Annotated in this window: 93 protein-coding genes and 2 riboswitches (2 of these 95 cut by a window edge); of the genes, 54 read left to right on the top strand and 39 right to left on the bottom strand. The window is 61.5% G+C overall.

The window, feature by feature from the left end; translation table 11 throughout:
* Together REH34_RS28690 and REH34_RS28685 are read left to right on the top strand one after the other, a co-directional pair.
* Positions 1–1524 carry the 3' portion of an ABC-F family ATPase gene (locus REH34_RS28690; RefSeq protein ID WP_311970105.1) on the top strand. The gene continues 63 nt to the left of window position 1, outside the view, so only the last 1524 of its 1587 coding nucleotides appear in the window; its start codon lies beyond the left edge, outside the window; its stop codon occupies positions 1522–1524.
* 163 nt (positions 1525–1687) lie between these two features.
* Entirely contained in the window at positions 1688–2881 is a 1194-nt protein-coding gene (locus REH34_RS28685) for an MFS transporter (RefSeq protein WP_311970104.1), read from the top strand.
* Between the two features lie 6 nt (positions 2882–2887).
* On the opposite strand, the gene REH34_RS28680 is transcribed toward REH34_RS28685, so the two are convergent.
* Together REH34_RS28680 and REH34_RS28675 are read right to left on the bottom strand one after the other, a co-directional pair.
* The gene (locus REH34_RS28680) at positions 2888–3931 is read right to left on the bottom strand and encodes a dienelactone hydrolase (RefSeq protein WP_311970103.1); all 1044 of its coding nucleotides are present in this window, start codon (positions 3929–3931) and stop codon (positions 2888–2890) included.
* 303 nt (positions 3932–4234) lie between these two features.
* On the bottom strand, positions 4235–4843 hold the full coding sequence (locus REH34_RS28675) for an FMN-dependent NADH-azoreductase (protein ID WP_311970102.1): 609 nt from the start codon (positions 4841–4843) through the stop codon (positions 4235–4237).
* A 132-nt stretch (positions 4844–4975) separates the two neighbouring features.
* On the opposite strand from REH34_RS28675, the gene REH34_RS28670 reads away from it, so the two are divergent.
* Both REH34_RS28670 and REH34_RS28665 read left to right on the top strand, forming a co-directional pair.
* Positions 4976–5884 (top strand): LysR substrate-binding domain-containing protein, encoded by a 909-nt coding sequence (locus tag REH34_RS28670; protein WP_226502446.1) that lies wholly within the window; start codon positions 4976–4978, stop codon positions 5882–5884.
* A complete protein-coding gene (locus REH34_RS28665; RefSeq protein WP_311972181.1) occupies positions 5884–6228 on the top strand; it encodes an MmcQ/YjbR family DNA-binding protein in 345 nt (114 codons plus the stop codon). The genes REH34_RS28670 and REH34_RS28665 overlap by 1 nt, the downstream gene beginning before the upstream one ends.
* A gap of 7 nt (positions 6229–6235) precedes the next feature.
* Here REH34_RS28665 and REH34_RS28660 read toward each other — a convergent pair whose 3' ends face one another.
* A complete protein-coding gene (locus REH34_RS28660; protein ID WP_311970101.1) occupies positions 6236–7066 on the bottom strand; it encodes an undecaprenyl-diphosphate phosphatase in 831 nt (276 codons plus the stop codon).
* 448 nt (positions 7067–7514) lie between these two features.
* Positions 7515–8840, bottom strand: a complete 1326-nt coding sequence (locus tag REH34_RS28655; protein ID WP_311970100.1) for a sigma-54 dependent transcriptional regulator — start codon at positions 8838–8840, stop codon at positions 7515–7517.
* Positions 8841–9154: 314 nt separating this feature from the next.
* Here REH34_RS28655 and REH34_RS28650 point away from each other — a divergent pair, with 314 nt between their 5' ends.
* Entirely contained in the window at positions 9155–9421 is a 267-nt protein-coding gene (locus REH34_RS28650; RefSeq protein WP_226502443.1) for a hypothetical protein, read from the top strand.
* Between the two features lie 120 nt (positions 9422–9541).
* Positions 9542–10234: a DUF421 domain-containing protein gene (locus tag REH34_RS28645; RefSeq protein ID WP_311970099.1), complete on the top strand. Its 693-nt coding sequence runs from the start codon at positions 9542–9544 to the stop codon at positions 10232–10234.
* Between the two features lie 20 nt (positions 10235–10254).
* On the opposite strand, the gene REH34_RS28640 is transcribed toward REH34_RS28645, so the two are convergent.
* The 4 genes from REH34_RS28640 to cobW form a co-directional block, all read right to left on the bottom strand.
* The gene (locus REH34_RS28640; RefSeq protein WP_311970098.1) at positions 10255–10797 is read right to left on the bottom strand and encodes a VWA domain-containing protein; all 543 of its coding nucleotides are present in this window, start codon (positions 10795–10797) and stop codon (positions 10255–10257) included.
* A 119-nt stretch (positions 10798–10916) separates the two neighbouring features.
* Positions 10917–11972 (bottom strand): ATP-binding protein, encoded by a 1056-nt coding sequence (locus REH34_RS28635; protein WP_311970097.1) that lies wholly within the window; start codon positions 11970–11972, stop codon positions 10917–10919.
* 6 nt (positions 11973–11978) lie between these two features.
* A complete protein-coding gene (gene cobN, locus REH34_RS28630) occupies positions 11979–15740 on the bottom strand; it encodes a cobaltochelatase subunit CobN (RefSeq protein WP_311970096.1) in 3762 nt (1253 codons plus the stop codon).
* 3 nt (positions 15741–15743) lie between these two features.
* Entirely contained in the window at positions 15744–16808 is a 1065-nt protein-coding gene (cobW, locus tag REH34_RS28625) for a cobalamin biosynthesis protein CobW (protein WP_311970095.1), read from the bottom strand.
* Positions 16809–16903: 95 nt separating this feature from the next.
* Positions 16904–17122, bottom strand: a riboswitch (cobalamin riboswitch).
* Positions 17123–17223: 101 nt separating this feature from the next.
* Positions 17224–17468: riboswitch (cobalamin riboswitch) on the top strand.
* Between the two features lie 94 nt (positions 17469–17562).
* Between cobW and REH34_RS28620 the strand changes: the two genes are divergently transcribed.
* Genes REH34_RS28620 through cobM form a run of 4 tightly spaced genes read left to right on the top strand, consistent with a single transcriptional unit; the run spans position 17563 to position 19657 of the window.
* Complete coding sequence (locus REH34_RS28620; protein WP_226502438.1) at positions 17563–17757, top strand: CbtB-domain containing protein; 195 nt, start codon at positions 17563–17565, stop codon at positions 17755–17757.
* 8 nt (positions 17758–17765) lie between these two features.
* Complete coding sequence (locus REH34_RS28615) at positions 17766–18449, top strand: CbtA family protein (RefSeq protein ID WP_311970094.1); 684 nt, start codon at positions 17766–17768, stop codon at positions 18447–18449.
* Positions 18449–18850, top strand: a complete 402-nt coding sequence (locus REH34_RS28610) for a cobalamin biosynthesis protein (RefSeq protein ID WP_311970093.1) — start codon at positions 18449–18451, stop codon at positions 18848–18850. The genes REH34_RS28615 and REH34_RS28610 overlap by 1 nt, the downstream gene beginning before the upstream one ends.
* A 60-nt stretch (positions 18851–18910) precedes the next feature.
* On the top strand, positions 18911–19657 hold the full coding sequence (cobM, locus tag REH34_RS28605; protein WP_226502435.1) for a precorrin-4 C(11)-methyltransferase: 747 nt from the start codon (positions 18911–18913) through the stop codon (positions 19655–19657).
* Between the two features lie 118 nt (positions 19658–19775).
* Here cobM and nfuA read toward each other — a convergent pair whose 3' ends face one another.
* The 4 genes from nfuA to sohB all read right to left on the bottom strand — a co-directional run bounded on the left by nfuA (position 19776) and on the right by sohB (position 25104).
* Positions 19776–20360, bottom strand: coding sequence for a Fe-S biogenesis protein NfuA (gene nfuA, locus REH34_RS28600; protein ID WP_226502434.1), 585 nt, complete (start codon positions 20358–20360; stop codon positions 19776–19778).
* Between the two features lie 58 nt (positions 20361–20418).
* Positions 20419–21453, bottom strand: coding sequence for an acyltransferase (locus REH34_RS28595; protein WP_311970092.1), 1035 nt, complete (start codon positions 21451–21453; stop codon positions 20419–20421).
* Positions 21454–21584: 131 nt separating this feature from the next.
* Positions 21585–23879, bottom strand: a complete 2295-nt coding sequence (locus REH34_RS28590) for a fatty acid cis/trans isomerase (protein ID WP_311970091.1) — start codon at positions 23877–23879, stop codon at positions 21585–21587.
* Between the two features lie 202 nt (positions 23880–24081).
* The gene (gene sohB, locus REH34_RS28585) at positions 24082–25104 is read right to left on the bottom strand and encodes a protease SohB (RefSeq protein WP_226502431.1); all 1023 of its coding nucleotides are present in this window, start codon (positions 25102–25104) and stop codon (positions 24082–24084) included.
* A 368-nt stretch (positions 25105–25472) separates the two neighbouring features.
* Here sohB and metH point away from each other — a divergent pair, with 368 nt between their 5' ends.
* From metH to REH34_RS28565, 4 genes are all read left to right on the top strand, one after another.
* Positions 25473–29165, top strand: coding sequence for a methionine synthase (gene metH, locus REH34_RS28580; RefSeq protein WP_311970090.1), 3693 nt, complete (start codon positions 25473–25475; stop codon positions 29163–29165).
* A gap of 535 nt (positions 29166–29700) precedes the next feature.
* Positions 29701–31359, top strand: a complete 1659-nt coding sequence (locus tag REH34_RS28575; RefSeq protein ID WP_226502429.1) for a nitrite/sulfite reductase — start codon at positions 29701–29703, stop codon at positions 31357–31359.
* A complete protein-coding gene (locus REH34_RS28570; RefSeq protein WP_226502428.1) occupies positions 31343–31837 on the top strand; it encodes a DUF934 domain-containing protein in 495 nt (164 codons plus the stop codon). Before REH34_RS28575 ends, REH34_RS28570 begins: the two co-directional genes overlap by 17 nt.
* A gap of 329 nt (positions 31838–32166) precedes the next feature.
* Positions 32167–32481 (top strand): SCP2 sterol-binding domain-containing protein, encoded by a 315-nt coding sequence (locus tag REH34_RS28565; RefSeq protein ID WP_226502427.1) that lies wholly within the window; start codon positions 32167–32169, stop codon positions 32479–32481.
* A gap of 123 nt (positions 32482–32604) precedes the next feature.
* On the opposite strand, the gene REH34_RS28560 is transcribed toward REH34_RS28565, so the two are convergent.
* From REH34_RS28560 to REH34_RS28530, 7 genes are all read right to left on the bottom strand, one after another.
* Positions 32605–34089, bottom strand: coding sequence for an efflux transporter outer membrane subunit (locus REH34_RS28560; protein WP_311970089.1), 1485 nt, complete (start codon positions 34087–34089; stop codon positions 32605–32607).
* On the bottom strand, positions 34086–37193 hold the full coding sequence (locus REH34_RS28555) for an efflux RND transporter permease subunit (RefSeq protein ID WP_311970088.1): 3108 nt from the start codon (positions 37191–37193) through the stop codon (positions 34086–34088). The genes REH34_RS28560 and REH34_RS28555 overlap by 4 nt, the downstream gene beginning before the upstream one ends.
* A 6-nt stretch (positions 37194–37199) precedes the next feature.
* Positions 37200–40400: an MdtB/MuxB family multidrug efflux RND transporter permease subunit gene (locus REH34_RS28550; RefSeq protein WP_311970087.1), complete on the bottom strand. Its 3201-nt coding sequence runs from the start codon at positions 40398–40400 to the stop codon at positions 37200–37202.
* Complete coding sequence (locus REH34_RS28545; protein ID WP_311970086.1) at positions 40397–41698, bottom strand: MdtA/MuxA family multidrug efflux RND transporter periplasmic adaptor subunit; 1302 nt, start codon at positions 41696–41698, stop codon at positions 40397–40399. Before REH34_RS28545 ends, REH34_RS28550 begins: the two co-directional genes overlap by 4 nt.
* 222 nt (positions 41699–41920) lie before the next feature.
* Positions 41921–42421, bottom strand: coding sequence for a thiol peroxidase (gene tpx, locus REH34_RS28540; RefSeq protein ID WP_226502423.1), 501 nt, complete (start codon positions 42419–42421; stop codon positions 41921–41923).
* A 144-nt stretch (positions 42422–42565) separates the two neighbouring features.
* On the bottom strand, positions 42566–42826 hold the full coding sequence (locus tag REH34_RS28535; RefSeq protein ID WP_311970085.1) for a DUF1652 domain-containing protein: 261 nt from the start codon (positions 42824–42826) through the stop codon (positions 42566–42568).
* 296 nt (positions 42827–43122) lie between these two features.
* Positions 43123–44028, bottom strand: a complete 906-nt coding sequence (locus REH34_RS28530; protein WP_311970084.1) for a DUF72 domain-containing protein — start codon at positions 44026–44028, stop codon at positions 43123–43125.
* A 329-nt stretch (positions 44029–44357) separates the two neighbouring features.
* On the opposite strand from REH34_RS28530, the gene egtB reads away from it, so the two are divergent.
* The 3 genes from egtB to REH34_RS28515 all read left to right on the top strand — a co-directional run bounded on the left by egtB (position 44358) and on the right by REH34_RS28515 (position 48172).
* The gene (gene egtB / locus REH34_RS28525) at positions 44358–46523 is read left to right on the top strand and encodes an ergothioneine biosynthesis protein EgtB (RefSeq protein WP_311970083.1); all 2166 of its coding nucleotides are present in this window, start codon (positions 44358–44360) and stop codon (positions 46521–46523) included.
* Positions 46524–46610: 87 nt separating this feature from the next.
* Positions 46611–46835 carry a DUF6555 family protein gene (locus REH34_RS28520; protein WP_226502419.1) on the top strand — a complete coding sequence of 75 codons (225 nt, stop codon included), beginning with the start codon at positions 46611–46613 and terminating at the stop codon, positions 46833–46835.
* A 206-nt stretch (positions 46836–47041) separates the two neighbouring features.
* On the top strand, positions 47042–48172 hold the full coding sequence (locus REH34_RS28515) for a mechanosensitive ion channel family protein (protein ID WP_311970082.1): 1131 nt from the start codon (positions 47042–47044) through the stop codon (positions 48170–48172).
* Between the two features lie 71 nt (positions 48173–48243).
* Here REH34_RS28515 and REH34_RS28510 read toward each other — a convergent pair whose 3' ends face one another.
* Positions 48244–48513: a hypothetical protein gene (locus REH34_RS28510; RefSeq protein WP_311970081.1), complete on the bottom strand. Its 270-nt coding sequence runs from the start codon at positions 48511–48513 to the stop codon at positions 48244–48246.
* A 670-nt stretch (positions 48514–49183) separates the two neighbouring features.
* Here REH34_RS28510 and REH34_RS28505 point away from each other — a divergent pair.
* The 24 genes from REH34_RS28505 (at position 49184) to REH34_RS28390 (ending at position 79623) form a co-directional block, all read left to right on the top strand.
* Positions 49184–50287 carry a glycoside hydrolase family 5 protein gene (locus tag REH34_RS28505; RefSeq protein WP_311970080.1) on the top strand — a complete coding sequence of 368 codons (1104 nt, stop codon included), beginning with the start codon at positions 49184–49186 and terminating at the stop codon, positions 50285–50287.
* Between the two features lie 66 nt (positions 50288–50353).
* Complete coding sequence (locus tag REH34_RS28500) at positions 50354–51514, top strand: outer membrane beta-barrel protein (protein ID WP_311970079.1); 1161 nt, start codon at positions 50354–50356, stop codon at positions 51512–51514.
* 563 nt (positions 51515–52077) lie between these two features.
* Positions 52078–52617: a polysaccharide biosynthesis/export family protein gene (locus tag REH34_RS28495; protein ID WP_311970078.1), complete on the top strand. Its 540-nt coding sequence runs from the start codon at positions 52078–52080 to the stop codon at positions 52615–52617.
* A 158-nt stretch (positions 52618–52775) separates the two neighbouring features.
* Positions 52776–54956 carry a polysaccharide biosynthesis tyrosine autokinase gene (locus tag REH34_RS28490; RefSeq protein WP_311970077.1) on the top strand — a complete coding sequence of 727 codons (2181 nt, stop codon included), beginning with the start codon at positions 52776–52778 and terminating at the stop codon, positions 54954–54956.
* A 109-nt stretch (positions 54957–55065) separates the two neighbouring features.
* Positions 55066–56187, top strand: a complete 1122-nt coding sequence (gene gmd / locus REH34_RS28485; protein WP_311970076.1) for a GDP-mannose 4,6-dehydratase — start codon at positions 55066–55068, stop codon at positions 56185–56187.
* A 78-nt stretch (positions 56188–56265) separates the two neighbouring features.
* Positions 56266–57231, top strand: a complete 966-nt coding sequence (locus tag REH34_RS28480; RefSeq protein ID WP_311970075.1) for a GDP-L-fucose synthase — start codon at positions 56266–56268, stop codon at positions 57229–57231.
* Positions 57232–57241: 10 nt separating this feature from the next.
* The gene (locus REH34_RS28475) at positions 57242–58612 is read left to right on the top strand and encodes a lipopolysaccharide biosynthesis protein (protein ID WP_311970074.1); all 1371 of its coding nucleotides are present in this window, start codon (positions 57242–57244) and stop codon (positions 58610–58612) included.
* The gene (locus tag REH34_RS28470; protein WP_311970073.1) at positions 58602–60833 is read left to right on the top strand and encodes a polysaccharide biosynthesis tyrosine autokinase; all 2232 of its coding nucleotides are present in this window, start codon (positions 58602–58604) and stop codon (positions 60831–60833) included. The genes REH34_RS28475 and REH34_RS28470 overlap by 11 nt, the downstream gene beginning before the upstream one ends.
* Entirely contained in the window at positions 60830–62110 is a 1281-nt protein-coding gene (locus tag REH34_RS28465) for a hypothetical protein (protein ID WP_311970072.1), read from the top strand. Before REH34_RS28470 ends, REH34_RS28465 begins: the two co-directional genes overlap by 4 nt.
* Positions 62073–62837 (top strand): glycosyltransferase, encoded by a 765-nt coding sequence (locus REH34_RS28460; RefSeq protein ID WP_311970071.1) that lies wholly within the window; start codon positions 62073–62075, stop codon positions 62835–62837. Before REH34_RS28465 ends, REH34_RS28460 begins: the two co-directional genes overlap by 38 nt.
* A gap of 479 nt (positions 62838–63316) precedes the next feature.
* A complete protein-coding gene (locus tag REH34_RS28455; RefSeq protein WP_311970070.1) occupies positions 63317–63949 on the top strand; it encodes a polysaccharide biosynthesis/export family protein in 633 nt (210 codons plus the stop codon).
* 91 nt (positions 63950–64040) lie between these two features.
* A complete protein-coding gene (locus tag REH34_RS28450; protein ID WP_311970069.1) occupies positions 64041–66278 on the top strand; it encodes a polysaccharide biosynthesis tyrosine autokinase in 2238 nt (745 codons plus the stop codon).
* Positions 66279–66342: 64 nt separating this feature from the next.
* Positions 66343–67617: a hypothetical protein gene (locus REH34_RS28445; protein WP_311970068.1), complete on the top strand. Its 1275-nt coding sequence runs from the start codon at positions 66343–66345 to the stop codon at positions 67615–67617.
* A gap of 43 nt (positions 67618–67660) precedes the next feature.
* On the top strand, positions 67661–68782 hold the full coding sequence (locus tag REH34_RS28440; protein WP_311970067.1) for a glycosyltransferase: 1122 nt from the start codon (positions 67661–67663) through the stop codon (positions 68780–68782).
* Positions 68736–69479, top strand: coding sequence for a WecB/TagA/CpsF family glycosyltransferase (locus REH34_RS28435; protein ID WP_311970066.1), 744 nt, complete (start codon positions 68736–68738; stop codon positions 69477–69479). Before REH34_RS28440 ends, REH34_RS28435 begins: the two co-directional genes overlap by 47 nt.
* Positions 69476–70804: an oligosaccharide flippase family protein gene (locus REH34_RS28430; protein WP_311970065.1), complete on the top strand. Its 1329-nt coding sequence runs from the start codon at positions 69476–69478 to the stop codon at positions 70802–70804. Before REH34_RS28435 ends, REH34_RS28430 begins: the two co-directional genes overlap by 4 nt.
* Positions 70805–70841: 37 nt before the next feature.
* Positions 70842–71975 carry a hypothetical protein gene (locus tag REH34_RS28425; RefSeq protein WP_311970064.1) on the top strand — a complete coding sequence of 378 codons (1134 nt, stop codon included), beginning with the start codon at positions 70842–70844 and terminating at the stop codon, positions 71973–71975.
* 3 nt (positions 71976–71978) lie between these two features.
* Entirely contained in the window at positions 71979–72842 is an 864-nt protein-coding gene (locus REH34_RS28420) for a hypothetical protein (RefSeq protein ID WP_311970063.1), read from the top strand.
* A gap of 71 nt (positions 72843–72913) precedes the next feature.
* Complete coding sequence (locus REH34_RS28415; RefSeq protein ID WP_311970062.1) at positions 72914–73993, top strand: acyltransferase family protein; 1080 nt, start codon at positions 72914–72916, stop codon at positions 73991–73993.
* Between the two features lie 43 nt (positions 73994–74036).
* The gene (locus REH34_RS28410) at positions 74037–75170 is read left to right on the top strand and encodes an acyltransferase (protein WP_311970061.1); all 1134 of its coding nucleotides are present in this window, start codon (positions 74037–74039) and stop codon (positions 75168–75170) included.
* Positions 75171–75224: 54 nt separating this feature from the next.
* Positions 75225–76181, top strand: a complete 957-nt coding sequence (locus REH34_RS28405) for an acyltransferase family protein (protein ID WP_311970060.1) — start codon at positions 75225–75227, stop codon at positions 76179–76181.
* Between the two features lie 442 nt (positions 76182–76623).
* Positions 76624–78015: an undecaprenyl-phosphate glucose phosphotransferase gene (locus REH34_RS28400; protein ID WP_311970059.1), complete on the top strand. Its 1392-nt coding sequence runs from the start codon at positions 76624–76626 to the stop codon at positions 78013–78015.
* A gap of 114 nt (positions 78016–78129) precedes the next feature.
* Entirely contained in the window at positions 78130–79167 is a 1038-nt protein-coding gene (locus REH34_RS28395; protein ID WP_311970058.1) for an NADP(H)-dependent aldo-keto reductase, read from the top strand.
* A 195-nt stretch (positions 79168–79362) separates the two neighbouring features.
* Positions 79363–79623 (top strand): hypothetical protein, encoded by a 261-nt coding sequence (locus tag REH34_RS28390; protein WP_226502401.1) that lies wholly within the window; start codon positions 79363–79365, stop codon positions 79621–79623.
* 129 nt (positions 79624–79752) lie between these two features.
* On the opposite strand, the gene REH34_RS28385 is transcribed toward REH34_RS28390, so the two are convergent.
* The 6 genes from REH34_RS28385 to ligD form a co-directional block, all read right to left on the bottom strand.
* The gene (locus REH34_RS28385) at positions 79753–80415 is read right to left on the bottom strand and encodes a glycosyltransferase family 2 protein (RefSeq protein WP_226502400.1); all 663 of its coding nucleotides are present in this window, start codon (positions 80413–80415) and stop codon (positions 79753–79755) included.
* Entirely contained in the window at positions 80412–81041 is a 630-nt protein-coding gene (locus REH34_RS28380; RefSeq protein ID WP_226502399.1) for a class I SAM-dependent methyltransferase, read from the bottom strand. The genes REH34_RS28385 and REH34_RS28380 overlap by 4 nt, the downstream gene beginning before the upstream one ends.
* 11 nt (positions 81042–81052) lie before the next feature.
* A complete protein-coding gene (locus REH34_RS28375) occupies positions 81053–81832 on the bottom strand; it encodes a PIG-L family deacetylase (RefSeq protein ID WP_311970057.1) in 780 nt (259 codons plus the stop codon).
* Entirely contained in the window at positions 81829–82848 is a 1020-nt protein-coding gene (locus REH34_RS28370; protein WP_226502397.1) for an acyl-CoA dehydrogenase, read from the bottom strand. The genes REH34_RS28375 and REH34_RS28370 overlap by 4 nt, the downstream gene beginning before the upstream one ends.
* A gap of 104 nt (positions 82849–82952) precedes the next feature.
* Complete coding sequence (locus REH34_RS28365) at positions 82953–83486, bottom strand: hypothetical protein (protein ID WP_409373198.1); 534 nt, start codon at positions 83484–83486, stop codon at positions 82953–82955.
* A gap of 36 nt (positions 83487–83522) precedes the next feature.
* Positions 83523–86294, bottom strand: a complete 2772-nt coding sequence (ligD, locus tag REH34_RS28360) for a DNA ligase D (protein WP_311970056.1) — start codon at positions 86292–86294, stop codon at positions 83523–83525.
* 353 nt (positions 86295–86647) lie between these two features.
* On the opposite strand from ligD, the gene REH34_RS28355 reads away from it, so the two are divergent.
* From REH34_RS28355 to REH34_RS28345, 3 genes are all read left to right on the top strand, one after another.
* A complete protein-coding gene (locus REH34_RS28355; RefSeq protein ID WP_311972180.1) occupies positions 86648–87226 on the top strand; it encodes a 2Fe-2S iron-sulfur cluster-binding protein in 579 nt (192 codons plus the stop codon).
* Between the two features lie 10 nt (positions 87227–87236).
* Positions 87237–88241 (top strand): xanthine dehydrogenase family protein subunit M, encoded by a 1005-nt coding sequence (locus tag REH34_RS28350; RefSeq protein WP_311970055.1) that lies wholly within the window; start codon positions 87237–87239, stop codon positions 88239–88241.
* Between the two features lie 156 nt (positions 88242–88397).
* Entirely contained in the window at positions 88398–90626 is a 2229-nt protein-coding gene (locus tag REH34_RS28345) for a xanthine dehydrogenase family protein molybdopterin-binding subunit (protein WP_311970054.1), read from the top strand.
* A 135-nt stretch (positions 90627–90761) separates the two neighbouring features.
* Here the strand turns inward: REH34_RS28345 and aroA are convergent, their stop codons facing one another.
* From aroA to REH34_RS28330, 3 genes are all read right to left on the bottom strand, one after another.
* Positions 90762–92021 carry a 3-phosphoshikimate 1-carboxyvinyltransferase gene (aroA, locus tag REH34_RS28340; protein WP_311970053.1) on the bottom strand — a complete coding sequence of 420 codons (1260 nt, stop codon included), beginning with the start codon at positions 92019–92021 and terminating at the stop codon, positions 90762–90764.
* Positions 92022–92223: 202 nt separating this feature from the next.
* Positions 92224–93777, bottom strand: coding sequence for a galactarate dehydratase (gene garD / locus REH34_RS28335; RefSeq protein WP_311970052.1), 1554 nt, complete (start codon positions 93775–93777; stop codon positions 92224–92226).
* 82 nt (positions 93778–93859) lie between these two features.
* Complete coding sequence (locus tag REH34_RS28330; RefSeq protein WP_226502391.1) at positions 93860–95218, bottom strand: MFS transporter; 1359 nt, start codon at positions 95216–95218, stop codon at positions 93860–93862.
* A gap of 508 nt (positions 95219–95726) precedes the next feature.
* On the opposite strand from REH34_RS28330, the gene REH34_RS28325 reads away from it, so the two are divergent.
* Positions 95727–96809, top strand: a complete 1083-nt coding sequence (locus REH34_RS28325) for a hypothetical protein (protein ID WP_311970051.1) — start codon at positions 95727–95729, stop codon at positions 96807–96809.
* Between the two features lie 15 nt (positions 96810–96824).
* On the opposite strand, the gene REH34_RS28320 is transcribed toward REH34_RS28325, so the two are convergent.
* The gene (locus tag REH34_RS28320; protein WP_409373359.1) at positions 96825–98084 is read right to left on the bottom strand and encodes an Nramp family divalent metal transporter; all 1260 of its coding nucleotides are present in this window, start codon (positions 98082–98084) and stop codon (positions 96825–96827) included.
* Positions 98085–98259: 175 nt separating this feature from the next.
* Positions 98260–99156 (bottom strand): LysR family transcriptional regulator, encoded by an 897-nt coding sequence (locus REH34_RS28315; protein ID WP_311970050.1) that lies wholly within the window; start codon positions 99154–99156, stop codon positions 98260–98262.
* A 106-nt stretch (positions 99157–99262) separates the two neighbouring features.
* Between REH34_RS28315 and REH34_RS28310 the strand changes: the two genes are divergently transcribed.
* Positions 99263–100270: a zinc-binding alcohol dehydrogenase family protein gene (locus REH34_RS28310; RefSeq protein WP_226502388.1), complete on the top strand. Its 1008-nt coding sequence runs from the start codon at positions 99263–99265 to the stop codon at positions 100268–100270.
* A 31-nt stretch (positions 100271–100301) separates the two neighbouring features.
* On the opposite strand, the gene REH34_RS28305 is transcribed toward REH34_RS28310, so the two are convergent.
* The 3 genes from REH34_RS28305 to REH34_RS28295 form a co-directional block, all read right to left on the bottom strand.
* Entirely contained in the window at positions 100302–101012 is a 711-nt protein-coding gene (locus tag REH34_RS28305) for an anti-sigma factor domain-containing protein (protein WP_311970049.1), read from the bottom strand.
* Entirely contained in the window at positions 101009–101575 is a 567-nt protein-coding gene (locus REH34_RS28300) for a sigma-70 family RNA polymerase sigma factor (RefSeq protein WP_311970048.1), read from the bottom strand. Before REH34_RS28300 ends, REH34_RS28305 begins: the two co-directional genes overlap by 4 nt.
* A 142-nt stretch (positions 101576–101717) precedes the next feature.
* The gene (locus REH34_RS28295; protein WP_311970047.1) at positions 101718–102260 is read right to left on the bottom strand and encodes a DUF3455 domain-containing protein; all 543 of its coding nucleotides are present in this window, start codon (positions 102258–102260) and stop codon (positions 101718–101720) included.
* Between the two features lie 205 nt (positions 102261–102465).
* Here REH34_RS28295 and REH34_RS28290 point away from each other — a divergent pair, with 205 nt between their 5' ends.
* The 4 genes from REH34_RS28290 to REH34_RS28275 all read left to right on the top strand — a co-directional run bounded on the left by REH34_RS28290 (position 102466) and on the right by REH34_RS28275 (position 106151).
* The gene (locus REH34_RS28290; RefSeq protein ID WP_311970046.1) at positions 102466–103086 is read left to right on the top strand and encodes a trimeric intracellular cation channel family protein; all 621 of its coding nucleotides are present in this window, start codon (positions 102466–102468) and stop codon (positions 103084–103086) included.
* Positions 103087–103215: 129 nt separating this feature from the next.
* Entirely contained in the window at positions 103216–104052 is an 837-nt protein-coding gene (locus REH34_RS28285; protein WP_311970045.1) for a transporter substrate-binding domain-containing protein, read from the top strand.
* On the top strand, positions 104053–105402 hold the full coding sequence (locus tag REH34_RS28280) for a diguanylate cyclase domain-containing protein (protein ID WP_311970044.1): 1350 nt from the start codon (positions 104053–104055) through the stop codon (positions 105400–105402).
* Complete coding sequence (locus REH34_RS28275; protein ID WP_311970043.1) at positions 105402–106151, top strand: transporter substrate-binding domain-containing protein; 750 nt, start codon at positions 105402–105404, stop codon at positions 106149–106151. Before REH34_RS28280 ends, REH34_RS28275 begins: the two co-directional genes overlap by 1 nt.
* 32 nt (positions 106152–106183) lie before the next feature.
* Here the strand turns inward: REH34_RS28275 and REH34_RS28270 are convergent, their stop codons facing one another.
* From REH34_RS28270 to REH34_RS28260, 3 genes are all read right to left on the bottom strand, one after another.
* Positions 106184–107995, bottom strand: coding sequence for a monovalent cation:proton antiporter-2 (CPA2) family protein (locus tag REH34_RS28270; protein WP_311970042.1), 1812 nt, complete (start codon positions 107993–107995; stop codon positions 106184–106186).
* Positions 107996–108224: 229 nt separating this feature from the next.
* Positions 108225–108593 carry a response regulator gene (locus tag REH34_RS28265; RefSeq protein WP_311970041.1) on the bottom strand — a complete coding sequence of 123 codons (369 nt, stop codon included), beginning with the start codon at positions 108591–108593 and terminating at the stop codon, positions 108225–108227.
* A 21-nt stretch (positions 108594–108614) separates the two neighbouring features.
* Positions 108615–110063: an ATPase domain-containing protein gene (locus REH34_RS28260; RefSeq protein WP_311972178.1), complete on the bottom strand. Its 1449-nt coding sequence runs from the start codon at positions 110061–110063 to the stop codon at positions 108615–108617.
* Between the two features lie 243 nt (positions 110064–110306).
* Here REH34_RS28260 and REH34_RS28255 point away from each other — a divergent pair, with 243 nt between their 5' ends.
* Complete coding sequence (locus REH34_RS28255) at positions 110307–111638, top strand: sodium:proton antiporter (RefSeq protein WP_311970039.1); 1332 nt, start codon at positions 110307–110309, stop codon at positions 111636–111638.
* Between the two features lie 79 nt (positions 111639–111717).
* On the opposite strand, the gene REH34_RS28250 is transcribed toward REH34_RS28255, so the two are convergent.
* Positions 111718–112359, bottom strand: a complete 642-nt coding sequence (locus REH34_RS28250) for an HAD family phosphatase (RefSeq protein WP_226502377.1) — start codon at positions 112357–112359, stop codon at positions 111718–111720.
* A gap of 108 nt (positions 112360–112467) precedes the next feature.
* Positions 112468–113025, bottom strand: coding sequence for a DUF924 family protein (locus tag REH34_RS28245; RefSeq protein WP_226502376.1), 558 nt, complete (start codon positions 113023–113025; stop codon positions 112468–112470).
* 265 nt (positions 113026–113290) lie between these two features.
* Here REH34_RS28245 and REH34_RS28240 point away from each other — a divergent pair, with 265 nt between their 5' ends.
* The 3 genes in view from REH34_RS28240 to REH34_RS28230 are tightly spaced (at most 12 nt apart) and all read left to right on the top strand, a layout consistent with a single transcriptional unit that may run on beyond the window.
* On the top strand, positions 113291–114310 hold the full coding sequence (locus REH34_RS28240; protein ID WP_311970038.1) for an iron ABC transporter permease: 1020 nt from the start codon (positions 113291–113293) through the stop codon (positions 114308–114310).
* Positions 114307–115071 (top strand): ABC transporter ATP-binding protein, encoded by a 765-nt coding sequence (locus tag REH34_RS28235; RefSeq protein ID WP_311970037.1) that lies wholly within the window; start codon positions 114307–114309, stop codon positions 115069–115071. Before REH34_RS28240 ends, REH34_RS28235 begins: the two co-directional genes overlap by 4 nt.
* 12 nt (positions 115072–115083) lie before the next feature.
* On the top strand, positions 115084–115343 hold the beginning of the coding sequence (locus REH34_RS28230) for a TonB-dependent receptor (protein WP_311970036.1). It continues 1849 nt past the right edge of the window; 260 of the gene's 2109 nt are visible here — the first part of the coding sequence; its start codon is at positions 115084–115086; the stop codon falls past the right edge of the window.

Raw genomic sequence — 115343 nt, 5'->3', positions numbered from 1 at the left:
GTCAAGTTCAACAACGGCAACCGTTATGGCCTTATCGGCGCCAACGGTTGCGGCAAGTCGACCTTCATGAAAATCCTCGGCGGCGACCTCGACCCGTCCGCTGGCCAAGTGATGCTGGAGCCGAACGTGCGCCTGGGTAAACTGCGCCAGGACCAGTTCGCCTACGAAGAATTCAGCGTGATCGACACCGTGATCATGGGCCATGAAGAGCTATGGAAGGTCAAGGCCGAGCGTGATCGCATCTATTCGCTGCCGGAAATGAGCGAAGAAGACGGCATGGCTGTCGCCGAGCTCGAAACCGAATTCGCCGAAATGGACGGCTACACCGCCGAATCCCGTGCCGGTGAGCTGCTGCTGGGCCTGGGTATCCCCCTGGAACAGCATTTTGGCCCGATGACCGAAGTCTCGCCCGGCTGGAAGCTGCGCGTATTGCTGGCCCAGGCGCTGTTCTCCGATCCTGAAGTGTTGCTGCTCGACGAGCCGACCAACCACCTGGATATCAACACCATCCGCTGGCTGGAAAACATCCTGACCCAGCGCTCCAGCTTGATGATCATCATCTCTCACGACCGTCACTTCCTGAACAGCGTGTGCACTCACATGGCTGACCTGGACTACGGCGAGCTGCGCCTGTTCCCGGGCAACTACGACGAATACATGACCGTGGCTACCCAGTCCCGCGAGCAATTGCTGTCGGACAACGCCAAGAAGAAAGCGCAGATTTCGGAACTGCAATCCTTCGTCAGCCGCTTCTCGGCCAACGCTTCAAAAGCCAAACAGGCCACTTCTCGCGCCAAGGCAATCGACAAGATCCAGCTGGCCGAGGTCAAGCCTTCGAGCCGTGTGAGCCCGTTCATCCGTTTCGAACAAAACAAGAAGCTCCACCGTCAGGCGGTCATCGTCGAGCGCATGGCCAAAGGCTTCGACGGCAAGCCGCTGTTCAAGGACTTCAGCTTCCAGGTCGAAGCAGGCGAGCGCGTAGCCATCATCGGCCCGAACGGCATCGGCAAGACCACCCTGCTGCGTACCCTGGTCGACGAACTGACCCCGGACGCCGGTAGCATCAAGTGGACCGACGCCGCCGAACTGGGCTACTACGCCCAGGATCACGCGCACGACTTCGAAGACGACGTCACGCTGTTCGACTGGATGGGTCAGTGGACTCAGGGCGAACAGATGATTCGCGGCACCCTGGGCCGCATGCTGTTCTCCAACGACGAGATCCTCAAGTCGGTGAAGGTGATCTCCGGTGGTGAGCAAGGCCGCATGCTGTTCGGCAAGCTGATCCTGCAAAAGCCGAACGTGCTGATCATGGACGAACCGACCAACCACCTGGACATGGAATCCATCGAGGCGCTCAACCTGGCGCTGGAGAACTACCCCGGCACGCTGATTTTCGTCAGCCACGACCGTGAATTCGTGTCTTCGCTGGCCACTCGCATCATCGAGCTGAGCCCAAGCGGCGTGACCGACTTCAGCGGCACGTACGATGACTACCTGCGCAGCCAGGGTGTAGCGTTCTAACGTCTGATACCTGAAATTCCATGGGAGCGGGCTCTGCCCGCGAAGCTGTCAACGCTTCGCAGGCAGGGCCCGCTCCCACAGGGCATGCGTCAACGCGGTGCTTTTCTTTCTTGTCGGACAACGCCATGATGGGGCTCTCTTACCGCTGACCGCGATCGAGCCCATGCCTGCCGCCACAACCCCCGCCGCCGACACCCGTGCGATCACTCTGCAGATCGTTTCCATCGTCTTCTATACCTTCATCGCCTTCTTCTGCATCGGCCTGCCGATCGCGGTGCTGCCCGGCTATGTCCACGATCAGTTGGGCTTTAGCGCGGTCGTTGCCGGGCTCGTCATCGGCATCCAGTATCTGGCCACCCTGCTCAGCCGTCCGGTGGCCGGGCATCTGGCCGACAGCCTGGGCACCAAGCGCACCATCGTCTATGGCCTTGCCGGCATAGGCGTCGCCGGGCTGCTGACGCTGATTTCCACCCTGGTGCAATCCATCCCGGATGTAAGCCTGGGCATTCTGCTGGTGGCGCGGGTCATCCTCGGCACCTCGCAAGGGCTGATCGGTGTCGGCACCACCAGTTGGGGCATCAATCAGGTGGGAGCCGAGCACTCGGCGCGGGTGATTTCCTGGAGCGGCATCGCCTCCTATGGCGCCATCGCCCTAGGTGCACCGCTGGGCGTGGTACTGGTCGGCGCCTTGAGCTTCAACGCGTTGGGCGTGGTATTGATGGTGCTCGCGGGCGTGGCGCTGTGGCTGATCCGCAACAAGCCGTCGTTGTCCGTGGTACGCGGCGGCGAGCGCATGCCATTCTGGTCAGCGTTCGCTCGGGTCGCCCCCTATGGCGCGATGCTCGCACTGGCATCCATCGGCTACGGCACACTGACCACCTTCATCACCCTCTATTACGTGGAACAGCATTGGCTGGGCGCGGCGTATTGCCTGACAGCGTTCGGTATCAGCTTCGTGATCGCGCGCATGGTATTCATCAACGCAATCAATCACCTTGGCGGCTTTACCGTATCGATCATCTGCATGAGCGTCGAAGTAGTCGGCCTGGTCTTTCTCTGGCTGGCCCCCAACCCGGTGTTCGCGCTGATCGGCGCCAGCCTCACCGGCTTCGGCCTGTCGCTGGTCTATCCAGCCTTGGGCGTGGTAGCCATTCACCAGGTACCGCCCTCCAGCCGAGGTGCTGGATTGGGCGCATTCGCGGTGTTCTTCGACCTGTCGCTGGCCATCGCGGGCCCACTGATGGGCGGCTTGGCGGCGAGTTTCGGCTACGCCTCGATCTATTTTGCGGCAGCCCTGCTGGCGCTGGCGGGCCTGGGCCTGACGCAGCTCTACAAGCGCCGCGCCGGTGAAGAATAACGGCGTTTATTGATCGGCGGTCTGCAAGCCCGCGCGGGACGGTTTGCTCAGCGCTTCAGCGAAGAAGTGCCCGGCCTGATCGATAAGATCGTGATGGATGCCGACACGGTCCACCCCGTCCGCGTCATTGCACAGGCCCGGTGCCGAGGCCTTCTGCTCGTCGCTGCAGGGCGCCATGAAGACAAAGTGGCCAGCGCCGGGCAGCAGACGGTAGTCGGGGTTGTTGGTGAGCTTGCGCGCCAGCGCCCCGGCATTCTTGTCGAAGGCCACCAGCTTGTCGTTGTCGCCCGCGTAGATGAGCGTCGGCACCGTCACACTCGCCAACGTCTGGCGACCGAACATCAGGCTCAACGGCGCCATCAGCAACAAGGCATGAACACGAGGGTCGGCGTGGGGCGCCAGATCATCGCGATCGACCACCAGTTCGCCACGGGTCTTGCAAGCATCGGCGTCGTCGGGTTTCTCCACGCAGTATCTGCGCAGGCGATCCAGCTCCGGCCGAGCGCCAGTCAGGATCAACGCCGTCTCGCCCCCCGCAGAGTAGCCGATGACACCGACCTCCTGCGGGTTGATATAGGGCGACAGCATCGAGTCCTGAAGGGCCTCGGTGATGGCCTCGGAGATTTGCATCGGCCTGCCGTACAGATTGCTCAGCGCGCCCAGGCGGCTGTGATCGAGGTTGTTGTCGCCCGGATGCACCACCGCTACCACTACGAAGCCTTTGCGCACCATGGAGGTGATCAGATCATGCAGGGCCAGCGGTGTGCCCGTATTGCCGTGGGACAACACCAGCAAGGGGAAACGACCGATGGCGAAGGTGGTGTCCTCGCTGGCATCAACCTGAAAACCGTCGAGCTTGCTGGTGCGTGCCGGGGCGGTCGAGGGATAGAAGGCAAAGGCGTGCATTGGCTGCTGATCGACCGGGTCGGTAAAGGTCAGCCGGTGGTAGCCGACGCTCCAGGTCATTCGGGGTGCAGGCACAGCTTCGGCCTGCACCGAAACAAGGCTCAACAACGCCACCACGATCACATATGCACAAACACGCATCACATCCACCCTTCCCTTGCCAGACCCGAAGCCACCTGCGCCCTGATAGACAGGACGCTCAGCGATTTCGGTGTGCGGTTCAGACGCCTTGAGTGTATGACAAAGCACAAGGTGGGCCAGTTGCCTTGGATGAAGGATTATTTTCTTTTGAAATGACAAATGCCGACAGCCGGTTGTCCGTCACGCGGGGCTGGCGTTGCAAGGCGCGCTTGCGGCCGCACAATGTGGTCAGAATCCATGATTGCTGAACGAGAAAAGCCCGTCGGCATCACCGACGGGCTTTCTCATGACTTCACCTTGGCAGTCTTACGCCGCAGCGAATTCCTCGGCGATCTGCGCCTGAGCACCTGCGATCGCTTTGACCCGCGCGTCATCACCATAGGCCAGACCTTCGGCACGGATGAAGTGGATGTCGGTGACGCCGATAAAACCGAACAGCAGCTTCAGGTAGTCTTCGTGGGCAGCGCCGGTGGCTTGACCGGCGTGGATGCCGCCTGCGGTGGACACGACGATGACTTTTTTGCCGCCGCACAGGCCTTCAGGGCCGGCTTCGGTGTAACGGAAAGTCTGACCGGCGACGCAGATACGGTCGATCCAGGCCTTGAGCTGAGTCGGGATGGTGAAGTTGTACATCGGTGCACCGATGACCACGGTGTCGGCAGCCAGGAACTCGGTCAGCGCAGTGGCGTTGAGTTTGGCCTCGTGCTGCTGGGCGGCGTCACGTTTTTCCTCTGGAGTGCCAACAGCCAGCAGAGTGGCAGCGCTGAAGTGGCTCAGTGCATCGGTGGCCAGGTCGCGAGAAGTCACCTGGGCGCCTGGGGTAACGGCCTGGATAGCTTCGACCACAGCCCGGGTCAGCGGGCGAGACGCAGAGTTGTCGCCGAGGATGCTGGAATCGATGTGCAGAAGTTTCATGGTCATGCTCCTTGAAGAAGGATCGCGCCCAGTGGCGATCAGAATGTTGGCCATCCTACGGAAACTGGGAATATGTGAATAGTCAGCGAAAATACGTTAGATTGTCCCACTGACAGGACAGTGAGCCACCAGATGCAAGATCTCAACGACCTTTATTACTTCGCCAAAGTGGTGGAAGCCGGCGGCTTCGCGGCCGCTGGACGCTTGCTCGGCGTGCCCAAATCGCGCTTGTCCCGGCGCATCGCCGAACTCGAAGAACGGCTCGACGCGCGTCTATTGCAGCGCACCACCCGGCATTTGCAGCTCACCAGCGTGGGCGAGCGGTATCTGCACCACTGCCAGGCCATGCTGGTCGAGGCCGAGATGGCCGACGAGGTGGTCGCCAGCGTATCCAGCGAGCCACGTGGACGCTTGCGGGTATCGTGCCCGGTGGGGCTTGCACATCAATTCCTGCCGCCGGTGGTCAGCGAATTCCTCGCAGCGCACCCGCTAGTGCAATTGGACCTGGTGCTGGTCAACCGGCGTGTCGATGTGATCGCCGAAGGCTTCGACGTCGCCCTGCGCGTGCGCGAGTCCGGCGACGAGGACCCGCACCTGATCAGCCGCCGGCTACGTGAGGCGCAGACCATCCTGGTGGCAAGCCCGGGCTTGTTGCAGCAGCATCGCATCGACACCCCGGATGACCTGGCCAACGTACCCGTGCTCGGCGCGCTGGAGCCCGACCGCAAGGTGCATCTGCGCCTGGTCGATGCCAACGGCAACAAACGCGATTTAGTGCTGGAGGCCCGGTTGGGCGTCGAGGATTTTACCGTGCGCAAGGCCGCGACTTTGGCCGGGCTGGGCGTCACCGTGCTGCCTACACTGGATTGTGAGGCCGAACTCAACGATGGCACCCTCATCCGCCTGCTGCCCGAGTGGTCGATGCCCGGTGGCTGGCTGCAGGCGGCGTACCCGCATCGGCGCGGCATGATGCCAGCGGTCAAGGCCTGGCTCGAACACCTGGAAAACACTTTCAAGAGTTGCCCGAAGCGCTTTATATGATGACGACCGACGAGATAGCAGCCTTCTGCCTGGCCTTGCCGGGCGCCCGCGAAGACTACAAATGGGGCGGCGTGCGGGTGTTCTCGATTGCCGAGACGCGCATGTTCGCAGTGATCGGGCTGCGCGCTGACGACCTTGCGTTCAAGGTCGCCAGCGAGCTGTTCCTCGGATACGTGGATCGCCCAGGCGTGCACCCTGCCCCGTATCTGGCCCGCGCCCATTGGATCAGCCTGAGCGCGCCCTATGCCATGAGTGCCGAGGAGCTGCAGGATTTGCTCAGGCGCTCGCACCAACTGGTGGTGCAGCGCCTGCCCAAACGCCGGCAGATCGGCCTCAAGCTTTGATCGGCTGTCAAACAGTGACGCTGGACCAGTCGATCCAGCCAAACTTCCAGGTCATCAGGATCAGGATGCCGAAGGCGATGCGATACCAGGCGAACACCGCATAGCTGTGGTTGGCGATGAACTTAAGCAGCGCGCGTACCGCGATCATCGCGAAGATGAACGCCACGATAAAGCCGATGACGAACACTGGCAGATCTTCAGCACGGAACAGATGCCGAAACTTGAAGCCGGAATACACCGCCGCACCGACCATGGTCGGCATCGCCAGGAAGAACGAGAACTCCGTGGCCGCCTTGCGCGACAGGCCGAACAGCAAACCGCCAATGATGGTCGAGCCAGAACGCGAAGTGCCTGGAATCATGGCAAGACATTGTGCACAGCCGACCTTGAGCGCATCGGTCCAGTGCATGTCGTCGACATGATCGACGCGCACCTGATGCTGGCGCTTCTCGGCCCAGAGCATCACGAAGCCGCCCACCACCAGGGCCACCGCCACCGTGATGGGGTTGAACAGGTATTCATGGATCAGATCGGCGAAAATCACCCCGAGCACCACCGCCGGCAAAAAGGCGATGAACAGGTTGAGGGTGAAACGTTGTGCGTTGCGCTGGGTCGGCAGACCCGTGATGATTTCCAGTATCTTGCGGCGGAACTCCCACACCACCGCCAGGATCGCACCTAGCTGGATGATGATGTTGAATGCCATTGCCCGTTCACCGCCGAAATTGATCAGGTCGGCGACGATAATCTGGTGCCCGGTACTGGATATCGGCAGAAATTCGGTCAACCCCTCGACCACCCCCAGAATCACAGCCTGTGCGGCACTCCATAAATCCATCGTATTCCCCTGGAACAGGTCAGCCTAAGGCATGACCGATAGTAGTTGTCGTAGCGCCTAAGGCGTACCTGCGGGCAAAAGCAGTGTGCATCATCGGCAATCAAAAAAACGTGAAACAAATCAAGTATTTCTGAACCGTAATTTTCGGACCGTCAGAAATATGACCAAGCATTGCGCGTGCCAGTTCAGTGATGGCCAGCATGCCAGGCGACGAAATGATTGCTTAATGCCATTAACGGCGGAACGCAGCTCTAATTAGCACGCCTAGGGTTACAATCGCCAGCTTTTACGCTCAGGAAAGAACAGGTTTGCGCTGGACCCGCACTGGCACAGTGTGAATATCGACCTTATTGCCCAATGACGGTCGGCGACACCAAACAGATCGTGGTGTCGGGGGTTCCGAATCGTCAGATATAAATAAGCGCGTGGCGCAACAGTCGCGTGGGGATCAGCGCATCTGATGCTTGTGCAGGAGCCGATAGAACGTCGGCCGGGAAATGCCCAGCACCTTGGCGGCGACGCTGAGATTGTCGCTGTGATGATTGAGCACATCGCTGAGGGCCTGGCGCTCTGCCCGGTGCTTGTACTCTTCGAGGGTGCCCATAGGCGCACTCCCGGCCTCGGCGCTCTTGAGGCCCAGATCTGCCGAGGCGATATGCCGCCCCTCGGCCAGAATCACCGCGCGGCGCACGCGGTTGGACAGCTCACGAACGTTGCCCGGCCAGGCATGCCTGGCCATGGCAACCAAGGCGCCCTCACTGAATCCGCAGGCCTTGACGCCGATCTCCTTGCTGTAGCGACGGGCGAAATGCTGGGCGAGCATGGCCAGATCGCCGTGGCGCTCGCGCAGTGGCGTGGTCTGCACCTGCAAGACGTTGAGCCGATAGAACAGATCATCGCGAAAGCGCCCTTGGGCGACGGCCGACTCGAGATCGGCCGAACTGGCCGCCAATACCCGCACGTCCAGGTCAAGTGCGGTCTGACTGCCGACGCGCTGGAAACGCTTTTCCTGCAGGCACGCGAGTAACCGCGCCTGGGTCTCGAGTGGCAGCGCCTCGACGGTGTCGAGAAACAACGTGCCCCCTTGCGCCTGCTCCAAGCGTCCGAGCATACCGTCGGGGGCGCTGATGAAGGTGCCCCGGTCGAAGCCGAACAATTCACGGTGCAGGGTCTGCACCGACATGGGCGCACAATAGAACGTCACGAAGGGTTGCCCGGCGCGGCTGGACTGACGGTGCAGGTATCGCGCCGCACGCTCTTTGCCGGTGCCGTTTTCACCCCGGATCAGCACCGCCGATTCGGTGCTGGCGAACGTGCCTAGCAGCCGGCGCAAATCGCGCACGGCCCGGCTTTCGCCGACCAGATCGCAGTCATCATCCGCCGCTGAGGGGTGGTTGACTGCGGGCGCGATCGCCCCACCTGCAGCGCGTTCGAGGGCGCCGAGCAGCAGATGAGGCTCGGTAGGCAGGGTGAGAAATTCGAAGAACAATTCACAGACGAAATTGCCGATGTCCTGCGCGCGCAACCCGTCGGCATCGACGATCGCCAGCCACTGCGCTGTGCTGCCATTGATCAGGGCCTGGATTTCATGGGGCCATTCCAGATGAAACGGCCGCAGACGCAGAATCCCGACATCACAGGGAGTATCGCCGGCGGCGCCAAGGCTGCAGGTATCGACTGCCCAGCCATGCGCGCTTAAATCAGGCAACAGGCTGTGGCAGGCATCGCATGGGTCGACGATCAACACACGTCGAACGGGTGCCAGTTCCAGCATGTCTTCTCCCGCGCGCCAGTCGGGAATTATGCGTTAAAACAGTCATTTGGCGCGCTTGTTAGCAACAGTAACAATTTATTTGACGCTTTTGGGCTACCGTCTGTCTGCAAATTAATTTCCATACTGGGGCCTGCGGGAATTTTCCTTCTTATTCAACGTCCACAGTGCGCATGAGGATTCAGAGTCATAACGTTATAGCGGAAATTTTTTATTTAATTCCCAAGGTGTGACTCCCAAGTGCCTTCAGTGCATCAGTACTGATAATCGCCATAGCGCGAACACACACCCACTTGGGCAACGAGAGAGACGACCCCATGAACGCCCCGCTCCGTGTCAACGAAGCACTACTGATCGCCGGCCACGCTTTTCAACCTTTCCAGTGCGTCGCCTGGGCACCGCAAGACGGTAACGGCGAATTGAGCCTGACCGTGATTGACCGCACCTGCGCATCCATCGACCGCAAGCAGGTACCGCGCAGCACCTACTGCGATCCGGCCCAGCTGGCCACCCTGTTGCAGGCGTTGCGCGCCGAGCTCAGCGAAAAAGGCTACGAGCTGCAACCCTGGTCGATGCCACAGTAAGCATCCCACGCTGCCGCCCGCTGACTGAATGACTCGGGCGGTCAAGCTCCCTCCACTCGCGTGGAACTAACCTCCCCGCCCGCCTGCCCATAGCTCATCCCTCTGCATAGCGAGCAATCGATGAGCGCGTTCGACTGGCACCGCCTGCTGCTGAATGACAATACCCCCGGCTTCCTGGCCGAAGTCACCGTACGCACGCTGATGGCGTACATTGTGGTCTTCATTTTTCTCAAGATCGCCGGCCGCCGGGGTGTGCGGCAACTGTCCTTGTTCGAGCTGGTTGTCATTCTTACGCTAGGCTCTGCGGCCGGAGACGTGACGTTCTACGAGGATGTGCCGATCCTGCCGGTGGTCACGGTGTTCGCGGCAATGATCTGCCTGTATCGCCTGACCCTCTGGCTCACCGAACGCAGCAGTCGCTTCGGTGAATGGCTGGAGGGCAAGCCGCTGGTGATCATCAAGGAAGGGCGTTTCGAGATCGAAACCCTGGACCAGGGCAACATCAGCCACGACGAGTTTCTGATGGAATTGCGCCTGCACGGCGTTGAACACCTGGGGCAAGTGCGACTTGGCATACTGGAGGTCAATGGCGACGTCAGCGTGTACTTCTATGAGCGTGACGAGGTCAGGCCGGGGCTATCGGTGCTACCGCCTGTGTGCCGTCCTCTTGAGGACCACGCCGAAGGGCCTGGGCTCTACGCCTGTCTGCACTGCGGGCATTTGGAGCGCATGGCTCAGCAGCAGAAGCTCGACTGCCCACGGTGCAAAAACACGCTATGGAGCCCGGCGCTGAGCAATCCGCGGGCGGCATGATCGCGGCTGTCGGCTAGCGTCTATCCGGGAAGATCATCGACATGACGGTATTCGGCCTGCAACTGATCCGCCAATACGCGCGCGCGCCCCAGCCGAATGGCGCCCCGTTCGATATCGACCACGCAGGTCTGGCAAGGCATCGCCTCTAGCGCCGGCCAATGCTTCAATCGTCCATCGGTCATCACCAGGCAGCGCTGCAATTCGTCAGGATGGCTCAGTTGCCGACGCTGCAGCCACTGCCGCGCCTGCTGCATGGCCTGCAATAACGGCGTCCCACCGCCAGCCCCCAGTTGCGCCAACCAGGGCTGCAGGGCCGCCGAGGCTTTCAGCCCTTGGCGCTGCCACTGCGGGGTCGTGCCGCTGGCGGTGAGCAAGGCCAGACGCGCGCGCTGGCGATAGGCATCGTCGAAGACAGCGGCCAACAAACCCTTGGCTTGGCTTAAAGCGCCGTGACGGCGCGTGGATGCCGATGCATCGACGATGATCAGCCACAGTTCACCCGCCTTGCCCTGGCGTTGCTGCCAATGCAGATCGGCGTGGCGTTGCGGCCGACCGTGACGCAAGGTGGTGACCCAGCCGATCTGCTCGCCGCGGCCGCTTTGCGCCCTGCCCCGACTTCCCTGTGCCAGCTTGCCCTTGGGTCTTGCGCCATCCGCCCCGAGGGCTTTGGCCGGGCGAATGCTCAGGGCTTTTTTGGCCAGCTCGGCACATCGCGCCGCTGGCCTATGGCTTCAGGTCGCGCGGGCATGGCACCCCATTGGCCCTCGGGCGACGAGGCATCCGCTGCCGCGTCACCTGCCGATTCGCCGGGCGATTGTGCAGGGGACGATTGTGCAGGGGACGACTGCGGTGGCTGGGTGGACGCGGGCGGCTCGCCGGGATCGGCCTGGCGACGACGATGACGCAGGGCAAATTCGGCCACCGCATCGATATCGACCGCAGTGATTGCCATCGCTCCACGCCACGCCGCATGGGCGCGGGCAGCACGCAACCACACCAGGTCGGCGCGCAAGCCGTCCACCGCCGCGGCGAAGCAGCGCCGGTTGATTTCGGCCAGCGCCGCATCATCCAGCGGGATCGCCGGCACCGCCTGGCGCGCGCTCGCACAGCGTTCACGCAGCTGCTGTTGTGCCACCGCCCAGTGGGCGCAAAAGCCCTGAGGATCGGCGTCGAACGCCAGGCGGCGGCGCACGATCTCGCCGCGCAGCGCAGGCTCGGGCAGCCCGTTCAGCAACACGTTGAGGCCGAAGCGGTCGAGCAGCTGCGGGCGCAATTCGCCCTCTTCCGGGTTCATGGTGCCGATCAACACGAAGCGCGCCGCATGCTCATGGGAGATGCCGTCACGCTCGACCCGATTGCGACCGCTGGCGGCCACATCCAGCAGCAGATCCACCAATGGATCGGCCAGCAGATTGACCTCGTCCACGTACAGCACGCCGCCGTCGGCCTTGGCCAGCACACCGGGCGAGAACTTCACCTGGCCCTGGCCCAGCGCAGCATCGAGATCGAGGGTGCCGACCAGGCGATCCTCGGTCGCGCCCAACGGCAGGGTCACGAAGGTACCACTGCCCAGCAGATCGGCCAGACCACGGGCGACGGTGCTCTTGGCCATGCCCCTGGGCCCCTCGATCAACACACCGCCGATCTGCGGATCGATGGCGGTCAGGCACAGCGCCAGCTTCAGTGAATCGGCGGCCACTACGGCGGCCAGGGGGAAATGGGCAGTCTCGTGGGTCATGAGGGTTCAGGCGTCTTCTTCAATATCGAGCAAAAGGTTTTCCAGCGCCTGGCGGTACTCGCCGGGCGCCCCCCAGAGGCCACGCTGCTGGGCTTCGAGCAGGCGCTCGGTAATATCGCGCAGGGCCGCCGGATTGTGCTGCTGGAGGAACTGGCGCGTATCGGCATCCAGCACATAGGCATCGGCCAACAGCGCGTACTGGTGATCGTCGATCAACTGGGTGGTGGCGTCGAAGGCGAACAAGTTGTCGACGGTCGCCGCCAGCTCGAAGGCGCCCTTGTAGCCATGGCGTTTGACGCCCTCGATCCATTTCGGATTGGCGGCGCGGGCGCGCACCACGCGGTTGAGCTCCTCCTTGAGGGTGCGGATGCGCGGCACGTCGGGCTGGCTGTGATCGCCGTGGTAGCTGGCGGTGCTGCGGCCACTCAAGGTCTCGGCGGCCGCGAGCATGCCACCCTGAAACTGGTAGTAATCGTTGGAATCGAGCAGGTCGTGCTCGCGGTTATCCTGATTCTGGACGACCGCCTGCACCTCGCCCAGCCGCGTGGCGAACTGCTGACGCGCCGGCGTGCCGTCGTCGGCGGCGCCATAGGCATAGCCCCCCCAATTGAGATAGACCTCGGCCAGATCCTCACGGCTCTGCCACAAACGGCCTTCGACCGCCCCCTGCACGCCCGCGCCATAGGCGCCGGGCTTGGCCCCGAAAATGCGCCAGCCGGCCTGGCGCTCGGCCTGATCGCGGCTGATCCCTTGAGCCTGCAAGGCCTCGCGCTCGGCACGTACCCGCGCCGCCAGTGGATTCTGGTCCTCCGGCTCGTCCAGAGCGGCGACCGCCTGCACGGCCGCATCGAACAAGCGGATCAGATTGGCAAAGGCATCACGGAAGAAACCTGACACCCGCAGTGTGACATCCACCCGTGGGCGATCCAGCAGGCTCACCGGCAGAATCTCGAAGTCATCGACGCGCTGGCTGCCCGTCGCCCACACCGGCCGCACGCCCATCAGCGCCATGGCCTGGGCGATATCGTCGCCACCGGTGCGCATGGTCGCCGTGCCCCACACCGATAATCCGAGCTGACGCAAATGATCGCCGTGATCCTGCAAATGCCGTTCGAGAATGAGGTTGGCCGAGGCGAAGCCGATACGCCAGGCCGTGGTGGTCGGCAGGTTGCGCACGTCCACCGAAAAGAAATTGCGCCCTGTGGGCAGCACGTCAAGGCGCCCGCGACTTGGCGCGCCGCTTGGACCCGCCGGCACGAAACGGCCGCCAAGGGCATCGAGCAAACCGGTGATCTCTGCCGCGCCGCAGGCGTCGAGACGCGGTGCCACCTGAGTGAGCAGCTCGTCGACGATCAACCGGGTCGGCTCCCAGGCAGGATCGTCCGGCAGCGTGAGACCGCCCTGCTGCGCCTGCTCTATGAGCTGCAAGGAGAACAGCTCGAGCCGTTCGCGGGTATCGCCATGGGTGCGCCAGGGCTCGGCGCTGATCTGCGCCAAAGCCAAGGGCTTGTCGCCCTGCCAGGCTTCACCTAGGTCACAATCGAGCGGATCGAAGCCCAGGCCGAAGCCCTTCGCCAACGCCCGTAACACACTGCCACGACCGTCACGGCCATCGCCGCGAGGAATGCGCAGCAGCGCCGCCAGGGTATCGATGCGCAAGCGACCTTGAGGCGACTCGCCAAAGATATGCAGCCCGTCGCGAATCTGCGACTCCTTCAAATCACACAGGTACGTGTCCAGCCGCGGCAGCCAGACCGCCGCTTCAGCGTCGGCATCCAGCGCCAGCTCCTGATCCAGACGGGCTTCGCGCACCAGTGCGAGAATGTCACGCTGTAGCTCCAGCGCCCGCCGCGGATCGAGCAACTGCGCTTCGTAATATTCATCGGCCAGCAGTTCCAGATCGCGCAGCGGCCCGTAACTTTCGGCGCGGGTCAACGGCGGCATCAGGTGATCGATGATCACCGCCTGGGTGCGGCGTTTGGCTTGGGCGCCCTCGCCTGGGTCGTTGACGATAAAGGGATAGATATTCGGCATCGGCCCCAGCAGGGCGTCCGGCCAGCAGGCGGCGGACAAGCCCACGCCCTTGCCCGGCAGCCATTCGAGGTTGCCGTGCTTGCCAACGTGAATCAGAGCATCGGCGCCATAGGCATGGCGCAGCCAGAAGTAGAACGCCAGGTAACCGTGGGGCGGCACCAGGTCCGGGTCGTGATAGACCGCGCTGTGATCGACCTGAAAGCCGCGCGCCGGCTGGATACCGACGAAGGTCAGGCCAAAGCGCAGACCGGCGACCATCATCCGCCCGTTGCGGCACATCGGGTCGCTGTCAGGCTCGCCCCAGCGCGCGCGTACCGCGTCCTGATTGGCTTGCGGCAAGCGAGCGAAGGCCTGCAGGTAGGTATCCATGTCGAGGCTTTGATGGCACGGACGCTGGTCGAGCCCGTCCGGGTCGTTGGTCACGCCGCCCAGCAGCGCATGGATCAGTGCGGTACCGTCGGCGGGAATATCGCTCACTGGATACCCCTGCTCGGCCATGGCGCGCAGGATATTGCGCGCCGCCGCCGGCGTATCCAGGCCCACGCCGTTGCCGATACGGCCGTCGCGGGTCGGGTAATTGGCGAGGATCAACGCCACGCGTTTTTGCCCGTTGGGCAGGCGCGCCAGCTCGGCCCAGCGCCGGGCCAGCTCGGCGACGAAGTCCATGCGCTCGCGGTGCGGCCGGTAGCAGACTACATCGGACTGACTGCGCTCGCTGCGCCAGGCCAAGTCCTTGAAGCTGATCGGCCGACTGATGATGCGCCCGTCCAGTTCTGGCAGGGCGATATGCATGGCCAGGTCGCGGGAGCCAAGCCCTTGCGCGCTAGCGGTCCAGGCCGGTTCGTTGTCCTGGGCGCAGATGGCCTGGATGACCGGGATATTGCGCCGGAACGGTCTGATATGGGGCGCTTCAGGGGTCGACTGGGCGAAGCCGGTGGTGTTGAGAATCACCGCCGCCTGCACCTCGTCAAGCCAGCCTTCGACGGCGCTCAGGCACGCCGGCTCCTTTAGGCTGGCCACCGCGATAGGCAGAGGATTGAGCCCCGCTGCCTGCAACGCCTGGCAAAAGTTATCGATAAATGCCGTGTTCGCCGACTGCAGGTGTGAGCGATAGAAGAGGATAGGCACCACCGGTGCTTCACGCAGCCAGTGCTGACGCCAAAAATCCAGGTCAGCCTGGGGCTTTTGCGGATGATAGACAACGGTGCGCGGCAGCGCCTGTGGCTCCTGCCAGCTATAACCGCGCAGGCCCAGCCAGCGATCGGCCAGGCAATTGAACAGATTGCGGGCGTTATCCACGCCCCCTTGGCGCAGGAAATGCCAAAGCCGCTCGGCCTCCGCCGCCGGCACGCCGCTCAGGGCGCTCAGCTCTGGGTCTGGATTATCGCAACCCGGCACCATAATCAGCTGCGTGCCGCGGGCCTTGAGCGTCAGCAGTTGCTCGACGCCGTAGCGCCAATAGCCGATGCCGCCGTGCAACGACAACAGGATGACCTTGGCGTGGCGCAGCACCTGATCGACGTAAAGGTCGACAGAGGCGTGATTCTGCACCTGCATGGGGTTGGCCAGGCGCAGCGTGGGGTAGTCGTCCGGCAACTGCTGGGCGACCTCGGCGAGCATGGCCAGATGGGAGTCGCCACTGCACAGAATCACCAGCTCGGCGGGGGTCTGTCCCAGGTCGGCGATGCTGTCGTCGGGGACAAAGCCGCCGGGCTGGGTTCTGAGCAGGTGCATGGGTCAGGCGGACAACGCAGCGCGCAATTGTGCTTCCAGGGCCGCAGCGTCGAGCTCCTGGCCGATCAGCACCAGCTTGGTGATACGCGCTTCGTCGCTGCGCCAGGCGCGGTCGAAGTGCTTGTCGAAACGAGTGCCCACGCCCTGGATCAGCAAGCGCATCGGCTTGTTCGGCACAGCGGCGAAGCCCTTGATACGCAGGATGCCGTGCTGCACCACGAGTTGCGTCAGGGCGTCGAGCAGCAGGCTTTCGTCGGCTTGTGGCAGGTCGATGGAGATCGAGTCGAAAGCATCGTGGTCGTGATCATCGTGGTCATCACCGTCGTGATGGTCATGGTGGGTCTTGCGCCCATCGATGTGCACCTCGGACTCGGCACCCAGCCCCAGCAATACGTCCAACGGCACGCGACCGCTGCTGGCTTCGATGACCTTGACCGCGGCAGGCAGCTCTTCGGCGACTTCGGCGCGCACGGCAGCCAGTGCCTGCGGATCGATCAGGTCAGCCTTGTTGAGGATCACCAGGTCGGCGCTGGCCAGTTGATCGGCGAACAGCTCATGCAGCGGCGACTCGTGATCAAGGTTGGGATCGAGTTTGCGCTGGGCGTCGACCTGATCCGGATAAGCCGCGAAAGTCCCGGCGGCGACGGCTGGGCTGTCGACCACGGTAATCACCGCATCGACGGTGCAGGCATTGCGGATTTCCGGCCACTGGAAGGCTTGCACCAACGGCTTGGGCAAGGCCAGGCCGCTGGTTTCGATGAGGATATGGTCGAGGTCGCCGCGGCGTGCCACCAGCTCGCGCATGACCGGGAAGAACTCTTCCTGGACCGTGCAGCACAGGCAGCCATTGGCCAGCTCGTAGACTCGGCCGCTGGCCTCTTCGTCGGTGCAGCCGATGCTGCACTGTTTGAGAATGTCGCCGTCGATGCCCAGCTCGCCGAATTCGTTGACGATCACGGCAATACGCCGGCCCTGCGCGTTGTCGAGCATGTGCCGCAGCAAAGTGGTCTTGCCCGAGCCGAGAAAGCCGGTGACGATGGTGACGGGAAGTTTGGCCAGTGTTTTCATCGGATGCCCTTGGCAGGAGTGGCGGGCATACGGGACGAGAGCCGCGGTGCGCTGAGCCCACGGTGCGTTCGCCACCGGATCACCCCGCCCGGTTGTTAAGAGAAACGGTTCGAGGCAGGTCTCCTGGCTTGCGATGTGCCAGCGACTGGCAAAAGAGCACAGGCTGGAGTGACTCGACGCCTTCCCGCAGCAGGCGCAGTGGCAGTGTCGAACCGGGCATCGCTTACAGTTGCGGGGGCAGCCGCGGCGTTGGACCGCGTTCCCTTCTTAGCTGCACCCTCGCAAGGGGCAGAACCTCAGTGCAGCAAGGGTACGGAGTGTGGGGAACGAGGTCAATCGGCGGTGCAAGGTTTCCCTGGGGCCATGAGGGCTGCCAACATGAATGATGCGATTGACTCTTGGCAACGCCCATGCTCTCCTACGCGTTCGTTTGGGTGCCCCTCACAGGGTGAAACGGGAAACCGGTGCGTCGTGAATCTTGCCTTCGTCCATGACAGGCAAGCCGCGATCAGTCCGGTGCTGCCCCCGCAACGGTAAGCGAGAGAAGCGTCTGATCCACTGTGCCGGCATCAAGGTATGGGAAGGTGACGCTGACTGGCGTGGTGCCCTGGCATCTGCCCCTCGTGAGCCCGGAGACCGGCCCAATCCGTTTTTCGACACATACCTGCGGTGGGCGGGCGCTGTGGCTGCCTGCGCGCGCCCATGCCAGGCCGTCTGCGCCGTTCCCGCACCCTGACCTTCAGAGGGAGCTGCCATGTCAATCCGCAATATCACCTCCGGCGCCATCGCCGACAGCGCCGCCATCACCCAACGCCAACGCCTGATAGCCGCGCTCAGCGCCGCTGCACTAGGGGTGTGCCTGGTGTATTTCGCCGGCTTCTCGCACATCGAAGCCGTGCACAACGCCGCGCACGACACCCGTCACAGCGCCGCCTTCCCCTGCCACTGAGGTTTTCGATGATCAAGCGTATCGCGCAAACCGCGGGCTTCACCGGGCTGTTGGGCGCCCTGCTGCTGACCTTGCTGCAAAGCTTTTGGGTGGCGCCGCTGATTCAGCAGGCCGAAACCTACGAGAAAGCGCCCGCCGCCGTGCATGAACACAATGAGGCCATGGCCGCCCACGAACATGACGCTGAGGCCTGGGAGCCGGAAGACGGCTGGCAGCGCGTGCTGTCCACTACCGGCGGCAACCTGGTGGTGGCGGTCGGTTTTGCCTTGATGCTGGCCGGGCTCTATACCTTGCGAGCCCCGGGCCGCACCCGCGAGGGATTGCTGTGGGGGTTGGCGGGCTACGCTGTATTTTGCCTGGCGCCAACCCTGGGCCTGCCACCAGAGCTGCCTGGCACGGCGGCGGCCGATCTGAGCCAACGGCAGATCTGGTGGGCTGGCACTGCAGCCTCTACCGCTGTTGCCTTGGCGTTGATCGTGTTCGGCCGCAGTTGGCTGCTGAAACTGGCCGGCGCCGTCATCCTGGTGATTCCGCACTGGGTTGGTGCACCACAGCCCGAGGTGCATGCCAGCCTGGCGCCCGAGGCGCTGGAAAGCCAGTTCAAGTGGGCCTCGCAACTGACCAACGCCGCATTCTGGCTGGCCTTGGGCCTGATCAGCGCTTGGCTGTTTCGCCGCAAGGAGGCAGCCTGATGAGCCAGTTGGTGGCCGGCTTCGGTTGTCGCAGCGGCTGCCCGCTCGACATTCTGGCCACCCTGCTCGATCAGGCCCTGCGCACCAATGATCTGGATCGCGGCCAACTCGCCGGCATCGCCAGCCTCGACCGCAAGGCCGACGAGCCAGGGCTGGTGCAATTGGCGGCGCGATTGCGCGTGCCCTTCTACACCTTCAGCGCCACCGAACTGCTGGCTTATGACTCGCAGCTGAGCCACCGCTCGCCGACATCCTTTGCCCATACCGGCTGTTATGGCGTAGCGGAAAGCTGCGCGCTGGCGCTGGCCGAAGAGCTTGGGGAGTCGCGCCCGCAGCTGCTGGTCAACCGTCAACGGACAGCCGAGGCCACTCTGGCACTGGTGGGAGTCAGTACTGGATAGCGGGTATCATGGCGAGGCGACACCTTCCCCACGTGAATCCTTTTCAACTTCGGGCCTCTCATGACCGTTTTTTTCATTGGTGCCGGTCCCGGCGATCCAGATCTCATCACCGTCAAAGGCCAGCGCCTGATCCGCCGATGTCCGGTGATCATCTATGCCGGTTCTCTGGTACCTGCTGCGGTACTCGCGGGTCACAGCGCACATCGAGTACTCAACAGCGCCGAGATGCATCTGGAGCAGATCATCGAGGCGATGCGCGAAGCCGATAGCCAAGGCCAAGACGTCGCCCGCGTGCACTCGGGGGATCCGAGCCTGTATGGCGCGATCGGCGAACAGATTCGCCAACTGCGAGCACTGGGCATTGCCTGGGAGATTATCCCCGGTGTGACTGCTACCGCCGCCTGTGCAGCGCTGCTGGGCGCCGAGCTGACCCTGCCGGATATTTCGCAAACACTGATCCTCACCCGCTACGCCGACAAATCCCCCATGCCGCTGGGCGAAGATCTCGCGAGCCTGGCACAGCACCGTTCAACCATGGCCATCCATCTCGGCATCCAGCACCTGGCAAAGATCCTTGACGAACTGCGCCCCCACTATGGCGATGATTGCCCGATAGCGGTGGTTCATCGCGCCAGCTGGCCGGATCAGGATTGGGTGATGGGCACGCTGGCCGATATCGAGGCGAAGGTTGTGAGCAAGGGCTTCAGACGCACTGCATTGATTCTGGTCGGTCGTGTGCTGGGGAATGACGTGTTCAGCGAGTCCGCGTTGTACCGAGCGGGGCATGCTCACTTGTATCGCGATTGAACAGGACCGGCGTTGATCGCCCGAGAAGCGGCCATGTGCCGCAACCCACGACCCAGCTCTTCACCCATAAAAAAACGGCACACGGGTGCCGTTTTTTCAGGTTACGCAGCCAACGCTATCAGTAGTAGGCGTTTTCTTTCTGCGTATGGTCGGTCACGTCGCGCACACCCTTGAGCTGCGGGATACGCTCGAGCAAGGTGCGCTCGATGCCTTCTTTCAACGTGACGTCAGCCTGACCGCAGCCTTGGCAACCACCGCCGAACTGCAATACCGCGATACCGTCCTCGACCACTTCGATCAGGCTGACCTGACCACCGTGGCTCGCGAGCCCAGGGTTGATCTCGGTTTGCAGGTAATAGTTGATGCGCTCGTTGACGGGGCTGTCTTCGTTGACCATCGGCACCTTGGCGTTCGGCGCCTTGATGGTCAACTGGCCGCCCATGCGATCGGTCGCATAGTCGACAACGGCGTCATCGAGGAACGCCTCGCTGACCGCGTCGATCCAAGCGGTGAAGCTTTTGAGCCCCAACGCGGTGTCTTCAGGCTTTTCTTCACCGGGCTTGCAATACGCTATACAGGTTTCAGCGTACTGGGTGCCAGGCTGAGTGATGAATACGCGGATGCCGATTCCAGGCGTGTTCTGCTTTTGCAGCAGATCGGCCAGATAATCATGGGCAGCGTCGGTAATAGTTATAGCGCTCATGTAAGTTCCTCACAGACTTGCCCGCAGTTTACGCCAAACCTGGCCCGCTGACAAAGTCCTAGTATTTTTGTCGGGATATAACCGTCGGCGCGGAGGCCGTCTGGCGTACATCCGTCCAGGCTTTGATCCGCCAATACAGACGCTTCTCGATCAAGACATAGCTACCCCACCCGATCAGCGCGATTACCGGCACGCACACCGCGAACACCGCGTAAGGATTGAGCTGCCAGTGTTCGCTGGCCAGCCAGCCGCCGTATAGCACCAGTACATGCACCAGATACACCGAATACGAGCAGTCCCCCAGCGCCTTGAGCAGCCGGCTGCCTTTGAAGTACGGCTCCATGGCCACGCAGCCCAGCACGATCATGGCGCTGGGCACGCCCCAATGCAGCAACCGGTCACTGGCATCCAGCTCGTAGATCGCCAGCGCCGATGCCCCGATCAGCATCAACGGCGCCCAGAACCCCTGCGCCACCCAGCCTCGACGGTAGAGAATGCCGATGCCGATGCCCAGCAGGAATTCGTAGATGATATTGTTTTCATAGAAGCGACTGACCACGCCGTACCGCCCCAAAACCTCACTGACGACAAACAAAGCCGCCGCAACGATCAGGGGCCGATGACGTTTAGGCACCGTGAACACCAATGAAAACAGCAAATAGAAGAACATCTCGTAGTTCAGCGTCCAGCCCACGTTCAAGGTGGGATACAGGCCATATCCCCCTGGATTTTCCGCAGGAATGAACAACAACGACAAGACGAAATGCGGCAGATCCACCGCTGGGTGCGGCAACCACTGGCCGAGGCACACCAGCATCAGCCCCATCAGCACCGTATACAGCCAATAGGCCGGGATGATGCGGATAGCGCGATTGAGCAAAAAGCGCCCGGCGGGCATGTCCTTGTCCTGGGTCGACAGGTAAATCACCAGGCCGCTGATCACGAAGAAGATATCGACGCCCACCGCCCCCCTATCGGTGAAGAACTGCCCAATCGGACCGCTCGGGTGAAAGTCGAAAAAGATCTGCATGAAGTGATGGCAGACCACCATCCAGGCGGCAAGCGCCCTGAGTGCTTGAAGCGAAATCAGCATTGCAAAAGCCTGTCTTGAATCCCACAACTGGCGCACCCTTTCGGGGCACCCTGTGTTGCGTCGGACTTCACTTTGGCGCAAAAGGTCCCGAGAAAGTCAGATCGGCCATTCGCGGGTGATACTGACGACCGTCATAAATTCTCGTAGCGGTTCATGTCCAGCACCCCGGCATTCACCGGATTGGTCTCCTGCAAGTAGGTCGTCAGATCATGGAAATAGAACCAGAACTGCGGATGACTGCGACGTATCCCCCAATGGTCGACGATTTTCTCGAAGCCGGCTGCATCCTTGACCGCCATCATCTGGTCGACAAATGACGGCACCTCGGATGCCGGGACGTTGAACATGAAGTTCGGATAACTGGTCATGACTCCCGGAAATACCGTGAGGGTGTCCAGCGCTGGCTGATAGCGACTCGATTCACCCAGCAGAAACGCTACGTTGCTGTGCGCGCGGTTGCGCAATACGCTGTAAATCACCCGATGGCCCTGGCCATCATCCACCCGCAGCATGGTCGCCTCGGGCATTCGATCGATGACCTGAAGCCCACCTGCCGGGCGCGATGCCAAGCGACTCAGGGATTGTTCGGCTTCCTGGATCAAGGGCGCCGCACCCGGACGCGAGCAGTAGGCACCGGTACAACGGTTGATCGGGTCGGGGTTGGCGTTCAGCGTGGCATAGCGTGCCAATAGTTGCCTGGCGAAATCGGCCTTGGGGTCTTTCTTGATCAAGACCAGTCCGGTGGGCTTGCTGTCGTCGATCTTCTGATAATCGAGCCACATCTTCAGCTTGCCGCCGTTCTGATACCAGTCATCGAGATAGTCCTCACGGCTGTCAGCCGGCATCAAGCGCAAGAAGTTGACCTCGGCGCCGTTCCGGATCAGGTCGAAGTACAAGCGGGTCTGCGCCTGATGAGCGACGTTGCCGAATACATCGAAATTGACTGCCAATTGGTAATAGGTGCGCTCAAGCAGCGGGTAATCGAACAGCCACAGGGTCTGCGGTATTTCACCGACCAGGCCCTTGGTCACTGTGGCGCTGTCGAAGTGACGGAAAATACTCAACAGCGCATTGTTGTTACCTGCCCACAGGCTCGACCAGCTCGGCGGCGGTGCGTCGCCATAGGTATCGCGGCGCAGTGCCTCGTAGGCATTGCGCTTGTCGCGATAACGCAGCCACAGGGCCAGCACACTGCCAACGTCGTCGTTCTGCCCAGGCATGGCCAACAATGGCGTGGCTTTGGCCCGATACTGCGAGTCGGTGACGTACAGATCATGTTCCGGGGCCTGGAACATCACCCAGAAATTGTCGCGAATCACGTCGGTCGCAATCTGCCCGCGGCAGACCGGACCACGAATGAAGGTGTCGACGAAGTAATCGGCATTGTCGAGCATGAACTGATAGCGCGCGCCTGCCGGGATCTGCGCGAAGGTCTCGAACGGATTGGCGCGGTGCTGCGGACCATAACCCGGCAGGCGGGTGACCTGCCAGTCGCCGGTGTAGAACAATTGCTTGATGCGCGCCATTTTTGCCGCGTCGAACGGATAGGTGATGTGGGTCTTGTAGACGATCGCCCCTTCTACCGGCCACAGGCGGTAGTAGAAGGTCGTGCCTGGATCGTCATCAGGCCGCCGGCTGGCGATCAGATCGATCGGCTGGCCGCTGGGTGTGCGTGAGCGAACCCACTGGAAAAAATGCCCCGACTGGCCGCGGTCAAAGAAGATGTGCGCCAGATAGAGGTGCTCAAAGAGCCAGCGCCCCACCAGGGACTCCCGAGCGCCAGGGGCATTGAGAAACGCCTCCCATTCAGTGATCTGCCGCGCCTCGCTGGGGTTCGGCTGCACGGCCTGCTGATCGACAGGCGCGCCTTGGGCGAGCCAGGCTTGCAAGGTGTGATATTGGCCATCGGTCAGCCCGGTGACCGCCAATGGCATCCCTTCGCGGGGATGGGCACCGGCGTAGGCATTGAACTCGCCCGGCATCGGGCACATGTTCTGCCGTTCAAGCCCCAGCACGATGCCGTCGGGCAGCTTCGCATTCGGCGCCAATGGAGCCTGACGCCCGAGCTCGAGCATGCGCGCCATCAGCGCGGCCTGGCTGCCCTGAGCATCGAGCACCGAGTAAAACCCCTTGTGGCGCCATTGCTCAGGGCCGAACCCGTCGATGAACAGCCGAGTAGGCGCCTGCGCGCGACTGCGGTAGCCATCATATACCGGCACCTTGGAGGCGCCCCGGGCAGCCCCTTCGGAGCTGCCGAGGTTGAGCTGGCAGGCGGAGTCATAACAGGCATGGCAGGCGATACAGCGCTCGGTAAAAATGGGCTGCACGTCACGGGTGTAGGAGATAACCGGCGTCGCCGGGGTTTGCGCCTGAGGGCTCCCGCAAAACAACAGCAGGAGAGCGCAAAGGATCGAGCGGTAAGGCATTTGGCCGGTTTTCCTGAATCATCAGGAGCCGATTGTAACGCTTGATGGCCACTACAGCAGCTGAAACTATGGTCGAACATTCGCTGTGGGAGCGAACTCTGCTCGCGAAAGGGTCATCACGCCTGTGCACGACCCCGGCGGTCATGCTGGCATTGATGCTGCCTTCGCGAGCCGAGCTCGCTCCCACGGGGGTTGACGCGGGCTACCAGAACCGCTGCTGGCTGATCTTGCCCCACGCCTTGATCGCCATCTGCTCGATCCCGGTGCTCGCCGCCATCCCTACCCGCTCCTGCAAGCTCTTGCGCTCGGCATAATGCAGGTGGAACACCTCCGCGACCTTGGCGCGCTCGGCCAGGTACTCGTCACTGGTCTTCAACTCGTCGACCAGCTTTTTGTCCAGGGCGGCGACACCCAGCCAGACTTCGCCGGTAGCGACCTGATCGATCTGCAACTGTGGGCGGTAATGCGCCACGAAGTTCTTGAACAGCTTGTGGGTGATGTCCAGGTCTTCCTGAAACTTCTCGCGCCCCTTCTCGGTGTTTTCGCCAAACACTGTCAGCGTGCGCTTGTACTCACCTGCCGTGAGCACTTCGAAATCGATATCGTGCTTTTTCAGCAGGCGATTGACGTTCGGCAACTGCGCCACCACCCCGATGGAACCCAGTACCGCGAACGGCGCGCTGACGATCTTCTCGCCAATGCAGGCCATCATGTAGCCGCCGCTGGCCGCGACCTTGTCGATGCACACGGTCAAGGGCACACCCGCCTGGCGGATACGCGCCAGTTGCGAGGAAGCCAGGCCGTAACTATGAACCATGCCGCCGCCGCTCTCGAGGCGCAGCACCACTTCATCCCTGGATGTGGCCAGCGTCAGCAGTGCGGTGATTTCGTGGCGCAGGCTTTCAGTGGCGGATGCCTTGATGTCGCCATCGAAATCGAGCACGAATACCCGCGCCTTGGAATCGGGCTTTTTCTTCTCTGCCTTGGCCGCCTTGGCTTGAGTCTTGCGCAAGGCCTTGAGCTGATCCTTGTCCAGCATGCCGGACTCCAGGCGTTCGCGCAGGCCCTTGTAGAAATCATTGAGTTTGCTGATCTGCAGCTGCCCGCCAGTCTTGCGCCGGCCCTTGCTGCGCAGCGAGGCGATACTGGCCAGGACGATGACGATGGCAATGACCAGGGTAACGGTCTTGGCCAGGAAGCTGGCGTAATCGAACAGAAAATTCAAGAGGGCTCCTTTAACCGATGCACAGCGCCCGGCTGTCCCGGCGCGCTTGTCCGCCCAGCATACCGGCGGGCGCGCGCAGGTGCCAGTCGCGTGCGCGCGGGGTGGTAACAGGTTATTTGATGCGGGACCCATGAGATCGCTTTTTCGCAGGCAAGCCAGTTCCCACACTCGTACGACTCAGAACCATCGTTCCTGCGAGAAAGGTTGCGCGTTCGGCGGCGAAGGGCCCAGCCGCAACATCCCCGAGCTCAACATGAGCGCTATTCATGTTCATCCCAACTCCCTCAAATGCGTTGCAGCTTTGCTATCATCGATCCCCTGTAAACGGCCTTCAGCGCCCGAATTGTCTCTAAAGAGTATGTCTTCCCATGTCCGATCGCAGCACTCGTCTATCAGTCTTCAAGCAAGCACTCAAAGAGCGCATCCTGATCCTCGACGGTGGCATGGGTACCATGATCCAGAGCTACAAGCTCGAGGAAGAGGATTACCGCGGCGAGCGTTTCGCCGATTGGCCGAGCGACGTCAAGGGCAACAATGACCTGTTGCTGCTCAGCCGCCCGGACGTGATCGCGGCCATCGAAAAGGCCTACCTCGACGCCGGCGCCGACATCCTCGAGACCAACACCTTCAACGCCACGCAAGTGTCCCAGGCCGACTACGGCATGGAGTCGCTGGCCTACGAGCTCAACCTCGAAGGTGCCCGCATCGCCCGCCAGGTGGCCGACGCCAAGACCCTCGAAACCCCAGACAAACCACGCTTCGTCGCCGGGGTCGTCGGCCCTACCAGCCGTACCTGCTCGCTCTCACCAGACGTCAACAACCCCGGCTACCGCAACGTCACCTTCGACGAACTGGTGGAAAACTACACCGAGGCCACCAAGGGCCTGATCAAGGGCGGCGCCGACCTGATCCTGATCGAAACCATTTTCGACACCTTGAACGCCAAGGCGGCCATCTTTGCCGTGCAGGGCGTGTTCGAGGAGCTGGGTTTCGAACTGCCGATCATGATTTCCGGGACCATCACCGATGCCTCGGGCCGCACCCTGTCGGGCCAGACCACCGAAGCCTTCTGGAACTCGGTGCGCCACGCCAAGCCGATCTCGGTCGGCCTGAACTGCGCCCTGGGCGCCGCCGAGCTGCGTCCGTACCTCGAGGAACTGGCCAACAAGGCCGAGACCCACGTCTCCGCGCACCCCAACGCCGGCTTGCCGAACGCCTTTGGCGAATACGATGAGCTGCCCTCGCAAACCGCTGCCATCATCGAAGAATTTGCCCAGAGCGGCTTTCTCAACATCGTCGGCGGTTGCTGCGGCACCACACCCGGCCATATTGCCGCGATCGCCAAGGCCGTCGCCGGGTATGCGCCGCGGGTCATTCCCGACATCCCCAAGGCCTGCCGCCTGTCGGGTCTGGAGCCGTTCACCATCGATCGCAGCTCGTTGTTCGTCAACGTCGGCGAACGCACCAACATCACCGGCTCGGCGAAATTCGCTCGCCTGATCCGCGAAGACAACTACACCGAAGCCCTCGAAGTCGCCCTGCAGCAGGTCGAAGCCGGCGCCCAGGTGATCGACATCAACATGGACGAGGGCATGCTCGATTCGAAGAAGGCGATGGTTACCTTCCTCAATCTCATCGCTGGCGAGCCGGATATCTCCCGAGTGCCGATCATGATCGACTCCTCGAAGTGGGAAGTCATCGAAGCCGGCCTCAAGTGCATCCAGGGCAAAGGCATCGTCAACTCCATCAGCATGAAGGAAGGCGTCGAGCAGTTCATTCATCACGCCAAACTGTGCAAGCGCTACGGCGCTGCCGTGGTGGTGATGGCCTTTGACGAGGCCGGCCAGGCCGACACCGAAGCGCGCAAGAAGGAAATCTGCAAACGCTCCTACGATATCCTCGTCGACGAAGTCGGCTTCCCGCCGGAAGACATCATCTTCGACCCGAACATCTTCGCGGTCGCCACCGGTATCGAGGAGCACAACAACTACGCCGTCGATTTCATCAACGCCTGCGCTTACATCCGCGACGAACTGCCCTACGCGCTGACCAGCGGCGGCGTGTCCAACGTGTCGTTCTCGTTCCGCGGCAACAACCCGGTGCGCGAGGCGATCCACTCGGTGTTCCTGCTGTATGCGATCCGCAACGGCCTGACCATGGGTATCGTCAACGCCGGCCAGCTGGAGATCTACGACCAGATCCCGGCCGAGCTGCGTGACGCGGTGGAGGACGTGATCCTCAACCGCACTGCGGAAGGCACCGACGCCCTCCTCGCGATTGCCGACAAATACAAGGGCGATGGCAGCGTCAAGGAAGCCGAGACCGAAGAGTGGCGCGGTTGGCCAGTCAACAAACGCCTGGAGCATGCACTGGTCAAGGGCATCACCACTCACATCGTCGAAGACACCGAAGAGTCTCGCCAATCCTTCAGCCGTCCGATCGAGGTGATCGAAGGCCCACTGATGTCAGGCATGAATATCGTTGGCGACCTGTTCGGCTCGGGCAAGATGTTCCTGCCTCAGGTGGTCAAGTCGGCGCGGGTGATGAAACAGGCGGTAGCGCACCTGATCCCGTTCATCGAGCTGGAAAAAGGCGACAAGCCAGAAGCCAAGGGCAAGATCCTCATGGCCACGGTCAAGGGCGACGTGCACGACATCGGCAAGAACATCGTCGGCGTGGTGCTCGGCTGCAACGGCTATGACATCGTCGACCTGGGCGTCATGGTCCCGGCAGACAAGATCCTCCAGGTGGCTCGCGAGCAAAAGTGCGACATCATCGGCCTGTCCGGCCTGATTACTCCTTCGCTGGACGAGATGGTCCATGTAGCCCGCGAGATGCAGCGCCAGGACTTCCACCTGCCGTTGATGATCGGCGGCGCAACCACCTCCAAGGCCCACACGGCGGTAAAGATCGAGCCCAAGTACAGCAACGACGCGGTGATCTATGTGACCGACGCATCACGCGCTGTCGGCGTGGCGACCCAGCTGCTGTCCAAGGAATTGAAAGCCGGCTTCGTCGAGCGCACCCGTGCCGAATACGTCGAAGTCCGCGAGCGTACCGCCGCACGCAGTGCGCGCACCGAGCGCCTGAGCTACGCCAAGGCACTGGAGGCCAAGGCGGCGTTCGACTGGAGCACCTACACGCCGGTCAAGCCAAGCTTCACCGGCGCCAGGGTGCTGGACGATATCGACCTGAACGTGCTCGCCGAATACATCGACTGGACGCCGTTCTTTATTTCCTGGGATCTGGCCGGCAAATACCCGCGTATCCTCACCGACGAGGTAGTGGGCGAAGCGGCGACGGCGCTGTTCGCCGATGCGCAGACCATGCTGCGCAAGTTGATCGACGAGAAACTCATCAAGGCCCGCGCCGTGCTGGGCTTCTGGCCGGCCAATCAGGTGCAGGACGACGACATCGAAGTCTATGGCGATGATGGCCAGCCATTGGCCAAATTGCACCACCTGCGCCAGCAGATCATCAAGACCGATGGCAAGCCGAATTTCTCCCTGGCGGACTTCGTCGCGCCCAAGGGCAGTGGCGTCACCGATTATGTGGGCGGTTTTATCACTACCGCCGGTATCGGCGCCGAAGAAGTGGCCAAGGCTTATCAGGACGCCGGCGACGATTACAACTCGATCATGGTCAAGGCCCTGGCCGACCGCCTGGCCGAGGCCTGCGCCGAGTGGCTGCACCAGCAGGTGCGCAAGGAGCACTGGGGCTACGCACCGGATGAACAACTCGAGAACGACGAGCTGATCAAAGAGAAATACCGCGGCATCCGCCCTGCCCCTGGCTACCCGGCCTGCCCGGACCACACCGAGAAAGGCACGCTGTTCGAGCTGCTGGATACCGATAACCAAAGCGGCGTGACCCTCACCGAGCACTACGCGATGTTCCCGACGGCGGCAGTCAGCGGCTGGTATTTCGCTCATCCGCAGGCGCAGTACTTCGCGGTGGGCAAGGTCGACAAGGACCAGGTTGAAAGCTACACAGCACGCAAAGGCCAGGACATCAGCGTGACCGAGCGCTGGCTGTCGCCGAACCTGGGGTATGACAGCTGAATTATGTCTGGGGTATGACAGCTGAATGATGCTGACCGCAGGCCATCTTCGCGGGCAGGTCCTGCTCCCATGGATGTACGCCTGCGGGAGCGGGGCCTGGCCGCGAATAGGCCAGTTGCCATTACCCAGAGCCGGTCAGTGATGGCTGGCCCAGAACACCACTGCAGCCACCACCAGGATGACCACAAAGGCTATGGCCCAGGCATCGACATGACTGGCATTTTTACGCGGTTTGATCGAATGGTTCATCGGGCGTCGTCTCTTGTGATTGTTATCGGACGGGATGTCACTGGGGCAGGACATACAATACAGTCAAGTTCACCAATGCCCTTCTTACAAGTAGGGATATCGGCCAAACTCAGTACTGAATGATTAACAGCCATGCCAGTTATAACCTTGGGTTATTTACTTATATTCAAACGTCACTATTAAGCATATCCGCAAACGGGTATATTCCGTCGGCTCCGAAGCCGGAGTGCGCGGCCGTGCGCGCAGTTATGCAGAGATGCTGTAGCAGCCTGAGAACAGGACCACTATGTACGTTTATGACGAGTACGATCAACGGATCATCGAGGACCGCGTCAAGCAGTTCCGTGACCAGACCCGCCGCTACCTGGCCGGGGAGTTGAGCGAAGAAGAGTTTCGCCCGCTGCGCTTGCAGAACGGGCTGTACATCCAGCGTTTCGCGCCCATGCTGCGAGTCGCCGTGCCCTATGGCCAACTGACGTCGCGCCAGGCGCGAATGATGGCCAAGATCGCCCGCGACTACGACAAGGGCTACGCCCACATCAGTACTCGCCAGAACGTGCAGTTCAACTGGCCGGCGGTCGAAGACATCCCGGACATCCTCGCCGAGCTGGCCACCGTGCAGATGCACGCGATCCAGACCAGCGGCAACTGCCTGCGCAACGTCACCACCGACCAGTTCGCCGGTGTCGCTGCCGACGAAGTCATCGACCCGCGCCCTTGGTGCGAAATCATCCGCCAGTGGACCACCTTCCACCCGGAATTCGCCTACCTGCCGCGCAAGTTCAAGATCGCTCTCAATGGCGCCAGCACCGACCGTGCGGCCATCGAAGTGCACGATATTGGTCTGGAGCCGGTGTACAACGAAGCCGGCGAGCTGGGCTTCCGCGTCCTGGTGGGCGGCGGCCTGGGCCGTACGCCGGTGGTCGGCGCGTTCATCAATGAATTCCTGCCCTGGCAAGACCTGTTGAGCTACCTCGACGCCATCCTGCGTGTGTACAACCGCTATGGCCGTCGCGACAACAAGTACAAGGCGCGCATCAAGATCCTGGTCAAGGCCCTGACCCCTGAAGTGTTCGCCGAAAAGGTCAACGCTGAGATGGAGCACTTGCGCGGCGGCAGCACCACGCTGACCGAAGCCGAGCTGCAGCGCGTAGCCAAGCACTTCGTCGATCCCGAATACAAGGCCCTGAGCGATTTCAGCGCCCAACTCGGCGCGCTGGAAGCCGAGCACCCAGGTTTCGCCCGCTGGCGCGCCCGCAACACCCTGGCGCACAAGAAGCCCGGCTACGTGGCTGTGACCCTGTCGCTCAAGCCAACAGGCGTTGCTCCAGGCGACTTGACCGACAAACAGCTGGATGCCGTCGCCGACCTGGCCGAGCGCTACAGTTTCGGGCAGCTGCGTACCTCTCACGAGCAGAACATCATCTTCGCCGACGTCGAGCAGCAACAATTGCACGCCCTCTGGCTGGAACTGCGCGAAGGCGGGTTCGCCACGCCGAACATCGGCCTGCTGACCGACATCATCTGCTGCCCCGGTGGTGATTTCTGCTCGCTGGCCAACGCCAAGTCGATCCCGATCGCCGAATCCATCCAGCGCCGCTTCGACGACCTGGACTATCTGTTCGACATCGGCGACATCGACGTCAACATCTCGGGCTGCATGAACGCCTGTGGTCATCACCACGTCGGCCACATCGGCATCCTCGGTGTCGACAAGAAAGGCGAAGAGTTCTACCAGGTCTCCCTGGGTGGCAGCGCCAGCCGTGACGCCAGCCTGGGCAAGATCCTCGGCCCATCCTTCGCTCAGGAACTGATGCCTGAAGTGATCGGCAAGCTGATCGACGTTTATGTAGAGAAGCGCACGGAAGACGAGCGTTTTATCGACACCTACCAGCGTATTGGTATCGATCCGTTCAAGGAGCGCGTCTATGCAGCGAATCATTAAGAACAATGCCGTCATCGACGAGACCTGGCACCTGCTGCCCAAGGACACGAGCTTTGACAGCATCAGCAACTGCGACGACCTGATCGTGCCGCTGGCGCTGTGGCGCGAACACGGCAACGCCCTCAAGGCCCGCGATGGCGGCCTGGGCGTGTGGCTCGATGCCGACGAAGAAGCCGAAGAGATCGGTGACGATGTCGAGCACTTCCAGGTCATCGCCTTGAACTTCCCGGCCTTCACCGACGGGCGCAACTACTCCAACGCGCGTCTGCTGCGTGATCGGTACGGCTACAAGGGTGAACTGCGGGCAATCGGCGATGTGCTGCGCGACCAGTTGTTCTACCTGCACCGCTGCGGTTTCGACGCCTTCGCCCTGCGCGCCGACAAGGACCCGTACGAAGCGCTGGAAAGCCTCAAGGACTTCAGCGTGACCTACCAGGCCGCCACCGACGAGCCGCTGCCGCTGTTCCGGCGCCGCTAAGGTCCGTTACAAGCCTGCCATTGGCTGCCGTCATGGCAGCCAAACACGCCAAAAGGCCGATCATTCGGCCTTTTGCCGTTTTCGGGGGGGGCTTAGTGATGAAGGGGCCAAGCAGGAGCAGAACTGGCCCCTTTTGCTGTTAGCCCACGAGTGCCTGAATGTTAATTCAAACGAGCTTTTCAAACGCTTGTATGTTTTCGTTGACAGCTCGCTGGAGGCCCCCTAACCTCGTCGGGTCCTGCTTTGGGAGTGGTCAATTTCCAACCACCCCCATCAGCGCCCGCCTGGACCCCGGGCGGTTGCTCAAATCACCCAATAAGGAACGCGCCATGACCGATGTAGCCAAAGCCGTTGAAAAGATGAAGGCCAAGTTCAATCCCGCTGCCGCCGGCGGCCTGGACCTGGTGTTCGGTTTCCGCATCGACGAGACCGAGAACTTCTCGCTGATCGTCAAGGACAGCACCTGCGAACTGCAGGAAGGCGAAAACCCGGACGCCCAGGTCACTCTGGTGATGGACAGCGAAACGCTCAAGGGCATCGTCAGCGGCGAGACCGACGGCATGCAGGCGTTCATGGGCGGCAAGCTGCGCGCTGAAGGCGACATGATGCTGGCGATGAAGTTGAGCGAGCTGTTCCCGGTCTAAGCGCTCGTTACCTCTGCAGGAGCGAGGCTTGCCCGCGAAGACGTCAGGCGTAGCACCATTGGCCGCCGACACCTTCGCGAGCAAGCTTTGCTCCCACAGTGCAAGTCGCACCTGAGCCGTACATTACGGCCGATTCAATTCCCCATCCCAACCACCACCCAGCGCGGCGATCAACTGCACGCTGGCAATCAGCCGGCTTTGCTGTAACGCCAGCACGGTGCGCTCATTATTCAACGCCGTGGCCTGCACCGTCACCACATCCAGATAGCCGATCACCCCAGCGCGGTACTGATTGGTAGTCAAGCGCAGCGACTGCCGGGCCGCATCCAGCGCTTGCTGACGAACCCCCGCCTCGTCTTCGTACACCTTCAACTGGCTCAGGTAGTTTTCCACTTCCTGAAAACCGTTGAGCACCGTCTGCCGGTATTGCGCCACCGTCTGGTCGTAGACGGCCTCGGTACGTTGCACCTCGGCAGCACGCTGGCCGCCGTCGAACAGGGTCATGGCCAACTGCGGCCCCACCGACCAGAAACGGTTAGGCAGGGAGATCCAATTGGCAAAGGTACTGCTGCTATAGCCGCCGGCCATGCTCAAGGTCAGATCCGGGTAGTAAGCGGTCTTGGCCACGCCGATATTGGCATTGGCAGCGATGACAGCTCGCTCGGCTGAAGCAATATCGGGGCGCCTCTCCAGCCATTGCGACGGCACGCCCAGCGGGATCTGCGGTAGCTGCGGCACGCTCTGCACCGGCGCCACGCTGAAATTTGCCGGGGCCTGGCCAGTGAGCACGGCGATCGCGTTTTCCTGCTGAGCCCGCTGCCAGATCAGGTCGATCAGGTCGGCCTGGGTCGACTTCAGCTGGGTCTGCGCCTGGGCCACCGCATCCTGGCCCGAGATACCGGCCTTGTACTGGTTCTGGGTGAGGGTCAGGGAGCGCTGGTAGGTCTCCAGCGTCGATTCCAGCAGGCGCTTCTGTTCATCCAGCACCCGCAACTGCAGATAGGCTTGCACCAGCTGCGATTGCAGGCTCAGGCGCATCGCCGCCAGATCGGCATAGCTGGCCTGGGCGCTGGCAGTATCGGCCTCCAGGCCACGACGCAAGCGGCCCCATACATCGGCTTCCCAGCTGACCCCAAGCTGGGCGTTGTGAGTGTCGCGGATACCGCTGCTGGAACTGCTCAGGCTCGAACCGCTGCTGCCGGTGCCCTGGCTCGCGCGGCTCTTGCTGACATCCAGCGTCACACTGGGGAAGAACGCGCCACGGGCGCTGCGCACCAGTGCCGCCGCCTGGCGATACTGGGCCTCGTATTGCGCGACTGTCTGGTTGGACCGATTGAGCTGCTCCACCAGCCCGTCGAGTTGCGCGTCGCCATACAGCTCCCACCAGGCCCCGCGTGCCAAGGCATCACTGGGCTGTGCCTGACGCCAACCCGCGGCTTCCTTGAACTGCGCGGGCGCGGCGATTGCCGGGCGATGGTAGTCCGGCCCCACGGCGCACGCGCTCAGCATCAACCCGCACAAGGCAAGCCCTGCAACGCGTGACCCGCGGGCGGCGAACAGCCGCACGGTCAACGCGCAGGGCTGGGAATCAGGCAAACGAGCAGTCATAGCGGAGTTTCCAGGGCAACATCGGTACGCACCCCACGCCAGCGGTTGACCCGGTGACGAAGGCGATCCAGAGAAAGGTAAACAACAGGCGTGGTGTAAAGCGTCAAGATCTGGCTGAGCACCAGCCCGCCAATGATGGTCAGGCCCAGCGGGCGGCGCATCTCGGCCCCAGCGGCCGTGCCCAGCAACAGCGGCAGGGCGCCGAGGATGGCCGCCATGGTGGTCATCAGGATCGGCCGCAGGCGTTGCAGGCACGCGTGGCGAATCGACTCCAGCGGCGTCATGCCTTCATTGCGTTCGAGCTGCAAGGCCAGGTCGATCATCAGGATGGCGTTTTTCTTCACCACGCCGATCAACAGAAACAGCCCCAGCAGCGAGATCAGGCTGAACTCGCCCCCCGTCAGGTAAATGGCCAGCAACGCCCCTACTCCCGCCGACGGCAAGGTCGAGAGGATGGTCAGCGGGTGTACATAGCTTTCGTAGAGGATCCCGAGCACCAGATAGACCATCACCAGCGCGCCCAGAATCATCAGCGGCTGGCCCTTCTGCGCCGCCGCGAAGGCACCGCCGGTACCGCCATTCTTGACGATGATGCTCGACGGCAGGCCAACGCCGGCCAGTGCCCGCTCGATTGCCGCTCCCGCCTGATCCAGGGAAACACCCTCGGCCAGGTCGAAGGAGATGTCTTCGGAGGCGAACTGCCCTTCATGGCTGACCGAATCGTCCGCCAGGCTGTTTTCGTAATGGGCGATCGCCGACAGCGGCACCGTGGCCCCGGCCTCGGTAATGATCTGTACCTGATTGAGGGTGATCGGGTCCTGGGCGTACTTGGGGTTGATTTCCATCACCACCTTGTACTGGTTGAGGCTGTCGTAGATGGTCGAAATCTGCCGCTGGCTATAGGCGTTGTTGAGCACCGCCGTGACCCTGTTCATGTCGATGCCCAGGCGCTTGGCCTGATCGCGGTCCACCACCAACGTGACCTGCGCGGTGCCGTGGCCTTCGCGGGCATCGATGGCCGTCAGCTGCGGCAAACCGCGAAAGGCCGCGACCACCTTGGGAAACCACAGGCGCAGCGCCGCCAGGTCGTCGCTCTGCACCACATAGTTGTACTGCGAAGTCTGCTGGTCACGGGCGCCGCCAAACTGCAAGTCCTGGTCAGCCATCAGGAACAGCCGTGCGCCGGGCACCGGTGGCAAATCCTTGCGCAGCCGGTCGATGATCTGCTGGGCGTTGTCGTCACGCTGTTCGATGGGCTTGAGGCGCACCAGTACGGTAGCGTTGTTGGTGCCGTTGTTGCCGCCGATAAAGCCGGCGACGCTGGCCACCGATTTGTCCGCCAGCAAGGCGTGGCGATAGATTTCCATCTTCGGCTGCATCACCGCGAACGACATGCCGTCGTCACCCCGGATAAAGCCCATCAACTGCCCGGTGTCCTGCTGCGGCAGCAAGGTCTTGGGCACCACGATGTACAAGGCGACGTTGACGCCAATGGTCACCAGCAGCACCAGCAAGGTCAGGCGCGGGTGACGCAGGACCCAGCCCAGGGTGCGATCGTAGCCGGCCACCAGCCGTTCGTTGAGCCGCGCACTGGCGCGCTGCAGGCGGTTTTCGTCACCCGGGCTGTGGGGCTGCAGCCAGCGCGAACAGAGCATCGGCGTCAGCGTCACCGACACCAGCAACGACACCAGCACCGCCGCCGCCAAGGTGATGGAAAACTCGCGGAACAACATTTCCACCAGGCCGCCCATGAACAGGATCGACAGAAACACCGCCACCAGCGACACGTTCATCGCCAGCAGCGTGAATCCCACTTCGCGGGCGCCATTATAAGAAGCCTGTAGCGGCGCTTCACCCTCGTCGATGCGCCGCGAAATGTTCTCCAGCACCACGATGGCATCGTCCACCACCAACCCGGTGGCAAGAATCAACGCCATCAACGACAGGTTGTTGAGTGAAAACCCGTACAGATACATCACCGCGAACGTGCCGATCAAGGACACGGGCACCGCCAGCGACGGAATCACCGACGCGCGGAAATTGCCGAGAAACAGGAACACCACCAGGATCACCAGGCCCACGGCGATCAACAGGGTCAATTCGGCCTCGTGCAGGTTGGCGGTGATCACCGGCGAGCGATCCATTGCCAGGTCGAGCTTGACGCTGGCCGGCAGCAACGACGCCAACGCCGGCAGCTGGGCCTTGATCTGCTTGACCGTCTCGATGATGTTGGCGCCGGTCTGGCGGTTGATCACCAGCAACACCGCCGCCTGCTTGTTGAAGAAGCCCGCGTTGTAACGGTTCTCGACCGCATCGCTGACTCGAGCGACGTCCGACAGCCGCAACACCGCGCCGTCCTGGGTGCGGATGATCAGCGGCCGGTAATCCTTGGCTTTTTCCAGCTGGTCGTTGGTTTGCACCTGCCAGCTGTTGGCGGCATCTTCGACGAAGCCGGTGGGCTGGCGCACATTGGCATTGGCGATCGCACTGCGCACATCATCCAGCGACACCGCGTAATGGCTCAGCGCCTGAGGCTCGAGCTCGACCCGCACCGCTGGCAACGAACTGCCGCCCACCTGCACCTCGCCGACACCATTCACCTGAGACAGGCTCTGGGACAGGATGGTCGAGGCCAGGTCGTAGAGCTCGCCCTTCTGCAATACCGTGGAGGTCAGTGCCAGTACCATGATCGGCGCTTGCGAGGGGTTGACCTTCTTGTAGGTAGGCATGCTGCGCATACCGCTGGGCAACAGCGAGCGCGAGGCGTTGATGGCGGCTTGCACTTCGCGGGCGGCGCCGTTGATATCGCGCTTGAGGTCGAACTGCAGGATCACCCGGGTCGAGCCCTGAGTGGAGCGGCTGTTGAGGCTGGTGACACCGGCGATGCTGCCAAACGCCCGTTCGAGCGGCGTGGCCACAGTCGACGCCATGACCTCTGGGCTGGCGCCAGCCAGCTGCGCCGAAACCACGATCACCGGAAAATCCATCTGCGGCAACGGTGAGACCGGTAGTAGTCGGAACGCCACGCCGCCCAGCAGCATGACCGCCAGGCTCAGCAGCAGCGTGGCGACAGGACGACGGATAAACGGTCCGGAGATGTTCATCGCGCGTCACTCATGGCTCGGCCTGACGACATGGGCACTGTCATCGACACCTGGAGCGGCAGGTCGCGCCTTTGGCCGCCAGCGACGACCCAGGCGATCGAAATACAGGTAGATCACCGGCGTGGTGAACAAGGTCAGCAGCTGGCTCACCAACAGCCCACCGACCATCACCAGCCCCAGCGGCTGCCGCAACTCGGCACCGGAACCCGTCGCCAGCATCAGCGGGATGGCCCCGAACAGCGCCGCCAGCGTCGTCATCAGAATCGGCCTGAAGCGCAGCAGCGCTGCCTCGAATATCGCCGTCTGCGGATCGATGCCGCGGCTGCGCTCAGCGTCCAGGGCGAAGTCGATCATCATGATCGCGTTTTTCTTGACGATCCCGATCAGCAGAATGATACCGATGATCGCGATCATCCCCAGATCATTGCCGGTCAGGATCAGGGCCAGCAAGGCGCCGACCGCGGCGGACGGCAGCGTGGAGAGGATGGTGATCGGGTGGATGAAGCTCTCGTAGAGCACACCGAGGACGATGTACATGGTCACGATAGCCGCGAGAATCAACCACAAGGTGCTCGACAGCGACGCCTGGAACGCCTGCGCCGCGCCCTGGAATTCGGTGCGCACGCCCAGCGGCATGTCGATCTCGTGTTGTACCTGCTCAATCAACGCCACTGCTTCGCCCAGTGATACACCTTCGGCCAGATTGAACGACATCATCACCGCCGGGAACTGGCCGATGTGGGTGATCGCCAGTTGCGTCTGCCGTTGCTCGATGTGGGCCAGGCTCGACAGCCGCACCTGCCCACCGGTGGCCTCGGTGTTGGTGCCAGAGTTGGTGCCGGTGGCGGTATTGCTGGTCGAGGTTGCCGCGCCGTTGCTGGTCTTGACGTAAATCTGCTCCAGCGCCTGCGGGCCGATCATCCCGCCGTCGGCGGCCTGCAGCACCACACGGTACTGGCTGGCCTGGGTATAGATGGTCGATATCTGTCGCTGGCCGAAAGCGTCGTACAGGGCGTTGGTGATATCGGACACGTTGACGCCCAGGCGCTTGGCGGTGTCCCGGTCAATGTTCAGATAGACCTGCAGGCCTTTGTCCTGCAGGTCGCTGGCCACATCGGTGAGTTGCGGATGCTGCTTGAGCGCCTGCACCAGGCGGTCACTCCAGGTGGCGAGCATATCCGCGTCGGGTGACGACAGGCTGAACTGGTACTGCGTGCGGCTGACTCGATCCTCGATGGTCAGGTCTTGCACCGGCTGCATGAACAGACGCACCCCGACCTGGGTGTCTACCTTGGGCTGCAGGCGCGTGATGATCTGGCTGGCGGTCAGGCTGCGCTGGTCGTGGGGCTTGAGATTGATCAGGAAGCGCCCGCTGTTGAGCGTGGCATTGTCGCCGTCGACACCGATATAGGACGACAGGCTGTCGACGTCCGGGTCTTGCAGGATGACGTCCGCCAACGCCTGCTGGCGCTGGCTCATGGCCTTGAAGGAAATCGCCTGGGGCGCTTCGGAAATCCCCTGGATCACCCCGGTGTCCTGCACCGGAAAGAAGCCCTTGGGTACCACGATATAAAGCACCACGGTCAGGCCCAGGGTAGCGACCGCTACCAGCAAGGTCAGCGGTTGATGGCGCAGCACCCAGCGCAGGCCGTGGCTGTAACGCTCGATCAGCCAGTCGATCCACAGCCCGCTGGCCCGATAGAAACGCCCCTGCTCGTGGGGTTGCGGTTCACGCTTGAGCAACCGCGCGCACATCATCGGCGTCAGGGTCAACGACACCACCAGCGAGATCAGGATCGCGACCGCCAGCGTGATGGCGAACTCGCGAAACAGGCGCCCCACCACATCGGCCATGAACAGCAGCGGAATCAGCACGGCAATCAGCGACACCGTCAGCGACACCAGGGTGAAGCCGATCTGCCGAGCGCCCTTGAGCGCCGCCTGCAGGGGCGTTTCGCCCTCCTCGATGTGCCGGGAAATGTTCTCCAGCATGACGATGGCGTCGTCCACCACAAAACCGGTGGCGATGGTCATGGCCATGAGCGTCAGGTTGTTGATGGAGAAACCCGCCACGTACATCACCCCGAAGGTGCCGATCAGCGACAGCGGCACCGCCACCGAGGGGATCAGTGTGGCGCTGGCGCGGCGCAGGAAGACGAACGTGACCATCACCACCAGGGCGATGGCGATGAACAGCTCGAGCTGCACATCCTTGACCGAGGCGCGGATCGTCTGGGTGCGATCGGTCAGTACCGTGACGTCGAAGCCGGCTGGCAGGTTGTCGGTGATCGACGGCAGGACCGCCTTGATACGGTCGACCACCTCGATGACGTTGGCGCCGGGCTGGCGCTGGATATTGAGCAGCACTGCCTGGTTTTTGTTGGCCCAGGCCGCCAGCCGTTCGTTTTCGGCGCCATCGGCGATCTCGGCGACGTCCTTGAGCCGTAGCGGCGAGCCATTGCTGTAGGCAAGAATGAGGTTGGCGTACTCTTCGGGCGAGCGCAGCTGGTCGTTGGCATCGAGCATTGCCACCCGCGTAGGGCCGTCGAAATTGCCTTTAGGCTGATTGACGTTGGAAGCGCCGATCAGCGTGCGCACATCTTCGAGATTGAGGCCGTGGGACGCCAGCGCCTGGGTGTTGACCTTGATCCGTACCGCCTGACGCTGACCGCCGGCGATGGTCACCATGCCGACCCCTGATACCTGCGCCAGCTTCTGCGCCATGCGGGTGTCGACCAGATCGTTAAGCTTGGGCAGCGGCATGGTTTTCGAACTGACCGCCACCGTCAGCACCGGGGTGTCGGCGGGATTGACCTTGTTGTAAACCGGTGGCGCAGGCAGGTCGCTGGGCAGGAGGTTGGTGGCGGCGTTGATCGCGGCCTGCACCTCCTGCTCGGCAACGTCCATATTGATATCGAGGCTGAAACGCAGGGTCAGCACCGATGCCCCGCCGGAGCTGGTCGAGGCCATCTGCTGCAGCCCGGGCATCTGCCCGAACTGGCGTTCGAGCGGCGCCGTCACCGCACTGGTCATCACATGGGGGCTGGCGCCCGGGTAGAGGGTCATCACCCGAATGGTCGGGTAATCCACCTGCGGCAGCGCTGCGACCGGCAGCAGCCGATAGGCCAAGGCACCGGCGAGGATGATCGCCAGCATGCTCAGCGTGGTGGCGACCGGGCGCAGGATGAACAGGCGGGAGAGGTTCATGCGCCGTGCTTGCCTTCGCCGGCGTTCTGGTCCTTGCCCTGCAGGTGCTGACGCGGTTCGGTAGGCACCTGGCCAGGATCGTTGACCACCTCCACGGCATTGCCGTCGCGCAGGCGATCGGTGCCTTCGAGCACCACCCGCTCACCGGCCTTGAGGCCGTTCAGGATGACTGTCGAAGAGCCGTCGCTGGCACCAAGCTTGAGCTGGCGCAGGCTGACCTTCTTGTCGTCGCCGACCACATAGACGTAGCTGCCGTCGGTGCCGAACTGAATCGCCGCACTCGGGGCCAGCACTACGTTTTTGAGGGTGTTGGCCAGCAGCCGGATATTGACGAATTGATTGGGAAACAGCGCCTCGTCGCGGTTCTCGAAGCGGGCCTTGAACTTCAGGGTGCCGGTGGTGATATCGATCTGGTTGTCGAGGCTTGCCAGTACGCCACTGACCTGCAGTTTGGCGTCACCGCGATCCCAGGCCTCGGCCGGCAGCGTAGCGCCACTATGGTAACGCTCCAGCACCGGGTTGAGCTCGGCTTCCGGCAGGGTGAAGACCACGGTGATGGGCTGCATCTGGGTGATGACCGCCAGCGCGGTGGTGTCATTGGCCGCCACCAGGTTGCCGACGTCCAGCTGGCGCAAACCGACGCGGCCGCTGATCGGCGAACGAATCTGGGTGAAATCGAGGTTCAACTTGGCATCGTTGACCGCTGCCTCGTTGGTCTTGATGGTGCCTTGGTACTGCCCCACCAGAGACGCCTGAGTGTCGAGTGTCTGTTTGGCGATGCTGTCCTCCTTGAACAGCCCCTGGTAGCGCTGCAGGTCGATCTGCGCGTTCTTGAGCAATGCCTGATTCTGCGCCAGGGTACCTTGCGCCTGTTGCAGGGCGATCTGGTAGCTGCGTGGGTCGATCTGTGCCAACAGGTCGCCGGCCTTGACCACCTGGCCTTCCTGATAATTGACCTTGACCAGTTCCCCGGCGACGCGGCTGCGCACGCTCACGGTATTGGTCGATGTCACCGTGCCCAGTGCCTTGTAGTACACCGGAAAATCACCTTGAGTGACCGCCGCCACGCGCACCGGCGTGGGCTCCTCGGAACCACCGAAGCCAGGCCGGCCAGGGCCGCCAGCACGACGGCCGGCGTGTCCACCATGGCTGCCCGCCGTAGCGCCGGGGCCTGCGGCGGCCTGGCCTGTTTCAGCGCGATGGGCCCAATACCACCAAGCCGCGCCTGCCAACACGATCAACAACACGACGAACAACAGCCAGCGAAGGGAAAAACGGCGCGAATCAGACGATTGCATGGGGTGGACGACCCTTGTTCAAGAAGGCTTTTACATTCAGAGGGATGCAAGATAAGCATTGATACGTATTTAGCAAAGCGCCTTTACGGGCAATTTACGTATCCTGAAATGTCAGGGGGTTGATTTCCCCCGCCAGTACTATGCCATTACGGCCCCAGGCCGTGCGCACTAATAAAAACGGCCTGACGAAAACGCCAGGCCGTTGCTGTTCAGGTGCTCGGATTACTTGAGAACGGCCAGCGCCGCTTCGTAATCAGGCTCTTCTTTGATTTCCTTGACCAGCTCGCTGTGCAGGACCTTGTCGTTCTCGTCCAGCACCACCACGGCGCGGGCAGTCAGGCCCTTGAGCGGACCGTCGGCGATGGCGACGCCATAGTTGCTGGCGAATTCCGCCGCGCGGAAGGTCGAAAGATTCTTGACGTTTTCCAGGCCTTCGGCGCCGCAGAAACGCGCTTGCGCGAATGGCAGATCGGCAGACACGCAGAGCACCACAGTGTTGGCCAGCTCGTTGGCCTGCGCGTTGAACTTGCGCACCGAGGTCGCGCAGGTTGGCGTGTCCACGCTCGGGAAGATGTTGACGATTTTGCGTTTGCCAGCGAAGGTCGCCAGCGTCGCTTCGGACAGATCGCCCGCTACCAGCGTGAACGCCGGCGCAGCAGCACCAGCTTGCGGCAGTTGACCATTAACGGTGATCGGGTTGCCACCAAGCGTCACTTGAGCCATGAACTGATTCCTTCTGGTTTTTGGGAAGAGGCAAAGTTAACCACGATTCCTTTGACCAAGAAAGACGCTGCGGTTTGAGGCATGCAGCGCAGGCGCTTGGAAGCGGCGCCTGCGAGGGTGGATGTGCAGACGAGGGCGAGGCGATCAACTGGCCTTCGCGTGAGGCATCTGCTTGTGGCGCAACTCGTCACGCAGCTCCCCAACCAGCTGAAGAATCGCGCGACTGCTGCTGAATCGCTCATGGGCGATGCCGCTGACGCTCAAATCGACTTGCCCGGTATCGGGGTTGTGGATACGAATCATCAACGTATTGCCCTCTTCTTCCAGGCATTCGCACCGGAGGGGCAGAAACTCCGACTCGATGATCTGACGCATTTCCAGCGGGCATAAACCTAATGCTTGCATGATGGCGATCCTCAGACAGTGATTCGACGCGGCAGGCAGGGCCTGCAGTAGTCTTCTGGTATATACCTGTCAGCCATGGACCGCAAAAGCCTGCGGACAACCTGCACTCGTAATCCCACGCCTGATGATCCAGATCAACAAACCTGGCAACCAAATCCCGCCAAAAATCGATTCAGCCATCCGATAAACCAAATCGACCATTTATCTGGTTTTACTACCCACGCGACAGCCGGGAGGCGTAATCCCAGAAAGCAGTCCGGCCTGTCGCGATACGAATGTTCGGGGCAAGCGCCTCGCTACAAAGGTTCGCCAGGGCGCGCCTGCAGCGTTGCACCGAGATCCAGCAGGTCGATCAAAGCGCGCGCATCGTAGGGCGCCCGTACCTTGACATCGTCATCGAAATAGCAGAATACCTCGCGTGCCGTTCGCTTTTTCGCCTTGGTCGAATCGATAGTCACTGCATCGTCGACCCGCTGCCCCGCCGCCCAGCGTTCGATGCGCCGGCGCCAGTGCTCGAGCGCCTCGGCCGAATAGCCGCTCTTGTACAACTCAGCGTCGCCGTGCAGGCGTATATAGATGAACTCCGCGGTCAAGTCCTCGGCGTAGGGCCACTTGCCTGCCGTGTCAGCCACCACCAGCGCAACCTTGTACTTGCGCAGCAAGGCAATGAACTCGGGCACCGCAAAGCTGGCGTGGCGAATCTCCACTGCATGGCGCAACTTGCCGCGCTTGGGCATATCCAGGTAACCCGGCTTGCGCAACCGCTCGTCACAGCCCTCGGCACACCGGCGCGCTTGCGCCATGGTCTGCGGCAGCAATTGCAGGAAATGCTCGAAGCGCTCGGCATCGAATTTGAAGTTTGGCGCAAACTGCCACAGCAGCGGCCCGAGTTTTTCCTTGAGTTGAAACACCCCGGAGGCGAAAAAATTCGCCAAAGGCACTTCAATCTCGCGCAGCCGCCGCGTATGGGTAATGTAACGCGGGCCCTTGACGCTGAAGACGAAGCGCTCGGGCGCATCGCTGTACCACTGCGCATAACGCTCAGGGGTCTGCAGGGCATAGAACGAACCGTTGATTTCGATACTACTGACCGCTCGTGAGGCGAAATGCAGTTCGTTCTTCTGCGCTAGGCCTTCGGGATAGAAATCCTTGCGCCACGGCGCATAGCGCCACCCTGATATACCAATATGCACGCCGGTCATACGCCTCTCCACTCGGGGATACTGAAGGTCCGACCCAGCTGAAAGGCACCCGGTTCACTCCCATCCTGACGACCACTCGACCGAACTGAAGTGCTTACACGCAAAATAATGCGAACCCCCGGCGCTCCCCTCAGTCACATCTTTCAGATTAATAACCTGAGCGTGCAGGCGAGCGCAACGGTGCCCGGATTCGCCTGCGCGCGGTGTGATGCCAACGCTTGCGCTCCTGGCGGCCGGTCACGCTCCGCAGTCAGCCATGTGCGTACTGGGCAGCAGTCCCCTGCCGTCCCCCATCGTCGCCCGCGACGGAGCCGTTGGAGCCGCTATAGATGAACCAGACCGCCCACAGCGTAAAATCCCTGCCCGCCCACAACGATGCCGCTCAGCGTTATCAGAGCGTGCGCCGCTACACCGAACAGTTGATCGCGCCGCTGAGCGCTGAGGACCTGGTCGTGCAATCCATGCCCGACGCCAGCCCCGGCAAATGGCACCTGGCGCACACCACCTGGTTTTTCGAAACCTTCCTGCTGCAGCCCAACCTCGCCGACTATCGCCCGTTCGATGCGCACTTCGCCTACCTGTTCAACTCCTACTACGAGGCCGTTGGCCCCCGCCAGCCGCGCCCGCAGCGGGGCATGATGACGCGGCCGACGCTCGACCAGGTGCTGGCCTATCGAACCTACGTCGACCTGCACATGCAGGACTTGCTGCAAACCACGCTCAATAAGGAAGCCCACGAACTGTTCGACCTGGGCCTGGCACATGAACAGCAGCATCAAGAGTTGCTGCTGATGGACACCCTTCATCTGTTCAGCCTGTCGTCGCTCAAGCCTGCCTACGACTCCCTATGGCCGCGCGACAAACCTGGACGCAAGGGTAAATGGCGCGCGCTGGACGGCGGCTTGCAGGCTATAGGTCATCAAGGCGAAGGCTTCTCGTTCGACAACGAAAGCCCGCGACACAAGGTCTGGCTGGAACCGTTCGAGATCAGTGATCGGCTGGTCACCAACGGTCAATGGCTGGCGTTTATCGAAGCCGGCGGCTACCAGCAAGCCGGGTGGTGGCTCTCAGAGGGGTGGACGACGGTCCAGGCCGAGGATTGGCAGGCGCCCTTCTATTGGTATCGGCAAGACGACGCTTGGTACGAGTTCAGCTTGCGTGGCTTGCACCCGCTGGACCCGAATGCACCGGTGACCCATGTCAGCTATTTCGAGGCCGCCGCCTATGCCCACTGGGCCGAGGCACGCCTGCCCACTGAAGCCGAATGGGAAGTCGCCGCCCACGCCGGGCTATTGGAACAACTTGACGATGTCGGCTGGCAGTGGACCCAGAGCGCCTACAGCGCCTACCCCGGGTTTCGCCCTGCGGCCAGCGCTGTGGGTGAATACAACGGCAAGTTCATGATCAACCAGATGGTTCTGCGCGGTGGCGCCAGCGTCACCAGCCCCGACCACGCCCGCCCGGCCTATCGAAACTTCTTCGCCGCCAACCAGCGCTGGATGTTCAGCGCCGTGCGGCTGGCCAGGGATACCCGCCCTGCCCTGTGCAACGGGCCGGAAACCGAAGGTCAGGACGAGGAACGCAAAGCCTTCGCCGCTGATGTGATCGTCGGGCTGTCGGCACCGCAGAAAAGCCTGTCGCCCAAGTACTTCTACGACACCCTCGGCTCGCAACTCTTCGAGGACATCTGCGAGGCGCCGGAATACTACCCGACCCGTGCCGAGGCGGCGCTGTTGACCCGCGTCGCGCCGCAAATGGCCGCGTTGATCCCGGATGACGCCGCGCTGATCGAGTTTGGCAGCGGCGCCAGCGAGAAGACCCGCCTGCTGCTGGATGCCACCCCGCAGCTGGGCGTCTATGTGCCGATCGATATCTGCCCCAACGCGCTGCAGCGGGCTTGCGAGCAACTGCGCAGCGCCTATCCGAATCTGCAGATTGCCCCTCAGGTGGACGACTTCACCAAGGTCATGCACTTGCCAGAGGCGACTCGCGACCGGGCTCGAGTGGGCTTCTTCCCTGGCTCGACCCTGGGCAACTTCACCCATGCCCAGGCCGTGGACTTCCTGCGCGCGACCCATCATCTACTGGGTCGCGACGCGCGCTTCATCATTGGGGTCGACATGGTCAAGGACAGCGCCATCCTCGAAGCCGCCTATGACGACGCGGGCCAAGTGACAGCGCGCTTCAACAAGAACCTGCTGACCCGCATGAACCGCGAGCTGGACGCCGACTTCGATCTGGCCACCTTCGCTCACAAGGCGCTGTGGAATGCCGAGCTGGCGCGTATCGAGATGCACCTGGTCAGCCAGCGTGACCAGATCGTCCACGCGGCAGGGCAAGCCTTCGCCTTCAAGGCCGGCGAGTCGCTGCACACCGAGAACTCGCACAAGTTCACGGTGCAGTCCTTCACTGCCCTGGCCGCCCAGGCGGGCTGGAAAGTCAGCCATCAATGGCTGAGCGACGACCCGCAAGTGGCGCTGTTCTGCCTCGCCTAGGCCGGCAGGAGACCGCTGAGCAATCAAATGGAATTATTTGACGCGCGTCACACTCTGTACTGCATCACAAGGAGGATTCACAGCACCATGAACAGCGCAAAACTCTTCGTCATCGACTACACCCTCCACGGGGCGCCGAAATCATTCGTGATCCGCGCCGCAAACATGGACAACGCCGAAGCCTGGCATTGGGCGAGTTGTGACGCAGGCGTGGGCCGAATAGGCAAATTCGGCCGCGACCAGGTCAAGAAGACCAGCAAGCCGATCGCCGAGAAGTTCGGTATCGAAGAGGTGCACTGGCGCCAGGCCTGACTCTCGATCAAACGCCGTACTCTGTGGGAGCGGGCTCTGCCCGTGAAATAGCCTCGGCCTGATACCTGACCGGGCCAGCGCCCTTTCGCGGCCAGTGCCCGCTCCCATATTTGCCTGCATCGCCCGAGATAGACAGCTCCCTCGGGAACCCCAGCTCCAACACAGGGTCGGTTCTTACTGAACCCTTTCACCGGAGCTGTACCCGCATGGATCACTTGCTGCCCGAACGCTGGCTCGACAAACTGCCCATGCCCTGGCTGGCGACCCTCGCCGCCGCACTCGTTGCCGTTATCGTCATCCTCCTCATCCGCTGGGTCGGCCTGGTCGTGCTGCGCCGCCTTTCCAAACCCTTCCTGCTCGCCCAACAATTGCTGCACAACGCCGAGCAACCTTCTCTGTGGCTGATGCCGCTGCTGGCACTGCAATCGGTGTGGACGTCCGCCGACGACGATCTGCTGCTGATCAAGAGCGTGCGTCACGTCAACGGCTTGCTGGTCACTGCCGCAGTGATCTGGCTGGCGCTGCGCTTCGTACGCGCGGTCGCCCACACCATCGCCCTGCGCAACCCCCTGGAGGTCGAGGACAACCTCAACGCCCGGCGCATTCAGACCCAGGTGCGGGTGCTGGTGCGCTGCCTGAACGTGCTGGTCATCCTGTTCGGCAGTGGCCTGATCCTCATGAGCTTCCCGGCCGTGCAGCAGATCGGCACCAGCCTGCTCGCCTCCGCAGGCCTGGCCGGGCTGGCCGCCGGTTTCGCCGCCAAGCCGGTGTTGGGCAACCTGATCGCCGGGCTGCAGATCGCCATCAGCCAACCCATCCGCCTCGATGACGTAGTCATCGTCGAAGGCGAATGGGGGCGCATCGAAGAAATCACCGGCAGCTACGTGGTGGTCAAGATCTGGGACGAAAGGCGCCTGGTGGTGCCCCTCACCTACTTTATCGAAAAGCCGTTCCAGAACTGGACGCGCGCCAGCGCCAATATCATTGGCTCGGTATTTCTCTGGGTCGACTATTCCATGCCGCTCGAAGCCCTGCGTGAAGAAGCCAAGCGCGCCTGTGACGAGATACCTCATCTGTGGGACGGGCGCGTTTTCGTACTGCAGGTCACCGACACCAGCGAGAAAACCATGCAGATACGCATCCTCCTCAGCTCGCTGGACTCCTCCAGGAACTTCGATGCGCGCTGTCACGTGCGCGAGCGTCTGATCGCCTTCATCAATCATCAATATCCCGAATGCCTGCCGCAGCTTCGTGCCGAAATGTCGACAAAAACGGCGCGGCCGAACCCGCAAGAGCCTGATATCACTCATGAGATCGAACGTCAGCCACCGGTGTGATTATTTTTGTGGGAGTCCGCGCGAACGCGCTGGACGGGGTGTAGCGGGTGAATCGTCTTGCGGCTTGAACCTTACAACGCTTGATCGTTGGCGATCATTGCCTGTACGACCACGCCTTTCTGTGCGTCGGTCAATTCGTCCCAGCAGTGCACTTTCACGTAGTAACCCAGACCGATGGCAATGTAGAGCCCCAGGCCAGTGATCATGGCGATGGCGGTTTTCGACAAACGCCCGTCGCTGTCCTCATAGCGGTTATAGGACTCGTCGCGTGGCTGTGCGGTGAAGCCTTGCAGTACGCGTCTGGCGAATTGGAACAGGTAAAACAGAACGATGCGCCCCATGGCGAAATTAGTCCTCAATAAATTGAACGGTGGCAAACGGCCATTGTCACAGGTACCGATTGCAAGAAATGCCATGAAAAGGCCATCAGCCTTTGCGGCAGTTGTATGATAACTGATTTGATTTTCGGATTCGAACATGTTGCAAGGTATTTCGACGAGCGTGGTGCGACAAATTGGCTCAGAGTGCAGCTCTGTATCGCTGTACCAGCCCCTGGCTAGCGCCTGGCGAAGTGCACTCATTTGAGACATCGCGCACAGATATGACACTTTATTGACTTGTCTAGATTTCTCGCGCCAAACGGTCGTCACACTCTGTGTTTTAAGATTTCTTTATATTAATCAATTACCTATAAGACTTTACTAGAAATAGAAGGAGGTTCGACTAGCCGACCGGCCGTAGCACCCATGACGTGGCCTAATGCTTGCACCGCTGAATCCGACATTTTAATGGCACGCGCAGGACACATTACCGATGCCTTGTGTTAAAGTCGCCGCCACCAATTGAAGCAATTTTCGATCCGCCCTACGCCACCAGAACCGCTCTGCGCACTCACTCTCAACAACGGGAGTTTGTGGCGGTAGCATGGCTGCACGTGTTCGGATGTGTTCGAATTTTTTATTCGCCCCACTGATCCCCCATGCGTAGCGATATGCATCGACTAACCTTGCGTTGAACCTGTCATTGCCTCGCGCCACTTGCGAGAGCGAGTGGCGCGCGCGAGGAAGTGACTCCAACGACAAGCAGGCAAAGGACAGTGCGATGAATAAAGTGCGAACGACAGTACTGGCTGCAGCGTTGATGGCCGCGAGCGCCTATACACTGGCGGCAAATCAGGTCTCGATGGTTCAGGTCAATCTCGCAGGCGCAGAGTTTGCCGGTGGCACCCTGCCCGGCCGGCCGAACTACGACTACATGTTCCCAACCACTACGTCGCTTAATGCCTGGAAAGCCAACGGCATAACAGTCGTGCGCGTCCCAGTGCTCTGGGAGCGACTGCAACCGGTGTTGAATCAGCCGTTGGATTCGGTGTACGCCAAACTGATCGACAAGACACTGAGTATGGCCAATGACCGCGGCATGACCGTCATTCTGGATATCCATAACTACGGCACCTACCGCACCAAATTGATCGGCTCCACCGATGTCACCCTGAGCCAGTACGCGAACCTCATGTGGCGTGTCGCCGACCGCTGGAAAGGCAATCCCGGGCTCAACGGCTACGACATCATGAATGAGCCGCACGACGCATTCGATGCCGGCTGGCCCGCCGCCGCGCAAGCCGGTATCAACGGCATCCGCCGTTTCGACACTGTCAAGCCGATCTATATCGAGGGGCGCTCCTGGTCAAGCGCCGACCGCTGGGCGACGGTCAATGGCCCGCTACTGACGCTTCGCGACCCGTCCAACAATTTGATTTTTTCCGCGCATCTTTATTTTGACGCAGATGCCAGCGGCACTTACAAAACCGGCCCCGGCGACAACTTCGACCTCGATATCGGCGTCAAGCGCGCTACGGCGTTCGTTGAGTGGCTCAAACGCAACAATCGACGCGGGCATATCGGCGAGTCCGGCATACCTGGCAACGATCCACGCTGGACACAGGCAATGGATCGCCTGCTTACCTACTTGCAGAAACACTGCGTGCCGCTGACGTATTGGGCAGCGGGCCCGCTTTGGGGCGACTACCCCCTTTCCATCGAGCCGCGAGCCGGTGTGGTCAAAGCGCAATGGACCGTACTGAGCAAATACGTACAGACACAAAGTTGCCCATGATGCAGTTGGCCAGCTCCTTTCTTCGGGACCGGCCTTTCACGTTTTTTATAATTCCCGGTGCCTTAAATGAAAGCAAAGAACAACGCACGTTCGCTGATTCCACTGTCTGCGCTGCTGTGCGCCAATGCCTGGGCAACTGATCCGCAGAGCATCAAGATCGCCGAAGGACTCAGCTTCACACCGACACTCGAAGTCAGTGAACGCTACGACGACAACTTCCGCGAGGTCAACACTCACACCGAATCCTCTTGGATCACCCGTATCTCGCCGACCTTCGCCTTGGGGGCCGAGACCGAAAAGATGGCCTACCGTGTCGCGTATAAAGCCGACAGCGACATCTTCGAAGAGAGCACCAAGGACAACAACACCGACCACTATCTGGACGCCGATGCACGCTTCAATTTCGATTCTCGCAATCGCCTGAAGCTCAGCGCCGGCTACCAGAAAATCGAAGAAACCGCGACGATGGATCAGCGGATCGAGAACGATAAATATACCGTCAGCCACGCAGGCGGCACCTATACCTACGGTGCCAACAGCGCCCGCGGTCAGATTGAACTGGGCGGCGACTATGCCCAGTTGCGCTTCCAGAACGGCATGCACCTCAACGATGACAAAGAACGCGACACGACTGCTCTGGTCAGCACTTTCTATTATCGCTTGAGCCCCCGCACGCGTGCGCTGGTCGAGGGTCGCTACACCGACTACGACTATGTTTCCAATACCCGCCTCAACAGCGAAAAGCTCGCTCTGCTCGGTGGCGCGGAGTGGGAAGCCACGGCCAAGACCAGCGGCAGCATCAAGATCGGTGCCGAGCGCAAAACCTATGACACTTCGGGCATCAACAGCGCATCAGGCTCGTTGTGGGAAGTGGGCGCCAAATGGAAGCCGCGCACCTATTCGACATTCGATATCAAAACCCGCCAGGCGCTGATCGAAGGCGACGACGGCGCCAGCTCGATCAAGCAAACCAGCGGCTCGCTAGGCTGGGAACATTACTGGGCGACGCGCTTCAGTACCGAGATCAGCTATCAGCGCGTGGAAGAGGAATACCAGGACATCACCCGTAACGACAGAATCAACAGTTATGGTGTTGGGTTCAAATACAAAATGCGTCGCTGGATGGACGTGTCGATGAACTACCGTCATGCCAAGGATGACTCCACCGAGGCCGAACAGAGCTACACCCGCAACATCTACATGCTGAGCTTCGCGTTCAGTCTGTAACTACCAGGGCACAGCCGGAAATTTGGCTTATCCGGCAACTCGAATAAAAGTCATTTTTACACCGGCCGTAAATTGACCTCACATAAACGCCAAGCATTTGCCGTCATTTAAACGGCAAACACCCCTGCAAGGCGTTTATGACGACATAATAAAAATACATACAAGTATTTGATTTAATTGGTTTTTATCCAGCTTTCGGCACACCTGTATTTTTCCTCGTAATTTTTACAGTGGCCGCTTGCCAAGCCTTTGCTCCATCCCTAGTATTCAGAAAAAGGGGATAGCCTTTTGCCTTCCCCCAAGGCCGGCGTCAATAACCGGACGCGAATGAAATCAAGCCCTCGTCATAAAACGCTGCCCTAGAACAGCGGTCGCACAACAAACAACAACTGCCTGTCACAACGCCTGTTCGACCCGCCGGACATTTCCTCGGATCGAATGTAGCGCGGTGCCAGTTGCAATAAAGCTTTCAAGATCTGGCGATAAATCTTGGAGCGGTAGCGCTTCTCAACAAAGCCGTCGCCGCCCTATGCCTTGCCTCTCTATAACAGTGAGTGTTCACCATGATTATTCGCACCCTGCACAGTGTTTGCGTCGCCGCACTGCTCCTTCTTGCTCAAAACGCGAGCGCTGAAGGCAACGCCGAGTACAAGTTAGGCTCTGGCGATGTCATCAGCGTCAATGTCTTCGGCGAGCCCGACCTCAGTGTTAAACAACTGCGCCTGACCGATGCCGGGACATTTTCGTATCCCTTCATTGGCGAGGTTCAGGCGCGTGGACACACCGCAGCCGAAATCGAACAGTTGCTGGTCAGCAAGCTCAAGGGTGATTACCTGGTCAACCCGCGTGTCTCCGTCAGCGTGCTCGAATACCGCTCGTTCTATATCAGCGGCGAGGTCAAGACGCCGGGCGGGTACCCCTTCCAGCCAGGTCTGACGCTGCGCCGTGCCGTCGCACTGGCCGGTGGATTCACCGAACGAGCATCGGAAAACAAGATCACCATCGTGCGCGACGCCAGTCCGGAAAAAGGCAAGGAAAAAGCCAATCTGGATGCGGTGATCAAACCAGGCGACACCATCACTGTTGCTGAAGGCTTCTTTTAAGCAAGCCCGCCGCCCACTTCATTGCTGCCCGACGATAGCGTGCTCTTCAGCCCGCGCGCGCGTATTCACCTTTCTCAGAGTTAGCCATAATGGAAAATAACCTCCCGGTTGCAGTTACATATCCGCAGGTCCTGCCTCGGGAAAAGAGTGAAGACGACATGGAGCTGTTGAAGCTCTGGCGCAGTATCTGGCACCGCAAGGCGGCGATTCTAGGCTTTACGGGCGTCGTGACAGTCGCTGCACTGGTCGCATCGTTCGCGATGACGCCGGTGTATCGCGCGCAAGTGTCGATGATGATCGACGAAAAAGGCGCCAAGCCGATTTCATTCGACAACACCATTGCCGCAGACAGCACCACCAGCCAGTACATGGAAACCCAGTTCGAGCTGCTGAAATCCCGTTCGCTGGCCGAACGTGTGGTTCAGGAGCTGAACCTGACCCACAGCCCGCAATTCGACGCCCGGCAAAAATCCTCTTTCGCGATGACCCTGGGCCATTGGCTGACCGCAGCCGGCCTGGAGCGCTTCGTGCCGGCCTCCGTAATGCTGAAACTCAAGGGCGGCCCAGAACTCAACGATGAGCAACGCCTGGCCGCGACCACTCGCGCGTTCATGGACCAGATCAGCCTCGAGCCACAGGGCAAAAGCCAGCTTGCCAAGCTGCAGGTCGATCTCAACGACCCACAGATGGCCGCCGCGGCCGCCAACGCCCTGGCCAAGGGTTTTATCGAGACCCAACTGAAAACCAGTATTGGCTCCTCGGAAACCGCCACGAACTGGATGAACGGCCGACTTGGCGAGCTGGGTGACAAACTCAAGCAATCTGAAGCGCGGCTGCAGGCCTATCGCGAATCGGAAAACCTGGTTGACGTCAAAGGCGTAGGCACCATCAGCGCCACTGAACTGTCGATGACCAGCGAACGCATGATCGACGCGCGCCGTGCCCGCGCCGAAGCGCAAAGCCAATACCGTCAAGTGCAGGCGATGGGCAAAGGTGGCTGGGAACAGCTGGCCAGCGTACCTGCCGTACTGGCAGATCCGGTGGTCCAGCAATTCAAGGCCCAACAGGCCAAAGCCCAGGCCAAGGTCGATGAACTGTCCAGCCGCTACGGTGCTCGTCACCCAGCCATGGACGCCGCACGCTCCGAGCTGAACGCAGCGTCGGCCAGCCTCAAGGCCCAGGTCGAACAAGTCGCCGCCGGCATCGAACGCACGTATCAACTGGCCGCTGCCAACGAAGGCTCGCTGCAAGCGTCGGTAAATACCAACAAGTCGCAGATCCAGGACATTTCCCGCAAGGAATTCAAGCTTCAGGAACTGCAACGCGAAGTCGACAGCAACCGCTCTCTTTACGACACGTTCGTGACTCGCATCAAGGAAACGACCGCGACTGCCGACATCAACAGCAGCAATACGCGCATCGTCGATGCCGCCATGGCGCCGTCCGATCCCATCAAGCCGCGCAAGTCGCTGATCGTTGCGTTCGCCATTCTCATGGGCTTGGTCATTGGCGCGGCCGTCGCGTTGCTGATCGACGCGTTGAACAACACATTCCAAAGCGTCGAACAGGTCGAAGAGCACCTGAATATTCCTGTAGTCGGTATTCTGCCGCTGGTGGGTCGTCGTGATCGCAAGCAGCTGGCGAAGATGTTCAATCACGGTCGCTACACCCGCTTCAACGAATCGATCCGGACTATCCGTACCAATGTCATGTTGAGCGGCTACGAAAAGCCACAGCAAGTCATCGTGATCACTTCATCGGTACCGGGCGAAGGCAAGACCACCGTCTCCATCAACCTTGCACAAGCGTTGGGTCAGATGGAGAAAGTCCTGCTCATCGACGCCGACTTGCGCCGCCCTGCCCTGGCCAAGGCCTTGGGTCTGCCGACCAACGCGCCAGGGCTGTCCAACTTGATCAATGGCACCGAGACGTTCGAAAAATGCGTGACCACCATCGACAGTATCGATGTGATCTGCGCCGGCTCCGCGACTGATCGGCCGCTGGAGCTGCTGTCCTCGCCACGCTTCGCGCAAGCGCTCGAAGCGCTCAAGGGACGCTACACCCGAATCATCATCGATACCTCGCCAACCCAGGCGGTCAGCGACTCCAAAGTGCTGGCAACGCTGGCGCAGTCGGTGCTCTATGTCGTCAAGTCGGCGTCGACTTCCATCTCGCTCGCCGAGAAAGGCGTCGGCCAATTGCTGCAGCACCGTGCTCCGGTGCGCGGCATCGTGATCAACCAGGTGGATATCGGCAAAGCCAGCAAGTTTGGCAACCGCTTCGACGGGTATTACGACTATCACGGTTACAGCCAGACGCCCTCCCATTCTGCGACATGAATGACCGGCGCCTGCCCAGGCGCCCTATCCACTTGGCCTATTGATCAAGCCACTGGCGACTGCCCGTGGACTACTCCTTTTCATGCTCATCCGGAGCAGGTACAGACTCATGGACAAAAAACGCGCGTTGATCACCGGCATCACAGGTCAGGACGGTTCCTACCTGGCGGAGCTGCTGCTGGAAAAAGGTTATGAAGTTCACGGGATCAAACGCCGTGCCTCGTCGTTCAATACTCAACGCGTGGACCACATCTATCAGGATCGCCACCAGGAGAATGCCAATTTCGTTCTCCACTACGGTGACTTGTCGGACTCCTCCAACCTCACCCGCCTGATGCAACAGATCCAGCCGGACGAGGTGTACAACCTGGGTGCCCAGTCCCACGTTGCCGTGAGTTTCGAGGCGCCTGAATACACGGCGGACGTCGATGCCATGGGGACATTGCGTCTGCTCGAAGCCATTCGCCTGCTGGGCCTGGAGAAAAAAACGCGCTTCTACCAGGCGTCCACCTCTGAGCTCTACGGCTTGGTGCAGGAAACCCCGCAAAAAGAAACCACGCCCTTCTACCCCCGCTCGCCCTATGCAGTGGCCAAGCTCTATGCCTACTGGATGACCGTCAACTACCGCGAAGCCTACGGGATGTACGCGTGCAACGGCATTCTGTTCAACCATGAATCTCCGCGCCGTGGGGAAACCTTCGTGACGCGCAAGATCACTCGCGGCATGGCCAACATGGCCCAGGGGCTGGAGCCGTGCCTGTACATGGGCAACATGGATTCGCTGCGCGATTGGGGCCACGCCAAGGATTACGTGCGCATGCAGTGGATGATGCTGCAACAGGAGCAGCCGGACGACTTCGTGATTGCCACCGGCGTGCAGTACTCCGTCCGCGAATTCATCGGCTGGGCCGCTGCCGGGTTGGGCATTACCCTGCGTTTCGAAGGCACGGGCATCGATGAGCAAGCCATCGTCGAACGCATAGACGGCGACATGGCGCCGGCCCTGAAGGTCGGCGATACACTGGTGCGCGTCGATCCGCGTTATTTCCGCCCGGCCGAGGTCGAAAGCCTGCTGGGCGATCCGAGCAAGGCCAAGCGCCTGCTGGGTTGGGTGCCGGAAGTCACCGCGCAGGAGATGTGCGCGGAGATGGTCCGCGAGGATCTCAAGATCGCCCAACGCCACGCACTGCTCAAGCTGCATGGTCACGAGATGCTGGTGTCCGTCGAATAATCCATGTGACCGGTTGCCGGCCCCCATGATGGGTGCCCGGCGACAGCGCTCTGCCCTTTTTTTGCAGGAGAATACCTGATGCAGCAACGTCCACGCGTATTCGTCGCGGGTCACCGCGGGATGGTCGGTACGGCCATCGTGCGTCAGCTCGAACAGCAACCGATCGAACTGATCACTCGCACCCACGCTGAGCTCGACCTGATAAACCAGGCCGATGTCGAGGCGTTCTTCGCGGCCGAGCGTATCGATCAGGTTTATCTGGCCTCCGCCAAGGTCGGTGGCATCCACGCGAACAATACGTTCCCGGCCGAGTTCATCTACCAGAACCTGATGATCGAGGCCAACGTGATCCAGGCCGCCCACCGCCACGGCGTGGACAAACTGCTGTTCCTCGGCTCCTCGTGCATCTATCCGCGCGATGTCCCGCAGCCTATGCGTGAAGATGCGCTGCTGACCGGCGTACTGGAATCCAGCAACGAGCCCTATGCCGTGGCGAAGATCGCCGGGATCAAACTGTGCGAAAGCTACAACCGTCAGTACGGTCGCGATTATCGCAGCGTGATGCCGACCAATCTGTACGGGCCGCACGACAATTATCACCCCGAAAACAGCCATGTCATTCCCGCTCTGCTGCGTCGTTTTCATGAAGCGACGCAACGCGGCGACGAGGAAGTGGTGATCTGGGGCAGTGGCAACCCGATGCGTGAATTCCTGCACGTCGACGACATGGCTGCGGCCAGCGTCCATGTGATGAACCTCGATCGCGTCACCTACGATGCCCACACCTCGCCAATGCTCTCGCACATCAACGTCGGTACCGGTGTCGATTGCACCATCCGCGAACTCGCGCAAACCCTTGTACGGGTGACCGAGTACACCGGACGGCTGAGTTTCGACAGCAGCAAACCGGATGGCACACCCCGCAAACTGATGGATGTTTCACGCCTGACGTCGCTGGGCTGGGCTGCACGCATCAGCCTCGAGGACGGCTTGCGCGATGCCTATCAATGGTTCGTGGACAACCAGCAACACGCCCGAGGCTGAGTACACATCTATGGCTGATCCCCAGTTGTCTGGCGTTGCGACTGATTCACTCAGCCTGCGCCAATGGCTCGCCAAAGCCCGGCAAAGCCCGCTGTTCCGGCAGATCCTGACGGCAGTCTCGGGCACCGCATTTGCACAAGCCATCAACCTGGCGATGATTCCGATCGTCATGCGTATCTACGGTCCTGACGCGTTCGGGGTGCTGGGCACCTTTTCGAGCATCAGCATGGTCCTGATTCCCGTGGCCGCCCTGACCTGGCCGATGGCGATCGCCCTGCCCCGGCGGGTATCCGATGCCAAGGCTCTGGTGCGTCTTTCGTTGATGGTGGCGTTGGCGATAGCGGTAGCCTTGGGCGTCGTACTGTTCTTCTGGGGTAGCGCGCTGGCTGACCTCACCGGCTTCGGCATCCTCGCGCCCTATCTGATGTTGTTGCCCCTGGCGATGTTCAGCGGCGCGGTGCTCGAGATCACTCAGCAATGGCTTTACCGCGAGCAGCGCTTCAGCCTCACCGCAGGCGGCGCTACCGTGCACGCCCTGTGCTACAACTCGATGCGCAGTCTGGCGGGCCTCGTCAGCGCGTCGGCACCCGTGCTGGTGATCACCACGGCGCTATATCACGCCATGTATGCGTCAGTGCTACTGGGCGCCATGGGCTTGAGCAAAGGCAAAGCCGCGCACCCCGCCGCGGCCGCACCAGAGGTCGAAGAGGCAGCGATCGAGGACAGTAGATCGCTGATCAAGCGCTACAGCGACTTCCCACTGTTCCGCGCCCCACAAGTGCTGATCAATGCGCTGGGCTACAACATGCCGACCTTGGTCCTGGCGGCCTCGTTCGGGGCCATCCCGGCAGGTTTCTTCGCCCTGTGTGCACAGGTGCTGAGCATGCCCACCAACCTCATGGGTAAATCGGTGGGCGACGTTTACTATCCGCGGGTGATCAAGGCCATCCATGCCGGCGAACGCTTGCTGCCGCTGCTGGCCAAGGGCGTCGCAGGGCTTGGACTGATCGGCCTGCTGCCGTTCGGCGCGTTGATGCTGTTCGGCCCGCAGATGTTCGTCATTGCATTCGGTGCGCCATGGGAGCAGGCCGGCGAGTTCGCCCGCTGGCTGGCACTGGCGGAGTTCATCGGCTTTACCGCACGCCCCTGCACGGTATCGATCCCAGCGCTGAACCTGCAGGGCCGGTATCTGGCAGTCGAAGTCGCCAGTACTGCCCTGCGTATCGCCGCAGCACTGGCAGGCGCGGCGTTGTATCAAAGCCCGGTCGGGGTAGTGATTGCGTATGGTGCAGCCAATAGCGTGATCAGCCTTTTCGTCATCGCCATGGTATTGCACGAAGCACGCCGCCTGGACCGCTCGAGGTGCAAGGATGGCCAATAGACCGGTCTCGCGCTTTGCAACCTCCACCGCCCATCCGGACTACATCGACCTGGGCAAGACCTGGCGAGCGGTGCGCTCACGCAGGACGGCGATCGGCGCCCTGCTACTGGCGTTCCTGGCCTGCGCCAGTCTGCTGATCGTCGCTATTGATCCGCTTTACACTGCACGCGCCACGCTGTTGGTCCAACCCCTGGCGTCCAAGCCCTGGCTCGCAGCCCAGGCCCATGAGTCAGCGGCGCGGTCGGAAGAAATGCTGCAGACGCAGGTCAGCCTGATCCAGAGCAGAGGGGTCGCAGAAAGCGTGGTCCGCGAGCTGAATCTCGCTACCCACCCGCTGTTTGATATCCGCCAGCAACAAACCTGGGCCACGCGCCTGCGCACCGCCGTGCAGGGCCCCAGGCTCGGCCCGGTGAATTCAGGCGATGCAGATGCACGGGATGCGAAGGCCTTCGCCAAGGCAGTCGAATTGCTGATGGATCGAACCACGGTCGCCATCACCGGTGAAAGCCGCGTCCTGTCGATCGACGTCACGTTGCAGGATCCACAACTCGCCGCCACCGTCGCCAATGCCTTGGCCCGAGGTTACGTGCAGCGCCTGCAACAGCTGCACCAAAGCGCCGCATCCGGTTCCAGCCAATGGATGAAGGGCCGCATGGCCGAACTGCGTGACTCGTTGCAAGCCTCCGAAGCGCGCCTGCAAGCGTATCGCGAAGCGCACCATTTGACCGACATCGACGGTTCCAATACCCAGGGCCTGAATGACTTCACGCTCAACACCGAACATCTGATCGACGCACGCCGCCAGCGCGCCGAGGCCGAGAGCCAATACCGCCAGCTGCAGGCGATCCCCGCGCAGGACTGGCAGCAACTCGCCAACGTCCCTGCCGTACTTGCCGACACGTTGGTACAGGAGCTCAAGACTGCTCAGGCCAAAGCCGATGCCAAGGTCCAGCAACTCAGTGCCCGCTATGCCAGCGCCCATCCTGCGCTGTTGGCCGCTCAGGCCGAGCTGAGCACGGCGAACGCCAGCTTGCGCAGCCGAGTGGCCCAGGTGTGCGCCGGTATCACTAACGACTACCAACTCGCGCTGGCCAATGAAAGTGCGCTGCGTGATGCCGTAGATGCCAGCAAGGCCCAACTGCAAACCGCCTCCCGAGAATCATTCGAGTTGCAGGCGCTGAGCCGTGCCGTCGACAACGATCGCAACACGTACAACGCGTTCGATCGTCAATTGCGGGAAACCGAAGCCGGCAAGAACGTCGACGTGCGCAACGTTCGCGTCATTGACGCAGCCCTGAGCACTCAACCGAGCGGCCCGCGCAAGGCCACCGTGCTGTTCACCGCAGCGCTCCTGGCGCTGATGCTGGGCACCGCATGGGCGCTGCTGCGCGGGCGGCTGCATCAGACCTTCAATACCGCCGCAGACCTCACGGGCAAGATTGATCTGCCGCTCTGGAGCGTGCTGCCGCGCATCGCCCGCCGCGCCAGACGCACCGCTGAATATTGCTTCGAGCGCGACCAGGACCCTGGGTTCTGTGAAGGTATTCGCACCTTGCGCACTTGCGTAACGCTGACCGACCGCCATCTCGACAGCCGAGTGCTGCTGGTGACGTCATCCATACCTGGGGAAGGCAAAAGCACCGTTGCCGCCAATATGGCTTTCGCGTTGAGCAAGCTGCAAAAAGTATTGCTGATCGAAGCCGACTTGCGGCGCCCCGCGCTGGCCGAGCGACTGGGGATGAACCCCCGCCAACCTGGCCTTGCCGACCTGGTGGCGGATCGTGCGCTGGTTTCCGAATGTCTGCATCGCGACGGCAACATCGACGTGATCGCGGCAGGGACGTCGCCTCACGATCCGCAGGCCATACTGACCAGCACGCGCTTTGCCGAGCTGCTGGCGCAGTGGGCCGTTCGCTACGATCGGGTGATCATCGACTCGCCTTCGACGCTTTCGGTCAGCGACAGCGCCTTGCTCGCCCATCAGGCCGACGGTGTGATCTACGTGATCAAAGCCGATAGCACCGCAGTATCGCTGGTGCGCAAGGGTATCGCGCACCTGCAACGCAGCGGCGCGACGTTTTTCGGCATCGTGCTCAACCAGGCCGATCCCGACAACCTCCTCCCGCAACAGCCGCAGCGCATACCCCTGCAGGCGTTGAAGGGCATGTCAATGGCAGAGGCCGAACCTACGGCCGCTACTCGTACGAGACCGTCGTCGTGATCAGGACATTGTTCGCTACCCGCAACATCTTGCTGCTGATACTGCTGCTGGACTCGTCCTGCCTGTTCTTGACCGATGACAAGAAAGCCGGCATCCCCTACCTGCGCGAGCTGTTCATCGTCCTGGTGCTGGCCAGCGCGCTGCTGCTGATGGTGACCTGGAAACGCGTCCACCACTCGCGCACTGCAGTGTGGATCATGATTTTCGGGCTGGGCTTGCCAAGCCTGTCGGCGGTGCTGGCTCACCTGAGCCTCGGTCAGCCGATCTTGTATGGCCTGCTCGAAGAGCGGCGCAGTTTCCTGTACCTGCTGTTTTTTCCGTTCTACTTCCTGATGATCAAGTTGCAGCCAACGCAACGCCAGCTCGAACAGTTCTTCCTGATTTCAGGTTTGGCCTGTGTGGTGGTCGGCTTCTGCTATTACCTGGGGATCGTATCGCCCAATACCAATGTCAGCTTCAACGTTGACGAGAAGGATTTCGGCAACAATCCGCTACGTCCGGATCGGTACCGGATCGGTACCGGCTATCTGTCGCTGTGCGCCTTCATGTTGATGTACAGCCTCAAACGTCGCATCACGGCGTGGAAGGTGATCCTGCTACTGGCGTTCGCCGCCGATCTGTGGCTGGTCAACCAGACGCGCAACGTGATGGTCATCTGGGCGGCAGGGGCAATGTGGATCTTCCGCGATCGCCCCGCGATGCTGTTGAAGATGGCCGCCATGGCGTTTGGGTTGCTGCTGGTGGCGTATGCCATCAAGCCGGAGTTTTTCATCAATCAATATGAAAAACTCACGGCGCTGGTATCAGAGGCCGCTGACTCGCCCAGTGTGCGCGCGACCACTATCTCCATCATTCTGCGCGAGGTGCAAAGCCACTGGTTTACCGGCATGGGCGCTCTTTCGCTGCAATGGGAGGGCGGTTTCTCAAGCCTCTACAGTTCGTATTTCTACCTGTCGGATGTGGGCATCCTGGGCGTGTACTATCGCTTCGGCATACTGACTCCGTTCATTGCCCTGCTCTACTACATCGGCTTCTGGCGAATCATGCGTCAGTGCCGAGCCCAGGGTGATCTGCTCGCTGCTTTCAAATTGGATTTCACCTTCGCTTTTTTCAACCTGGTGCTGTCCAACTCGATCATGTACGGCGGTGAGATCTCGGGGATCTCGGCGGCTATTTTCCTTTACCTCGCTCGGCAGCCAACGGCCGCTACGACGTCAACTCATCAGGAGCCTGCGGCCAATGGTCCAGTTCAGCATCGTCACTATCAACCGCAATAATCTCGCTGGACTGATCAAGACCTACGCGAGCATCGCCGCGCAGACGTATCAGCACTTTCGCTGGATCGTGATGGATGGCGCCTCGACCGATGGCTGCGTCGAGTGGCTCGGTAACGTCCAGGACCCCCGCGCCGAAATCACCTCGGAGCGCGACAAGGGTCTTTACGATGCAATGAACAAAGGCTTGGCTAGCGCTGTAACGACACCTGGCTACACGCTGTTCCTGAACAGTGGCGACACGTTTCACGATGCCGACGTGCTCAAGCAGGTGGCGCACGCGATCCAAGCAGCGGGTTGCGTACCGCGTTATGTCTATGGCGACTATTGCCTGGAGGATGCAACAGGAAAACTCACGCCAGTGGCGGGCAAGGCGATCAGTCACTTGCATTTGGGCATGCCCACCAGCCACCAGGCCATGTACTTCGAAAACCAGCGGTTGAGCACGGTCCGTTTTCGCGACGAATATAAACTGTCGGCGGACTACTGCATGATCATTGAGTTTGTATCCGGCATGGACCTCGGTGAAGAAATACTGCGTCTGCCGATCACACTGTGCAACTTTGATTCGACAGGTATTTCGCAAACTCGGCGGTTCGATGCGCTGAAGGAAGACCGAATCATTCGCCAGCGTTTCCTCAAACACTCGGCCCTGCGCGCCGGTGCACTTTACTTCATGCACTTCGTGCACACGCACACCAAGATATGGCGCGCGCCCAGCAGTTCATGACGGGCCGTAGCATGGGTCAGACCGCTGAAAACACAGGTTTTTTGACCCCGTAATTTGACGCCAGCAACATGACAATACGCGCTCGACTTAATTCTGGCGCCTTGATAAAAAGTGTTTTTGCGCCCAATAAATAACTGGAATTTTTTTGACGTTAATTCACTTTGTTACTTGCTCCAGTGGTGTGCCGTCTCTATTATGGAACACATCAGTGAATCTGATGTCATAACGCTAGCATAACCGACATATTTCTGGCGCTGCTGCTCAGGTTGCCACGACGCTGTCATCGAACAGCGCTAAAACAATAAGGAGTCTTCGACTCCAGCCACACCTTTTCCCTGTCAGCCCTGCAAACGTCAGCGCATTCACGTGCAATGCGTCTGGTGATTTGGGCCCGTTCTCAAGAATTGACGACCAATCTTGGGGCGGTAGCATGGCCGAAACTCAACCGCTTCACCTCGTATTGATCCAGCCGTTGTTTTATGACCACACACGCTACAGCTGCCTGCGAGCCAGTCGCTGGCCGTGCGTTTGTGTTCGACTTACATTCATCTTCAAAAGAGCGATCCTCTCCCATGATCATTCGCCTGCTGTGCGCATTGTTTTTCGCAGGACTGTCGAGCCTTGCTCAATCAGCAATTGCCGCAGGAAACGCCGAGTACAAACTTGCTTCCGGCGACGTCATCAGTGTCAGCGTGTTCGGTGAAAAAGACCTGAGCTTCGAGAAGATAGGTCTGACCGACGCCGGCACCTTCAGTTACCCATTTATTGGCGAGGTGCAGGCCAAAGGCCGGACTGCCGCCGAGATCGAGCAGACTCTGATCAGCAAGCTCAAAGGCGACTATCTGGTCAACCCCAAGGTCTCGGTCAGTGTCGTGCAATACCGCGACTTTTTTATCAGCGGCGAAGTGACCAAGCCCGGTGGCTATCCCTTCCAGCCAGGCCTCACGTTAGGGCGGGCAGTGGCACTGGCGGGCGGCTTTACCGAGCGTGCTTCGGACAGCAAGATCACCATCGCGCATGACCAGGGCAACACCAAACCCGTGGAAAAAGCCAGCCTGGATACGCCTCTCCTGCCCGGTGACACCATCACCGTGCCTGAAGGCTTTTTCTGATTCGCAGATCGCTACACAACGGGGCAGCCCGCCATTCGGGTAGACCAGTACGCATCCGTGCGTGCGCACTTCATCAAGAGCATAGTTGATCATGGACAGCCACCCTCAAATCCTCCATACAGGCCTGCGCACCTTGCGTGTCGAGCCTGCTAACGACTCCATTCAACTGATGAAGCTGTGGCGCGTGATCTGGAACAGCAAGTTCAGTATCGCCGCCCTGGTCATCTTCGTGACGCTGATGGCGGTGGTCGCGGTCACCGTCATGACGCCCGTCTACCGGGCGACGGCCACATTGCTGATGGACGATAGCAAGAAGCAGGTGGTGTCGTTCGATACCGCTGGCGGCGGCGAGCGCAGCAACAGCCAATACATCGAAACCCAGGCCGAAATCATCCGGTCCCGTTCGCTGGCGACTCAAGTGGTCCAGACACTTGGCTTCACCAGTGATCCGGTGTTCAAGATCGGCACACCGGGGCAATCCGACAGCCTGATCAAGCGCACACTGGTAAGCCTTGGCCTGGCCAAGGTGTTCCCTGGCTTGAACAGCACCACGCAGGTACAGACGGCCACCCCGTTGCTCGACAGCGTCACCCGCCAATTCATGGACACCGTGACCGTGGATCCCCAGGGCAAAAGCCAGCTGGTGAAGGTTCAGGTTGAAATGGTCGATCCCAACAAGGCTGCACTTGCCACCAATACGCTGGTGCAGGCCTATATCGATGGGCAGGCGAAAGCCAACATCGGCATGTCCGAATCCGCCAGCGTGTGGATGAACGGCCGTATCAAGGAATTGGCCGAGCAGTTGAAAGAGTCCGAGACTCGCCTGCAGGCCTACCGCGAAGCCGAGAATCTGGTCGACGTTCAAGGTGTCAGCACCATCAGTGCGACTGAACTGTCGATGACCAGCGAACGCATGATCGATGCCCGCCGCGCCCGGGCCGAAGCCGAAAGCGAATACCGCCAGGTACAGGGGCTTGGCCAGGACAATTGGCAACGACTGGTCACCGTGCCGGCCGTCATGGCCGACCCGGTGGTTCGCCAGTTCAAGGCCGATCAAGCCAGAGCCAACTCCAAGCTGCTGGAGCTATCCAGCCGCTACGGTCCACGCCACCCTGCTGTGGATTCCGCTCGCACCGAACTGGATGCGGCAACCGCCAGCTTGCGCGGTCAGGTCGAACAGGTCGTCGCCGGTATCGAGCGTAATTACCAGCTCGCCGCCGCCAACGAGAGCTCGCTTAAAGCGTCGGTCAATACCAATAAATCCCAGATTCAGGACATCTCGCGCAAAGAGTTCAAGCTTCAGGCACTGCAGCGAGAAGTCGACAGTAACCGTCAGCTGTACGACACCTTTCTCAATCGCCTGAAGGAAACGACCGCCACCGCTGACTTGGCCTCGAACAGCACGCGCATCATCGACCTGGCCGCCGTGCCGAACAAGCCGGTCAAGCCCAACAAGCCCGTGCTCGTCGCCCTCGCCTTCCTGCTGTCGTTGTTCCTGGGTTGCGCCCTGGCGCTGCTGCGCGATGCGTTGAAAAACACTTTCAGCAGCATCGATCAGATCGAAAACCGCCTCAACCTGCCAGTCCTGGGCATCGTGCCGTTGATGAAACGTCGCAAGCGCAAGGACTTGGCCAAAGTATTCAATGATCACAACCATCATCGCTTCAGCGAAGCGATTCGCAGCATCCGCACCGGCGTGATCCTGGCCAACCCCGCTGATCGGCACCTGCAGGTGATCGTCATGACTTCGTCGATTCCCGGCGAAGGCAAGACCACCGTGTCGATCAACCTCGCGCGCGCGTTGGGAAAAATGGAAAAGGTCCTGCTGATCGACGCCGACCTGCGTCGCTCTACCGTGGGCGAAGCGTTTGGTTTCGCCAAAGGGCGTGTGGGCCTCACCGACCTGATCAATGGCAGCGCGACGCTGGCCGAGTGCATTCAGGAAGTGGAGGGAATCGATGTCCTGTGTGCCGGTTCAGGTACCAGTTCACCGCTGGAGTTGCTGTCATCGCCGCGTTTTGCCAAGGCACTCGAATTGCTCAAGGGCAAATACCGTCGCATCGTCATCGATACGCCGCCAGTACAAGCGGTGAGCGATGCCGTGGTGCTCTCGACATTGGCCGACTCGACGATTCTGGTGGTCAAGTCCCCCACGACCCGCAGCTCGCTGGTCGAAAAAGCCGTCGCGCAACTGTTGCAACACCGGGCGCCTTTGCGGGGTGTCATCGTCAACCATGTCGATATCAAGAAATCGCTCAGGACCGGTCAGCGCTTCGATGGTTACTACGATTATTACGACTACAGCGCCAGCGCCTCGGTGCCGAGCTGACCGCGTACCGCAGTGGCCATGGCGCCAAGGCGCCCACTACTTACCCAGATGAGAGCACAACCTGATGGAGCAGCGACTGGCACGCCCGATCGTCATGAGCAACGCCAACGTCATCGCTACACCTGTGACGGCAGAACGTATCGACTGGACCATCGTGGTGCTGACCTTCCTGGGTCTGGCCTACAACGCGATATTGGCGTTCATCAATGCGCATATCTTCGCCGTCAACGTCTCGATGGTCGTGGTGTTCGAGATCTCGGTGCTCGGTGCGGGATTGCTGGTCTGGTGGAAGCGCGGGATCAAGACGACCGATCGCAACGTGCTGTATTTCGTTGGCAGTTTCCTGATCATCAGCCTGGTGATCGGCATGCTCAACCAGCGGATCTATCTGGATGCGTTCCGCAACATTCTGATTGTCGGCGTGTACATAGGGCTTGGCAAAAGCGCCAACGTGGCGACCATCAAGGCAGCGTTCCTGGCCTGTACGCTCTTGGTGCTGGGGGTGCTGATACTGGAACTCAGTGATGTCAGTTCGTATGCCGCACTGCTCAAGCCTGCCAACTATTACATCAACACCCGCGGGTTCAAGGAGCTGAGCTACGACGACTCCGGCATATTCAAGAATGCCTTGGGCTTCGAGGGTCGCTTTTCCTACGGCATCTTCACCGGCCCGCGGACATCCTCGATCTTTCTCGAGCAAGTGTCGCTGGCCAACTATGCCGCGGCACTGTGCATTCTGCTGCTGTCGCTCTGGCCGCAAATCGGCATCAAGGTCAAGCTGCTGCACATCTTGACCATCCTGCTGGTGGTGCTGTCGAACAACACCCGGACCACCTCTATTCTGCTGGTGCTCTCGGTGTTCGGGTACTACCTCTACCCGCGCATTCCGCGGTATTCCAACGTGCTGCTCGCGCCGATCATCATCGCCTTGGGGATCTTCATCTACACCCTGTATCCCTATGCGCGGGGCGACGATTTTATTGGCCGGACTTCATTTACCGGTTATGTCCTGACGCACATGGGCATGCCGGAATATTTCGGCACCAGTATCGATAACCTGAAGATGCTGGCGGACAACGGTTACCCCTACCTTATCTATTCCAGCACGATCTTCGGCATGGTGCTGTTCTGGCTATTCGTTTCATTGGTCGTGCCACAGATCACACCCGCACAGAAGCGCTGCGCCAACAGCCTGGCGTTGTATATGTTCATCAACTTGTTGGTGTCCGGCACTGCAACGTTCTCCATCAAGGTCGGTGCGCCGCTATGGCTGCTGGTCGGGTTCATGGCAACCGCCCATATTCAATTACCAGGCAGGGCCTTGAAACGCCGTGTCTGAAAAACTGCGGCGTTCACTTCCCGGGCTGCACAAGGTGAGATTCATGAAGATTGCACACGTCGTCAGGCAGTACTACCCCAGTGTAGGAGGCCTTGAAGATTACACCTACAATTTGGCGATCGAACAACGCGCCAAAGGTCATGATGTAGTTGTCATCACCTTGAATACGGACTTTCAAACCGGCGAACAATTGCCCGCAGTCGATCAACACATGGGTATCGAGATACGCCGGGTGCCATGGCGTGGATCGATGCGCTACCCCATTGCGACCCTGGACTTGGACCTGCTGAACAGCATGGACCTGGTCCACGTGCATGCCGTGGATTTTTTCATCGACTACCTGTCGCTGATGAAACGACTTGGCCGCTTGCAGGCGACCCTGGTGCTCTGTACCCACGGTGGATTTTTCCATACACAGAAACACCAATGGCTCAAAAAGCTGTTCTTCAATACGGTGACGCGCTTCACGCTCAGCGGTGTGGATGGCGTGATCTGCAACAGCACCAATGACCAGGCGGTTTTCGAGAAAATCTTCGCCCGTTGCGTCATGGTCAACAATGGTATTCGCCTCAAAAAATTCGGTGAAGGCAATGGTGGTCCGGTCGCCACCACCGATGATCTGATCTACCTGGGACGCTTCAGCTCCAACAAGCGCCTCGCTTGGTTGATCGAAGCCTATGCGGGGCTGGCCAGCCCCAGTGGCCTGCTGAAGATAATCGGCCGGAGCAAGACCGGCGATGCTCAACAATTGCAGGCGCTGATCGACAAGCTCGACTGCGGCGCTCGGGTCAAGTTGCTGCTGGATATCGACGACGCGGCAATCGCCGACGCGATTATCAGTGCCAAGGCCACCGTCAGCGCTTCGGCATACGAAGGGTTTGGCCTGGGGGTCGTCGAATTGATGTCCTATGGGCTCATTCCATTCTTGTCGACGGACCCGCTTTCGTTTGGCGACTTTGTCCGTGACTCCGAGGCAGGCGTCACCTTCGAAGTGGGCGCCGATAATTTTGACATTCAATACCAGAAGTTGATTGCTAACTGGTCTTCTGCAACGGCAGCAAACGCGGCTCATTATGCGAGACGTTTTTCCTGGACGGCAGTATCGGAGGAGATTTTTAATGTCTACGAAAGTACCCTTGAGAAAAGCGTCCGCGCTTATCGATAAGCTGCATATTCTGAAAGACGGTCAGCTCGATCTGTTCATCAGCAATCTATTACAAAGCAAATCTCGCCACGTATTGGGCTTTCTCAACCAGCATGGTTACAACCTTGCGGTCGAGAACCCGTCGGTGCTCGAAAGCTTTGGCAATATCGATTACCTGTTGCGCGACGGTGCCGGGATAAAACTGGCTTGTCAGTGGAACAAGCTGGAGCCAGGCGCCAATCTCAATGGTACCGACTTCATTCCGGCCCTGATCAATCAGTCCCACGCCAGCGCCGTCGATGTCGACTACTTCATATTCGGCACCGAATCGCCATGGCTTGAAGAAGGTGCTCGGCAACTTCTGCACGGGCGTGAATGCCACTTGTTGCACGGTTTTCACCCTGCCGACGAGTACGTCGAATATGTGCAGAAATGGGGGCGCCCGGAAGCACTTTCCATCGTGATACTTGCCATGGGCATGCCCAAGCAGGAACACCTCGCCTGGCGCCTGCGCGAAAGCAGCAACGGTGCCATCCTGGTGGTCTGCGGTGGTGCAATCATCGACTTTCAAGCTCAGCGCTTCGAGCGGGCGCCAAGCCTGATGCGCAAGTTCAACCTCGAATGGTTGTTCCGGCTGATCCGCGAGCCACAGCGGCTATTTGCGCGCTATGTGCTGGGCATTCCCAAGTTCTTTTATTACCTGGTCGCCAATAAATGAAAGCAGACGCCAGCGTGGCCACGGATTCATCCGCTGCGATGGCCAGCGAAGCAGGCGTGGACGCCTACGCGCCAGCGCCGGGTGGGCGCTCGTTCAAAAAACTGTTCCTTACCTTGTTCCTGCTCGGCCTGCGGGCTGGCGGCCTGGCATCGAAGTTTTTGCTGACGCTGTTTATCGCCAAGGAAATGAGCCTCTCGGACCTTGGCTTGTACGGTTTGATCGCGGTGGGCGCCACCATCGTTCCATCGCTGCTGGGCCTGGGCTTGAATGGCCCGGCCGGACGCAACTGTGTCGGCGCCAGCACTGCGCAAGGTATACGCATCGCCTGCACGCGGGTGGGGATCACCCTCGCTCTGCACGCGGTACTCACACCGCTGGCCGCGATCGGCCTGGCGTTCTGGCTGCCGTCGACTGACCTGCTGCTGATTTTGCTGGTGTCGGCCATTCTGATTCTCGAGAACATCTCGTCCGACCTGAACACCCTGTTGATGGCTCGATTCAGGACGACCTTCGCAGCTACGCTGCTGTTCCTGCGTTCAGGGGCATGGCCGCTGGTATTTATCGTCTGCGCCTGGTTCGAGCCGCAGCTGCGCACCGTGCATGGCATCATGGCATTCTGGTTGGCGGCACTGTTGGCAGTCATGCTGTTGCTCGCCGGCCTGTCGCTGTCGCGCGGTTATCACACGTTGCTGCACTTTGATCGCAGCCTGGCCCGAGAGCTGCTCGTGCGCGGGCGCAACTTCTATGTGGCGGAGATCGGCAACGCCGGCGCGCTGTACTCCGACCGGTTCCTGGTCAGCACTTTTCTGGGGCTTGAGGCCACCGGCATCTATACGTTTTTCTGGTCGCTGACCAACGCCGTCAACAATCTTGTGTTTACCGCAGTGACCAACCCGTTGGCGCCGCGGATCATCGCGGCGGTCAACGAAGGGATCAAGCCGGCCATCAGGGCCGCCTGCGCGAAGATGTTCAAGGAAGTCGGGCTCTGGAGCATCGGCCTGGCGATCTTCATGGCGACACTGCTGCCGTGGGTCCTCCACTATCTGAACAACGCCAAGCTCGACCAGCATCAGCTGGTATTTGCCCTGATGCTCGGTGCGACAGTGCTGCGCACGATCTCGGAGGCCGCCGACAATGTCCTTTACGCTCATCATCAAGACCGCCGTATTGCGGCAATCTCGATCTGCGCCATGGTGGTTTCAGCACTGCTGATCTCGGCGATGGCGCCGTTTCTGGGGTTGCTCGGGGCCGCCATGGCCATGCTGGGCGCTGCCCTGTTCGTCTTCACACTCCGCGGCATGACCGCCAGAGGCCTGCTGCGCTGATGGATTCAATGGCGAGCAGCTCAAAGAGGTATACGGTTTGAACGTATTTTTTGTGTCTGGCCACGATGCCAGTGCGGGCAGGAAAGTCGATTTTCACTTCTGGGCCGAGAGCCTCGAGAAGAAAGGCTGCCACGTCGACTTCATGACGGTAGGCCTGAGTCGTGCGACGCAATTCAAGAAAAACCATCGCTTGTTCACCGCGCCCTACAACGCCTGGATTGCGCTGACGCCGGCCATCGACAAATTCGTCTGGCGGCCGCTTTTTCACCCATTCAGCCTGAACAAGCCGGTGCTCGATGCACTGACGGCGCCGCTGTTCTCGTTGTATGCGAAGTTGCTGCCCGAGGCGGTGACCGCTCGCGTCAAACAGGCCGATATCATCATTGTCGAAAGCGGCGTGGGGCTGACGCTGGTCGAAGCGTTTCGCAAGTTGGCGCCGAACGCCAGGCTGATCTACACCGTAAGCGATCTGCTCGAGACCTTGACCTTTCACCCGATGGTGCAAGTCGCCGAGCGTGCCGCGCTCGCCCACTTTGAAAGCATCCGCGTGCCAGCCGCCGTCATGCGTGACAGTTTTCCGGCCGCCGCCCCGATCCGGTACATTCCGCCGGGGTTGGATACATCGATTTTCGATGTGCCGACACCCTCTCCGTTCAGCACGCCGAAAAACGCTATCAGTGTCGGTGACATGCTGTTCAACCCGGATGTGATAGAGCGGCTCGCTACCCACTTCCCGGACTGGACCTTCCATGTGTTCGGCAAGAAGGCCCGACTGCCTAAGCCGATCGCCAATGTCATCGAGTATGGCGAGCAGCCGTTCGATACGCTGGTGAGTTACCTGCAACACGCGGACATCGGCATCGCGCCTTACCATGACGCGCCGAGTGTGGGCTATATCAGCCAGTCCAGCCTCAAGATGGTCCAGTACACCTACTGCCAGCTGCCCATCGTTGCGCCGCATTTCGCCGCAGCGGGTCGCCCTCACGTGCTGTCGTTCAGCCCGCAGGCGGATGCCGAATCGCTGTGCAATGCGTTCGAACGGGCGATCTCGTTCGACCGGGCGAGCATCGATCGCTCGCAGGTGTTGAACTGGGACCAAGTCACCGAAGAAATCTTCATGCCGAGCCGCCCTGCTGCGCCGGGCTTGAGCACACACGTAAGGGAAAGCTGAGCCATGATGGAAGTCGCGACATTCTGGGAAGGCCCCGTCAGCGCGCTTGAAAAAGCCTGCTTGTTATCGTTCGTCAATCAGGGCTACGACGTAACGTTCTACAGTTTCAGCGAGCCTGCGCTGGACGCTGGAATCAAGTGGCGTTCGGCCGCAGATATTCTGGAGCGAGACTACCTGCCGCGCTTCGTGACCAATGGCAAGCCGAATATTGCCCACTTCGCCGACCTGTTTCGCCTGGTCTTGTTCCAGAAGACCGCTGCCGCCTGGATCGATTGCGACGTCATCTCGCTGGGTAAACAAGCCACCCCATGGCCAGCTCAAGTGCTCGTCGAAGAGGGCAACGAACACATCATCAACTGCGTGTTGCGCATCAACGATGCCAAGACGCTGGATGAAGCTGTACGTTTGACCAAAGAGTTCATGGACCGCGACGTACCTTGGGCGGCCACGCAATATGTGATTCCCAAGGCGTTGGCATTCAGTGGCCAGCGCCCTGCCCTGTCAGCGGCCAGTGAATTCAGCCCCCTGGGCGCGGACGAATGGGCCAAGTTCCTGCTGCCTGAACACTACGATGAATGTGCCGAGCGCGCCGCCAAGGCCAGAACGCTGCACTTGTTCAATAATATTTTGCAGAAAGTCGGCTACCACAAGGATGTCGCTCCACCTCAGGGCAGTTATCTGCATGCGGTGCTCCAGGACCAGGGCTTGCTCGGGCTTTTCACCGGCATCTATCCCGCCGACACGGTACGCAATCTGGCCGAAGGCTGGGCATTGCGATTCAGCGCCCGGCAGGCGGGATTCGGCGCACTGGTACGTGAGTTGCTACCGAGTTTTCGCCGCACCCTGGCGCGGCGATCAATCCGGTGACGATTCCTCTGACAAGACCCCACCCCGTGGCGCCACCCGCTATCTCGGCAACCGGTCAACGGCGCCTGCCGATGATCGACGTCGCCAAAGGTCTCAGCATTCTATTGGTCGTGCTGGGCCACAACAGCATCTTTGGCGCCCACCAGCCGGCGATCGCTTCGGCGCTCTCGGCGTTTCGGGTGCCGTTCTTTTTTTTTATCGCCGGCGTCGTGTTTTCCCCTCAGCACAAGACCCTCTGGCAAATTCTGCTTCGTAACGCTGATGCCTGGCTCAAGCCCGCACTTGTCGTGACAGTGGGCATGGGCCTGGTGGGCATCATCACCGGCAAGGTCGCCTTTGAAAGCATTCTACTGGCGGTCACCTACGCAACCGGATTCACCCTGTTCTGGCCGGCACTCTGGTTTCTTCCGCATTTGTGGCTGGTCTGCGGTTTTTCCGCAGGCCTGCTGATTCACGGCAAAGGGCTGGTCGATAACGGATTCAAGAAGACGGTGTTATTGGTCGTACTGGCGGCGCTAGGCTTTCTGGCGATCAATCTTTTCGATGAGCCCATCGCCAATCATGCCTGTTACCGCCAGACCAGCTTCAGCCCGATGCTCGCCGAATGCGGGCTGCCGTTCAGCGCCGATCTCTTGTTCGTGACGTCATTCTTTTTTCTGGGCGGCCATTTCCTTAGCAGCCTGGTCAAGCGCTTCCGATGCACGCCGGCCATGTTGGGGCTGGCACTGTTGGCGTTGGGTTTATTGATCGGCCTGCCCGCGCTGCCCACCGATCTGAATTTCAGGATTTACAGCAACGTGCTCACTTCCCCCTTGAGGGCCGTTGCGGGGATTTTCCTGATGTTGTGCCTGTGCGATGTACTCGCGCGCGCGGCTTGGGTAACCGGCTTCTTCTCGGCGGTCGGTCAACGCAGCCTGTTTATCCTGATATTCCATCTGCCCGTGGTGTTTTTGCTGGTGCGTAACCTTCCGCGCTTCATCGACTCGCCGTTATTGGTGGGTGTAGCGGCCTACGTCGTACCCCTGGCTTGGTCAGCCCTTTTGTATGAAGTCGTCGTGCGCAGTCGGTTGCTTCGCGCTGTGATGCTCCCCGTGAAAAGCAATTCTCCCCGGACCGCACCTGAGGCTGTTCAGCCCACTAGCAGCCATTGAAGGTGGCTGCGAGGGTCGAACATTCAGGCTAAGGAAAAACATGATGACTGTGCAGTTGACTTTGCCGGGCGTGCCTCCCCTCTACGAAAGCGGTGCTCCGAAAGTCGCCATGATCGACGTGGCCAAAGGTTTTGGGATTCTGCTCATTGTGCTTGGCCACAACACCATCTTCAGTAGCACGTTCGGCTTTGTGTCGGAAGTGCTCGCAGCGTTTCGCATACCGTTCTTTTTCTTTATGTCGGGGGTCACCTTTTCCATCGCGCGGCGCACGCTGGGTCAGGTCGCATTGCAGCGCGCGGACGCCTGGCTCAAACCCTGCGCGGTGGTCATCATCGTGGTCGGCGCGCTGAAAATAGCGCTGGGCGTCGGCACCCCGGAGGGGCTGTTACTGAGTCTGACCTTTGCCACGGGGTTCACCTTTGCCTGGCCGCCGCTGTGGTTTTTGCCGCATTTGTGGCTGGTGTACGTGTTTACCGCCGCGCTGTTGATCAAATGCCAAAGATTGATCAATACGTTGCGCAAGCGGATCTTTCTGCTCATGTGTTTCGGCCTGGGAGGCTATTACCTGTTGCACCTGTTCAGCTCTCCACTGGATAACCCTTCTTGCACCAAACAACTGATATTCACTATGCGGTTGTTTCAATGCGGTCTGCCGTACAGCGCCGATTTGTTATTGGTCACGGCCTTGTATTTTTTGATCGGTCACTTTTTGTCCGATGCCATTAAACGGTTCAAGCCACGCCGACTGGAAATGGTATTTGCGGTGGTGGGACTACTGGTGCTGTGTGAGCAGTTCCCATTGTCGCTCGACTTGAATGCCCGAGAGTATCAGGATCTGCTGATTTCACCGTTCCAGGCGTTCTTCGGTATCTTCGCGATGCTGGGCCTGTGTTATTACTGCGGCAAAAGCCGATACCTGACCACCGTAATAGGCTACTTCGGCAAGACCAGCCTTTTCATTCTGCTTTTCCATGCGCCGATTTTGTACTGGATATTGCGCAACCTGCCCCGCTGGATCGACTCCCCGCTTGGCGTTGGCATTGCCGCTTTTGTGATACCGATTGCATTGTCCTTGGCGGCTTACTATATCTGCCGAAGCAGCGTTGTATTGTCAATGTTGATGTTCCCTATCAAACCCAAGCGAGTCGAGCGAAGAGCCTCGGCGCTCTATCGCTAGGCCGCTGGACTGAAGGCGTTACAACCGAGTTTTACTTTGATCGAGAGGTGGAGCGTGAGTAGAAATCTGGCGTTGGACCTGCTCAAGGTCGTATTGGCGCTCATGGTCGTGGCATTGCATTCGCGTTTTCTGGCGGATGTAAGCCCTTTGGCGACGTTTTTGACGGTCGATGGACTGTTTCGTATTGCGGTGCCGATATTTTTTCTGATCAGCGGCTTCTATTTCTATCCGGCCGTCATGAAAAAAAACCACGTGAAATGGATCACCCGAATTGTCCTGTTGTACGCGTTCTGGATGCTATTCTACGCCTATTTCTGGTTTCGACCGACCAGTTTTTCGGGGGCGGAGATGCTGCGCCTCACCGGTATCGTTTTGGGCGGTTACTACCACCTGTGGTATATGGTCGGGATCATTGGTTCGGCGCTGCTGCTGGTATCGATGAAGCACTGGCCCTTGCGTTATCTGCTCATGCTGTCGCTGGGCGCATTCTTGCTTGGTGTCGCCATTCAATACACCGCACTGTATTACCGATTCAGCGACACTGCGGTCAACGACCTGCTAAGCCGGCCGGAGTCACACCGCAACATTCTATTGCTGGCGTTTCCCTTTTTCTGTGGTGGCTTCCTGATCAGTAAATCAGGGATACATACTCGCTTGGGCCTGCGCATCCCACTGATTGCAAGTCTGGTGGGCATACTGTTGCTGGTCACTGAGGCCTACCTCAATTACGACGCCTTGCATCAGGTGGAAGGCATCGACAACTTGCTGACTTTGATACTGGTTTGCCCTGCGCTATTTATCCTGATTATCAACCTCGACGTCCGCGGCAACATTCCGCATTTGGCCCAGTACAGTACAGCTATCTATTTTGTTCATGTGTTCTTCTTGTTCACCTTCCTGAAGTTTTTCAGCTTCACCGCCAGCCTGATGACACTGATCGTGGTGTGCGCGTCGGTAATGGCCGCGTATGTACTGGTGCGAGCAAGTAAGCGTTTCAATTTTATTCTGTAGCACGGAACTAGACAGTGCACGGCCTTGTCCTCCGGTTGTTGCAGCAGGACGCCGCTGTCCGGTGTCGATGGACGGCAGTAAATTTCGTCTACGACGCTGGCATTACGACATCTCCTGGTGTAAATTTCCTCAGCTGTAGCGTTTTTACCCTAACAGTAACAACCGTTATTTGACGCCTATATTCAGGCGCGTTCTGGCGGTGCTGTTTGCACAGCGTTACCAGACGATTTCTTCGCAGCGCTCACATTTAAACGTTCACTCTCACCCAAAGGGCTTTCGGCTCTTTGTGGCGGTAGCGTGGCGCTTTTACATGTTCTGAGTTGCATCGCTTGACACCACTCAATATCCGTTTTTAAACCGTGCTGTTTTTCAGCATGGCGGGAAAGTGCGCGCAATTTTGTGCGCCGTGATCAGGACAGCCCTACGTGTCGGAGACCAGACTATGACTTCGCAATACACAAGTCGCGCAACACACCGCAAAGGCCTGACTTTCTGGAGCCAATGGGCCTGCGGCATGGCCCTGGCCAATCTGGTGCTGATCATGCTGGTGTGGGATCAGGTCGGCACCGTCGCCAGCGAATACCGCGTGGCGATGATTCTGACCGTGCTGGGTTCAGTGCCGGCCTACAGCTTCTTGCAGGTCTACCACAAACGTCACGGCATCCTGTCGGGCATGGGCCGCTTGCTGGCGGGTTGGATGAGCCTGCTCGGCGCGTTGATCGCCATTGCCTTCCTGACCCAGACCACCGCAGTGTTTTCCCGCCAAGTGATCATGCTCTGGGTCGGGCTGGGCTATCTGGCGCAAGTGGCCAGCTTCCTGCCGCTGCACTATCTGGCGCGTATGCACTCGCGCAAGGTACGCAATGAGCGTCGTTCGGTGATCATCGGCATCAGCCCCATGGCCGATGCGCTGGCGAAAAAACTGACAACGCCCAACCGCGTGCCGGTCATCGGCTTTATCGCTGCCTCCGGCGAAAACGGCCTGGTGCCTACTACCCTGCCGCTGCTCGGCAATGTCGACGAGTTGCGCGATATCATCGTGCGCGAAGAGGTCCGGCGCGTGTACATCGCCCTGCCGCTGGCGCAACTGGCGACCATCGAAGGCCTGTACATCGACCTGCTGGACATGAGCGTCGACGTGGTCTGGATTCCGGACTTCGGCAGTATGATGCTGCTCAACCAGTCGATTTCCGAGATCGAGCGGATGCCGGCCATCTACCTCAACGAAAGCCCGATCAGTTCCCACCCTGCCGCCCTCCTGGGCAAGGAACTGATGGAGCGCACCCTGGCCGCGCTGGCAATCGTTGCCCTCAGCCCGCTGCTGATCGGCGCGGCCATTGCGGTCAAGCTGTCCTCCCCTGGTCCGGTGCTGTTCAAGCAGAATCGCCACGGTTGTAACGGTGAAGTGATCAAGGTGTGGAAATTCCGCTCGATGCGCGTGCATGACGACAGCGAAGTACGCCAGGCCACCCGCACCGATGACCGCATTACCCGCGTTGGCGCGTTTCTGCGTCGCAGCTCTATCGATGAATTGCCGCAGTTGTTCAACGTGCTGTTCGGCGAGATGGCCCTGGTCGGCCCGCGTCCGCATGCTGTGACCCACAACCTGTATTACACCGGCAAGGTCGAAGCCTACATGGCTCGCCACCGCCTCAAACCCGGCATCACCGGGCTGGCCCAGATCACTGGGCACCGCGGCGAGACCGAGACGTTGGAAAAGATGCAGCAACGCGTGGCCCAGGACCTGAACTACATCAACCAGTGGTCGTTGTGGCTGGACATCAAGATCCTGGTGAAGACGCCGTTCACACTGTTTTCGAAAAATATCTATTGATATGCCAAAGTGGCAGGACGCCCACCGGCGCGTAGACTGGTTTTCACTGGCGTTGAATGCCCCATTCCACTATGGTTTGGGGCTGAAAAACGCCTATCCATAAGGAAGCCAGTCATGCAGTTTCGTCCCCTTGGCAAGACGGATATCAACGTCAGCGCCATCGCCCTCGGTACCATGACCTGGGGTGAGCAGAACACCCAGGCCGAAGCCTTCGAACAGATCCGTCTGGCCAAGGCCGCCGGTGTCAACTTCATGGACACCGCCGAGATGTATCCGGTACCGCCCAACGGCGAGACCTACGCGACCACCGAGCGCTATATCGGTGAATACTTCAAGCAGCATGGCGACCGTGCCGACTGGATCCTCGCCAGCAAGGTCGCCGGCCCCGGCCGTATGGCCCACATCCGCGACGGCAATCCACGGCTCGACCGCAAGAACATCCCCGCCGCGCTGGATGCCAGCCTCAAGCGCCTGAACACCGATTACCTGGACCTGTACCAGTTGCATTGGCCTGATCGCAAGACCAACTTCTTCGGGCAACTCAACTACCAGCATCATCTGGAAGACGAGTTCACCGCCATCGAGGAGACGCTCGAGGTGCTCGACGAGCAGGTCAAGGCCGGCAAGATCCGCCATATCGGCCTGTCCAACGACACCCCATGGGGCACTCAGCGCTTCCTGCACCTGGCCGAAACCCGTGGCTGGCCGCGGCCTGTATCGATCCAGAACCCCTACAACCTGGTCAACCGCAGCTTCGAAGTGGGCCTGGCTGAAATCGCCATTCGCGAGCAGATCGGCCTGTTGGCGTATTCGCCGCTGGCCTTCGGTGTGCTGGCGGGCAAATACCTCAATGGTGCGCGTCCAGCCAAGGGCCGCTTGACCTTGTTCGATCGCTTCCAGCGTTACAACAACCCGCAGACCGACCGCGCCGCCGCAGCCTATGTGGCGCTGGCCCGCGAACATGGGCTGGACCCGGCCCAGATGGCCTTGGCGTTCGTCACCGAGCAGCCATTCGTGACCAGCAACATCATTGGTGCTACGACGCTGGAGCAGTTGGAAAGCAACCTGAAGAGCATCGATCTGGTGTTGTCGCCAGAAGTGCTGGCCGGGTTGGAAGCGATCCACGTCGAACAACCGAACCCTGCGCCATAAGGCCTGTCTGTCGAACCGAGTGCAATAAGGCCAATGCAGCGAGGGGCTTTGCCCACGATCAGATATATCAGTCAGCGCATCGGTGCGCTGACTGATCCATCGGGAGCAAGCTCCCTCGCCACAGGATTGGATTGAAACTCCTGCGCCGCTCGCGGTCTCACAGTGATAACGCTGTGATTTCGCGAGGACCGCGCCATGACCGCTACCCCTGCCCGCCTCGACTACGCACATGGCACGCTGTTCGGGCCTATCCCCAAAAGCGTCGACTGTGACGTCATCATCACGCCCATCACTCCGGGCGCCTTTCAGGTACAGGTGCTGGCCCCCGTGCCGGACGACTTGCACAAAGCCCACTCGCTGGTCATTACCCTCTCCCCCGAACGCCGCTTGAGCGGCAGCCTTGCCCATGCGCGGCGGTTGGATAATGGGGATCTGGAACTGCAGATTGATGTTTGATGCGCGGGTGCGGTGGCGCTTTTGTGGGCGCCTTCGCGGGTAAGCGTTGCTCCCACGGTGTCAGACGATGTTGAGTCGTAGCTGTTGAGCAGGGCTTGCCGCCAAGAGGCCGCATGCCCTTCACCGGATTCAGACCACCGCCGCCACCGCCAGCGATTTCAGATAATCCCCAAACCCCTCCCGCGCCCGTGGATCGGAACGGGCGCTGGTGCTCACGCTGTTGAGTGCGGTCCAGACGATCTTCGCCCCACTGCGCTCCAACGCCTGCACCAAACCGACATCCTCGTGCGCCGTGAGCGGCTTGAAGCCCCCGGCGCGACGGTAAGCCTTGGCACAGATCCCCAGATTGGCGCCATGGATGTGCCGGTGGTCCTCACGGGCTTGATAGCCATCCAGATACCGCGCCTGGATATCCACGCCGTGGTTCTCCCAATCCAGCACCTGCACCGTGCCACAGACCACATCGGCCTTGAACGCCAATTGCTGCATCAGCCAGTCGGCGGGCACCTGGCTGTCGGCGTCGGTGCAGGCCAGCCAGCGCGCACCCCGTGACAGCATGCACGCAGCGCCCACCCGCCGCGCATGGCCGACGTTGCGCGCGCTGATCGACAGGGTCAGCGCATCGAAGCCGCGCGCGACCTTGCCTGACTGGTCATCGCAGCTGTCCAGCACCACGAGGATCTCCACGGCTTCGCCGCCGAGGCCCGGATGGCGGGCGGCGATATGCAGGGACTCGAGGCAATACGGCAGTAGATCCTGCTCGTTATGGGCGGGGACGATAACGCCGATCATAGCGCTTCCTCATCGAGATCGATCGCGCAAGGCTGTACGCACCAGAATTCCAAGAGAAAATCCGCCTCTTCATGGCGCACCGCGCGATGCAGCGGCAGCTTCGCATCGAGCATGGCATGCACCTGCCGGCCATCCTGCGGGCAGCCGTCGATGGGGTGCAACCAGTGACAAGCGAGTAGCGCACCGCCGGGACTGAGACTGGCCACCGCTCGATCGATCAGAGCCGCGAGGTCGGCAGGCGACAGGTAATATGCCACTTCGCTAAGCACGATCAGGTCGAACTCGCCGCCGGGCCAATCGCCTGGCAAACGTCCCTGAACCACTTCGACAGCGGAATATTCACGCAGCCTTGCCGCCGCCAGGCGCACCGCGTCACTGCTCAGGTCCATGCACAGCAACGACTCGCTGCGCTCGGCCAGCAGCACGCTAAGCTCGCCGTTGGCGCAGGCCGGTTCGAACACGCGCTCATAACGCTGGCGCGGCAGGGCGGCCATGGTCAGGTCGCGCTTGCGCTGCTCATACCAGCGGGTGCGAAAGGCCCAAGGGTCATCACTGGCGGCGAACATCTGATCGAAGTACTCGGCGGGCACGCTTGCGGTGGCATCTCTTATGGCAGCATCACTCATATCGGCATCACTCAGGTAAAGACCAATTCAAAGGGCTGCAGCAGCCGCTCCAATGTGGCGCGGTCAAGAACTGGCGGCGCGCCGGTACTGGGGTCATCATGCAGTTGGCTGGTGTGGGCGCGAATGGCTTCGCGCTTGCGTTCAAGCTGATCGTCGTTGAGCAGCAACTTGCGGGCTCGCCCCCAAGGCAGCCGCGGGTCTTCCGGATGGGCCCAGTGCCAGGCCCAGACCGGCACCTCCAGCAGCGTCGCACCCTGCGCACGCGCCGCCTGAGCTGCGGCGCGGCCCACCGCTTCGTGGTCACCGTGGCCGTCATGGCGCCAGGTCGCCAGCACGTAGTCACCGGCGTGCAGGCTACCCCTGATGGCGCGCACCAGCGCCGCTTCATGCTCGGCGACACGGGCATCGGGCAACGCCAGACGCTGCCAGCTCAGGCGTGACAGATCCAGGCCAAGGCGCGCCAGGGCGCATTCGCTCTCGACCCGCCGCTGGGCACGCAGGCGTGCTACCGGCCATTGCTGGGAGCCTGGATGGCTAGCGTCGCCGTCCGTTACCGATATCAAATGTACGTCTGCCACTCTGTCGGCCATGGCCGCCAGCAAGCCGCCACAGGCAAGAATCTCGTCGTCCGGATGCGGCGCGACTACCACCAGCCGCGCGCCCGGGGGAATCAGCTCGTCGATGGACACCACCGCAGCCCTGCGCAGCGCCCGGCTCGCCTGCCAGTCCCGCAGGGGTGTGCCGACCACGCCGAACGGTGCATCGACGGACTGTACGTTGGCACGGCTCATAGCGACCACTCCCCGGCAGGCTGCGCCGCGACCAGCCGGCCAAGACCCGCCAGATCGCGTTCGGCGTGACTTTGGCGGATGAACACCGGCAAGTCGGCGATCAATCGGGCGAAGTGCGGATTGCGGCAATACGGCCCCGCCCCCAGCGCGCGACCGACGTGGTGGAGCACGGTTTCGACCGCTGCCTCCACGTGCGCGCGGACACGCTGCACTGCCAGTTGCGCATTATCGAATGGATAGGCATCGATCCACGCCGCGCATTCGCGCAAGGCCGACGCCGCGCCGTACAAAGCCGCGTCCACGGCCCCCAGGTGAGCATCGGCGTGCGGGTCGCTGCGTCCACGACTGCTGCGCAGGTATTCTCCCAGCGCCTGAGCCGCACCGTACCAGGCCGCAGCAATACCGGCTCCGCCCTGCCAGAAGCCCGGGCGGCTGAGGTATTCACCGCTGGCGCCTACGGGGCAGGCCGGCGCGTGGTCAAAATGCACATCGACACTGGCGGTATGGGCCATACCCACCGCCTGCCAGCCCTGCTCTGAACGGCGCACGCCCGGCTGATCGAGCTTGACCGCTACCAGCTGTGGCTCATCCTGCTCATCCCAGGCGGTCAACAGCGCGTGATCGACCTGCAGTGCGCCCGAGCACCAGGCCTTGCGGCCCTCCAGGCGCACGCCGGCGGGGCTGCGTTCGGTAATCCGCACTCTGGCATCAGGCGGCTCGGCGGCCCACACCCCCCAGATACCTGGCGCCTGCAGGTCGCTGGCGCCGAGCTCTTCGAGAATGGCAACGGCATCGGTATGACCTTCGAACAATTTGAGCAGCGCCAGATCGATGCCCGCCACCTTGGCCAACACCTGCCAGCGCCCCAAGGTGTCGCCGTCACCCGGCAGCGGCAGCTCTGTGAGCCGTTGATCGATACAGCGCAGCATGGCCTGGCGCAGGCTTTCATCGACACTGAGCGCAATCGGCCGTTGGGCGAAGTCGCTAAGCGCGTCCTTGGGGAGCTGACTATTCATGGTTCGTGCACCTGTCCTTGTGAATCGCATCGCGGCTACGCAATGTCTGGCCTGTTGAATTACGGCATCCTCACGTCATCGGGGTTCAATCTATTTCGTCGGCTTCAGACACCCGGATTGCCGAACTGTACATAGAGGGCAAACACTCCCAGCACGGCCCAGAAAATCGAAAACAGCCAAGGCGTGCGCAGCGAGAACAGCAGCGACTTGGCGTAGCCTTTTTCGGTGGACTCGTGGCTGCTGAACAGCGGCGAGTCGTCGTAGGCCATGCCCATGATCGGCTCGCTGCTCAACAGCTGGCTTTGCTTGAAATGCCAATGGTCGATGATGTCGTAGGCGGCGCGGATGCCCGGCCAGGCGTGCAACGAACTGACGATGCCCAGCAGCGCCAGCAGGGGCGGCACGAACAAGGTAAAAAGCTTGCCCCACTCGGGATTGAGGTTGGCCATCGACGACGCGAACGCGATAACCATGAACGACTGCGCCGACAGGTAGGCGTTGGTGCGGTTGGACAGCAGCGCGGTTTCGTAATGGATTTCCTTGCGGTAGAAATCCAGGCGGTCCTTCGCCGAGCCGAACATATGGGCGGCGTTGCTATCGTTAGGGGGTGCCACAGTTTCGGTGATTATCTTCGACACGGGTTTCTCTTTTGATCAAGGCCAGATGGATGACGCTCACGCCTTGAGCCCCAGGCGCTTGCGCATGGTGGCCGTGATGCGTTGGCGACACTTGTCGAAGTCTGCCCAAGGGTCGTCTCGCAGCTCGGCCAAACGTTCGTGCACATTGTGTATGTTCCACTCGCTGGCACCTTTGAGCTGCGCAACTTCATCGCGTTCAATCGGCACCGAGACCGGCAGCCCTTCGCGCGCCCGAGCGGCGTAGGCACAGGCGGTGGTCGCGCCCAGGCCGTTGCGCAGGTAGTCGATGAAGATCTTGCCGACACGGTTCTTGGGGCCTGACACTGCCGAGAAGCGTTCAGGTACCAGCTTGGCGATATGGTTGACGATGGCGTGGCTGAAATCCTTGACGCTGTCCCAGTCGGCCTGGGGCTTGAGCGGCACGACGATATGGATACCCTTGCCACCGCTGGTCTTGAGAAACGATGTGAGGCCCAGCTCGTCAAGAACCGTCAGCGTCAGCTGCGTCGCCTCGACCATGGCCTTCCATGGCAGCGCCGGATCCGGATCGAGGTCGAGGACGAAGCGGTCCGGGTGGGCGAAGTCAGCGCTGGTGGCGTTCCAGGTGTGCAGTTCGACGGTGCCCATCTGAATCGCGCCGATCAGCGCCTTGGGGGAATTGATCACCATGCACGCTTGCCCGGCGTCGGCCTTGTCGTAGTGCTGCAGCTCGTCGATGGCCAGTTGACCGGCGTTTTTCTGGAAGAACAGTTCGCCCGAGATGCCGTCCGGCGCGCGGACCAATGCGACCGGCCGGTCCTTGAGTTGCGGGAGCAGCCAGGGGGCGACGCTGGCGTAGTATTCGGCGAGCTGCTGCTTGGTGGTGCCGCTGCTGGCATCGATGATGCGATCAGGGTGGGTGATGCGCACCAGGTGGCTGCTGTCGGCTTTGCCTTTGCCGCTTTTGCCTTTGCTGCTGCCGCTTTTGTGTGGGAGCGGGCTGTGCCCACTGCGCTGTGTGCGCTCTGAAGATTCAGATGCTTCGCGGGCAGAGGCCGCTGCCACAGGTTCCGCAGCGGGCGTTTCAGCGGTGATATCCCGCGCCGGCTTGTCGTCGCGCAGGCCATGGAAGACCGAATGGCGCACCACCCCGTCGCGGGTCATCTCGGCATAGGCCACTTCGGCCAGCAAGCTGGGCTCCAACCAGTGCACGCCTCGGGCATCGGCACCCGTCGGCGGGTTGGCGACGGCTCGGGTGCGGCGCTCGAGCGGCTCCAGACGCTGCAGAATCGAGCGCAACGTCGCCTCGCTGAACCCTGTGCCGACCTTGCCGGCGTAGCGCAACTCGCCGCTGTCCTGATCGTGCAGGCCCAGCAGCAACGCACCGAAACCGCTGCGGCTGCCCTTCGGCTCGGTATAGCCGACCACCACGAATTCCTGGCGATGTTTGCACTTGAGCTTGATCCAGTCCTGGCTGCGCCGAGAACGATAGGCGCTGCCAACGCGTTTGCCGATCAGCCCTTCCATCTGCATCTGGCACGCGCTGTCCAGTAGCGAGGCGGCACCCTCGTCAAAATCGTCCGAGAAACGCAGCGTGTCACTGGCGTGAGTTTTGAGCAGTTTTTTCAGCGCTGCACGGCGTTGTTCCACCGGCACCTCGGTGAGGTCCATGCCATTGAGGTACGGGGCGTCGAACAGGTAATAAACGATCTGTTCACTGCGCTCATTTTCAAAAGCGTTCTGCAGCGCCTGAAAGTCCGGAACGCCGTGCTCGTTGGCCACCACCATTTCGCCGTCGAGCCAGCCGGAACTCAGGCCGAGCTCGGCCAAGGCCTGCGCCTGATGCGCCATCTTGGCCGTCCAGTCGTGGCCATTACGGGTGAACAGTCGCACCTCGTCGCCCTCGATGCGCGCCAGCACCCGGTAGCCATCGAACTTGATCTCGTAGCGCCAGTCGCCGCCGACAGGCGCCGAGTCGACCAGGGTGGCGAGTTGCGGCTTGAGGCTGGTCGGCAGGGGTGCCTTGCGGGCGCCTTCGAGTTTGCCGCTGCGGCTGCGGCGCGGTGCGGCGGACGGGGTGGCGATCGGTTTGGCGGCGGTGTCAGGCTCCGGGGCTTGGGGCACGGACTGCGCCTTGGGTGCCTTGGCTGTCCTGGTCTTGGTGCTGGACGTGGCATTGCTGCTGGCCTTGGCGCTCGATTTATCTGGGTCGTGGGCATCGGGCTTGGCGGCTGCGCGCTTGCCTTTGCCACGCTCCTTGGGCACCAAGGTGCGGTCGCTCAGCACGCTGTCGGGCTCGGCGATCAGCACGTCGTAGTCGTCCAGCGAGCGCGCCTGTTCGTCCTGATGCTTGATCAGAAACCACTGCTGCTTGCGACCCGGCATATGGGTACGCACCAGATTCCACAGCCCCCCCAGCTTCTCGCCCTGCAGGCTGAACTTGAGCTTGCCCTTGGCGTAGGCCTGCTGCGGGTCGCCCTCGGGAATCCACACGCCACGGTCCCAGACGATCACGTCGCCCGCGCCGTAGTGGCCCTCGGGGATGTGGCCCTCGAAGGTCGCGTAGTCTAGCGGGTGATCCTCGACATGCACCGCCAGGCGCTTGGCTTTCGGGTCCAGTGACGGGCCCTTGGGCACCGCCCAGCTCTTCATGGTGCCGTCCAGCTCCAGACGAAAATCATAGTGCAGATGGCTCGCGTCATGCTTCTGGATGCAGAACTGCAAGGCATGGCCGGCCTTCTTGCCCTTGCTGCGCCGGGCACTGCCTGCAGGCTCGGGCGTGGCGTCGAAATTGCGTTTCTGGTTGTAGTCGTGCAGCGCTTCGCTCATCGCCCACCTCGGTTGTCGGCTTCATATCCATGCGAATCGGCAGCCGTTCAGGAGTTCAAACCGTTGATCGGCGACATCCGATGGAACGCCCGTACGGTTTTGCGTGACCAACACATACAACGCGACACGATCTGTGGAAGCGGGCGCTGCCCGCGAAGCTTTTGACGGCATCGTTGGCCAGCCGCAATCAAGCGCTTCGCGGGCAGAGCCCGTTCCCGCAGAACTGCACGCTCAGTACCCGCTAGAGGTACAGACAGCCCCCTACCGTACTGATGGAGACCGCTCGCATGAGCAAGAAGAACCACGAACGCGTCGAACCGGATCGCACTCAAGCAGGCGCCCCGCTACTGCCCATGTCGCGGCGCTCAGTGCTGCAGGCCATTGGGGTAAGCGGCACCGCAGCGGCACTGGGCAGCGGGCTGGCGGCCGAAGCCGCCGCCGATCCCCGCGACGCGGCGCCCATCGAGCCTGGCAGCCAGCCGCTCAAGCTGGTGATCAACGGCAAACACCAGACCTTGCGCGTCGACCCCCGCACCACCCTGCTCGATGCCCTGCGCGAGCGCCTGCACCTGACCGGCACCAAGAAAGGCTGCGACCATGGCCAATGCGGCGCCTGCACCGTTCACGTCAACGGTCGGCGGGTCAACTCGTGCCTGAGCTTCGCGTTGATGCACGAGGGCGACGAAATCACCACCATCGAAGGCCTCGGCACCCCAGTCGAGATGCACCCGATGCAGGCGGCCTTTGTCGAGCACGACGCTTATCAATGCGGCTATTGCACCAGCGGCCAGATCATGTCCGCAGTGGCGCTGGCCAAGGAGCCTTGCGGCGGCTCGGATGCCGAGATCAAGGAAGCCATGAGCGGCAATATCTGCCGTTGCGGCGCCTATTCCAACATCCTCGCTGCCATCCAGCAGACTCGCAAAGCCTGAGGCCCCCGCCATGCAGACATTCGCTTTCAACCGCGCCAGCAGCGCCGAACAGGCTATCCGCCTCGGGCTTGCCAGCCAGACCGCACAACAAGGCGCCAGCGTGCGTTTCATCGCCGGCGGCACCACCCTCACCGACCTCATGAAGCTGGGGGTCGAATATCCCCAGCAGTTGGTCGACATCAATCATCTGCCACTGGCCGAGGTCAGCGCCGTCAGCGGCGGCGGCCTCAAGGTGGGTGCGCTGGTGCGCAACAGCGACCTGGCGCAGCACGCGGCGGTCAAGGCAGAGTACGCGGTGCTGTCGCAAGCGCTGCTGTCCGGCGCGTCAGCGCAATTGCGCAACATGGCCAGTACCGGCGGCAACCTGCTGCAGCGCACGCGTTGCACGTATTTCCGTGACAACCACAGCCCCTGCAACAAGCGCGAACCGGGTAGCGGATGCGCGGCGATAGGTGGCATCAACCGTACCTTGGCGATTTTCGGCACCAGCGAGCATTGCATCGCGACCAATCCGTCGGACATGAATGTCGCCCTGACCGCATTGGAGGCGCAGGTGCATATTCGTGGCAGTGACGGCGAGCGCGTGGTGCCGATTGGCGAGTTTTTCCTGGTGCCGGGTGATACCCCGGACAAGGAGAACGTATTGCAGCCGGGCGATCTGGTGACCCATGTCGAGCTGCCGGCTCCGCGCTCCGGTAGCCGCTCCGGCTACTTGAAACTGCGTGACCGCGCCTCATATGAATTCGCCCTTGCCTCGGCCGCCGTGGTGCTGCAGATCGACGGCGGGCGCGTGCGTCACGCACGAATCGCCATGGGCGGCGTGGGCACCAAGCCGTGGCGCGCCACGGCTGCCGAGCAGGCATTGATCGGCGCCCCGGCCACGGCCGCGAGCTGGCAACTGGCGGCGGAAGCGGCCGTCAAAGGCGCCCAGCCACAGAGCGAAAACGGCTTCAAGATCGAGCTGGCCAAGCGCTGCGTCGCCCAGGCGTTGGCCAACGTTGCAGCCCTGGCGTGAAGCGTATGGCCGCATCGCAGGCAAAGCCCGGTCCCAACCTGTACGGCGCTGGAGCTGGGCGCACTGTGGGCGTAAAGCCTGCTCGCGAAAAGGTCCTCACCGCTGGCACACATTCAAGATTCAGTTCGCCCTGAGCGGCGGACCCTCGGAGGCCACATGGCACCAGTATCCAACACCGCCGAGGCCGTGATCGGCCACGGCTTTACCCGCATCGACGGGCCAAAGAAAGTCACCGGCACGGCCCGCTACACCTCCGACCACGCCTTCCCGGGCCTGGTGCACGCAGTGCCCGTGACCGCCACCATCACCACCGGACGCATCACCGCCCTTGACCCTGGGGCAGCGCTGCAGATGCCCGGTGTCATTCAGGTGTTCCATTCCGGCAATTTCAGCGATCAGGTCTACCGCAAGCAAAGTGGCGGCGGCAAGACTGACGAGGCCCGCCCACCGCTGGCCGATGACCGTATCACCTACTATGGCCAGTACGTCGCCCTGGTGGTGGCCAACACCTACGAGCAAGCCGTGGCGGGCGCCGCGGCGGTCAAGGTCAGCTACGCCGCCGACCAGGCCAACGTGTCCATGCGTTTGAGCGCCGAGGAAAAGGAATCGGTCGACACTGAGCGTGGCGATGTGACCAAGGCCTTCGCCAATGCGCCAGTGAAGATCGACCACACCTACACCACGCCACCCCACGCCCACAATCCGATCGAGCTGCATGCCACGGTCGCCCTGTGGAACGGCAAGGAGTTCACGCTCTACGAGACCTCTCAGGCGATCATGAATCACCGCATGGTCATGGCGCAGATGCTCGGCGTCGCGCCGGAGCAGATGCGCATCATCACTGAATACCTGGGCTCGGGTTTTGGCGGCAAGCTGTGGCCGTGGAGCCATTCGCTGCTGGCCGCGGCTGCTGCGCGTCAACTACAGCGCCCGGTCAAGCTGGTGGTCGACCGCGAGATGATGTTCCACAACGTCGGCCACCGCACCAACACCCAGCAACGTATCCGCCTGAGCGCCGATGCCAGCGGCAAGCTGCAGTCGGTGCAACACGACTACCTGTTTCACAACGCGCGGCTGGACACCTACAAGGAAAACTGCGGCGAAGCCACGGGGTATCTGTACAGCTCGCCGAACTTGCGCGCCGCCTGGTCGTTCGCTCGTCGCGACATCGCTCCGCCCACCTCGATGCGCGGGCCGGGTGCTGTGCCTGGGCTCTACGCGCTGGAATCGGGCATGAACGAGCTGGCCGTGGCGCTGAACATCGATCCGCTGCAACTGCGCCTGATCAATGAGCCGGCCACCGATGAAAGCACCGGCACGCCCTTCAGCTCGCGTCACCTCACCGAGTGCCTGACCACCGGTGCCGAGCGCTTTGGCTGGGCGCAGCGAGATCCGCGTCCGGGCTCGATGCGCAATGGCGCCGGCGTGGTGATCGGCTGGGGCATGGCGGCCTGCACCTGGATGGCCAAGGCGCTGCCCGCCGAGGCGACCGTGCAGTTCGATAGCCAGGGCGGCGCCACGGTATTGAGCGGCACTCAGGATATCGGCACCGGTACCTATACCGTGGTGGCGCAGATGGTCGCGCAGCTGACCGGGCTGCCGCTGACTCGCATCGAAGTGACCATAGGTGACAGCAGCCTGCCGCCAGGGCCGATGTCCGGCGGCTCGATGGCCACCGGTTCGCTGGTGCCAGCGGTGCAAGAAGCGACTCAGGCGGCCATCGATGCAGCCATTGCCGTGGCGATCGAAGAACATCCGCCGTTTCATGGCATGCAGGCCGAGGCGCTGACCTTCGCGCGGATGCGCATTTATCCCAAGGGCAGCGACCCGGCCAGCGGTATCGAGGTTGGCCAGCTGTTGAGCAATGCGCGGATGAAATACATCAGCGGCAGTGGCAAGACACCCGGCAGCAAGGACGTCGACGACAAGTTCTCGATCCACTCCTACGGCGCGCATTTTGTCGAGGTCACCTGGGAGCCGGAGATGGCACGTTTGAAGGTCAACCGTGTGGTCACGGTGATCGATGGCGGCAAGGTCATCAACCCGCGTACCGGGCGCAATCAGATCGAGGGCGCGATCATGATGGGCGTGGGCATGGCGCTGTTCGAGGCGACTGAATACGACCCTCGCACCGGTCAGCCGGTGAACAGCAATCTGGCGGATTACATCGTCACTACCCATGCCGATGCCCCGGAGGTGGACATCACCTTTCTCGACTACCCGGACACCACGCTCAATCCGTTGGGCGCACGGGGTATCGGCGAGATCGGCCTGGCGGGAGTGAGCGCGGCGATCACCGATGCGGTGCGCCATGCGACGGGGGTGGTGGTGCGCGATTTGCCGGTGCGGATCGAGGACTTGTTGAAATCCACATTGGCTACCTGACACGACCCTGATCACTGTGGGAGCGAACTCTGCTCGCGAAGGCATCGGCAGCACCGGATATCGTCATAACCACCGGCGGTATTGCTGCAATGCGCGGTCAGAGCCCGCTCCCACGGGGATTGACAGGCGTCGCTATCAGGCCACCTCCACCGTCACACCCAGCGAGCGCAAGGCGTTCCAGTACTCAGGGTAGGTCTTGCCGACGCATTCCGGGTCGAGCAAGCGAATACCGCTGACTTTCAACCCCGCCAACGCAAAGCACATGGCGATGCGGTGATCGCTGTGGGTGTCGACCAAGGCATCGCAACGCGTACCGGCCAATGCCGGATCAGCCGCCACCAGCAAGTCATCCCCTTCGACCGTTGCCAGCCCCGGACGGATGGCGTTGAGTCCGTCGTACAGGGCTTGAACGCGATCGCACTCCTTGACCCGCAAGTTGGCCAGCTCGACGAACCGTACCGGGGTGTTGTTGAACGCTGCCAGCACGGCCAGGGTCGGCACCGCATCCTGCATCTGCGAGCCGTTGATGACGGCCGGCATGTTCGGGTAGGCGGCGATGAACGCTTGGGCCTGGGCATCCGGTTGAGTGAAATCGGCTTCGGCAATGCCCAGGTCGATCTTGCCACCGGTCAGTGCCTGGGCCGCCCACAAGTAGGTAGCAGCCGAGGCGTCTGGCTCGATCAGGTAGTCGCACGCGGTGTAGCCAGTAGCGGCGATACGCCAGGTAGTGTCATCGACCACGTCCACCTGCGCGCCGAAGGCCTTCATGCAGGCCAGCGTGAGGTCGACGTAGCCACGGGCACCGATATCCTTACCCGACAGTTTGACGTCGATGGCCGACTCGCCGCACGCCGCCAGCATCAGCAAGGCGGATACATACTGGCTGGACAGGCCGCCATCGATCTCGAACTGCCGCGCCGGCACCGTGCCGGTGCCCTGTACCAATACTGGCGGGCAGCCGGTGGCACTCGACACCCGTACACCGCCCGCACGCAGGGCGTCGAGCAGCGGGCCGATCGGGCGCTTTTGCATGTAGTGGTCACCGTCGAGGGTCACCGCGCCATCCACCGTCGCTACAGCAGCGGTCAGGAACCGTACCGCGGTACCGGCGTTGCCGAGAAACAGCGCCTCGCTCGGCGCCTGCAGGCGACCTGTGCTGGTGACCACGAAGGTGGTGTCATCGGGCTCGTCGACAGTCACGCCCATGGCCCGCAGCGCGTTGGACATGTGCCGGGTATCGTCGCTCTTGAGCGCACCAGTCAGACGGCTGGTGCCCTTGGCCAACGCGGCCAGCAGCAAGGCGCGGTTGGTGATCGACTTGGAGCCGGGCGGCGAGACCTGGCCGTGCAAGGCAAACCCAGGCGGAATGACGGTAGCGGTGTGCGGCGCGCCCATGACAGCGTTTCTCCAGATCAGAACCGGCGCCCTGCGGCGCGAAAGGCGCACATGATGCCATTAATGAAAAGGTCGAGGCAAAAAGCGGTGCCACGGAGGGTGCGTTTACGGGGCAAATGGCAAACTGGGCGGACGCCCACGGCAGAAAAAACCCGGTGACAAGGCAGCGCCCTGATCCGAATGCGCCGCCCTGCCCGCCCGATCACGTCACCGGTGCAGGGTTGAACAGCACGATATCGTTGTGCAGACGATGCTGCTCGGCCCAGGTCTGCTTGCGGCCGCTGGCGACGTCCAGGTAGTAGTGGAACAACTCCCAGCCCAGCTCCTCGATGGTCGCGCGGCCGGTGGCTATACGGCCGGCATCGACGTCGATCAGGTCGGGCCAGCGCTCGGCCAGCTCGGTGCGCGTCGAGACCTTGACCACGGGTGCCATCGCCAGGCCGTACGGGGTGCCGCGGCCGGTGGTGAACACATGCAGGTTCATCCCGGCGGCCAGCTGCAAGGTGCCACAGACGAAATCACTGGCCGGCGTCGCGCAGAAGATCAACCCCTTGCGTTCGACCCGCTCGCCAGGCCCGACCACCGCGTTGATCGCGCTGCTGCCGGATTTGACGATCGAGCCCAGGGATTTTTCGACGATGTTCGACAACCCGCCCTTTTTGTTGCCTGGCGTGGTATTGGCGCTGCGGTCCGCGGCGCCACGCTCCAGGTATTGGTCGTACCAGTCCATCTCGCGCACCAGTGCCTGAGCCACGTCCATGTCCTGGGCGCGTGAGGTGAGCATATAGATAGCGTCGCGCACCTCGGTGACTTCAGAGAACATGACCGTGGCTCCCGCGCGAATCAGCAAATCCGACGCGAACCCCAAGGCCGGGTTGGCAGTGATCCCGGAAAACGCATCGCTGCCGCCGCACTGCATGCCCAGGATCAACTCGCTGGCCGGGACGGTTTCGCGGCGACGCTGGTCGAGTTTTTTCAGACGCGTCTCGGCCAGTTCCATGATCTGCTCGATCATCTCGACAAAGCCGTGGCTGGAATCCTGAAGGCGATACAGCCACGGATCGCTGAGGTCAACCGAGCTGTCGTTTTCGTGCATTACCTGACCGGCCTGCAGCTTCTCGCAGCCCAGGCTGATGACCAGCGCTTCGCCACCCAGATTAGGGTTGCGCGCCAGATTGCGCACGGTACGGATGGGGATATAGGCATCCCGCGCATTGATCGCCACGCCGCAGCCGTAGCTGTGAGTCAGGGCCACGACGTCGTCGACGTGGGGGTACTTGGGCAGCAGCTCTTCGCGGATGCGCTTGACCGCGTGATCAAGCACGCCGGTCACGCATTGCACGGTGGTGGTAATCCCGAGAATGTTGCGGGTCCCGACGGTGCCATCGGCGTTGCGAAAGCCCTCGAAGGTAAAGCCTTCAAGCGCAGCCAGCGGCGCGGGCACGGCATCGGACATCGGCAGGCTGTCCAGCGGCGGCGCGGACGGCATCGCCAGCTGGGTTTCCTGCACCCAGCTGCCTTGGCGCAGGTCTTTCAAGGCATAGCCGATGATCTGGCCGTAACGGCGCACTGCACCGCCCTCAGGGATGTCTACCAGCGCCACTTTATGACTTTGCGGGACGCCCTCGACAGTGGTCAGGCCGTCGGGAAAACGGCTGCCTTCGGTGACGCCCTGATCGTTGACCACTACCACGACGTTGTCGTCTGCGTGCAGACGCACATAGCGGGGAGAGTCGGAATGTTCGATGAGTTGCATGGGTTGGCCCTTTTTATCGACGCACAGGCTGAATCGGGTGAAACGTCGGTCACCCACAGGCTGACCGACTCCAAGCGTTGTATCAGTGTGCCGGTGCAGCGCCCGAAGGCGATTCCACCAGCAGTTTGCCATCTGGATCACGCAGCTCCACGCGCTTGATCGGGCCGACGATCACCAGATAGGCGAACACCGCCACCAGCGCATTGGCGCCGACATACACCAAGGCCCATTTGAACGAGCCCGTGGTGGAAATGATGTAGCCGATGACGATCGGCGTGCTGATCGACGCCAGGTTGCCGAACATGTTGAACAGGCCACCGCTGATCCCGGCGATCTGCTTGGGCGAAGTATCGGACATCACCGCCCAACCCAACGCACCCACGCCCTTGCCGAAGAACGCCAGAGCCATGAAGCCCACCACCACCCATTCGAGCTGCACGTAGTTGCACGCCACGATGGTGGTCGACAGCAGCAGGCCGCCGATGATCGGCAACTTGCGCGCCAGGGTCAACGAATGCCCGCGGCGCAATAGCCAGTCGGAAATCACCCCGCCCAGCACCCCGCCGATAAAGCCACAGATCGCCGGCAACGAAGCGATGAAGCCGGCCTTGAGGATGGTCATGCCGCGCTCCTGCACCAGGTAAACCGGGAACCAGGTCAGGAAGAAGTAGGTAATGCCGTTGATGCAGAACTGCCCGAGGTAAATCCCGGCCATCATGCGGTTGCTCAGCAGTTGCTTGATGTAGCCCCATTTCGGACCGCTGTTGCCCTTCTGCGCGCTGTCCATGTCAACGACCGCGCCACCCTGAACGATGTGCTCAAGCTCTTGCGCGCTGATCATCGGGTGTTCCTTGGGGTTGTGGATGTATTTGATCCACGCCAGCGAGAACGCTATACCGGCCGCACCCATCACCACAAACACGTGTTCCCAGCCAAAGGCGTGCACGATCCAGCCCATCAGCGGCGCGAACAGCACTGTGGCGAAGTACTGCGCCGAGTTGAAGATCGCCGAGGCGGTGCCGCGTTCCGCCGCTGGGAACCAGGCCGCGACGATGCGCGCGTTGCCGGGGAACGACGGCGCTTCGGCCGCCCCCACCAGGAAGCGCAACAGGAACAGCGCGATAACCGCGTTGGCCATCGGCAGATAGCCGACGAAGCCTTGCAACAGGGTAAACGCCGACCAGGTGAAGATGCTGATGGCGTAGACCTTCTTCGAACCGAAGCGGTCCAGCAGCCAGCCGCCAGGGATCTGCCCGAGCACGTAGGCCCAGCCAAAGGCGGAGAAGACAAAACCCAGGGTGACGGCATCGATGCCAAGGTCTTTCTGCAAGCTCGATCCGGCAATCGCGATGGTCGCCCGGTCGGCATAGTTGATCGTGGTAACCACAAACAACAGAAAGAGGATCAGATAACGTACATGCGTGTTTTTCGACGCTTGCATGCAGTGGTACTCCCACGATTATTTTTATTGGACACGGTCGCGATCAATGCCGCGATGGGAGACAAGTTATCGTACAAGCATAGGAATATCCATCCCCGGTTGTTCTTTTTTTGCAGACAAGGCAACGGTATCGCCAATATGAGAATCAATCCTGTCTACCCGCAATCGTTAGGCTAAACAGGCATTGATACCTTCCAGTAGATGCCTTTCCTGCATCACCAGTTGTCCGACTACCCTACTCCGCCATTTTGCGAAGCAGCTTGACGCCAAAAAAGGTGGCACAACGCCGGCATCTCCTTGGGAATCAGCGGTTTTCGCGAGCAAACCCCCTTCGCTACAGGGCAGATTCCGGTAATAGTTCACATCCTTTGATCTAGCCCCCTTGACCCAGCAAACAGGGGGCCATACGGCACTGGACAAGGGCATTGGCGAGGATTAGCTTTACTGCTTCGGTAGAGACGCCATGGATGCGTCTGCGCAGCCTACTTACGCGATTGAGGTGTATATCGTGAGGATTTCGCCCCTGCTGGCTTTCGTGCTGGGCAGCCCCCTGTTGGTCGGGTGCGGCGCCGCACCAGTAAAGCTCAAGTACGTGCAATATGAAGATGGGCGCAGCGAAGGCCGCGGGGATTACAGCGGGCTGACCAAATTCAGCCTGGCCAAATCCATTCTGCTGGTGCGCCCCGCCGAAACCGGCGGCCCCGCGCTCATGACTTCGGTGCCGGCCGAAGCGTCCGGCCCCCTGACCCACTTCGGGGTGCAGCAGGAAAACGGCGCTGGCGCCGGTCACCTGCTGACGGTGACCAAACTCGACAATTCCAACCTGGTGCATCGGCTCACCAGCGACGCGCAATTGCAGCCCGATCAGCCGTACAAAAACGCAGCGTCCTCGGGCGCGCCCACGGCAGTGGCGGCGAGCGTCGACCTGCCCACTAGCAAAAAAACCAGCGCCGCGCTGAGCTTGCCGCTAGCGATCGATACTGGCCGCTTGCTCGACCAGGCGTTTCGCGGGCCTACCACCATGTGGGCCGTGAGCGAAAACTCCAATCGCAAGCTTGCTTTCGAGATCGCCTTCGATGCGGTGCCGACGGACGCGATCGAAACCCGCCAGCTCGACCTCGCCAAAGCGTCCGGACTCTACTTCTATTCAGCCTGCCGCACCGCCACCGTGACCTTCCTCACCGCGCCCCTGACCCGCCAGCAATTCACCGTCACCGTTGCCGATCCGCACTTCGTGCAGACTATCGCCGTCGCGCCGCAGAGCAGCATCACCAGCCATTCCGGCTGCGGCGTCGACATTCACTCGCCGGTGGCCGAAGCACCGCAAGCACTGAACGAGCTCAATCAAGCGATCGCCCAGGCCCGCTCGCTGAACACCGCCTGGCAGACCGTGCCCGGCACCGACAAGGCCAGCGCCATCGCCGAGGCCGAGGCCGCCAACAAGGCCGCGCAAAAAACCGTCAAGGCGGCCGCTGCAAAGGCTGCGGCGGCCACCGCCGCGGCAGAGCAGAAAAAGCGTGATGAAGCACTGCGCAACGCCGAAGTCCAGTTACCCAAGCGGGCGCCTTCTACCCAGACGTTCGCCTTTTGAGCTCGCGCGCCGGGCTCAATCGCTGAAGGTAAACACCAGCAGCATCAGGTTCGCCAATGAGATCAGCCCGAACAGCCCCCACGCCAGCCAGCGTACCCAGGCGCTATTGACGAACTCGCCCATCAGCTCAGGGTCGCTGGTAAAGCGGATCAACGGCCACAAGGCAAACGGCAGTTGCAGACTGAGCACCACCTGGCTCAACACCAGCATCTTGCCCACCGCGCTATCGCCCAGCCACCAGACGCCGATCAGGGCCGGTAGCAGCGCCATGCCGCGAGTAATCAGGCGGCGCTGCCAGCAAGGGATCGAACGCTGCAGGAACCCTTCGAGCACCACCTGGCCGGCAATGGTCCCGGTAAAGGTCGAGCTTTGCCCCGAGGCCAGCAGCGCCACGCCGAACAGCAGGCTGGCCAGGGTACCTCCGACCAATGGATCGAGCAGATGATAGGCATCCTGAATTTCCACCACATCGGTATGCCCGGTGCCATGGAAGGCGGCGGCAGCCAGGATCAGAATCGCGGCGTTGATCAACAGCGCCAGCAGCAACGAGACGAAGGTGTCCAGCCGTGCATAGCGGATCGCCGTGGCCTTGGCGTCGGGTTCTTGCTTACGCACCCGGGTCTGCACCACTGAGGAGTGCAGATACAGATTGTGCGGCATCACGGTCGCGCCGAGGATACCGATAGCCAGATACAACGGTTCCTGGTGGCTGAGCACCTCCCAGCTGGGTCGCAGCCCTGCCGCTACATCGGGCCAATAGGGCTTGATCAGCACCAGTTCGATGAAAAAACACACGCCGATGGTGCCGATCAACCCAAGAATGATTGCTTCCAGCCGCCGGAAGTTGGCGCCTTGCAAGGCCAGCACCAGCACCGTGTCGAAGGCGGTCAGCACCACGCCGCCGAGCATCGGCACCCCCAGCAACAGATGAAAGGCCAGCGCGGCCCCTAGCACTTCGGCAAGATCACAGGCCAGAATCGACAACTCGGCCAACAGCCATTGACCGCGCGCTACACCAGGTCGATAACGCTCCCGCGTCAGCTGCGCCAGGTCACGGCCGGTGGCGATGCCCAGCCGTGAGGCGAGATTCTGCAGGGCCATCCCCGCCAGGCTCGCCAACACCACGACGAACAACAAGGCGTACCCGAAGCGCGACCCTGCTTCGATAGCCGTCGCCCAGTTGCCGGGGTCCATGTAGCCCACCGACACCATCAAGCCCGGACCGAAGAACAGCAGCATCTTGCGCAGCGACGAAGCATTGGCGGGGACATCCACCGTCTCGGTGGCGGCCGAAGGGCAGAACGGGGCGGTGGCGAGGGACGGCAATTTATATTTCACGGATACCTACGCAAACAGAGGGCTCTGGACGGAGCTTATCTCGGGGTGAGACAAGCAAGCCCATTAATGTTTCCAATTATGTCGATTATCATTCTCATTTTCTACCCACACCTTATAGCGCCGCGCACTGGTCCTTGAGCCACCGATACAGCAACTGCACGATCGGCGAAAACTGCCGGCGATGCGGGCACACCAGTTGCAGCGGTACGCTGTCGCCCAGTACCTGGGGCAAGATCACCTCCAGCCGCCCGGCGCGCACATCCTTGCTCACATCCAGCCAGGACTTGTAGGCAATGCCCTCACCCGCCACCGCCCAGCGCCGCACCACATCGGCGTCGTCACTGAGCAAATGCCCGGATACGGCGATGGTCTGCGACGCTCCCGCGCCGTCGACGAACGCCCACTTGTCGTAGACCCGGCCCTTGAGCAAGTACAGTAGACAAGCGTGTTGCGCCAATTGCTGCAACGTTTGCGGACGACCCTGCCGGGCCAGATAGGCGGGCGCGGCGACCAGCACGCGGCGGTTGTCCGGGGCCAGGGGCATCGCGACGAAACTGGCGTCGTCCATGCGCCCATAACGCAGGGCGATGTCGATCGGCTCGCGAAACACGTCGGCCACTTGATCGGACAGAAACAACCGCAGCGTGATCTGTGGATGCTCGTGGCGAAAAGCACTCAGCCAGTCGAGCACGATATTGCGCCCCAGATCCGACGGCGCCGCCACCTGCAGCACCCCACTAAGCCCGGCCTGCGCCGGACGCAACCGCTCCTGGCCTTCGCGCAGAGCCTCCAGCGCTTGGCGAGCGCTGGGCAGATACACTTCGCCTTCGGGGGTCAAGCGCAAGCTGCGGGTCGAACGCGCGAACAGACGTATGCCCAACTCGGCCTCCAGGCGCTTGATCGCCGCGCTGACCTGACCCGGCAGCAAGTCAACCTCTCGCGCAGCGTTGGAGAAACTGCCCAGCGCGGCGGTGCGCACGAACAGATTGAGATCGTCGAAGCGGACCATTTTCATTCCTGCAGTGAAAGTGCTGAACTATTTTGCAGGTTTTTCAATCAAGTGAAAACGTCCATCCTAGGCCGCATCATTGATGCCTATCCTCGAAGGAACCCCCATGAAAGCCATCGCCTATCGTCAACACGGTCTGTCCATCACCGATCCACACGCACTGATCGACCTCGAACTGCCTGCGCCGACACCCGGCCCGCGCGACCTGCTGGTGGCAATCAAGGCGATCTCGGTCAACCCGGTCGACACCAAGATCCGCGCCAGTGCGGCCGTCACCGAGCCCCGCGTGCTGGGTTGGGATGCCGTCGGCGTAGTACAGGCAGTGGGCGCCGACGTCAGCCTGTTCAAGGTCGGTGACGAGATCTACTATGCCGGCGACCTTACCCGGCCAGGCACCAACAGCGAATTGCATCTGGTGGACGAGCGCATCGCCGCCCTCAAGCCTAAAAGTCTGGACGCCCCCAGCGCCGCCGCCCTGCCGCTCACCAGCATCACTGCGTGGGAGCTGCTGTTCGACCGCCTGGGCATCGTTGAAGGCGGTGGTGCCGGGCAATCGTTGCTGATCATCGGCGCTGCGGGCGGGGTCGGTTCGATCCTTGTCCAACTGGCGCGTCAGCTCACGCAAATGACCGTGATCGGCAGCGCCTCGCGTCCGCAGACCCAGGAATGGGTGACCGGCCTGGGCGCTCATCACGTGATCGACCATAGCCGTTCGATTCCCGAGGAGCTGGCCCGTATCGGCGTCGGCCAGGTCAGCCACCTCATCAGCCTGACCCACACCGACAGCCGCTTTGCCGAATTGATCGAGGCGCTGCAGCCGCAAGGCCATCTGGCGCTGATCGACGATCCCAAGACCCTCGACGTGGTGCCGATGAAGCGCAAATCGCTGTCGCTGCACTGGGAACTGATGTTCACCCGCTCGATGTACCAGACCGACGACATGATCGCCCAGCACCAGTTGCTCACGCGGGTGGCCGAGCTGATCGATAGTGGTGTACTGCGCACCACCGTAGGCGAGCACTTCGGCACCATCAACGCCGCCAATCTGATACGCGCCCACGCGCTGCTCGAAAGCGGCAAGGCGCAGGGCAAGATCGTGCTTGAAGGCTTCTGAGCGGCAAATCCGCGAGGGCCTGGTGCCCTCGCTACAGCGCCTGCCCGAGCTTGACCGCGCGGCCAATGAATTGCACCGGGCCGGTGGGCTTGCCCACCGTGGAGCCACCGGCGTTCTCCAGCGTCAGCTCGAACAGTTGATTGGCCTGCAGGGGCGGCAGTTTGTCCAGCGCGACGCGCAAACTCTGCCCCGGCTTGACCAACCCCAGCGACACCGGGCCTTGCCAGTCATCGGCCTTGGTCCAGAACTCAAGTGCTTTGTCGGCCGGGACTTGCGCCACCGCCAAAGGGATCAACTCGACTTCCCGTGCGCTGCCGGCCTGCACCACCCATCCTGGCGCCTTGTCCTGCGGGGCGACCAGCACCACCAGATACTGGGGCGTTGCCACGGCCGCGACGCGGGTCAGCAATAACGCGGCCATGATCACACTTGCCGCCAGCCCGGCAGCCGTCATACCGCGCCACAGCGCCAACGAGTCCCACCAACGGCCGGCGCGCGCTTTGGCATGCAGGCTGCGCTCGATGCGCTTCCACAACAAAGCAGAAGGCACCTGCGCGGGGGCCAGCGCTGTCAACGGCAACAGCCGTCGCTCCCAGTCGTCCACCGCAGCACGCAGTGCGCCATCGTGCTCCAGGCGCCGCTGCACCTCCAGCCGTTGCGGCAGTTCAAGGGTGCCCAGCACGTACTCACCCGCCAGCGCGCGAAGCGGCGCAGAAACCGGGTCAAGGGGGGGTTCGCTCATCCCATGCACTCCTTCAAACTTGCCAGACTGCGTTTGATCCAGGCCTTGACCGTGCCCAGCGGAGTGGCCAGGCGGTGGGCGATTTCAGCATGGGAGAAACCATCGACATAGGCCTGCACGATACACGCCCGGCGCAGCGGCTCCAGGCTGGACAGGCAGCCGTGCAAACGCTCTCCCTGCAATGCCGCCTCAAGCGCGGCGTCGACTTCGGCGCTGGCCTGCTGCGCGTCACGCGCCTCCAATACAGCGGCCTGCTCGTCACTGACCTGAACCTCCCGGCCACGGCCGCGCAGTACGTTGAGGGCGAGATGGCGGGTGATGCTGAACATCCAGCCACGCGCACTGCCGCGACCGGCATCGAAGCTGGCCGCGCCGCTCCAGATGCGGATAAAGGCTTCATGAACGATGTCCTCGGCCAGCGCCTGATCCTGCACCAGGCGCCGTGCGACACCCAGCAAGGCGGCTGCCTCCTGCTGATACAAACGCTGCAGGGCCGAATGCTCGCCGCGTGCACAGGCGCCCAGCAAAGCGTGGTGATCGAACAGCGGTTCAGGTACGGACAAAGGCGCGACCGTCAGCAAATGGGAGGAGCGAAACCAGCTCTGCTCGCCAGCGATGGCGCGCCATCGGCCGTCGTCGCTCGCGGCAGGTGGAGCACAGCGTAGAAGACTTTGGCAGCCCCCATCACTGCGCAACTGTTGCTACTTATTTCGCAGCCCAGAAGATGTAATCCGCCTGGTATTTGACCTGTTCCTGCAAGCCCTTCTGCGCCGCAGTGCAGGCACTGGCCGGCGCCACACCACCCTTGAGCGCCACGCGTTGTACGTAGGTCACGCCCACCATGGCGCCTTTGCCCTCAGCCGGGTTGGCCTTGACCAACTGATAGGGCAGATTGCCGGCCCCCGCAGGGGCCACCGCGAGCTGCGTACCGGTGATTTTCGAGCCGTCCTGAGCCTGCCAGGTGGCGGGCGGCCCGAAGTAGCTACCGATCGGCTTGCCAGCGCGATCGCTGAGCACCGCCTTGGGCCCGACGAACACCCATTCGGTGGCGGCGGCGTTGTCGGCCTTGGCGCGGCACTCATAGGTGATCTCGCCTACACCCACGGTTTCGAGGGCGATCTTGTGCCCCTCCGGTACCTTGACGGCGTCCGGCAGTTCCATGGCCGCCTGGGCCAGGGGCGCGCCGACCAGTACACAGGCTGCGGCCAGCGGGACGAAAGTCAGGTGAAGCATGCGTTGGATGTTCATGCAGGTCTCTCCAAAGGGGTAGTGAACCGGGCAGCGAACAGGGCTGCTGAAGGTACTACCCGCCGCAGGGCCAACTGGATGCAGCGCCCGCATTTATTTTTTGCCGCACCGGCGCGCGGGCTTGGCACTTCCCAACCGCTCGATAAACAGCAAGAATCGCCGCTTTCGACCCTATCAACCCCCACCACCGGTAGCGACGTTCAGCATGGACATGCCTTGGGTCTATACGTTTTTCGATCTGCTCGGCACCTTGGCGTTCGCCCTCAGCGGCGCCATCGCCGCGCGGCAACGGGGCCTGGACCTGTTCGGTATCGTCACCGTGGCGTTCTGCGTGGCCTGTGGCGGCGGCATCGTGCGCGATGTGTGCGTGGGCGCCGTGCCGGCCGCCGGGTTGCTCGATGTGCGTTACCTGGCCATCGCTATCGGCGCCTCGCTACTGACCATCCTCGCCTACGCCACGGTGCAACGCATCAGCCAGCCGGTGCAACTGTTCGACGCCCTGGGCCTGGGCTTTTTCGCCGTGGCCGGCGCCCATAAAGCCTGGCTCTACACCGGCAACCCGCAGCTGGCGGTGATGATGGGCGTGCTCAGCGCTGTGGGTGGGGGCGTGATCCGCGACATTCTGCTCAACCGCACGCCGCAGATTCTCGAGAAGGAAGTCTATGCGCTGGCGGCGTTGCTGGCGGCCCTGATCCAGGTGGGCGGTGATTGGGCCGGGGTGCGCGCGCCCAGTTGGTCCGCGCTGGGCATGCTGGCGGGAGTGGGTTTGCGCCTGATGGCGCTAAGATTCAAATGGAACCTGCCGCGGTTTACCGGCGACAGCTAAGGCTAAATGCCATCATCGCTCCCCTCGGTCTCAAGAATTGCCCCACACCGCCGATACCGTGGCCAGAAGAGCAGTACGGTCACTTGGCAGCGATCCCATCGCGGGCGCCTGGGTCATCGATCTGCAGTCATGAGGTCGCCCTTGATGAATGCGCCGCTGTCGCACAGCACCCTACGTTTGCCCCTGCTGCTGGCGATGCTGGCCGCCTTTGCCCTGCCTGCGGTGCGGGCGGAATCGGCGCAGGCGGAATCGGCGCAGCCGCCACTGGAGGCGGCGTTGCAGCTGCCTTTGCAGGTGGTCACCGAAGAGTTGCCACCCTACAACATGACGGTCGATGGGCGTCTGACAGGCATGAGCACCGAGGTGGTCGAGGCCGCTCTCAAGGAGGCGGGCCTGAGCGCTCCCATCCAGTCCATGCCCTGGGCTCGCGCCTACGACCTGGCGCTGCATGACGACAACGTCCTCATCTACTCCATGGCACGGATTCCCGAACGCGAAAGCTTGTTCCAGTGGGTGGGTGCCATCGCGCCTACTCAGTGGTACGTGTATTCATACCCCGAGCGGCCGATTCCTATCGAACGCCTCGAAGATGCCAAGGCCTATCAAAACGGCGTGGTCAAGCAGGATGTCGGCGAGTTGTACCTGCTCGCCCGAGGGTTTCGCAACGGCATCAACCTGCAATCGAGCAATCGCCGTGAACTCAACTACGAAAAGCTCAAGTCCGGCCACATCGACCTCTGGATCGCCAACGAACTCAATGCCATCTACCTGGCGCGCCAGGCCGGCGACGATCCGGCCAAGACCCTGGTGCGCGCCCTCGCCCTGCCCGACCTGGGCGGTGACGCCGGACTCTATATGGCGTTCAGCCTGAAAACCCCGGCGCCCGTCGTCGCCCGCTTGCGCCAGGCGCTGCAGCGCCTGCATGACAACGGTACCTACGCGGCCATCGCCCGGAAGTGGATGTAGATGGCCGCCCGCCCCGAATCGGAAATCATCACACAACTGTGGCCCCACACTCGCAGCTCCGCTTCGTTGGGGCGACGCCTGGTGCTTGCGACGCTACTGTTCTGCCTGTTCTTTACCCTCGGCACGGTGGCCGTGCGCACCTGGTTCGCCTGGAACAACAATCTCAAGGCCATGAACGCCGAGCTGCACCTGATCGACCAGGTGTTCCAGGGCACGCTGGCCAAGGCTGTGTGGGAGATGGATCGTGATGCCCTCAAGGAACAACTCGACAGCGTGGCCGCCGCCGCGCCAGTCGGCCAGGTGACCTTACGCATTCTGCGCCCTGGCCGCGCCCCGGAAATCCTCGAGCGGCGCCGCGACACCCAACCCGACCCTGCCAGCGCGCCATCGCTGCACCGCGACCTGGCCGTGACACCCTACCCCGACGCCAGCGAACAGGTCGGCGACCTGACCATCGTCGGCGACCCGAGCCTGCTGTGGCAGCGACTGTGGAAAGAAGTCGCGGTGATCATCCTCACCCAGGTCATTCAGTCGCTGGCCTTGGCGGGGCTGATCATGGCGATGTTCAACCGCACCGTCACCGTGCACGTGCGCCACGTGGGCCGCCACCTGTCACAACTGACGCCCGTGACCCTGGGCCGGCATTTGCGCCTGCGCCGCCAGCGCCGCAACGGCGATGAACTCGACTTGCTCGAAGCCGGTGTCAACCTGGTCCAGGAAAAACTCGCGACCTACCTGCAGCGCCAGCACGAAGACGAGCAGGCTCTGGCCGCCAGCCGCGACCAATTGGCGGAACTGGTCGAGCAGCGCACCGCCGAGTTGCGCGCCGCCAACGTGCGCCTCGAGGCCTTGAGCCGCTTCGACCCGCTGACCGGCCTGGCCAATCGCCGCCACTTCGATGAACTCAAGGCTTTGGAATTCAACCGGGCGTTGCGCCAAGGGCATCCGCTGTCGGTGCTGATGTGCGACATCGACCACTTCAAGCCCTATAACGATAGCCACGGTCACGCCATGGGCGACCAGTGCCTGAGCAACGTGGCCATCGTCATGAGTAGCGTGTTCACCCGCTCCGGCGAATTGGTGGCGCGCCTGGGCGGCGAGGAATTTGCCGTTCTGCTGCCGGGCTTCGATCTGCTGCAGGCCCATCAGGCCGCCGAACGCCTGCAAGTGGCGCTGGCCACAGCCCAACTGGCCCACGGTGCCTCGCCCGTGTCGCCGTACATGACCATTAGCATCGGCGTCGCCGAGCTGGACCGTGCAACCATGGACCGATTCGATCAACTCCTGCAGCGTGCCGACCAGGCTCTTTATCGGGCGAAAAGCCAGGGCCGTGCCCGGAGCGCCAGCTGATGATGCGCCTGCCCCGCAGACCCCGATACGGCACCGTGGCAGCCCTGTTGCTGGCCCTGTATTGGCACGGCGCCAGCGCCGAAACCATCGAGACCGTGACCGAGGATTCGTCCTATAGCTATATGCAGGATGGCAAGGTCGGCGGCGCCGCCGGACGCATCGTCGAGGCGCTCCTCAAGCAAGCCGGCCTGGATGATTACCGTATGGCCATCTACCCATGGGCGCGGGCTTATGACCGGGCGCTGCGCGAACCGAATGTAATCATTTACCCCATTTTGCGTACCGCAGAACGCGAAAACCTATTCAAATGGGTTGGCCATCTTGATTGGACCTTGCCGATTCTCTACAAACTGCGCGCCACGCCGTCGTTGCGCATCGCCACACTGCAAGACGCACGGCCCTACCGCGTGGGCGTGCTGCGCGACGATTATCGGGAAAAGTACCTCCGCGATCAGGGCTTTACGCGCTTGGTGGTGGCCGCCAGCAACCAGGAGAACTTCAACCGCCTGCTCAACGGGCAGGTGCAACTGGTTGCCATGCCTGAGCGCGATGCGCGCAAGTTCTGCGCCGATGCCCACGTGCCCTTCGAGACGCTGGAAAAGGCCTACGCCATGGACGATCTGTCGCGGGAGATCTACATCGCCTTCAGCCGCGCCACCTCGGACGAAATCGTCGATCGCGTGCGCACTGCGTACGAGCAACTGCAGCAGAGCGCAGTGATCGAGCGGCTATTGCAAGAACAGCCCTGAGTAGCGGCTGTCCTGAGCTGAGGCCATGAGCATCAATGGGCCTTTTCGGCCTCTTCCTGCTCCCGATCGGCATCAAACAACCGCGCCAGCTCGGCCCGCGCTTCCTGAGCGCTTTGCATGACCTTGGCGGCATCGTCGTAGACCTTGTGCTGCGCTTGCAGCAGCTGTTCGTCGTGCAGCTTGAAGCGCCGGATCCGCGCGTCCGCCTGGGACTGGCTCAAGCCCAGGCCCATCAAGGTGCGCCGGCTCATTTCCAGGCTCGAGTAGTAGGTCTCGCGCACCGCCACCGCGCCCACGTCCACCAGCCGATGCACATGCTGACGATTGCGCGCCCGGGCGATGATCTTGATGTGCGGATACAGGCGACTGACCAGTTCGGCGGTGCGGATGTTGATGTCCGGGTCATCGGTGGCGATCACAAAATATTCGGCCTGTTCGACCTTGGCCGCCTGAAGGATTTCAGGGCGCAGCGGATCGCCATAGAACACTGGCACATGACCAAAGCTGCGGGAGAACTCGACGCTCTCGACGGCCGTGTCCAGGGCAACGAAATTGACCTTTTGCGCGCGCAGTATCCGCGCGATGATCTGGCCCATGCGGCCCATGCCGGCGATCACCACCCGCGGGGCATCGCTTTCGATCTCGCTGTATTCGGCGGGAATTTCCCGCGCCGGCAGCGGGCGCGCCTTGAGCAGGTGCCGGCCCAGCAGCAATAACAGCGGGGTCACGGCCATCGACAAGGTGATGGTCAACACCAGCAAGTCGTACAGCCCGGCATCGAACAAACCTTGATCGCGGCCGATCTTGAACACCACAAAGGCGAACTCACCGCCCGCTGCCAGCACCAGCCCCAGGCGCAGTGCACTGCGCCGATCAAGACCACCGCCCAGGCGCCCGATAAAGATCAGCAGGGGCAGTTTGATCAGCACCAGCAGCAGGGTCAGGCCCAGCACCTGGGCGGGTGCCTGAAACAACAGACCGATGTTGGCGCCCATGCCGACGCTGATGAAAAACAGCCCCAGCAGCAGCCCCTTGAAGGGCTCGATCTGCGATTCCAATTCGTGGCGGTACTCGGAATCGGCCAGCAGCAAGCCGGCCAGAAAAGCCCCCAGGGCCATGGATACGCCAGCCAGGTCCATCAGCCACGCGGTGCCGATGACCACCAGCAGCGCCGTGGCGGTGGACACCTCGGGCAAACCGGTACGGGCGACGATGCGAAACACCGGGCGCAGCAGATAACGCCCGCCCACCACCACGACGGCGATACTGCCCAGCACGCGCAAGCCATGGTTGAGCGCATCGCCGCCCTCGCCTTGACTACCCCCGGCCAACAGCGGCACCAAGGCAATCAACGGAATGGCGGCGATGTCCTGAAACAGCAGAATGGCGAATGCCAGGCGGCCATGGGGGGCGTTGAGCTCCTTGCGCTCGGCCAGGCTCTGCAGGCCGAACGCGGTAGACGACAACGCCAGGCCCAAACCCAGCACCACGGCACTGTTGAGTGGCTGGCCAAAGCCGAGCAAGGCCACACAGCCGATCACCAGACCGGTCAGCAACACCTGCGCCAGGCCTACCCCGAAGACCGATTTGCGCATTACCCACAAACGCTTGGGCGACAATTCCAGGCCGATGATGAACAGCAACAGCACCACGCCCAGCTCCGAGACATGGGCCACGCTTTGCGGGTTTCCGATCAGCCCCAGCAAGGAGGGGCCGATGATCACGCCTGCGAGCAGATAACCCAGGACCGCGCCCAATTGCAGACGCTTGGCCAGCGGCACGGTGATCACCGCCGCGAGCAAGAACACCACCGCGACTTGAAGCATGTTGCCTTGTTCCGGCATTCGCCAGATCTCCCTTTGCAGTTGAACGATAAATCGACGCAAGCGCGATGTTTGCACTGGCCCCTGCGCGAGCAAGCTTGGCGACCGCCGTGCTAGCCGACCTTGGCGCTAGTCGATCTTGAGTCGTGCACAGGCGCGAGCAAGGGGGCGCGTTCGGCGGCGCAGAGGCCAGCCCTGACACCACAGACGCAAAAGAATAAACGAGGAATGCGACTGAAAAAGGACTTTTTCAGGGCTTGTCGGGCGGAAACAGCTGCTTGACCATATCGATGATTTGAGCAATCTGGAACGGCTTGTCGAACACCGCCTTGAAAAGTTCAGGGTGTTCGCGACCCAAGGCACCCTGCGCGCCGCTCATCAACAAGATAGGCAGATTCTTGCATTCTTCACGGGCACGGATCGCCTTGGCAAACTCGAGCCCATCCATCACCGGCATCATGAAATCAGTGATGACCAGCTCCGGCCGCTCTCGCGTCAGAACGTCGAGTCCTTTTTTGCCGTTGCTCGCGGTAACGGTCATATAGCCCTCATCCTCGAGCGCAAACCCAAGTATGTCGGCAATCAAGTACTCGTCATCGACGATCAGGATGGTGGTCATTTCACATCGATCCGGATGACATCAGCGACTTGTTGTCGTGGTAGCGGTACCTGAGAGCACGGACTCGGCATTCTTGAATGCGGCCTTGCTCAGGTTTATGCCCTTATCTTTGATGACCATCTCCAGCAAGGATGAATCGTAAATACTGTCTCTGACTTTAAGAATGGTCAGCAAGCGCTTAAGTTCAGATTCAAATTCAACGAAACGCATCAGCAGGATATTATCGACCACACTGGATAAATCAGGCACTGGCGAGGTTATTTCGGGCCCAAATAACCCGCGTACTTCCCAAGTTGCAAATACCGTCACACCACGAGAGCGCAACTCGCCCATCAGGACACTGAAGAACTCCGTCAGACGCACCGGACTGGTGGCAACGCGCGTCATGCCTCCAAGGCTGTCGATCAGTACGCGCTTGATGTTTTTCTCGTCCACCAGGCGCAGCAGGTAGGCGCCCAGACCGTCGAGCAATCCGTCGGTAGTGGGCTGCCAGGCGACATGCAGGGCGCCTGAATCGAGCATGCCGGTGAAGTCGAAACCCAGCGCGTGGGCCTTCATGCACAGGCGCTGCGGCGTCTCGTAGAAACCGAAATGCAGGCCGGGCTCTTCAGGCGTGGACGCCGCCAGAAAGTTGATCCCCAGGCTGGTCTTGCCGATACCCGAAGGGCCCATAGCCAAGGTCACCGACGAGCGCGCCAGGCCACCGCCGATCAAGCCGTCGAGCGAGGCCATGCCGCTGGTGACTCGCGTCATGTCGGCCTGATCGGCGCGCGACGCATGACCGTACAGCGCTTCGAGGCGCGGATAGATGACGATGCCGTCATCGGTGATCTCGCATTCGTGCAGGCCCGACAGCGCACCGCTGCCGCGGGTCTTGCGCAATTGGATACGGCGCACCGAACGGGTGCCGAACAGCTCTTCCCCCATCTCGATGACGCCGTCGACCATAGTGTGTTCCGGGCTGCCGTCGTCCAGCCGCGAACTGGTCAGGAACAGCACGGTGCAGCCGGCGAAGGCGGCATGCCCTTGCAGCTCGGAAATGAATTTTTTCGTGTCGATCTGCGAGTCGGCCTTGGAGCGCGCGTTGAGCAATCCGTCGACGATCATCACCGTGGCTTTCTGGCGAACGATCTCACGGCGCAACAGCTTGACCACTTCGTCCAGGCCTTCGTTTTCCAGCGTATCGAAAGCGCTGACGAACTGAATGTCGCCGCCGATCTTCGAGGCGTCGAAGAAGCTCAGGGTGGACAGGTACTGGAACAATCGCTCATGGGATTCGGACAGCAAGGTGGCGACCAGTACACGGCCGCCATTGCGCACATGATTGAAGCCCAACTGGTTGGCCAGAATGGTTTTGCCAGAGCCCGGACGGCCTTGGATGATATAGGACGAACCGGCCACCAAGCCGCCTTTCAACAAGGCGTCGAGCCCTTCTATTCCGCTCTTGAGGCGTTTTAGCTGTTCCAAGATCCGGTCTGCCTTTGTAAGTTGTCGCTAGAAGTCTGCTGCGCAAGCGCGATTAGCGCCGGGAGCCAAGGGGTTGTAAGCCTTGGCCGGGTAGACGCTTGGAAATTAGCGGCGATTCTATCCGCTTCGGACATTTTCTGCATTGAAAAGAGTATTGACAGCAAAAGAGTCAACTATTGCGGCCGGGCAAAGTCACATCTGCATGGCCTGTGGGCCCCCTGCTCTTCCACCTGGCCGCGAGGTTTCATGAGTTTTATCCTTTGCCTGACGGTAATGGGCGTCCTGTTGCTGATACTGGCGCTTACTTCTTCCTATTTGCGCTGGCTGCCGGTCACCACCTCGGCGGTGTGCCTGCTGTTCGGCCTGGCCATCGGCCCATTGGGCTTGAATCTGTTCGATCTGGATCTGCGCGACGCCGCGCCCTGGCTGGAACGCCTGACCGAAGTCGCAGTGTTGTTTTCGCTGTTCGGCACCGGCATCAAACTGCGCCTGTCCCTGGGCCGTTCGGCCTGGCGCGCCGCCTATATGCTGGCGGGCCCGGTGATGATCGCCACCATTCTGGGCGTGACCCTGGTGGCCCATTACGCCTTGAACCTGAGCTGGGGCGTGGCGGCGCTGCTCGGCGCGATGCTCGCGCCCACCGATCCGGTACTGGCGAACATGGTGCAGGTCAACAATGCACAGGACCTGGACCGAGTGCGCTTTGGCCTGTCCGGCGAAGCAGGCCTGAACGACGGTACGGCGTTCCCGTTCGTGATCTTCAGCCTGTTGTTGCTGCAGCAGGGCACGCTGAACGTCGATTGGGTCGGCGACTGGGCCCTGAAACATCTGCTGTGGGCGGTGCCGGTCGGACTGTTCATCGGCTATGCGCTGGGGCGGTTGATCGGCCAGTTGATGATCTACCTGCGCATCAAGCATGCCGACAGCACCTTGTCGCCCAATGACTTCCTGGCCTTGGCGCTGATAGCGCTGAGCTATGTGGCGGCGTCGGCGGTGGGCGCGTTCGGCTTTTTGTCGGTGTTCGCCGCCGGGCTCGGCTTGCGTCAGGCCGAGGCACGCTCGTCGCGCAGCGAGGTGCCGTCCGAGCACCTGACTCAACCCGTGCTGGGCCATAGCCATTCAGCCAAGCCCGAGCAGGCGGTGGCCGGCAATTACGATGAACTCGAGGCTCCGCAACTGGCCGCCGGGGTGATGATGGGGGACATGCTCGCCTTTGGCAGCCTGGTGGAACGCTCCATGGAAGTATTGCTGATTACCTTGCTGGGTACGCTGCTGGCCAGTTACTGGGACTGGCGCGCCATGGGCCTGGGGCTGGCCCTGTTCTGCGTGATTCGTCCGTTGAGCGTGTGGCTGCTGGTGGGCCGACGTTTGCTCAACGGCCATCAGCGCGCCTTGCTCGGCTGGTTCGGGATCCGCGGGATCGGTTCGATCTATTACCTGTGCTTCGCGCTGGGTCATGGATTGCCCGATGACGTGGCGCGGACCTGCATCAGCCTGACGGTGTCGGTGGTAGCCCTGAGCATCCTCTTGCATGGCATCAGCACCCAGCCGTTGCTGGAGCACTACGAACCGCAATAGCGGTCAGACGTGAACTGACCGGGGTTATTGAAGGCCTGTTCGCGAGCAGACCTCGCCAGCCACGACGGAGCAAAGGTTTTTAACGCAACCGCTGAAGCAACGCGCTCACATCGTCATAGGTCGGGGTGCGGTGAAAATTGGCGGCGTTGTCGAAGGTCGAGAAATCGAACTCGCCAAAGCCCGCCACCTGCGCCCCGGCAGCCAGGCCCGCTTCGGCCCCGGCGATGCTGTCCTCGACCAGCAGGCATTCATGGGGCTGTAGCCCCAGCAATCTGGCCGCCTCGATGATCAACCCCGGCGCCGGCTTCCAGGAACGCACCTCATAAGCACTGGCGATATGCTCGAAGTGTTCGAGCAGGCCGGCCTGCCCCAAACAGGTTTCGATTTTCAAACGCGGGCCATTGGAGGCTACCGACTTTGGCAGGTCGAGGCTGGCAACGAAGGCCTTCGCCCCTGGCATGGGCTGCAGGCCCTGGCGAAACAGGTCCAGGCTGCGCTCGCGGAACGCCACCATGAACGGCTCGCCATCCAGGCTCGGGTGCTCCTTGCACAGTTCGGCGATGAACACCGCGAACTGCACGCCGCGAAAACGCCGCAGCACTTCGGCCTCGGGTAGTTCAATGCCGCGTTCGATCAACATCTTGTGCAGCAGACCCGCCGCGACGTTCTCGCTGTCGACCAGAGTTCCATCGGAATCGAAAATCACACCTTTGATAGCCACATGCCACTCCTCGGCTCATTCATTTGCCCGCAACCGCCAACGGCGTACCCCCGGGCGTAACGCCCATCTGATCGATCCGACTCCCTATAGTTCACCTGGCGTCGCGCCTCAACCGGCGAAACCTCCGGCATCGAGGAAAGCCAACTCCTCGGACGAGCTTTCCCGACCCAGCAGCCGATTGCGATGAGGGAACCGCCCGAAGCGCGCAATCACGTCGCGGTGGAGTTCGGCGTGGTGCAGGGTTTCTGCACTGATGCCGCGGTTGAACGCCACCGACAGGTTCTGGTCGGCAAGGCGTTCGGAATGCTCGAGCGGCAGATAGAAGAATTGGCGCAAATCTGGCTCGACCTGTTCATCGAGGCCCGCATCGACCACCTGGCGGGCGTAATGACAGGCCAGGGCATCGGTGGCGAACATATGCGCGGTGTCGCGAAAGGCGTTGCGCGGGAACTGATCCAGCAGGATCAACAGGGCCAGGGCGCTGTCCGGGGCATCCAGCCAGGCTTCGAGCTCGCGACGCGCCGCCGCCAGGTGCAGGTCGATAAAACGCTGGCGAAACGCATCGTCGAACTGCAGGTCCTTGGCGAACCAGCGTTCACGCCCCGCCGCCAGCCAGAAATCGATCACAGCCTGGTGATCCATCGTTGCCGATTGTCCATTCGCCATCTTGTGTTCTCCAGAACCTGACTGCCGAAAAATCCAGGTACGAGGCCATGCGGCTTCGCGAGCAGTAACGAATTTGATACGGAATGGGAGATTTTACAAATGGTTTCAATCGATCAGGGCGCAAAGGCTGCCTGCGAAGCACCCAGTGCATTCAGCAATGACCGGGCTGTTAGCGTGAAAGAAAACTCAGCTCCAAGCCCTTCAGGTAGCACCCCGCAGGCTATCGCTATATATTCCGCTACACACCGAGTTCCCTGAGCGTTCAATGCCCCGCCTCCCCCGATCCTCCCTGCCGTGGCTCAGCGCCCTGGCGCTGCTGGCGGCAAGCCTGCTGGCGTTGCTCTGCGGGCGCTATGCGATATCCCTGAGCGAATGCATGCAATTCATCAAAGCCTCTGCCGGCCTGGGCGACATGCCGGCCGGGCGCTTTGCGCTGCTGCATGGCCTGATCGTCGAGTCGCGGCTGCCGCGCGTGATCGCCGGCCTGCTGGTGGGTGCCGGGTTGTCGGTATCCGGGGCGGCCTATCAGGCAGTGTTCCGCAACCCGCTGGTGTCACCGGGCCTGCTGGGCGTGCTCAGCGGCTGTGCGTTCGGCGCGGCGCTGGGGATCATCCTGCAACTGCACGGCCTGGCCATCCCAGCGCTGGCTTGCGTCACCGGGTTGATCGCCGTGGCAGTCGGGGTAGGCATCGCCAATCTGTTTCACAACCCCTCGATCCTGTTGCTGGTGCTCGGTGGCATCGTCGCCAACGCGCTGTTCACCGCGTTGCTGTCGATCACGCAGTACCTGGCCGACCCGGTCGATCAACTGCCGAGCATCGTCTACTGGTTGCTCGGCAGCCTCAGCGCAGTCGACCACCAGGCGCTATGGGTGATCGCGCCGCTGCTGACGCTGGGCATCGCCGTGCTGTGCCTGGGGGGCCGCGCCATCGACGCGCTGTCGCTCAGTGACGACGAGGCCCACAGCCTCGGCGTACCGGTACGCACCATCCGCTACGGGGTGATTGTGCTGGCCACTTTGATCTGCGCGCTCACCGTGAGCCTGGCGGGCATGGTCGGTTGGGTCGGCCTGCTGGTGCCGCACCTGGCGCGCCTGCTGGCAGGCCCGAGCAACGCCCGGCTCCTGCCGGTCAGCGCCTGCCTGGGCGGGGTGTTTCTGCTGGCCGCTGACGGCGCCGCGCGCAGCCTGACCCCCGGCGAGATTCCGCTGGGGATCATCACCGAACTGTTCGGCGCCGTGGCCTTCGTGCTGGTGCTGCAGCGCGTGCGCAAGGGCTGGCTATGACGTTGTTGCGTTGCGAAGGGCTCAGTTATCGGCTGGGTCGGCGGGTGATCCTCCAGGACATTTCGCTGACCCTCAACCCCGGCGACAACATCGCCCTGCTCGGCGCCAATGGGGCCGGCAAAAGCACCTTGCTGCGCCTGTTGCTGGGGCTGATTCGCCCCGCCAGCGGTGAGGTGTATCTGGGCAGCCAACCCCTCAGCGCTCTCAGCCGCCGCGCCATCGCCCAACAAATGGCCTACGTACCGCAAAGCCATGTGCCGAGCTTCCCCTATACGGTCGAGCACATCATCGCCCAAGGCCGCTTGCCGGTCACCGGCCTGGGTCGCGCGCCGGCCAGCGCCGATCTCCAGGCGGTCAGCCACGCCTTGGCGCAACTGGGCATCGAAGCCTTGCGCACGCGGGTGTACACCGAGCTGTCCGGCGGCGAGCGGCAACTGGTGCTGATCGCTCGGGCGCTGGTGCAGCAAGCGCGCATCATCGTCCTCGACGAGCCCATCACCGGCCTGGATTTCGGCCATCAATTACGCCTGCTGGCCCTGCTCCAGCGCCTGGCCGAGCAAGGCCTGTGCGTGCTGTCGAGCAGTCACCGCCCGGAGCAGGCGCTGGCCGCCAGCAACCGCGTGCTGGTCCTGCATGACGGCCTGCTGATCGGCGACGGCGCGCCTGCCGCGGTGATCGACAGCGCGCTGATGCAACGCCTCTATCACGTCTCGGTGCGGCAGATCGACACCGAAGGCCAACGCTTTTTTGTCCCCCTGTGAGAACTCCAGACCATGCAGCACCGTCGCCGTTGCCTGACTTTCACCCCGCTGCTGCTCAGCGCTGCGGTTCACCTGGCCCACGCCGACGAGGTGCAACTGGCGCCGATCGACGTCAGCGCCGTGGACAGCGCCCAGCAGCAAGCGCGGGATAAATCCGCCACAGTCGGGCCGATGGGCGAACGCAGGTTGCAGGACACCCCCTACTCCGTCAGCGTGGTGCCCCGCGAGCTGACCGAAGACCAGCAGCTCAAGAGCTTCAAGGACATGATCCG

The organism is Pseudomonas baltica, from assembly GCF_031880315.1.
In the GTDB taxonomy this organism is placed as follows: domain Bacteria; phylum Pseudomonadota; class Gammaproteobacteria; order Pseudomonadales; family Pseudomonadaceae; genus Aquipseudomonas.
The sequence above is the reverse complement of the archived record's forward strand: the minus strand, read 5'-3'. Positions and strand labels throughout refer to the sequence as shown.

What these genes read in the sequence shown, in the direction of transcription:
- REH34_RS28500 (WP_311970079.1), top strand. Translation starts at nt 50,354, where the DNA reads ATGAAAGCAAAGAACAACGCACGTTCGCTGATTCCACTGTCTGCGCTG.
- REH34_RS28545 (WP_311970086.1), bottom strand. Translation starts at nt 41,698, where the DNA reads ATGCAATCGTCTGATTCGCGCCGTTTTTCCCTTCGCTGGCTGTTGTTC.
- REH34_RS28440 (WP_311970067.1), top strand. Translation starts at nt 67,661, where the DNA reads ATGAAGATTGCACACGTCGTCAGGCAGTACTACCCCAGTGTAGGAGGC.
- REH34_RS28470 (WP_311970073.1), top strand. Translation starts at nt 58,602, where the DNA reads ATGGCCAATAGACCGGTCTCGCGCTTTGCAACCTCCACCGCCCATCCG.
- REH34_RS28375 (WP_311970057.1), bottom strand. Translation starts at nt 81,832, where the DNA reads ATGAGCCGTGCCAACGTACAGTCCGTCGATGCACCGTTCGGCGTGGTC.
- ligD (WP_311970056.1), bottom strand. Translation starts at nt 86,294, where the DNA reads ATGAGCGAAGCGCTGCACGACTACAACCAGAAACGCAATTTCGACGCC.
- REH34_RS28635 (WP_311970097.1), bottom strand. Translation starts at nt 11,972, where the DNA reads ATGACCCACGAGACTGCCCATTTCCCCCTGGCCGCCGTAGTGGCCGCC.
- REH34_RS28685 (WP_311970104.1), top strand. Translation starts at nt 1,688, where the DNA reads ATGCCTGCCGCCACAACCCCCGCCGCCGACACCCGTGCGATCACTCTG.
- REH34_RS28670 (WP_226502446.1), top strand. Translation starts at nt 4,976, where the DNA reads ATGCAAGATCTCAACGACCTTTATTACTTCGCCAAAGTGGTGGAAGCC.
- REH34_RS28265 (WP_311970041.1), bottom strand. Translation starts at nt 108,593, where the DNA reads ATGACCACCATCCTGATCGTCGATGACGAGTACTTGATTGCCGACATA.
- REH34_RS28460 (WP_311970071.1), top strand. Translation starts at nt 62,073, where the DNA reads ATGGTCCAGTTCAGCATCGTCACTATCAACCGCAATAATCTCGCTGGA.
- REH34_RS28245 (WP_226502376.1), bottom strand. Translation starts at nt 113,025, where the DNA reads ATGGCGAATGGACAATCGGCAACGATGGATCACCAGGCTGTGATCGAT.
- REH34_RS28435 (WP_311970066.1), top strand. Translation starts at nt 68,736, where the DNA reads ATGTCTACGAAAGTACCCTTGAGAAAAGCGTCCGCGCTTATCGATAAG.
- REH34_RS28645 (WP_311970099.1), top strand. Translation starts at nt 9,542, where the DNA reads ATGAGCGCGTTCGACTGGCACCGCCTGCTGCTGAATGACAATACCCCC.
- REH34_RS28450 (WP_311970069.1), top strand. Translation starts at nt 64,041, where the DNA reads ATGGACAGCCACCCTCAAATCCTCCATACAGGCCTGCGCACCTTGCGT.
- REH34_RS28385 (WP_226502400.1), bottom strand. Translation starts at nt 80,415, where the DNA reads ATGATCGGCGTTATCGTCCCCGCCCATAACGAGCAGGATCTACTGCCG.
- cobW (WP_311970095.1), bottom strand. Translation starts at nt 16,808, where the DNA reads ATGAAAACACTGGCCAAACTTCCCGTCACCATCGTCACCGGCTTTCTC.
- REH34_RS28615 (WP_311970094.1), top strand. Translation starts at nt 17,766, where the DNA reads ATGATCAAGCGTATCGCGCAAACCGCGGGCTTCACCGGGCTGTTGGGC.
- garD (WP_311970052.1), bottom strand. Translation starts at nt 93,777, where the DNA reads ATGCAACTCATCGAACATTCCGACTCTCCCCGCTATGTGCGTCTGCAC.
- REH34_RS28355 (WP_311972180.1), top strand. Translation starts at nt 86,648, where the DNA reads ATGTCGCGGCGCTCAGTGCTGCAGGCCATTGGGGTAAGCGGCACCGCA.
- REH34_RS28490 (WP_311970077.1), top strand. Translation starts at nt 52,776, where the DNA reads ATGGAGCTGTTGAAGCTCTGGCGCAGTATCTGGCACCGCAAGGCGGCG.
- cobM (WP_226502435.1), top strand. Translation starts at nt 18,911, where the DNA reads ATGACCGTTTTTTTCATTGGTGCCGGTCCCGGCGATCCAGATCTCATC.
- REH34_RS28285 (WP_311970045.1), top strand. Translation starts at nt 103,216, where the DNA reads ATGAGGTCGCCCTTGATGAATGCGCCGCTGTCGCACAGCACCCTACGT.
- REH34_RS28575 (WP_226502429.1), top strand. Translation starts at nt 29,701, where the DNA reads ATGTACGTTTATGACGAGTACGATCAACGGATCATCGAGGACCGCGTC.
- REH34_RS28675 (WP_311970102.1), bottom strand. Translation starts at nt 4,843, where the DNA reads ATGAAACTTCTGCACATCGATTCCAGCATCCTCGGCGACAACTCTGCG.
- aroA (WP_311970053.1), bottom strand. Translation starts at nt 92,021, where the DNA reads ATGGGCGCGCCGCACACCGCTACCGTCATTCCGCCTGGGTTTGCCTTG.
- REH34_RS28655 (WP_311970100.1), bottom strand. Translation starts at nt 8,840, where the DNA reads ATGCTGGAACTGGCACCCGTTCGACGTGTGTTGATCGTCGACCCATGC.
- REH34_RS28315 (WP_311970050.1), bottom strand. Translation starts at nt 99,156, where the DNA reads ATGGTCCGCTTCGACGATCTCAATCTGTTCGTGCGCACCGCCGCGCTG.
- REH34_RS28565 (WP_226502427.1), top strand. Translation starts at nt 32,167, where the DNA reads ATGACCGATGTAGCCAAAGCCGTTGAAAAGATGAAGGCCAAGTTCAAT.
- REH34_RS28415 (WP_311970062.1), top strand. Translation starts at nt 72,914, where the DNA reads ATGATCGACGTCGCCAAAGGTCTCAGCATTCTATTGGTCGTGCTGGGC.
- egtB (WP_311970083.1), top strand. Translation starts at nt 44,358, where the DNA reads ATGAACCAGACCGCCCACAGCGTAAAATCCCTGCCCGCCCACAACGAT.
- REH34_RS28255 (WP_311970039.1), top strand. Translation starts at nt 110,307, where the DNA reads ATGAGTTTTATCCTTTGCCTGACGGTAATGGGCGTCCTGTTGCTGATA.
- REH34_RS28560 (WP_311970089.1), bottom strand. Translation starts at nt 34,089, where the DNA reads ATGACTGCTCGTTTGCCTGATTCCCAGCCCTGCGCGTTGACCGTGCGG.
- metH (WP_311970090.1), top strand. Translation starts at nt 25,473, where the DNA reads ATGTCCGATCGCAGCACTCGTCTATCAGTCTTCAAGCAAGCACTCAAA.
- REH34_RS28530 (WP_311970084.1), bottom strand. Translation starts at nt 44,028, where the DNA reads ATGACCGGCGTGCATATTGGTATATCAGGGTGGCGCTATGCGCCGTGG.
- REH34_RS28280 (WP_311970044.1), top strand. Translation starts at nt 104,053, where the DNA reads ATGGCCGCCCGCCCCGAATCGGAAATCATCACACAACTGTGGCCCCAC.
- REH34_RS28410 (WP_311970061.1), top strand. Translation starts at nt 74,037, where the DNA reads ATGACTGTGCAGTTGACTTTGCCGGGCGTGCCTCCCCTCTACGAAAGC.
- REH34_RS28420 (WP_311970063.1), top strand. Translation starts at nt 71,979, where the DNA reads ATGATGGAAGTCGCGACATTCTGGGAAGGCCCCGTCAGCGCGCTTGAA.
- REH34_RS28390 (WP_226502401.1), top strand. Translation starts at nt 79,363, where the DNA reads ATGACCGCTACCCCTGCCCGCCTCGACTACGCACATGGCACGCTGTTC.
- nfuA (WP_226502434.1), bottom strand. Translation starts at nt 20,360, where the DNA reads ATGAGCGCTATAACTATTACCGACGCTGCCCATGATTATCTGGCCGAT.
- REH34_RS28295 (WP_311970047.1), bottom strand. Translation starts at nt 102,260, where the DNA reads ATGAACATCCAACGCATGCTTCACCTGACTTTCGTCCCGCTGGCCGCA.
- tpx (WP_226502423.1), bottom strand. Translation starts at nt 42,421, where the DNA reads ATGGCTCAAGTGACGCTTGGTGGCAACCCGATCACCGTTAATGGTCAA.
- REH34_RS28595 (WP_311970092.1), bottom strand. Translation starts at nt 21,453, where the DNA reads ATGCTGATTTCGCTTCAAGCACTCAGGGCGCTTGCCGCCTGGATGGTG.
- REH34_RS28535 (WP_311970085.1), bottom strand. Translation starts at nt 42,826, where the DNA reads ATGCAAGCATTAGGTTTATGCCCGCTGGAAATGCGTCAGATCATCGAG.
- REH34_RS28495 (WP_311970078.1), top strand. Translation starts at nt 52,078, where the DNA reads ATGATTATTCGCACCCTGCACAGTGTTTGCGTCGCCGCACTGCTCCTT.
- REH34_RS28660 (WP_311970101.1), bottom strand. Translation starts at nt 7,066, where the DNA reads ATGGATTTATGGAGTGCCGCACAGGCTGTGATTCTGGGGGTGGTCGAG.
- REH34_RS28590 (WP_311970091.1), bottom strand. Translation starts at nt 23,879, where the DNA reads ATGCCTTACCGCTCGATCCTTTGCGCTCTCCTGCTGTTGTTTTGCGGG.
- REH34_RS28380 (WP_226502399.1), bottom strand. Translation starts at nt 81,041, where the DNA reads ATGAGTGATGCTGCCATAAGAGATGCCACCGCAAGCGTGCCCGCCGAG.
- REH34_RS28550 (WP_311970087.1), bottom strand. Translation starts at nt 40,400, where the DNA reads ATGAACCTCTCCCGCCTGTTCATCCTGCGCCCGGTCGCCACCACGCTG.
- REH34_RS28270 (WP_311970042.1), bottom strand. Translation starts at nt 107,995, where the DNA reads ATGCCGGAACAAGGCAACATGCTTCAAGTCGCGGTGGTGTTCTTGCTC.
- REH34_RS28310 (WP_226502388.1), top strand. Translation starts at nt 99,263, where the DNA reads ATGAAAGCCATCGCCTATCGTCAACACGGTCTGTCCATCACCGATCCA.
- REH34_RS28515 (WP_311970082.1), top strand. Translation starts at nt 47,042, where the DNA reads ATGGATCACTTGCTGCCCGAACGCTGGCTCGACAAACTGCCCATGCCC.
- REH34_RS28510 (WP_311970081.1), bottom strand. Translation starts at nt 48,513, where the DNA reads ATGGGGCGCATCGTTCTGTTTTACCTGTTCCAATTCGCCAGACGCGTA.
- REH34_RS28370 (WP_226502397.1), bottom strand. Translation starts at nt 82,848, where the DNA reads ATGAATAGTCAGCTCCCCAAGGACGCGCTTAGCGACTTCGCCCAACGG.
- REH34_RS28275 (WP_311970043.1), top strand. Translation starts at nt 105,402, where the DNA reads ATGATGCGCCTGCCCCGCAGACCCCGATACGGCACCGTGGCAGCCCTG.
- REH34_RS28445 (WP_311970068.1), top strand. Translation starts at nt 66,343, where the DNA reads ATGGAGCAGCGACTGGCACGCCCGATCGTCATGAGCAACGCCAACGTC.
- REH34_RS28555 (WP_311970088.1), bottom strand. Translation starts at nt 37,193, where the DNA reads ATGAACATCTCCGGACCGTTTATCCGTCGTCCTGTCGCCACGCTGCTG.
- REH34_RS28240 (WP_311970038.1), top strand. Translation starts at nt 113,291, where the DNA reads ATGCCCCGCCTCCCCCGATCCTCCCTGCCGTGGCTCAGCGCCCTGGCG.
- REH34_RS28330 (WP_226502391.1), bottom strand. Translation starts at nt 95,218, where the DNA reads ATGCAAGCGTCGAAAAACACGCATGTACGTTATCTGATCCTCTTTCTG.
- REH34_RS28455 (WP_311970070.1), top strand. Translation starts at nt 63,317, where the DNA reads ATGACCACACACGCTACAGCTGCCTGCGAGCCAGTCGCTGGCCGTGCG.
- REH34_RS28235 (WP_311970037.1), top strand. Translation starts at nt 114,307, where the DNA reads ATGACGTTGTTGCGTTGCGAAGGGCTCAGTTATCGGCTGGGTCGGCGG.
- REH34_RS28400 (WP_311970059.1), top strand. Translation starts at nt 76,624, where the DNA reads ATGACTTCGCAATACACAAGTCGCGCAACACACCGCAAAGGCCTGACT.
- REH34_RS28570 (WP_226502428.1), top strand. Translation starts at nt 31,343, where the DNA reads ATGCAGCGAATCATTAAGAACAATGCCGTCATCGACGAGACCTGGCAC.
- REH34_RS28665 (WP_311972181.1), top strand. Translation starts at nt 5,884, where the DNA reads ATGACGACCGACGAGATAGCAGCCTTCTGCCTGGCCTTGCCGGGCGCC.
- REH34_RS28345 (WP_311970054.1), top strand. Translation starts at nt 88,398, where the DNA reads ATGGCACCAGTATCCAACACCGCCGAGGCCGTGATCGGCCACGGCTTT.
- gmd (WP_311970076.1), top strand. Translation starts at nt 55,066, where the DNA reads ATGGACAAAAAACGCGCGTTGATCACCGGCATCACAGGTCAGGACGGT.
- REH34_RS28395 (WP_311970058.1), top strand. Translation starts at nt 78,130, where the DNA reads ATGCAGTTTCGTCCCCTTGGCAAGACGGATATCAACGTCAGCGCCATC.
- REH34_RS28305 (WP_311970049.1), bottom strand. Translation starts at nt 101,012, where the DNA reads ATGAGCGAACCCCCCCTTGACCCGGTTTCTGCGCCGCTTCGCGCGCTG.
- cobN (WP_311970096.1), bottom strand. Translation starts at nt 15,740, where the DNA reads ATGCACCTGCTCAGAACCCAGCCCGGCGGCTTTGTCCCCGACGACAGC.
- REH34_RS28650 (WP_226502443.1), top strand. Translation starts at nt 9,155, where the DNA reads ATGAACGCCCCGCTCCGTGTCAACGAAGCACTACTGATCGCCGGCCAC.
- REH34_RS28480 (WP_311970075.1), top strand. Translation starts at nt 56,266, where the DNA reads ATGCAGCAACGTCCACGCGTATTCGTCGCGGGTCACCGCGGGATGGTC.
- REH34_RS28620 (WP_226502438.1), top strand. Translation starts at nt 17,563, where the DNA reads ATGTCAATCCGCAATATCACCTCCGGCGCCATCGCCGACAGCGCCGCC.
- REH34_RS28475 (WP_311970074.1), top strand. Translation starts at nt 57,242, where the DNA reads ATGGCTGATCCCCAGTTGTCTGGCGTTGCGACTGATTCACTCAGCCTG.
- REH34_RS28520 (WP_226502419.1), top strand. Translation starts at nt 46,611, where the DNA reads ATGAACAGCGCAAAACTCTTCGTCATCGACTACACCCTCCACGGGGCG.
- REH34_RS28610 (WP_311970093.1), top strand. Translation starts at nt 18,449, where the DNA reads ATGAGCCAGTTGGTGGCCGGCTTCGGTTGTCGCAGCGGCTGCCCGCTC.
- REH34_RS28290 (WP_311970046.1), top strand. Translation starts at nt 102,466, where the DNA reads ATGGACATGCCTTGGGTCTATACGTTTTTCGATCTGCTCGGCACCTTG.
- REH34_RS28350 (WP_311970055.1), top strand. Translation starts at nt 87,237, where the DNA reads ATGCAGACATTCGCTTTCAACCGCGCCAGCAGCGCCGAACAGGCTATC.
- REH34_RS28430 (WP_311970065.1), top strand. Translation starts at nt 69,476, where the DNA reads ATGAAAGCAGACGCCAGCGTGGCCACGGATTCATCCGCTGCGATGGCC.